Consider the following 115343-nt stretch of genomic DNA (forward strand, 5'->3'; position numbering starts at 1 on the left):
CCAAAATCCAGACTAGACAAAGTGCATATAAAACTTTAAATAATGTTTTCATAATAATTATTGTTTAACAATAACAAATATAAAAAAATTATTGAAAAACAATAAAAAAATATTTAATTACAATAAATTATTTTGTGGTTAGAGTAATAAGATACCAATCCTTCCCATCGGATTGGTATTTTTTTATGACCTTAAATCCGATGGCAAGGTGAGCATCCAAAGAGCGGGTATTACGCCCGTCAACCTCAGTGACGATCAAATTATATTCAGTTCCAACTGCTTCTTTCATTGATTTGTATAGTCCCCTGAAAACCCCTTTTCCACGATAGTCCTTGTCAATGCAGATTTGCCCCATAACAAGAAAGGATTCGTTGCCATATTGAGTTTCAATTTCCTTAAACATGGAAAACAGTATTGGAATCTTATCCTTAAAATCGGGATGCATACAAAGGGCATAACCAATAACACGGTCTCCATCCTTTGCGATAATATGCGGACAGACATCGTTCATCTTCTTAAGTAGCTCAAAACTGTGCTTTACCGTTAAAAAACCTTCACGCTGCTTTAATTCCTCCGACAGTTGTTCAGGCAAGTTCTGCCGCTGTAACTCCAGGATATCCCTAAGTTCTTTCTCAGTGCTGGCCCGACCATATTCTACAGACATTGTTTTGAATATTTGAGTTTTGTGAGATACATTTTCAGAATTCTTTTAATCATCTAAATGCTACCTTTGTCTTATGGCTGATTTTCCGAATAAATTACGGCAAAAATTAGAGCAAAGAAAGAAGGAAGATACTTTTCGAGAGCTTTTACCGGGTAGTAATCTCGTGGATTTTGTATCTAACGACTATCTGGGCCTTGCAAGGGACAAGTCGATTTTTAAGGCCGCCACCGATCTACTCGAATCCCGTGATTTTATCGGGAACGGTTCTACCGGCTCGAGACTTCTATCCGGTAATAATCAGCTTTTTGAAGAAACCGAAAAGTTACTTGCTGCCTATTACGGGGAGGAAGCTGCACTTATTTTTAATTCGGGATACGATGCAAATCTGGGCTTATTCTCATCCGTACCCCAACGTGGAGATCTTATTTTATACGATGAATATATCCACGCCAGTATGCGCGATGGAATTCGAATGGGCCTGGCCAGGAGTGTTAAATTTAAACACAATGATCTCAAACACCTAAGGGCTCTGCTTCAGAACCTTAGAAAAAATATTTCACCGGATGCTCAATGTTATGTAGTGACTGAAGCTGTATTTTCAATGGACGGAGATCAACCCAATCTAGAAGCCCTAATATCGCTCTGCCGTGAATTCCATTGCCAACTTATTATAGATGAAGCTCATGGCATAAGGGGAATAGACAAAACACCAACAGAATTAGAAAGCAAAAAAAACGCTACCCAGGGTATTTTTACCCGTATTGTCACTTTTGGTAAGGCAGCGGGAGTTCAGGGATCTGCCATCCTGGGCAGCAGGGAGTTAAGGACGTATCTGCTTAATTTTGCCAGAAGTTTTATCTATACCACGGCCTTGCCTCCTATGACTATTGCCTCAATACTACACACCTATCAGCAATTCGATTCGAAAGAGATTCTGGAGCGAAAGTCAAAACTCCGATCCCACATCGATCTTTTCCACAAGGAAATTGAGAAACTTAGTTTAAAGGATCTTTTTATACCAAGTAACTCGGCCATTCATTCCTGCATAATCCCAGGGAATAAAAGGGTTAAGAGAGTTGCACAAACCCTCAGTAAAAAGGGGTTTGATGTCCGACCTATATTAGCCCCTACCGTACCTGAAGGAAAGGAAAGGATCAGAATTTGCCTGCATAGTTTTAACACAGAAGAAGAAATCAAAGAAGTATTAAGTATATTGGCTTATGCAATCAACGAAAAAACCCACACCTGAAAAATTTTATACCCTGGGGGCCTTTGAATTCCCGGCAGATGTTCAGGTGATTAAGGGCCGACTTGAAGCTGAGGGGATTTATGTTTTTTTAAGGGATGAAAACTTCCTTAATACAGACCCTTTGGTGAGTCAGGCCATCGGGGGCGTAAAACTTCAGGTCTATACCAGGGACAAAGACAAGGCTATTGAGATTTACGATGAATACCGGCGCTATGCCCAGGACGATGAGGGAAATCCTATTGTCTGTCCGAATTGCAAAGCAGAGCGTTCAGAAGTACACTACTTGCGAAAAGGCTTCCTCAATAAGCTCTTTCCGTTTTTTGAAAAGAAAAAGTACAAGTGCCTCTCCTGCGGAATGATCACCCAACCCTAATAAACAGTGAAAAGGATATTTGTAACAGGAATTTCAACTGAAGTTGGAAAGACCATTGCTTCCGCTATCATTGTCGAAGCCCTGGAAGCCGATTACTGGAAACCTATACAGGCTGGTGATCTTCAGTACTCTGATAGCGACAAAGTTGGAAAGCTGATCAGCAATACAAAAACAGTAATACACAAAAACAGTTATGCCCTCACATCTCCTATGAGTCCGCATGCTGCTGCCGATATTGATGGGATTCAAATCAGGAAGGACAGCATAGAAGAGCCTTTGACCGACAATCATCTGGTCATCGAAGGAGCAGGAGGGATCCTGGTGCCAATAAATGATAACGAAACCATCCTGGACCTGATTAAACCCGGGTACAAGGTCATTGTCGTTTCAAGGCATTACTTAGGAAGCATCAACCATTCCCTTCTTACGATTGAAACTCTTAAAACCAGGGGACTCGAAGTATTTGTGATTTTTAGTGGGGAGGAACACCCAACCACAGAAAATATTATTCTATCCAAAACGGGAGTATCATTTATTGGACGAATTTCAGAGGAAGAATCCTTCAACAAGCAGGTCATAAAAAAGTACGCCGACGAATTCAGAAGCCAGCTAAGGGCTATTTAAACGGGTAAAAATCTCAGCCCTGCCTGAAGTTCCCACAAGTTGATAATGCTCCGAAAGGTAGGATCTCACATATTGATCTTCAGCTACATATTCCTTGTCGAAAACCGATTTGTCTTTTCTGGTTATCACCGTTTTGGGCTGCAAAGAATCCAGCAGGTATTCAAGTTCTGCAAGTGCATTTTTTCTGGGATTTTTGTAATAAGGATAAAGGGCAGGCCTGCAAATATTACTGGGATGCGTGGCCGCCTTAGTCGGTGGAGTGGCATCGAGTAGCCAATATCCGATATGGTATTCAAAAAACAACACCTCCTTTTCACTGAGGTTGTTTTTCTTAATAAAATCCGGCACTGTAAACCCTTCCCCATTAAAAAAAGTACCGTGGGCAACTTTATTTTTAATGACATTCACATATTCCATATAACTTTCTACAGGTAATAAAAGAATAAGTCCAAGGACTAGCGGGTATAATTCTGACCGACTTTTAAAAGCTTTATGTAAGGCAATTCCAAGCAATATCAGTAACATGGGATACAACTGCATGAGGTAGTGCCCGTTTACCCTGCCGATTTTTAGAAAGGAAATCACCACTCCGGCGATCACAACGATAAGTAACTGGACATTGGGAACATTGAAATCTATCCATCGTCTTTTCCAGCTGAAAAATCCAAATAACAGCAGAATGACACATAGTGGGAGGACATTGAAAACAGAGCTCTGCTGATCGCTGGAATAGGCCAGAGGAGCGAGTATAACCGAATTAAACCAAACTTCAGGAATATCTGAAACTAAGTATGGGATAAAGGTACTTGCCATTACTAAAATAATGCCCCCGGCAATCAAACTCACCTTGTAAATTCCTGAGGGAATTTGTTTTTCAAGGACCGACTTTAACAGCAGCAATAGTACGATTCCCAGGACGCTGTAAGCAAGATTGAGTTTCATCATCAGAGAAATTCCTATCAGAATCCCTGCGGTAAAATACCATTTGTAATTCCTGTGCTTCATCAGAAGATAAAGTCCGGGAATAAAAAACAGCATACTCAGATGTTCAGACATCACTCCCTGAACGCTCCCGAAAAGGCTAAGCAGGTAAACACATCCAATGGCAGACCAGAATCCTGTTTTTGTGCTATGCACTTCTCTCCCGATTTTAAAAGTATACCACCCAATACAGGCCACAGCAAGTGCGCCGATCAATCGGATTGCTATAAAACTTTTACCAAAGAGGTATATGATCGCCGCGAAAAAAAGGAATACCATGGGGGGTTTTAGGTCCCATAAATGGGTATATGGCAGCTGTCCGTCAACCCAGGATTGCGCCATAAGAATAAAAGTACTTTCATCGCGGTCTATATAATCCCGGAAAAAAAAGGGGAGCCTGAGAAGGACAGAGAGAAAAGCTAAGCCCAGAAATACCTTCCCATTTTTTAATTTATCGTACTTAGGTATAAGAGATGTTATAACTTTGTGCGGCATAACTTTCGGGATCTTCCCCCAATGCAAGATAGATAATTAGATGTTGCCCAAAAATTTTAACCTTGGAGAAACTTACAGATCGAGATAAAAGATACCTCTGGCATCCCTTAACACAACACAAAACCCAAAGGGAAATGCTCGGGATCAAAAAGGCAAACGGGGCTATTCTCATCGACGAAGACGGGAATGAATACATAGATGCAATTTCCTCCTGGTATACGGCTATGTATGGCCATTGTAACCCTGCCATCACGGAAGCTGTAGCGATGCAGATGCAGCAGCTCGATCAGGTCATTTTCAGTGGTCTGACGCACGAACCGGCCATTGCCCTTTCTGAAGCCCTGATGGAGGTACTCCCTGCAAACCAGGAAAAACTCTTCTTTTCTGACAATGGCTCAACAGCAGTTGAAATTGGCATTAAAATGGCCCTTCAATACTTTTACAACAAAGGCCAGAAGCGATCTATTATGCTGGCTTTTGAGGAAGGTTTTCACGGAGATACTTTTGGGGCGATGTCCGTATCCGGACTTTCATCGTATAACGGGCCTTTTGAGGAACATTTTATACAGGTAGAGCGCATTCCGGTCCCCACTGAAGACACTATAGATGAAATTTTGTCCGGGCTTGAAAGTCGGCTCCAACAAGAGAATATTGCCGGCTTTGTTTATGAACCCCTGGTACAGGGTGCTGCCGCCATGAAGATGCACAGTGCCGAAGATCTTAGTCGGATCCTGAGCTTATTGAAATCGAAAGGAGTACTTACCATTGCAGATGAAGTAATGACGGGCTTTGGAAAGACAGGGACTTATTTTGCTTCGGATCAGGTAAGGATCAAACCTGATATAATTTGTCTCTCCAAGGCGCTAACGGCCGGTTTGCTCCCTATGGCCATAACTAGTTGTACAAAAGAAATTTACAATGCCTTTTATGACGATGAGATTAGGAAGGGGTTCTTCCACGGCCATACCTATACTGCAAATCCACTGGCCTGTACGGCAGCCTTATCGGCTCTCAAATTATTACAATCGGCGGAGATTCAGGAGAATATCAGATGGATCACAGACCGGCATCAGCAATTTGATAAAGAGGTTAAAAACCATCCAAGAATATCGGCGACCAGGCAGAAAGGGGTTATTTACGCCCTGGATCTCAAGATTGAAACACCGAGATACGGAAGTCTGCGAGATCGATTGTACGAATATTTTATGGAGAGGGGGGTTTATTTAAGACCCTTAGGCAAGACGATTTACCTACTGCCTCCATATATTATCAGTGATGTTCAGCTCAACAAAGTTTATAGTGCTGTTAGGGGAGCACTTGAACTCGACTTATAAATTGATTAGATGATGAAATTCCGGTAAGGAAATTTACAGGATTCATTAAGTCAGAAATAGTAAGAACCCTTATTTTAGCCCCTCGTATGAAGTCACTAAGTGCCCCGATTTCTCTTGTTGCCATTGAATCCCTTTCTGCACTTGGAAGTGGGGAAGAACAAGTATGGTCATCTTATCTTTCCGGGAAGCACGCCCTGAAAAATCGAATCTATGATGGTGCTGGTACCCCGGTGGCGCCCTTATCTGAAGGAAATAGACGAAAACTGGAGGAATTAAGGGGATCAGAGTCCCGGTACAAGCAATTAGACGACACAGTGCTCTTCGCTATGCATGTTGCCAGACTGGCGGTTAGGTCGGCATCATGGACAGGAGAAAAGGCCATAGGAATCAATATAGGATCCTCCAGGGGCGCTACTGGTCTGTTTGAATCCAGGCATAAAGAGTTTATCTCAACGGGCAGGACAAACCCTACTACTTCCCCAACAACAACCCTGGGAAATATTTCTTCATGGATAGCCCATGATCTTAAGACCACGGGTCCTGAAATATCCCACTCGATAACCTGTTCTACAGCTTTACATGCAGTCTTGAATGGGATTGCATGGCTACAAAGTGGTATGGCTGATCGATTTCTGGTAGGAGGAAGTGAAGCGCCACTTACTCCTTTTACGCTTGCACAGATGAAGGCCCTTAAAATCTATTCGGAGGAAACAGATACCTATCCTTGCAGGGCCCTCGATCTGGATAAAAATTCGAATAGCATGGTCCTGGGTGAAGGAGCTGCTGTGGCTTGTGTGCAGAAGGGGGTTACACCCCAAAGTCTGGCCATTATCGAAGGCGTTGGATATGCCACTGAAATTCTGGAGCATCCGGTTTCTATTTCAACAGAAGCCGATTGTTTTCAGAAATCCATGGCTATGGCTCTTGGTGATTTAGCTGTTTCGGAAGTAGATGCTATCGTCATGCACGCGCCGGGAACAATTCAGGGAGATTTGTCAGAATACAGGGCGGTACAAAAGGTATTCGGGAATTCCCTGCCTCTGCTTACCTCTAACAAATGGCAAACAGGGCACACTTTTGGGGCATCGGGGATGCTGAGTATGGAATTGGCTGTACTCATGTTGCGGAATCAGGTTTTTATTCCTGTTCCGTATTCCGGAGAAATTCCCGGAGCAAAAAAGCTTCAAAGAATTCTTGTGAACGCAGTAGGCTTTGGAGGAAACGCGGTAAGCGTGCTGTTAAGGCACCCTCAGCCATGAGCAGATGATATAATAATCGGGGAATAGCATCGCTATTTCACAAGATTCTCTATTTTTGAGAACGACAGAAAATGATATAATGAAAGATTTAAGACATAATTGGACAAGGGAAGAGGTTCTCAAAATATACGAGCTACCGATGATGGAATTGCTTTACAGGGCGGCTAGTGTTCATCGGGAATTTCATGATCCCAACAAAGTTCAGGTCTCAACATTATTGTCGATTAAGACCGGAGGCTGTCCTGAAGATTGCGGCTATTGTCCGCAGGCAGCGCGATATCACACAGATATTGAAGGCAATGATCTTATGAGTGTTTCTCAGGTAAAAGCCCAGGCCCTGAGAGCCAAAGCTTCAGGGAGTTCAAGAGTTTGCATGGGGGCAGCCTGGAGAAATGTTAAGGATGGGCCGGAGTTTGAACAGGTTTTGGAAATGGTACGTACCATAAACAAACTCGATATGGAAGTTTGCTGTACCCTGGGAATGCTTACGGAAAATCAGGCTAAACGATTAGCCGAGGCCGGTTTGTATGCATACAACCACAATCTCGATACTTCAGAAGACTACTACAAAGATGTTATTTCTACAAGGGCTTTTGAAGACAGGCTACAGACCATAGAAAATGTCAGGAAAAGTAATGTAACGGTTTGTAGTGGGGGTATTATTGGAATGGGGGAAAAACTCGAGGACCGGGCAGGAATGCTGGTCGCTCTTGCCACCCTTGATCCCCAGCCTGAATCGGTTCCTATTAATGCTTTAGTAGCTGTGGAAGGTACACCTATGGAGGAGATGGAACCTGTCTCAATCTGGGATATGATAAGAATGGTTGCAACAACCCGAATCGTGATGCCAAAAACCCAGGTACGACTATCAGCGGGAAGAACGGGAATGAGTAAAGAAGGCCAGGCAATGTGTTTCTTTGCAGGGGCGAATTCTATTTTTGCCGGAGACAAATTATTAACCACTCCCAATCCGGACGTGAATGAGGACATGGAAATGTTTCAACTATTGGGGTTGGAACCCCAGCATGCTTTTGAAAAAATGCCACAACCCAAAACGGTAGAACAGAACGAATCTCAGTTTGAGGCGAAAGGTGAAAAACCAAAGTGGACCAGGCCCGGCCATCAGATTGAACGCAATGAGATGGCGAAGCAAAAAGCAAAGTCCCGTTAATATTGGGCTTTACTTCTTTGTAATTTACCCCTTGTAAATGGACGAATAAATCCGGTTTCTTACCTTTACTTTATCGAATAATCAGGCTTGTATTGAAATTAACAGAGATACCCAGGGTTAAAACATTGACCAAGGAACAGTTCCTGAAGGACTATTTGCGGCCTCAGAAACCTGTCGTCATTGAGAATTACATCCATGACTGGCCTGCGTATTCCAAATGGAATTTTGATTATATCCGTGAAGTAGCTGGGGATAAAACAGTTCCTCTTTACGACAACAGACCCGTTGACCATAAGGAGGGATTTAACCAGCCACATGCGACCATGAAGATGAGGGACTACGTCGACCTTCTTCTTAAGGAACCCACAAAATACAGGATCTTCCTTTGGAATGTAATCAAGGAAGTGCCTGAACTGCAGAAAGATTTCATATATCCTGATTTTGGCATTCCGGTGATGAAAGGGCTACCGATGTTGTTTTTTGGCGGCAGGGATTCTTACACTTTTATGCATTACGACATCGACCTGGCCAATATCTTTCACTTCCACTTTGCCGGGGAAAAAGAATGTATTCTCTTTCCTCAAAGTGAGAGTAAGTTTTTATATAAAGTGCCCCATTCCCTGATTACTCATGAGTCGATCGATTTTTCAAATCCCGATTTTGACAAATGGCCAGCCCTTAAACACGCCTCCGGGTTTAGGACTAATCTGAGTCACGGCGAAGTCCTGTACATGCCTGAAGGGTACTGGCATTATATGAAGTATAATACACCGGGATTTTCAATGAGCTTAAGGTCGGTCGCCAGGAATCCACTGCACCTCAGCAAAGCTTTTTACAATGTACTCTTTATGAGATATTTTGATAATGGCATGCGGAAATGGAGAGGTAAGAAATGGATAGACTGGAAGAATAAAAAGGCAATAGAACGCACCGAAAAGTACCTGCAGTAAATAAGTAGATTGTATTGATTATCTACTGTCGATAAGTCGATCGAGCTGCTCGTATACCAGATGTCTTTCCCAACCCCTGTACAATAAGTAATCTGAGAGTTTCTTTTTTTGTTGCCAGTGATCCAGGCCTTTTAGCTGATCGAGTCTCTTTCTGGCCAATTTCTCCAAAGCTCTGGAATACTGGGGTCCTTCCAGTTCCTTCAGGGCAATTTTGATAATAGTAGGAGAGATATTTCTTTTTTTTAGTTCAAGGCTGATCCTGATCCGCCCCCAGTTTTTTATTCTGAACTTTCCTCTTGCAAAGGCTGTGGCAAAGCGCTCTTCGTTCAGGTAATTTTCTGAAATAAGGTGTCCCATGATCTGGTCAATGGCCTGAGGTATCATGTGCATTTCCCTGAGTTTTTGCAATACTTCCTTGTGGCACCTGTCCTGATAGGCACAATAGTGTTCCATTTTTCGGGTGGCTTCTGAAAGCGTGTAGGCCTTTCTTTTCAGCATGTATCAAAGGTAGTAAAACAAAAAAAGCGGCTTCTGCTGAAGCCGCTTTTTAGATAATTTCTTTCCCATCTTTATCTTTAAAATGGTACTCGAGGTAGGTGTATGCATCCCTTGGCTGGATTTTGATCCACTTTCTGTGTTCCAAAAACCACTTGGACCTTATCGAGGGAAAACCTTTTGTTAAATACGCCGCAATAAAAGGATGTGTATTAAGCACAATTCCTTTGTCTTTTTGGGCATTCTTTAAAAGATGTTCCAGATCCGAATTGATTTTTTCAATCAATACAATGGGAGCTTCTACCTCCTGATTACTACCACTGGGATTTGCCTCAGTGGTCTTGATATTTACTTCCGGCCTTACCCTTTGTCTGGTTATCTGAACCAGGCCAAACTTACTGGGGGGCAGGATTTTATGCTTAGCGCGGTCGTCCTTCATTTCATTTCTGAGATGATCGAACAGTTTTTTTCTATGATCGGATTTTACCATATCGATGAAATCGACAACGATAATTCCTCCCATATCCCGCAGGCGTAATTGCCGGGCTATTTCAGTAGCCGCCAGCATATTAACCTCCAGCGCGGTATCTTCCTGATTGTTGGCTTTATTAGACCGGTTACCGCTATTGACATCAATAACGTGTAAGGCCTCAGTGTGTTCAATTACCAGATAGGCACCTTTGCTCATAGACGCCGTGCGTCCGAAAGAGGTTTTAATTTGTCTTTCAATCCCGAATTTTTCAAAAATGGGGACTGACGAACTGTACAACTTAACAATGGATTCTTTATCAGGTGCAATCTCATGCACATAATCCTTCAGTTGGGTATAAAGCGTTTCATCATCTACATGGATACCTGTGAAGGTATCGTTAAAAACGTCCCTTAAAATGGAAGAGGCTCTGTTCACCTCTACAAGAACTTTAGATGGGGTGCGCGCTTTATACAATTTCTTACACATTGCTGTCCATTTGTCCAGCAAGTTTTGAAGATCCTTGTCTAGTTCCGCGACTTTTTTGCCTTCTGCAACGGTTCTGATTATAACTCCAAATCCTTTGGGCTTAATACTTTTTACCAGTCTTTTCAGCCTGTCTTTTTCCTCATTACTCTCTATTTTCTGAGAAACCGATACTCGGTCGGAAAAGGGGACCATAACCAAATAGCGTCCGGCTATTGATAGCTCGGAACTAATTCGGGGTCCTTTAGTGGATATGGGTTCTTTTACGATCTGAACCAAAAGAGATTGATTTGCTTTTACCACATGATTTATGGTTCCGTGCTTATCAATATCTTTTTCAAATGGAAAATTTTTAAGGGAATAATCTCTGAGTTTCCCGGTACTCACTTTTTTTACAAACTTCAACATCGATGCCAGCTGAGGTCCGAGATCATGATAATGCAAAAAAGCATCCTTTTCATAACCTACGTTTACAAAAGCGGCATTCAGACCCGTTACCGGTTTTCTGATCTTAGCGAGGAGAATATCTCCCACATTAAAATTATGATCGTTTTCGTCTTTGTGAAGTTCAATGAGTTTTCCATCTTTTAGTAAGGCAAAATCGACGGCAACAGAATTTGATCTTACGATTAATTCTCTATTCACCTGAATCAATTTATATCCCGCATCCTGCGGGATGGATTAAACATTAGTTGTTACAGGTTGTGTTAACCCGTCGAAATCCTTTTGAGAATTTCTATGTCAATGAACGTATTAAAACGAAAAAGTAGTTATTGCAACTACTTCTTCTTGTGGCGGTTGGCTCTTCTGCGTTTTTTTCGCTTGTGAGTAGCCACCTTGTGTCTTTTTCTTTTCTTACCACTCGGCATAAAACTCTGCTTTAATTTCGGTTATTATTTTACTTCAACGTTACTCTTTACCCCTTCAACAAAAACCTTTGCGGGTTTAAATGCCGGAATGTTGTGAGCAGGTATTTTGATCGTTGTGTTTTTAGAAATATTTCTACCTGTTTTTTCTGCGCGTGTTTTGATAATAAAACTGCCAAATCCTCTCAGGTACACATTGTCTCCATTTTCGAGCGATGATTTAACTTCCTCCATAAATGTTTCCACAGTGGCTTGAACATCTCCTTTTTCAATTCCCAGTTTCTCTGAGATCTTAGATACGATATCTGCTTTCGTCATGTTTATGTTTACTTAATCTGTTATTTTTCAGGCTTGCAAATATATAAATATTATTCATTCTTTTCTCCTAATAAACTAATTTTAAGTCTTTAAAAGCTTACTTTTGCTCACTTCTTCGGTATGACCATTTTTTCCAAAACTATTCTAAACTGGTATTCAAAAAATAAAAGGGAACTTCCCTGGAGGCAAACCAGGGATCCATACAGAATCTGGCTATCGGAGGTGATTCTCCAGCAAACACGGGTAGCACAGGGGTTGCCCTATTACGAAAAATTCATCGCACAATATCCCAATATTTTTGAACTGGCAAAAGCCGATGAGCAGGAAGTTCTCCGCTTATGGCAGGGATTGGGATACTATTCGAGAGCCCGCAATATGCATCTTGCCGCCAAAACGGTGGTTGAAGAATATAAGGGTGAATTCCCCTCTTCGTATGACCAGATTATAAAACTCAAAGGTATCGGGGATTATACTGCCAGTGCCATCGCCTCCATATGCTTCGGAGCACCCACCCCGGTAGTGGATGGGAATGTTTACAGGGTTTTATCCCGTTATTTCGGGATAGATCTTCCCATAAACAGTTCGGAAGGAATTAGATATTTTAAAAACCTGGCCCTGGAAGTCATGGATGAAGAAGAGATCGCCAATTACAACCAGGCCATTATGGAGTTCGGTGCCATTCAATGCAAACCTCAGAGTCCTGATTGTCCCAGCTGCCCATTAAATAAAAAATGTCTTGCCTTGCAAGAGAACAGAATTTCTGAGCTTCCGGTAAAACTTAAAAAGGGGAAAGTGCGAATTCGGCATTTTAATTACCTCGTTTATATTGATAACCAAGGGAATACCCTCCTGAACAAACGGCTGGGTAAGGGGATATGGCAGCACTTATATGAATTTCCACTAATTGAATCAGATCGATTACTCGAACCTGAGGAAGTTTACAATTCCCTTACAGAAGAGGATAAGAGCCCCAATGAGATTGTGTTGTGGCGAAAAGACCCGGTTATTCATAAATTATCTCATCAGCATTTGATTACCAGGTTTTTAATTGTGGAGATGAAAGAGGAATTGATCAATGGAATACCTCTTGAAAATACGGAGGATTATCCTACTCCTGTCCTAGTCTCTGAATTCCTCGATACATTTAAAAATTTGTACTTTTGAACTAAATTAGAGACATGAGCGGAACATTAAATAAAGTAATGCTGATAGGGCACCTGGGAGATGAGGTAAAACTTCATTATTTTGAAGGAGGAAATTGTATTGGGAGGTTTCCTATAGCTACCAACGAATCCTATACCAATAAACAAACAGGAGAGAGAGTAACAACCACAGAGTGGCATAATATTGTGGTGCGCAACAAGGCTGCCGAAATTTGCGAAAAGTACCTCAATAAAGGTGATAAAATCTATGTGGAAGGACGACTGAAAACCAGGCAATGGCAGGGTGAAGATGGGGTAACTAAATACACAACCGAAATTCATGTTCAGGATTTTACTTTTCTAACCAGCAAACAGGAGAGCATGTCCGGAGAGCAGCAAACAGCATCTAAAAAAACCACTGGTACTGCAAAGGCACCTCAGGCACAAAAGCCTGAACCCACCGGGACCATGGCATCTTCCGAACCGGAGGACGACCTCCCTTTTTGATCTTATAATTAACTGAAATACGCGTGGATCCTGAGCCCTTTGAAGTTCTTTTTGGTGTTACAGCTTACGACAATCTCATTGTATTTAAGATCATTTTTCTATTTATTTTACTCGGCTGCTCTGCACTGATATCTGGGGCAGAGGTCGCTTTTTTCAGTCTTTCAATTACTGAGCTGAAGGATATTCAGGAAAAGAATACGGCCCCTGGTAATATCGTAGTAAAACTACTCGAAAGGCCCAAAAAGTTATTAGCTACCATCCTGATTGCCAATAATGCCATCAATATTGGTATCGTTTTGTTGTTCAGTGATATCGGGGATACGCTTTTTTCCTCCATCACCTATCAATTTATGGGGGTGATTTCGATCCGCTTTTTACTCGAAGTTGTAGTCGCTACATTCCTTATTCTGATGTTCGGTGAAATCCTGCCAAAAATCTATGCCAATCGCAACAGGCAACAGTTTTCTCACCTTATGGCCTATCCCCTCAGGGTGCTCGATTTCCTCCTAACGCCATTGAGCAGCCCTATGAGATCTGCTACGATCTATCTGTACAACAAATTCGGGAAACAAAAATCAAATCTGAGCGTAGACCATTTATCACAGGCTCTCGAATTAACTTCAGAAGGTGACACTACCAAGGAAGAGCAGAAGATTCTGGAAGGGATCGTGTCCTTTGGGAATACCGATACAAAACAGGTAATGAGACCCAGAATCGACATTTTCGCCCTTAGGGAAGATATGAAGTTTACCGAGGTACTCGAAGAGATTAAAAAACATGGATACTCGAGGATTCCTGTGTTTTCAGATAATATTGACAAGGTTATCGGTGTACTTTATGTTAAAGACCTTCTGCCGTATATCGAACGAAAACAGTTTGCCTGGATATCCCTGATCAGAGAGCCCTATTTTGTTCCTGAAAACAAGAAGCTAGACGATTTACTGCTCGAATTTCAGGAGAAAAAGATACATCTTGCCGTGGTGGTAGACGAATATGGGGGTACCTCCGGAATTGTTACCCTCGAAGATATCATTGAAGAAATAGTAGGTGACATCAGCGATGAGTTTGACGACGAAGACCTTATTTTTTCCAAACTGGACGAATTCAACTATGTTTTTGATGGGAAAACCACCCTGAAAGATTTTTATCGCGTAGCGAAAATTACAGATGAAAACGAATTTGAAGAGCAAAAAGGAGAGTCTGAGACAATAGCCGGCTTTGTACTGGAGATAGCCGGCAGCTTTCCAAAGAGAGGCGAATTGATTGAATTCAATAACTATCAGTTTGTGGTGGAAAGCCTGGACAGGAAGAGACTAATACAGATAAAAATAACCCTGCCAAATGAATTATAGATCTATAGGACTATTATTGTGTTGTGTTTTTATCCTGAATTCGTGCCAGGATGAGGTGCTCCCCAAACCCAAGGCTCAACTTCGTCTTGAGTACCCTGCCGGCGAATCGAAGATTGTACAAACTTCGGCCTATAGTTTTCAGTACAATAGCCTTGCCCGGATAAAAGACCTAAAATCTGCCTCATTTACCCTTGATTATCCAATCCTAAAAGGGGCTATTTATCTTACCTACAGACCAGTTGAGAATAATCTGGTGGAATTGGTAACGGATGCTCAGAAACTTTCGTATGAGCACGTAGTTAGAGCAGATAACATCCTGGAGCAACAATACATCGATGAAGATAATAGAGTGTATGGGATGTTTTACGAAGTAAAAGGAAATGCTGCTTCACAGGCGCAATTTTACGCAACTGACAGTACGCGGCACTTTCTCACAGGCTCACTGTATTTTTATGCCAAACCGAATTACGATTCTATCTATCCAGCCGCAGTCTACCTACAAAATGATGTACGCCATATCCTGGAAACCCTCAAATGGAAGTAACTGTAAAATTCTTTTGTAATGAACGGAGATCTGCTTCCTGCCTGTCATAAGATAATAGAGCCCTTTATCCACAGGACCCCTGTGCTCACTTCCAGGTTGATCAATAAAATCACTGGAGCGGAGGTGTTTTTCAAATGTGAAAATTTTCAGAGGATGGGGGCGTATAAGATGAGAGGTGCTACCCATGCACTGCTTAAGCTCTCTGATGCAGAAAGAAGCAAAGGGGTAGTAACCCATTCTTCCGGGAACTTTGCACAGGCTTTGGCCCTTGCTGCCCAAAGTATGGGAGTGAAGGCACATATCGTTATGCCAACTTCGGCCCCGGAAGTTAAAAAGAAGGGAGTGCTAGAGTACGGCGGTATCATTTATGAATGCGAACCCACGCTTGAAGCCAGAAATGCTACAGCACAGGAAATTCAGCAAAAGACCGGGGCGGCATTTTTACATCCATCAAATGATCCTGACGTCATATTAGGCCAGGGAACAGCCGCATATGAACTACTGCAGGATTATCCGAAACTCGACTTTATTTTCGTGCCTGTTGGAGGGGGTGGACTCATTGCCGGTTCTGCCCTGGCGGCCTCATATCTTGGGAATACATGTAAGGTAATTGGGACGGAACCTTTCGAGGTTGATGATGCCTATCGATCTTTAAAAAGTGGAAAGATCGAGACTAATAGAACCACCAATACCATTGCAGATGGACTAAAAACCCAATTGGGAAGCAATACACTTCCCGTGATATTAGAACATGTGGAAAAGATAATCAGGGTGGAGGAGCAGGAGATCATAGATGCAATGCGCCTCATTTGGGAGAGGATGAAAATAGTGGTTGAAGCTTCCAGTGCGGTAGCCCTCGCCGGACTCTTCAGGGAACGATCGGCCTTTAGAGGCAAGCAGCTTGGGGTGATTATTTCAGGAGGAAATGTAGATCTGTCGAACCTGCCTTTCTAGTCTTCAGACAGCAGATCTTCGGCCCGGGCAATACTACCATTAATATCTTCCTTAAGCTGATTTACCTTTATTTCTTCTTCCAAAAGCCATTTCTTTTTTTCTGCTGTAAGCTCTTTTCCGTTAAGGATCTCATCAGAATCAAAACGGGCACCAAAACCCTGCATCCAATCCATCATAGATTTATGAGATGCCTGAAGATCTTTCATTGCCGACATATACTCTTTACCGGTTTCGGTGGAATCGGCCATGGGTTTTAATTGGGCGACAAGTTTACTAATTGTACTCATTTTGGGCATTACTTCGTCATGTACTGCCATTACTTCTTCCATTTTAGATGTAGCCTCTGCTTTTTTAGGTTCTGTTTTGCATGAGACTACAATAAATAGGAGTGCTAAAAATGTAAGTGTGGATTTTATTGTCATTGTGCATTCTATTAATAGTATAAAATTACGAAAGAGAATCCTGACTTATCCAGGAAAATACTTCATTTTTGCGCAAAGTCTCAAAAGTTGAGTGACGTAAATCGCAAATGGGTCTACCTGATTGTTCTTTCCATAATATGGGGAACTTCGTATATACTTATTAAGAAGGGACTGGAAGGATTTACACCGATACAACTCGGCTCCGTTCGGATTGTGATTACTTCTGTAGTTCTTCTGACTATTGGGTATAGATCTCTTAGAAATATCTCAGGGAAAGAATGGTTTTGGGTAGCCCTCTCGGGGCTCTTTGGAAGCTTTATCCCTGTTTTTCTTTTTTCCTATGCTGAAACTGAGATCGACAGTAGTATTGCATCCATCCTGAATTCCCTGGTGCCTCTTTTTACTATTCTTATTGGCTTCTTTGCCTTTCGAATTTCATTTACCAGAAATCAGCTTACAGGGGTCCTCGTGGGTTTAATTGGGGCCATCCTGCTTATTTATATGGGTTCAAATATAAATCCTGGTAAAAATTACTGGTATGCCGGACTTGTAGTACTTGCAACCATACTATATGCCTGCAATGCCAATATTATCAAAAGTAAGTTACAGGAAGTTTCTGCCATGGGTATTGCAGTAGGAAATTTTGCCTTTATGATCATTCCTGCGACTGTCCTTATGATATTCTCAGGGGCACTTAGCAGTCCGGTAAGGGAAGGAGATTATTTTATTAGTTCTCTTGGGTATGTCATTGTGCTGAGTATATTGGGAACCTGTGTTGCCAAAGTGATGTTCAACAGACTCATCCAGATTTCCTCCCCTGTTTTTTCAGTCTCCGTCACTTATTTGATCCCTGTTGTGGGGATTTTCTGGGGATTGCTGGATGGAGAGCGTTTCAATATTTGGCAGGTAATGGCATCGGGAATCATCCTGCTGGGCGTCTATCTCGTCAACAAAAAAAGAAACGCATCCCATTCCTGAGATGCGTTTCATTGTGTAGATTGTCAATAATTATTCGAAATCTGCCTCTGTGACTGAAAAGTTGATAACAGCTTCAAGAAGCTTGGCTTCAATGGTCTGAGGTCCCAGATTGCTGGTCCTCATTACAGGAAACATTATCCCATCAAACTCCTGATAATCCGTTAATATACTTTCCTGATTCTGGGTTTGTCCATTCATGGAAGTTACGGAAGCTTCTTTCACCTTCAGTCCGGTTTCCACATTGTAATAGTATGTGGATTGTACAACCTTCCCGGGAACTTCAATTTTGATTACTTCTTTCCCGTCCATCATTTCCGTTCCTCCTATTTTGGCATCGGGGTTGGTCGCAATCTTTTGTTCAGGGAAGATCCCCATGGAATTCTTCATATCCTGTTGAAGATCCGGAGGGAGCGGCATTTTGTTGGCACCCTGCTTCATGTACAACTCATCCCCTTTTGCAATAACTCCCATCATTGGAGAATTGTTCATATAGGTGGTTTGAGAGTATTTATCTGCAGTTCTTTTCTCTTCGATCTTAATGGTAGCGCCCATCGCACTCCCTTCGTAGACCAGTTTCAGCGATTCTATTGCGGCTACATTTTCCTTCCCGCCAATGGCTTCAAAATACTTATCAATAACCGATTGTACTGTAACGCCTTCAGGAACACTGGCTTCATAATTCGGTTTTTCGGCCTCATTGGCGTACTTATCGAAATATTTAATTGGCACTGATTTCCCATTGAAAGCGACCTTTTCCAAATTTTCCAGAACTTCACTTCCTTTTCCTGCCACTACAACCCTTGCATTGTCAACAGAGAAGTATTTTCTTGCTGCCGCCTGTACATCCTCTATCGTGATAGCATTGATCCTTTCCAGGTACGTCTTGTAGAAGTCCTTTGGCAGATCTTCAGTTTCAATATTAAGGGCATATCTGGCAATTGTGGAAGGTCTTTCCAAAGCCATCACAAAGTTTCCTACGTATTTTGCCTTGGTGTTTTCCAATTCTTTGGCAGATACGGGTTCCTTCGCAATCATATCAATCTCTTTCAGCAATTCAACTACCGAACTGTCGGTTACCATATTTCTTACACTGGCTGAGGCGCTGAACCTGGAGGGAACGTATTTGTTATCTCCTATTCGTGAATAAGAACCGTAGGTATAGCCTTTATCCTCTCTTAAATTGAGAAACAACCTGGCTTCGCCACCTCCTCCGAGGATCTGGTTGGCTACAATGGCAGGCAGATAGTCAGCATCCTTCATCTTCAGGTCTACAAGATTCTGAACAGCGATTTCAGATTGTACGGCATTAGGAACATCCACAAAGTTGATCTGTGTATACTGAGCATCCATTGGTTTAGAAAAGGATAAAGAAGGAGGTGAAGCCTTTGTCCACGGAGTAAAGGCCTCGGTGACAAGTTCCTTTACTTCCTCAAAGTTCACATCCCCGATAACTACTAAATACGCATTGGCGGGTACAAAGTAATTCTCATAAAATCGATTTACATCTAACAGACTTACATTGTTAACCGTTTCCTCTGTTGTGAATTCTCCGTAAGGATGTGCCGTACCATAAGCCAGTGCCCTTTGCACTCTTCCTGCGATAGCTGAGACATCTTTTTCCTGGGTTTTAAGTCCGGTTATAAGCTTATCCTTTTCTTTATCAAATTCCTCCTGAGTAAAATTAGGGTTTATAGCGGCATCTGCCATCAACTCGAGTATCCTTGGAAAATACTTGGAGAGTGAGCTGGCAGAGGCACTCTGCGAACTAAAATTTATTCGTGCTCCCAGAAAATCGACTTCCTCGTTAAATTCGTCCTTTGGGATGGAAGTAGATCCGTTTCCAAGGAGAGCTCCTGTTAAACTGGAGACTCCGGCTTTGTCGCCTTCCAGGATAGGGGGGTTGTCCAGAGAGAGTTGAATAGAGACCCTTGGTAATTTATGATTTTCCACTACCAGGACTTTTAATCCATTGGCGAGTTCAAATCTCTGTGGGTCGTCCAGGTTGATCTCCGGAGCAGGTCCGGGTTCCGGCATTTTGGAACGGTCTATCTGCGCCTGTACTGATACCGTTATAAATGCAAATATCAGAGTATAAAATAATTTTTTCATCTTTCTAGTTATCTGTTTTGTCTTTGGGTAAATAATCGATCACTACACGTTGGTTGGGTTGGAGGTACTTTCCTGCAACTTCCCTGATTTCCTCACGGGTGATTGATCTGAAGATTTCAATCTCTTTGTTGATCAGGTTGGTGTCACCGTATAACATGTATGAAGTTGCAAGCGTACCGGCAATTCCTTCCACGCTTGAATTGGAATTGACAAACCTGTTCTCAAATTTATTCTGAAGTTTTTGGTAATCCTTCTCAGAGATCATCTCGGTTCTCACCTTTGCCACTTCTTCTTCCATTTCTGCGGCCAGAACTTCAAGAGGGGTCTCGCCAACCGGCAGTGCAAAAACAAGATACATCCCGTAATCTTCCTGCCCAATGTTAAATGCTCCTACCTGCAAAGCCTGTTTCTGATCGTCTACGATCTTTTTATACAGCTTGGAACTTTTTCCGTCACTCAGGTAGGTAGAGATCATATCCAGTACATAGGCATCCCTTTCGGCAAATCCAGGAGTACGATAAGCGACCATTATGGCAGGGATCTGGATATTCGCATCGTAAGCAGTTGCTTTAACTTCTTCTGTGATAGGTTCTTCCTTGGGATAGCTTCTTTCGATATCTTTTCCTCTTGGGATAGGCCCGAAGTAATCGGATATCATTTTCTTGGTAGCAGGAACGTCGATGTCCCCGGCTACTACAAGTACCGCATTGTTAGGTACATAATACTTCTTGTTATAAGCGATAACGTCTTCCAGAGTGGCTGCATCCAGATCTTCCATATAGCCTATATTCGGGTCCTTGTAGGGGTGTACTTTAAACAAGTTTTCACCTAGTACCGGCAAGAGTTGTCCGTAAGGGGAATTGTCATATCGAAGTCTTTTTTCTTCCTTCACCACTTCCTGCTGGGTGTCGATCCCTTCCTGGTTGATGATAGGATGAAGCATTCTTTCAGATTCCATCCACAAACCTAGTTCCAGGTTATTGCTTGGGAAAACTTCGTAATAATAAGTCCGGTCCTGAGAGGTATTGGCGTTATTTCTGCCTCCGTTCGAAGAAACGATCTCAAACCATTTCCCTCTCTCGATATTTTGTGTTCCTTCAAAAAGAAGGTGTTCAAATAAATGGGCAAAACCGGTCCGCCCTTCGGTTCTGTCTTTCCCGCCAACGTGGTACATTACCGATGTAGTAACTACTGGGGCAGTATTGTCCTGATGGAGGATAACGTGCAGGCCATTATCCAGGTCGTACTCCTCAAAAACCACTTCCTGGGCTCCGGCTGTCAGAACCATAAAAAGTAGGGCCACGAAGGGTACTGAAAATTTTCTTTTTCTCATGTGTTTTGTAATTAAATTAAATGAAGTGAGTCTATTGATGTAATTTTAGATGAGAGTATTAAGAACCTCAACTTTTACTTTCGTAAATATAAAAATTCCCATAGCTTTAACAAGAATTAACAGCGATATTAACGATAATTTCATACTTTGAGAGCATCACATTAACCAAAAAACCTATGATGAAAATTGCACTTCCCATTCGCTTTGGAATAGCCGCCAGCGGAAGCCTTATTGCATATTTCCTGATCCTGTCGCTTGTAGATCTGCATACAAATGTATTTTATAGTTTATTCAATGGAGTGATAACGGGTTTCGCTATTTATGAAGCGATCAAATATTTCAGGATCCAGGAGAAAGAGAAATTCACCTATGGAACAGGATTTAAGGCTGGACTCATAACCGGCTTTGTGGCTACCCTGATCTTTACTGTATTTTTTGCAATTTACTCAACAGAAATAGATCCCGAATTTCTTGAACATTTGTCTTCACAATGGTTCAGCAGGTTTGAGAGTTTTGAGGCAATAGTTTTCTTTACTGTGGCCATCATGGGATTTGCTACCACTATTGTCCTTACCCTGTCTTTTATGCAATTGTTTAAGTCTTCAAGAAACACCTAGGGGGATAACGCTTTTTTTGTGTTCAAATCTCTTGTGATTTATCAATTTAGCAGTATATTTGCACCCTCCTAAAAAGATTCCAAGAGATAATAGTTTGTCTGATGGATCAAATTAGGTTAATCATTTAATTAAACGCTATGTATGCAATTGTAGAAATAGCAGGGCAGCAATTTAAGGTTGCGAAAGACCAGAAGGTTTACGTTCATCGTTTAAAAGAAGAAGAAGGAAAGAAGGTTTCTTTTCACAATGTTCTTCTCCTTGAAGATGGTAAAAACGTAACTGTTGGCGCCCCGGCTATAGACGGCGCTGCTGTAGAGGCAAAAGTCGTGAAGCACCTCAAGGGTGACAAAGTTATCGTCTTTAAAAAGAAAAGGCGAAAAGGGTATCAGAAGAAAAACGGGCATCGTCAGTTTCTCACTGAAATCCAGATTGAAGGTATTATTGCCAAGGGTGCTAAAAAGGTAGAGGCCAAGAAAGAGGCTGCTCCCAAAAAAGAAACTCCGAAGGCTAAAAAGGAAACTGCTCCGAAAGCTGCAGCTCCCAAGGCTAAAAAGGAGGCACCGAAGGCTAAAGAGACTAAAAAGGCTGCTCCTGCCAAAAAAGCAGCTCCAAAAGCAAGTGCTGATCTGAGCAAGAACACGGTTGCAGAGTTAAAAGCAATGGCAAAGGCAAAAGGCCTTGAGGGATATTCTTCTATGAAGAAAGCAGAACTCATCGCCGCATTAAGTAAATAATAAAGGAGATCACTCCGCTAAACATATAGAATTATGGCACATAAAAAAGGTGTAGGTAGTTCCAAAAACGGAAGAGAATCAGAGTCGAAACGACTCGGAGTTAAGATCTTTGGCGGCCAGGCTGCTACTGCCGGAAATATTATTGTAAGACAAAGAGGAACCAAGCATAATCCCGGTGAGAATGTTTACGCAGGGAAAGATCATACCCTGCATGCGAGGGTTGATGGTCTGGTAAAATTTGAGAAAAAGGCTGGAGGTAAATCCTATGTTTCCATCGAGCCTTTTGATGCCTAGATGTTCTAAAAAACATAATAAAAAAAAGCTCTTGAGAAATCAAGAGCTTTTTTTGTGCTGAAAACTACCAGCCGATTAATATCTGTAATAATCCGGCTTATAAGGTCCGTTCTGCGGCACTCCAATATAATCTGCCTGTTCCTTGTCTAGTTCTGTAAGCTCAGCTCCTAATCGGGCTAAGTGCAATTTGGCTACCTTTTCATCCAGATGTTTTGGAAGCATATACACTTTGTTTTCGTACTTATTGCTGTACTTCCAAAGTTCTATCTGAGCCAGCGTCTGATTGGTAAAGGAATTGCTCATCACAAAGCTCGGATGCCCGGTAGCACAACCCAGGTTGACCAATCGGCCTTCCGCCAGTACAATGATGTCTTTTCCGTCTATTGTATACTTATCTACCTGTGGTTTAATCTCGTCCCTTGTGTTTCCATATTGAGAATTCAACCAGGCCATATCGATTTCATTGTCGAAATGACCAATATTGCAGAGAATAGCCTTGTCCCTCATGGCCCTGAAATGCTCCTCCCTGATAATATCTTTATTTCCGGTAGCCGTTACTATGATATCGGCCGTTTTTATCACCGATTCTAACTTTTTAACTTCATATCCATCCATACACGCCTGCAGGGCACAAATAGGATCGATTTCCGTCACGGTAACAATAGACCCTGCCCCTCGGAATGAGGCTGCAGTTCCTTTCCCGACATCCCCATAGCCAGCTACTACGACTTTTTTCCCGGCTAACATGGTATCCGTTGCTCTTCTAACTGCATCTACTGCACTTTCTTTGCATCCGTATTTATTGTCGAATTTCGATTTGGTAACGGAGTCGTTCACATTGATGGCCGGCATAGGAAGGGTCCCATTTTTCATCCGTTCGTATAAACGATGTACCCCTGTGGTGGTTTCTTCAGACAGGCCTTTGATTCCTGGAGCTAATTCGGGATACTTATCCAGAACCATATTCGTCAGGTCCCCTCCATCATCCAGAATCATGTTTAGTGGTTTCCTATCCTCTCCAAAGAAAAGAGTCTGTTCAATACACCAGTCGAATTCTTCCTCATTCATCCCTTTCCATGCGTAAACAGGAATACCGGTTGCGGCTATAGCTGCTGCAGCCTGATCCTGTGTTGAAAAGATATTACAGGAACTCCAGGTAACTTCTGCCCCTAGAGCAATAAGTGTTTCGATCAACACGGCAGTCTGAATCGTCATATGCAGACATCCGGCTATCCTTGCCCCTTTCAGAGGTTGATCTTTTTTGTATTCTTCCCTAAGCGACATAAGTCCGGGCATTTCTGCCTCCGCCAGTTCTATTTCCTTTCGTCCCCATTCAGCCAGAGAAAGGTCTTTAACTTTGTATGGCACATACGGTACAGTTTTAATGCTCATCTCTTTTTTTATTTTTACTTTCGTTAGCACGCGGTAACCCGCATTTTTTGGACCTCAAAGATAGTGATAACTTAAAAACTCCCATGCCCCTTTACAAAACAATAACAATAAATCCAGGGATTCGAATACATATCTGGAAGATATCAGAAGAGGAAGATGCACTGGCCGAGGGGATCACTTTAACGCCGCATTGTAATGAACGATACCGGGGGATGAAGTCGGAACTTCACCGAAGGGGATTTCTAAGCATCAGGCATCTGATGGCTGAAGAAGGTTATACCGATCAGGATTTGTACTACGACGACCTGGGAAAACCACACTTAAAGGATGGATCGTTTATTTCCATAACCCATTCCTATCAATTTACCGGAATAATCATCAGCAATAACATACCTGTAGGTATTGATATCGAGAAACAAAGAGAAAAGATCCTGAAAATTGCCCATAAGTTTACCCCTATTGAAGAATACGGTTCCTTTTCGGACCCTCACGCACTGATGAGAAAACTAACGGTGGTCTGGGGTGCCAAGGAATCCCTTTATAAAATCAATTCAACTATTGGACTCAGTTTCCTTAAAAATATAGATATCGATGATTTTGAAATGGATAGTGGGAAGACCACCGGATTGATACACCTCAATGGTGCCTCATTCTATTTTAAGGTCCGTTTTCTTGAATTTGAAGGATTTACCTGTGCCTATGCCATGCAGATAAAGTCTGAGGGTTCAGAAGAGTATTTAATCCAAAACACTAAAGATAGCCGATGAATATTTCAGTTGAACTTACCCTTAGTCCGCTGCAGGATCAGTTTGAAGAGCCTGTCATAGCCTTTATAAAATCGCTCAGAGCCTCAGGCCTGCAGGTAATTGAAAATCCGTTGAGCACACAAGTATACGGGCCCTATGATGAGTTGATGAACCTTATCCAAACCCATTTAAAAGAAGCCTTTGAGTCGTTTGATAATGGCTTGCTTTTTATGAAAATTGTAAAAACGGATCGCAGCGATTATGAACCCCATTTCTGATTTTTTCCTCGATCCGTACTTGGGGAGGGAGCCTTACCTGATTGTACTTGAAGCTATCGCTTTTTTTTTCGGGATTGCCAGTGTTGTCTATGCTAAAAAAGAGAATATCCTGGTATACCCTACCGGTCTGGTGGCTACCGTAATTACCGTCTATCTTTTTTATGTCGATGCACTTTTCGGTGACATGATGATGAATTTTTACTATTCTGTTATGAGCATTTATGGCTGGTGGAATTGGGCCAGGGTGAAAGGCAATGAAAGAGTAGTACACATTACCAGGACGAATACCAGGGAAAAATTAATAGGTTTCGGGCTATTTCTGATGACCATGGGCGTTACATACGGGGTCTACAAGGGATTCGGCACCCTGCTTGAAGGCGCTAATTACATCGATATCTTTACTTCGGGCGTATTCTTTACCGCCATGTGGTACATGGCGAATAAAAAACTGGAGAACTGGACCCTCTGGATTTTCGCAGATATTATTACCGTTCCCTTATATGCTTATAGAGGATGGGGTATGCTTTCTCTTCAATATCTTATCTTTACCATCCTGGCCGTTCAAGGTTATTTAGCATGGAAGAAAGACTTAAACAAATCCCTTCAGACGTTGTAAAAATAGTATTGTTTGGCCCCGAATCCACTGGTAAGACTACCCTTTCACAGCAATTAGCCTCCTATTACAATACGCTCTGGGTTCCGGAATATGCCAGGGAATACCTGCAGAATAAATGGGACAGGGAACATAAAACATGTGAACCACATGACCTTCTTCCTATTGCTGAGGGACAAATACGATTGGAAAATGAGTATACTAAAAAAGTAAAGGATCTGTTGATTTGCGATACCGATCTGCTTGAAACAAAAGTTTACTCAGAGGCGTATTACCTGGGCTATACAGATCCAATTCTCGAAAAATATGCCCTTGAAAATCAATATGATTTGTATCTTCTAACCTACATTGATACTCCCTGGGTTAAAGATGATCTCAGAGACAAACCGGATGAAAGAGAGAAGATGTATTTATATTTTAAGGATACCCTTGAGAAGTACAACAGAAATTTTGTTATTTTAAAAGGGGAACCAGAGAAGAGACTTAAGATAGCCATAGAGCACATAGACCAAATATTAGCGAATGATTGAATTTACTCAAAGGGATATAAGGCAGTTAGAGGAAAAAGGAATCAGCAGGAAAACGGTAGAAGCCCAGATACGGACCTTTGTAGAAGGCATCCCTTTTATCAACCTCCATGGTCCTGCTGTTGTAGGGGATGGTATATTGAAAACCGATGCGAAACAGGAAAAAAGATTGGTGGAGAAATTCGAAAGTTCACAGTCCAAGCTCTCCCTGCTGAAGTTTGTTCCTGCCTCCGGGGCAGCATCCAGGATGTTTAAGTCGCTTTTCAACTTTTTCGACACTTACAAACCTGATAAAGAGCGTTTCTCTTCATATGTGGACCGAACAGAACAAAAGGAAATAGGGGAGTTTTTTGAGCGAGCCACTGAACTTCCATTTTATGAAATGGTTTTAAAGCGCATTGGGCAAAAGAATCTATCTGAGGATAGCTCGAAATACACCTTCGTAAAAGAATTGTTGAGTGAGGAAGGATTAAATTATGGATTTTACCCCAAGGGCTTACTGCCTTTTCACAAATACAAAGACCATCTGGTGACCCCTTTTGAAGAGCATCTTTTAGAAGCTGCCTACTATGCCAGGTCTAAGGACAAAGCCTTTCTCCATTTTACTATTTCAGAACAACACCAGACTCTTTTCAACACTGAACTAAAGAAGGTGGGAAAACGGGCGTCTGAAAGGACAGAAACCAATTTTATAGTAGACTACTCTTATCAGAGTCAGGCTACAGATACCATTGCCGTCACTCCCGATAATCAGCCTTTCAGAAATGAGGATAATTCTGTGCTGTTCAGACCGGGGGGGCACGGAGCATTAATCCAAAACCTCGATCAGCAGGATGCGGATATTATCTTTATTAAAAATATCGACAATGTAGTTACGCGCGACAAATGCGAGGAGATAGCAAGATCGAAAAAAGTACTGGCCGGCGTGCTTCTTGAACTGCAAGAGCAGATTTTTAGTTTTTCAAACATCCTCGAGGAGCAGACCATGGACGGGAATACACTGGATGAAATAAAATCATTTCTTGAAAACGATCTCAATGTGCGCTTTTCTGAAAATTTCTCAGGATTTACCCTGGGTCAGCAGATAGAGATCCTGAAGGATAAGCTCAACAGACCTATACGCGTTTGCGGGATGGTAAAGAATGAGGGTGAACCCGGAGGTGGTCCGTACTGGGTTAAGGACAGAAATGGAAATATAAGTTTGCAGATCGTTGAATCTGCCCAGGTCGATCTCAGCCATGAACAGCAGACGGCTATCTTTAAAAAAGCAACACATTTTAATCCTGTAGATCTCGTTTGCGGAGTAAAGGATTTTAAAGGGAATAAGTTTAACCTCATGAATTACGTGGATGAGAAGCAGGGGTTTATCACCCGGAAAACAAAAGAGGGAAAAGAACTCAAGGCACTTGAGCTTCCCGGACTATGGAATGGCGCTATGGCCTACTGGAATACAATTTTTGTAGAAGTACCATCCTCTACCTTTAATCCGGTGAAAACCGTGAACGACCTACTAAAACCTGCGCATCAGGTGAATTAGTGAAGGATACCCCTTTAAATTTTAGCAATATTCCGAATTGAGTACTTATCTTTGCCTTATCTCAAAGGGGTGCCTGTGGAGTTTTTCTTCCCTGAGGAACAAAACAGGCTGAGAGTATACCCAATGAACCTGGGCGGGTAATGCCGCCAAGGGATCCGGATTTTATAAAAAAAGTTCCGGACTTGAGAAAGAATCAGACCCATGTTCGACTCTTTCCAAATGGGTATCAAATAGTTTTAGAAATCATTAATTGAATAATAACCCCTTTTATTCATAAAGCAAAATGAATGAAAAGAGGAATTATTTTTTCAGTAATCATCGGAACTCTGGGAATGGCCTTTGGTCAGGAGCAGGCGAAAGACACCACCCTGGCCAAAGAAATTATCCTGGATGAGGTATTGGTTTCATCCGTAAGGGTAACCAAAGAATCACCCGTAACCTTCTCTAATATTACCAAGGCAGAATTAGCACCCAGGAACCTGGGTCAGGACATTCCTATTCTTTTGAATTTTCTTCCTTCTGTTGTAACTACTTCCGATGCGGGAGCAGGAGTGGGATATACCGGTATAAGGGTAAGGGGGAGCGATGCCACACGGGTGAATGTTACTATTAATGGTATTCCGTATAACGATTCAGAGTCTCACGGTACTTTCTGGGTGAATTTGCCCGATTTTGCCTCATCTACCGAAGACCTGCAGTTACAACGAGGTGTTGGAACTTCTACTAACGGCGCCGGCGCCTTTGGAGCTAGCCTCAACCTGCTTACAGATGCCGTATCTGAAGAAGGATACGCACAACTGGCTACCTCCTATGGGAGTTTTAATACCATGAGGAATAATGTAAAGTTTTCCACAGGCTTGCTCAATGAGACCTTTGAATTTTCAGGCCGACTCTCGAGGATCATTTCTGATGGGTACATAGACAGAGCTTCTTCTGCCCTTGATTCCTATTTTCTGCAAGGTGCCTTCAGGGACGGGAATACACTTGTAAAGGCCTTGCTTTTCGGCGGGCATGAAATTACCTATCAGGCTTATTTTGGTATAGATGCCCAAACCCTGGCCACGGATCGTAGATTTAATCCAGCAGGACAATATACAGATGAGAATGGAGAGACCAGGTTTTATGAAAACGAAGTAGACAATTATAAACAAGACCATGCTCAACTCCACTGGAATCAGAATCTGGGGCAGGGCTGGAATTCAAGTTTAGCCTTTCATTATACCAGAGGGAGAGGATATTTTGAGCAGTACAGGGAAGATGATGATTTTGACACCTATGGCTACGATGCCATTACTGTTAATGGAGAAACTATAACTGAAACCGACCTGGTGAGGAGGAGATGGCTCGACAATGATTTCTATGGCACGGTGTTTTCGCTGAATAAGGATTTTGAAAAAACAAAGTTTATCCTTGGAGGAGGATATAACCTGTATGAAGGAGACCATTTTGGGGAGGTAATTTGGGCCCGTTTTGCACCAGAAGCCGATATCAGGGATCGGTATTATGACGATAATTCAAGAAAAACTGATTTTAATGTGTTTGCAAAGGTGAATCATAAATGGAATGACAGATGGAGCTTTTACGGGGATCTGCAGTTGCGCTCCGTTGCGTATCAAGCCAATGGGAATGAAACCGGACTTGTAGACGACACTTTTAATTTCTTCAATCCGAAAGCCGGACTGACTTACGATCTGGATACGAATAACAATTTTTACTTTTCCTGGGCTGTGGCTAACCGCGAACCAAACCGAAATGATTACGAAAATGGCAACCCAAAACCGGAACGCCTCAATGATCTGGAGCTTGGCTGGAGGTTGGTCACTCCTGATATTCAGATCAATACAAATCTCTTTTATATGAGATATAAAGATCAGTTAGTTCTAACAGGGGAATTAAATGATGTAGGGGCGCCACTAAGGGCAAACGTTGGTGATAGTTACCGCCTCGGTTTGGAGATTGATGCGGCTCTGAAGCTCGGAAACTCCTTTTTATGGCAACCCAACCTGGCCTTAAGCACAAACAAAAATATAGACTATGTCTTTCAAAGAGATGGGATATTGGAGGAATTGGGAAATACGAATATCTCTTATTCCCCGGGGCTGGTCATAGGAAACCGGATTGCTTATCAGCCAAGTTCAGATTTTACACTGGCATTGCTAACTAAATATGTTGGGAAACAGTATATGGGGAATATTGATGCCGCTTCATCGGTGCTGGAAGCGTATTCTCAAACCGACTTCAATGTATCGTATGAGATCAAACCGGGGGAATTGCTGAAAAGGATAGTCTTGTCAGCCCTGGTAAATAATATCTTTGATGCCAAGTACGTGTCTAACGGATATTTTTTCACATTTGATGACGATTTTACCAATCCCGGAACCATTACAACTATTGAAGGTGCAGGGTTTTATCCCCAGGCCGGGATCAATGCACTTATAGGGGTACAATTGGAGTTTTAAGTGTTCGTTTAACGAAAAGGAGGATACAGTGGAGGTCAGTTGCTGATCACAATAATATTTCCGCTTTGGGATGCCTGGTATTCCAGCATATTGTAATACCTATTCCCGTCATCAGGTATTGAGAATTGTTGTCCGGTAAACAGACTGTATTCAAATCCCTCACAGCTGCATGTAGCTGTCTGGCCGCTTAATTCGGTAGTAGAACAGGGACTTGGGGAATGATTGGGACAGCTGGCTTCGAAGACCCTGTAGGTGAATCCGGTATTCATCACAAATACTCCCCGGATTCCAACACCCTGTGCACCAATATAAACTGCATTACCGGCGTTGGTAAGCGGACTATAAAGAGGGAGATTGAGGTTGATCTCAAACCGAAATCCTATTTCCTGTAAATAAGGGTTTCTTTGTCCCTGATCATTATTACAAGCGAGCAGGAAAATAAACAAAAATAGGAAACGAACAGATCTCATAGGTCTTCCACGAATTGGATGATACTGCAAAATTGATCAAAAAATCTGTATCTTTGACCATAATCCTCTCTAAAATACACCCACAGCAGGGTGGAAGATGCAGGGGATTTTCTATTTATAAAATGAAGACGATATGAGTAATGTATCTTATTACACCGCCGAAGGACTAAAGAAATTGAAGGAAGAACTCAATCATTTAAGGGATATAGAACGCCCTAAAGCCTCGCAAGCGATAGCAGATGCGAGGGATAAAGGTGATTTATCTGAAAATGCCGAATACGACGCTGCCAAGGAAGCGCAGGGTCACCTCGAGTTGAAAATAGCTAAATTGGAAGAAACATTGGCCAATGCACGTCTCATTGATGAATCTCAATTGGATACTTCCAAAGTATTGGTATTATCTACGGTTAAACTCCGCAATAAGCAAAATGGAATGGAGATGAAGTATACCCTTGTGGCCGAAAGCGAAGCAGACCTTAAGTCGGGAAAGATATCCGTGACTTCACCCATCGGGAAGGGGCTACTGGGCAAGCAAGTAGGTGATACAGCAGAGATCAGTGTACCTAATGGGACATTGAAATTTGAAATATTGGAGATCAGCAGGAACTGAGGAAGAAAAATATTTATCTTTAATCCTGTCATTTCTAAGGCAGGATTTTTTTTCATTAATACTCAAACTATGCCAAGCATTTTCACCAAAATCATCTCAGGCGAAATTCCCAGTTACAAAATTGCCGAAGACGAGAATTATTTTGCCTTTCTGGATATTAATCCCAACGCAGTGGGGCATACCCTTTGTGTTCCTAAGAAAGAAGTTGATAGATTATTCGATCTGGATGAAGAGACCTATACAGGACTGATGAATTTCGCGAGGAAAATAGGTATCGCTCTGGAAGCAGCTATTCCCTGTAAGCGTGTAGGCATGACGGTAATAGGCCTTGAGGTCCCACATGTTCATGTACATCTCATCCCCCTGCAGAAGATGGCTAATGCCACTTTTCAGGAAAAAGTTACTCTGACAAAGGATGAATTTGAAGAAGTAGCTAAAAAAATCAAAGTACATCTTTAAACATTCCGGTATAGTACATATATACCAGAGCAACCGATACTGCGAGTAGGAGAAAAATTAGCCAATAGCTTAATTTAGTAAGTTTTGTCCTGCTGGGTTCAGGGATAACCATTTTTTGAAAATACTCAAAACTTCGCTCAATATCCTCCGTCCACGATACGGGATAAATAACAGAGCCGCAGGTAAGACAGCGTATTTCCTGACTTATTTCTCCGGTTGTTCTGTTGTAAAACCGACTTATAATATGCTTTTGAAAAAAGGTTAGTTTCAGCTCCTGGTTAAAGCATTCAGGGCAATTGTTTGTCAGATCTGCCTCCTTTATTATATCCAGTTGTTCTTTAGCCATAACTATGAATTTATCAGTAATGATATTTGCATAACAGTTCCCTGCTTACTTGATGTAAGGACCTTTATTTTTCCTTTGTGATATTCTTCTACGATACGTTTTACCAGAGAGAGTCCAAGGCCCCACCCCCTTTTTTTAGTAGTTACACCAGGTTCAAAAATGGTCTGAAAACTACTTTTGGGGATTCCCTGTCCGGTATCTGAGATCAGAATATTTACGTATTTGCCATCCGGGATGATTTCAAGAGAAATGGAACCCTTGCCCTTCATGGCATCAATTCCGTTTTTCACCAGATTTTCTATAGTCCAGTTATAAAGGGCACTGTTGAGCATAATAGGCAAGGATTCAACACGCGAGTTAAATGTATACCGAATGAGGCGCGAACTTCTCATTTGCAAATATTCAAAAGCCTTTTTTGTTTCCTCCACAATATCGAGAAGTTCTAGCTTGGGGAGTGAACCAATATTGGAAAACCTTTCTGTTATGGTTTGAAGACGATCAATATCTTTCTCAATTTCTTCGGTTATTGCACTATTGAGGTTTTCGTTCTTAAGGAGCTCGTTCCAGCCCAGGAGGGAAGTTAGGGGAGTACTGATTTGATGAGCAGTTTCTTTGGCCATCCCGGCCCATAATTTATTCTGTTCTGAGGCCTTGTTGGTTTTAAAGAAAAAGAAGATCACCGCTCCAAAAAGCAGGATAATCAAAAGGAGCGCAATAGGATAGTATTTCAATTTATTAAGCACTTCCGAATTGCCGTAATACAAAGTAGCCAGGGTCTCCCCGTCGTATGTAATGGCAATAGGGTTATTTTCGCTTTTAAACTTTGCGATTTTCTGCTGAATCCCCAAAGAATCCGACTCCATTTCCACGGGCATATTATTGGTTTTAACAGAGCCATCCCTGTTGACAAGGATCATTGGAGTTGACGTATTATTCTGGAATATTTTAACATGCAGATTACCCAGATCACGGTCTTCAGAAGATTGAAGTAATTCGGATTGTGCAGTGGCCCAGATCTCCATTTTATATCGTTCCTCCTCCTTGAATTTCTTAAAAAAACTATTGGTATTCCACAGTATAAGGCTTACGATAACAAATGATGCTATCAGCAGAAAGAAATTGGAGAATTTGTTTTTTGGATTAAATGCCATCCTTTAGAAACGTGCATTAAAGATAACTTAAATTGATGTCAAATGTTGTATCAGACAAGGCTGTCTCGCTTAAAAATTGCCTACAATTTATGTACCTTTGCCATCTATGTCTGAAATGGTAAGCCTGAGCCCTTCAAAACTTCCAATACCTGAACTACACAGCTATTTATTAGGTGCTGTAGGACCCAGGCCCATTGCGTTTGCCAGTACCATAGACGAGGAAGGGAGGCCAAATTTATCCCCCTTTAGTTTTTTTAATGTCTTTAGTGCAAATCCGCCTATACTCATATTTTCACCAGCGAGGAGGGTGCGTGACAATACAACAAAACACACTCTGGAAAATGTGTTGAAAACAAAGGAGGTTGTAATTAATGTAGTGGATTTCAACATGGTGCAGCAAATGTCCCTGGCCAGTACTGAATACGAAGAAGGGGAGAATGAGTTTGTAAAAGCAGGCCTATCCATGGTTGCCTCTGAAGAAGTGAAGCCTTTCAGGGTTGGGGAATCCCCTGTGCAGTTTGAATGTCGGGTGATTAAAGTTGAGCCCCTGGGTGAAGGAGGTGGAGCCGGAAACCTTGTTTTTGCTGAGGTCGTCAGATTACATTTAAAAAAGAATATCCTCGATGCAGATGGGGGAATCGACCAGCATAAGATCGATCAGGTAGCCCGAATGGGAGGAAACTGGTATACCCGCGCAAATATGGGTATGTTTGAAGTGCCTAAACCTATTCGCTCCAAGGGAATGGGGGTTGACAAGCTTCCCGATCATATCAGGAATAGTACAATTTTAAGTGGCAATGACCTTGGCATGCTCGGAAATGTGGAGGCGATGCCTTCAGAACAGGAGATAGAGGCATTTATAGTGGAGAATCCCGGGATCAGGGATTTAAATAAACAAAATAAGGGTGAACTCATCCACAAAAAAGCAAAGGAATATTTAATGAAGAATGAAGTGTCTTCCGCATGGAAGGTACTCATGTTAACACAATAGTTATGGAAATACAAGGTAAAGTAAAAATGATTGATGAAACCAAAACCTACGGTTCTAATGGTTTCAGGAAAAGGGAATTGGTGGTAACAACTGAAGAGCAATATCCACAGCACCTGATGATTGAGTTTGTACAGGATAAAACCGATTTATTAAATGCTTTTAAGGAAGGAGACCTGGTAAAGGTGAGCATTAACCTGAGGGGAAGAGAATGGGTAAACCCACAAGGGGAAACCAAATATTTTAACTCCATCCAGGGATGGCGCATTGAAAAAGTAAGTGCTGAATCCGAATCACAGGAAATTCCTCCTGTCCCACCAATGGATGCCTTTGAGCCAGCAAATGAGCTTAATGAAGAAGACCACGACGATCTGCCCTTTTAAATAGGAGTAAAATTCTGCCCGGTAACTTTTTATACCCTGAGTTTCATTGAAGAATAAAAACAGGCCGATTACATTTCTGGACGACAGGCTGGTCTTTCCCCCCGTTGAGATGGCTAACCCGGAAGGTTTGTTGGCCGTAGGCGGGGATCTTACGCCTGAACGACTCATCCTGGCATATAGAAACGGGATTTTTCCCTGGTTCAATGAGGATTCCCTTATCCTTTGGTGGTGCCCCGATCCGCGGATGGTCTTGTTTCCCTCAAAGGTCAGGATCTCTAAAAGCATGCGGAATACTTTAAACAGGGGCCATTTTACAATCACAAAAGACAAGGCGTTTGAAAAGGTGATACAAGAGTGTTCTAATGCTCCAAGACCGGGGCAGCAGGGAACGTGGATAACACAGAAAATGATTGAGGCCTATGTTCAATTGTTTAAAAAAGGGATTGCACATTCCTATGAAGTCTGGCAGGGAGAAAAACTTGTAGGGGGTTTATACGGATTAGACCTCGATCATGTCTTTTGTGGTGAAAGCATGTTCAGTAAAGAAAACAACGCTTCAAAATGTGCCCTTATCCATATGTGCAGGGAGTTGGATAAAGAAAACTATTCTTTGATAGATTGCCAGTTGCACACGCCTCATCTTGAAAGCCTGGGGGCAGAATTGATGCCCAGAGCGGATTACCTCTCCATTTTAAAGGGATAAAATAAGGGAAGAATTTAAAAACAATACCGGATGGGTGTTTCTTGTGTAGTCCTCAAGCCTGTATTCAAGTCCGGCCTGAAGCTGCACTTTTTCTTCCAGCAGCCAGCCCAGAGCAGCTGTAAAACGCTGGTCGTATTGGGCGCCTCTACTACTTGCTACACTGAGAAGAGCTTCGGTATTCAAAATGAGGTAAGCTTCATTGATATCCACTTTTTCACCCTCCAGAGGAAAATCAAGAGTAAACCTGTACCTGAAACGATGTACTGTGACATCCGGAAAAAAACGTTGCTCTGTACGCCAGCGGTGTCCGTATCTCACTACCATAGGACGGGAAGTTGTATTTAGTTGCTGGGTAAATCTTAATTCATTAGTCCGGGTATTGTCAAAAAGTTTGCGAAACCGGTACATGAGCCCAGCTCCAAAACTCGTATTCACGCCCGTCTTAAAATTGGAGAAATGTGAAATATCGAAGTTTCTTCCCTCCAGTTTAAACTTATCCTCCCGATAGATGAAATTCCTGCTACTTAGAGTGAAATTGTGGGAATAAGAGGAGGTAACATTATAATTGAGCGCAAGCTGTGGCTGAAGATAGAAAAGAAAGGATTCCTGAGACAAAACCAACTGAGCACTCAGTATAAAAACAAGAATAAAAAGAGTTCTAATACAGGATGTGGTCATAATTAGGAGGTAGTGACTTCCTTCGGGATATAAAGACGCCGTCGGAGTTAAAGAGGTATTCGTATTCTTCCCGACCTGCATCAGTCTTACAGAAAACAACCATTTCATAGTTGATATAGGGGAGGATAAGATTCTGGAAGGCATCCTTGATCACTTTTTCCATATGTTGCTTTTCTGTTACGGGGTACTGTTGTTGTAGTCTTCGGATTTTAAAATTCGTACAGTTGCCCTCGAGATAATCTGAAACTGATGAGAAAACGTCTGTTGGGATATCTACTTCTTTAATCAGTACTTCAATGTCTTCCAATTCACCTTCCGAATTAAATTCAACACTGTAATGCAGTCGGTCTTTTTTAAATTTAACTTCAAAGCTGATGGTTGCGCTATCTATCTCCTTGTAGAATCGCAGTCGGCGGGCATCTTTAATCTGATCCTCTATTTGTTCCAGGGCATTTTGAGGAAATTGGGATTTCCTGATCCGGAATTCCCTTTCGTACTTTGCCTGGGCAAAAGCAGGGGAACAACATAAAAAAGAGAGGGCCAGAATAAGAAAACTATATTTCATCATATCGGAAACAACTGCTAATGTGATCATTGACCATGCCTGTTGCCTGCATATGGGCGTATATCACGGTACTCCCAACAAATTTATACCCTTTAGCCTTCATATCTGCACTAATCGTATCTGAAAGAGCAGTTTTCGCCGGAATTTGTGATTCATCATCATAGCTGTTTTTTAAAGGAGTATGATTGACAAATCCCCAGATATAATTGCTGAACGACCCAAACTCCTTTTGCGTATTTAGGAAGGCTCTGGCATTGCTAACGGTGGCATTTATCTTTAGTTTATTACGGATAATACCTGCATCCCCGAGCAGGGAGTCTATCTTTTGCTGTTTGTAATTTGCAATTTTATGGTAGTCAAAATCATCGAAGGCTTTTCGGAAGTTCTCTCTTTTATTAAGTACTGTGATCCAGCTGAGTCCCGCCTGAAAAGTTTCCAGGATCAGGAATTCGAATAATTTGGCATCATTTTTTACCGGTACTCCCCATTCCTCATCATGGTATTTGATATAGCGTTCGCTACCCAGGCACCATCCACATCGTACTTTGGTCATAGTGAAATACTTTATTCTTAAAGATAAAGGGAAAATTTAAAAGTATTACACGAAGATTATTGATTTAGTGTATTTTGAGGGATACCTGAATTATGCCGGATAAAAAGAACCGGCCTGCCATTCCCTTTATTGTAAAAGGATGGCAGAACCGGTATCAGAGAACAAACACTTATTTTGTTAACTCCCCAGCCGTTAATGCATCTTCTAGGTACGCATCGACGGTCTTGAAGTTTCTGAAGAATTTTCTCCCATCCGTTCTTTTAAGGGTCACTCTGGTATCTCCTTCATCAGTGTAGGCGTAATCTACCACTTCTACTTCTTTGCCGTAAACGGATTTAAGGTTTGCAATTCCACCTCTTTTAATGATAAAGTTCTTTCTGGGAAAGAGCACGTATCGATATTGATCTGCAACGGGCTCACTGATAGTAAATACAGTTCCTTTTTCAATAGAAGTTTGTTGTGTTTGCTGTGCCTGCAGTGCTAAACCTCCGCCAAGGAAGCATAGCGAAATTAATAATAGTCGTTTCATGGTTATTAGTTTTGTTGTTCCCTCAAAAATAAAGAAGATTCGCTTACTAGTCAAGTAATACTATTGTTAAAAAACAGTTAAACTATTAGTATATGATAGTATTACTATTAAATTTGTCCTCGTTAAATGAATTTTTATGAAACGTTTGTTGCAGGCCATCAAGATAGAAGTGAATCAGAATACATATGTGAAAGACCCGGAATCGTCCGATTTGGGGAAGCGTATTGTGGAGCACAGTATTCTTATGATCCATGAATTAGGTTTCGATTCTTTTACCTTCAAAAAACTGGGAGCCAGCATTGGATCTAATGAGAGTTCCATCTATAGATATTTTGAAAACAAGCACAAATTGTTGCTTTACCTAACTTCCTGGTATTGGGGATGGCAGGAGTACCAATTTGTTTTTGCCACCAATAGTATAGCCGATCCTTCAGAAAAATTACGCAAGGCGATTGAGGTTATAAGTAAACCCGTGGTCCTTGATGATTCCTTTGCCCACATCAATGAAGTACTTCTTAATGATATTATCATAAATGAATATTCCAAATCGTACTTAACCAAGGAAGTAGATACAGAAAACAAGGAAGGTTATTTTGAGATTTATAAAAGAATGGTTTTGAGGATCAGTGAGATGATCCAGGAAGTGGATCTCAACTATGCGTATCCCTTAAGCCTTGCCAGTACAGTTTTGGAAGGATCGCTTCACCAGTATTTTCTAACACAACATTTCCCATCCCTGACCAATTGCAATAAAAAGGTAACACCTACAGACTATTTTACACATTTGGTTTTTAATTCTCTTAACAAGTAGTATATGGCAAAGACCGTACTCACGGCCTGGCAGCGATTGCTGGGACTTTTGAAGTTGGATAAAAGGGACATTTTTCAGATTTTTTATTACGCTATTTTTGCAGGGCTGGTGAACTTATCGCTTCCCCTGGGGATACAGGCTATTATCAACCTGATACAAGGTGCCCAAATCAGCACTTCCTGGATTGTCCTCGTTATTTTAGTGACTCTGGGGGTTGCTTTTGCTGGGATATTACAGTTGATGCAAATCAGGATTATTGAAAATGTGCAGCAAAAGATTTTTACAAGGTCTTCTTTTGAATTCGCCTACCGATTCCCCAAGATAAAACTGAGTGAACTCAGGAACCTCTATCCGCCGGAATTGGCCAATCGATTTTTTGATACACTTACCGTACAGAAGGGCCTTGCTAAAATACTGGTCGATTTTCCGGCAGCCTTACTTCAGATCATATTTGGACTAATGCTGCTCTCATTTTATCACCCTTTCTTTATTATTTATGGTTTTTTGCTCCTCCTCCTGATCTACTTTGTCTTTAAGTTCACAGCTCAGAAAGGATTAGAAACGAGTCTGGAAGAATCTGAAAACAAATACAAAGTAGCCCATTGGTTACAGGAAGTTGCGAGGTCGATCATCAGTTTTAAACTTTCTGGTAAAACCAGCCTGGCCATGGAAAAGAACGATGTGCTTGTGGAGAAATACCTGGAAGCACGAGAGAGCCATTTCCGGATCCTGGTCATCCAGTTTATCCAGATGATCGGATTTAAGGTGCTGGTGACGGTCGGACTTTTACTGATAGGTGGGATTCTTGTTCTTAACCAGGAAATGAATATCGGGCAATTCGTAGCTGCAGAGATCATCATTCTGTTAGTAATCAACAGTGTTGAAAAACTAATTCTGGGTCTGGAAACTTTTTATGACCTGCTCACCTCCCTTGAAAAATTAGGTCAGGTTGTTGATAAGGATCTTGAACCTGTAAATGGAGAACGCCCGTTTGGAGAAGAGGATTCATTTGATGTGGAATTAAAGGAACTTAAGTATAATGTTCCCGGCACAAACAAGCCTATTATTGATAATTTATCCCTGATGATCACTCCGGGATGTACGATCCTGATTAAAGGCGACAGCAGTTCGGGAAAATCTACCTTGCTAAGACTCATTGCAGGTATTGTAGAGCCCGATCAGGGGGCCATATACGTTAACAATGTTTCCTTGAAATCGATCTCCCTTAACTATTACAGATCCCATATAGGTCAGTCCCTTACGGAGGAAAGTCCGTTCGAAGGCAGCATCCTGGAAAATATCACCTTCGGAGACACCTCGGTAACTGAAGAAGAAGTATACTGGGCGCTCGATAAGGCCGGGCTTACCGAATTTGTAAAAGAACAACCTATGGGGATCAGGACGATGCTCTATCCTGAAGGACAACAGATTCCTTATGTAGTATCGAGAAAGATTGTGCTTGCCCGGAGTATTGTGCGCAAGCCCAGATTGCTTATTCTAAAAGATCCTCTTGATCATTTTAACCCAGACGAGGCAGATCGGATTATCGATTTCTTAACCGACAGGTCTAATCCCTGGGCCCTGGTCGTGGTTAGTCAGAATTCCCGTTGGATGAAAAAATGTACGCGGATCATCACTATGAAGAATGGTAAAATAATTAATGAAAGTTAAAGGCAATGTTGAATATATCTCCAAACAGACTTAACAGGAAAGTCGATCTGATGAACTACAGATCGTCTCAGAAGGTATTTCATTCAAAGCATTATAAACATTTTAATCGTTTTTTGCTTGCCTTTACTATAATAGGATTTATAGTCCTTTTTCTCCCATGGACACAGACCATTTCGGGTAAAGGCTACCTCACCACCCTCAATCCTGAGCACAGGCCACAGACAATACAATCCCCCATTCCGGGCCGGATTGAAAAATGGTATGTGCAGGAAGGAGATTTTGTAAAAAAGGGGGATACCATCCTCTTTATCTCTGAGGTAAAAAGTGAGTATTTCGACCCAAACCTGATTTCCAGGACAGGGGATCAGATCAGGGCAAAATCCATGTCGGTTGGCTCATATCAGGAGAAGGTAAAGGCTCTGAATGCGCAGATAGGAGCTCTGAAGAGAGAACGGCAGCTCAAGCTAGAACAAGCCAGGAATAAGTTGCTACAGGCTAAATTAAAAGTGCAGAGCGACAGTATTGATCTGGAAGCAGCCAAAACCAATATTACCATCGCACAGAGACAGTATGATCGGGTGGTACAACTCCAGGATGAAGGACTGAAAGCAATTACGGACGTAGAGGAGAAACGCCTCAAACTACAGGAGACGCAGGCGAAACTCATTTCACAGGAAAACACCTTGCTCGCTTCTAAGAATGAAATCATAAACGCCTCAGTAGAGATCAACAGAATTGAAGCCGAATACACGGACAAGATTTCCAAGGCTCAGAGCGACATGTTTACTGCTCAGTCTAACCAGTTTGATTCTGAAGCCCAGGTGACTAAACTCGAAAATGAATACACAAATTATGAAGTTCGAAGTCAGATGCAATACATCAGGGCGCCCCAAAGTGGATTTATCAATAAAGCAATCCAGGCCGGTATAGGGGAAACTTTTAAGGAAGGAGATAAACTGGTGGGAATTATGCCTTCTGAATACTCAATGGCCGTGGAAACATATGTTGAACCTCTCGACCTTCCCCTGATACACATAGGAGAGAAGGTGAGAATTCAGTTTGATGGATGGCCTGCGATTATTTTTAGTGGCTGGCCCAATGTATCTTACGGCACCTACGGAGGGAAAGTAGTGGCGATAGAAACCTTTATCAGCAATAATGGTAAATACAGAGTCTTACTGGCCGCCGATCCGGATGATCAGCCCTGGCCTAAGGATATCCGGGTTGGATCGGGGGCAAATACATTGGCCCTTTTAGAAGATGTGCCTATCTGGTATGAACTCTGGAGACAACTCAATGGATTCCCTCCCAACTATTATCAGCCTCAAGAAGGAATGGCTCAAAATAATAAAAAGTAAGGATGAGAAAATATCTGACGATATTAGGATTGTTTCTTTCCTTCGGTCTCCTCGGACAGGAGGCAGATTCCCTTACACTTAATTTCAGGGAATACCTTGGCTATGTAAAAAAGTATCACCCCATAGCCAAACAGGCCGAATTGGTCATTGCCATTGGTGAAGCCAATCTGATGAAAGCCCGGGGAGGCTTTGATCCCAAAGTTGAAGTAGATTACGACCGCAAGAAATTTAAGGGTACGGAATACTATGACCGACTTAATGCCACTTTTAAGATACCAACCTGGTATGGGATTGAACTTAAAGGAAATTTTGAACAGACCGACGGGGAATTTTTAAATCCAGATGAAACCCTGCCGGATGATGGTTTATACAGTGCTGGGGTATCATTTTCCCTTGGAAGGGGATTTCTGGCAAATGACCGAATGGCCACACTGCGAAAAGCAAAATTTTTCAGGGAACAAACCCTTGCAGACAGGGATCTACTTATAAATACCATACTTTTTGATGCATCTGTTGCTTATTTTGATTGGTTACAGGCATATAACGACCGGGAAATCTATCGCCGGTTCCTGGATAACGCTCAGATACGATTCGAAGGAATCAGGAAGCGAGCCAGGGCAGGAGATTTAGCCGCAATCGATACCGTTGAGGCAAAAATTGCGTACCAGAACAGAGCTCTTGGCCTTACCCAGGCTGAGGTGAACCTTAGGAACAAGGCACTGGCCTTATCTAATTTTCTCTGGATGCCGAATAACGTACCCGTGGAACTCAGGGAAGGAGTTATACCAGACACAACACTTGAGGGTGAAATTGACCTTGCCCTTGAAATTATGGGCCTGCCCCTGGATAGTTTTACGATTGAAAACCATCCCAAAATTATATCGCTTGGACGTAAAATAGACCAGTTGACTATAGACAAACGATTAAAGACAAATAACCTGTTGCCTCAGATTGACCTCGAATATAATTTTCTGACGGAGACTCCGGAATTGATCAATTCCTTACAGCAAGAAAACTACAAAGGTGGGGTGAATATCAGTTTGCCACTTTTCCTACGAAAAGAAAGGGGAGAGCTCAAACTGGCCAAATTTAAATTGAGGGATGCCGAATTTGAATATGCCAACGCCTCCGTATCAATTGCGAACAAAGTGCTTGCGATCTATAATGAACTGGAATCTTTCGAGCAGCAAAATCAATTGGTTTATGATATTGTTTCAAATTACAGAACTCTTCTCCAGGGGGAAGAACGCAAATTCAATTTTGGTGAAAGTTCTCTTTTTCTAATTAATAGCCGTGAGAGTAAACTAATCGACGCAAGGCTTAAACAAAATGAGTTGCAAAACAAATTCTTCAAGGCAAAAGCAAAGTTGTTCCAGAGCCTGGCCATAAATCCCGAAAGTCTTTGATAGAATTTCCCTAAGATATGGTCATGTAAGGAAAGAGAATAAAATTCTACAAAGAACCTGAACATCTTCACCTTGATTAGTTATTAGTATTAAACAAAAATGAAAAAGCATACATCAGTTACATCTTCACAAGACTTATTGCAGGAGGTAATCCGGAAAGGCATGACATATCATGAGTTTCGCGAGTTGGTGGCTGATCTGGCCAGGCAAAACGGCACAACCGGACCTGAACAGACCGATGCCTATAAGCATTATACGGAACTCAACGACAGACGAATGAGACGCTGGGACAAGACCTTTAAGATTTCTGATGAAATCAAAACAAGGATTGCCGATTATTCCAGAAAGGTTGTGTGGCTGGTGATTACCGAGAGTTGGTGTGGGGATGCTGCCCCCAGTCTGCCTGTTATGAACAAGATGGCTGAAATAAATGACAAAATTGACTTAAGGATTATACTGAGGAGTGAGTATCCACGGATCATGGATATGTTCTTAACCGATGGAAAAAGATCGATCCCAAAATTGATCGTGATCGACACCAAAGATATGGAGGTAATAAATACCTGGGGACCCTTGCCTTCTAAAGCTACTCTTTTGGCCATGGAGTACAAGAAGGAACACGGATCTCTTTCTGCCGCTTTTAAGGAAGACCTGCAGCAATGGTTTAATGCGGATAAGGGGAAGAATACACTGGAAGACCTGCTACAACTATTTACTTTGAAATAGATAGGTAATGGTTCCCAGTTGGGACGCCTTGTCTCCGGGATTAAATCTGGCTTTAAGGGCGTACTGAATTGCATTCTCGACCAGGCAACCATTGGAAGTGGTCGAACTGTTTGCGTTAAAGTTGGCATCGGTGACATAACCTAATCGATCTACCGTAATGTTTATAACAACTTTTCCTCCTTCAAGGCAAGTATATATTGGAGGTGGAAGCTCATAACTGTTCCGATCTACCAGGGAATAGGAAATTCGTGTTGTCCTGTTCTTCATGTAGTCTGTATACTCCTTTTTTTCAGCATCTTTATCTCCCAGTTGTTGCTTACGCTCTTCCCTTTTATTGGCCATTTCCTTTAGAGAATTCGCGAAAGCCTCATTTTCATTCAACATCTCTTCAAGTGATTTCTCATCCGAGTTCAGTTGATGCTCTTCCATGAGTTCTTCAAGTGTTTTCAAAGGTTCAGGGTTTCCAAAACTCGGTTTTGCAGTCTCGTTTACGGCCCGGTTGCTTTTTACTATATTGGCATTGGCCAACTCTTCTGCCCTTTTTTCTTCCTGCTCGAGAATCTCCTGAAGATCTTCATCAGCCAAACTCATTTCAATTACGTATTCATCTTGTTCTTTAGCATCGAGATGCAGATTAAAGAGCAGGAGTACCATAATAGAGAGCGAAAAGAACGTAATGATCAACGAAAGTTGATTTCTGTTCAAATTCGATATCCATTGGAAATATGTCGCAATTTTGCTCATTAATCTTAACTGATCCTCCCTAAAATTACAAAACGATCGACTTATACCTCTAAGTACTGTGCCCTGAATTCGGGGGGTGTTATAGCATTATTTACGTTGTACATGCCTATTTTGGTTCTTCTCAGGGCCGAAAGGTGTCCTCCTGACCCTAATGCAAGGCCAAAATCATGTGCTAGTGACCGGATGTATGTCCCTTTGCTACAGACCACCCTGAAATAAACCCCGGGCATCTCTACAGCAATAATTTCGAACTCAAATATTTCTATTTCCCGTGAATTAATTACTACCTCTTCACCTTCCCGGGCATATTGATATAGTCGTTTCCCATCCTTTTTTAAAGCTGAAAATACAGGAGGTTTTTGCTGGATCTTTCCTGTGAATTGAGAGGTAACCTCCTTTATTTTAGATTCTGTAAGATGATTGGTTTCGAATTCCTTATCTATTTCGGTTTCCAGATCATAGGAGGGGGTAGTGGCGCCAAGAGTTATGGTGCCTGTATATTCTTTTCTCTGCCCTTGAATTTCGGGAATCCTCTTGGTAAACTTGCCAGTACAGATCACTAGTAGGCCGGTTGCGAGAGGATCGAGAGTGCCGGCATGCCCTACTTTAATTTTTTTAAGATTAAATTTTTTCCGTATGGTCCATTTAATGGAGTTAACTGCCTGGAAAGAGGTCCATTCCAGGGGTTTGTCAATTAGTAATACCTGCCCTTCCAGAAACTCTTCTTTGGAAATCAAGTCCATTTTAAGGTTTGTTTTGGGAATCTAGCTCCATAGACCCAGGGCGATTGCTGTGAGTCCTACCAGGAAACAATAGATTGCAAAATACTGTAATTTGCTTTGCCTTACCAATTTGATCATCCAGATACATGCAACCAGGCCTGAAAGAAAGGCAGCGAGAAAGCCTGCACTCAGGGAAACCATTTGAGCACTTTGAAAATCGATCTCACCACTGAATATATCCTTAGCCATTTTTCCCAGAATAAGTGGGACTACCATTAAAAATGAAAATCGTGTAGCCTTATTTTTGTCAATTCCCAGCAGTACAGAAGTTGAAATTGTAGCACCACTTCTCGAAATTCCCGGAAGGATGGCAATAGCCTGGGATACGCCAATAACAAAGGCATTGAGAAAGGTAACCTGTTTCTGGGTCTCTTTGGCCCTGTCTGCCAGATAGAGCAGCAGTGCAGTTACGATAAGCATAAATCCGACTAAAACAACATTCTCGCCGAAAAGACTTTCCAGTTCTTCTTCAAAGAAATAACCAATAAAGGCTGCGGGTAGCATGGACAAAATAATTTTTAGCGAAAATTCAGTTTCCTCATTCCATTTGAAACGAAATAAGCCTTTAAGAATGTTCCACACATCAGCTCTGAACACCACAAGAGTACTCAGGGCCGTAGCAAAGTGAAGTACAACGGTAAATAGTAAACTGTCCTGGGGAATAGACTCATCGCCCAGAATTGCTTTTCCAAGCTCTAAATGCCCACTGGAAGAAACCGGAAGAAATTCAGTCAGACCTTGTACGATACCAAGGATAATGGCGTCTAATATATCCAATTATTTGTTTTTATGGGGATTTAAGAGGATTGCATAAACCTCTAACCCAAGGCCTATCAATACGAGGGTGGGAGCGAGTTTTATCCGTCTAAAACTGTAGATGTCGGGATTAAATACCGTAGGATCATCACTTCCCCCTCCGCTCATCAGAATGAAGCCCAGAGCGATAAATCCAACTCCGAGGAACATAAAAAGGTAGTTTTTTCTTTGAAAGATAAATTCCTGTCGCGGAGATTCCTTTGTATTCTTCTGTTTTTTACCCATATCCGCAAAGTTAATAATATAAATCGTCTGTTCTCAGATTCAAAAAGCGCTGAGTCGCGAAAAAAGTACTTAGTAAGGAAATCAGCAAGCCAAGTACAAATACGCCGAGGAAAAGCCCTCCCAGGAACCAGATATCTGAAAGCAGTTCCAGTTCTGGAAAATTCAGGTTCATGTAATAGAGGAGGCCACCGAGAAAGAGTAAGGCCAGAAGTGATCCCAGCATCCCTAGTTTGACATTCGTCCAAATAAAAGGCTTTCTGATAAATGTTTTGGTTGCTCCCACCATTTGCATGGTTTTGATGATAAATCGTTTTGAATAGATCGAAAGTCGGATAGAACTATTGATGAGCAACACAGCAATAAAGGTAAATACGCCACTTACGATAAGGATCCAGAAGGAGATCTTTTTAACGTTATCCGTTAGCAAGGCAATAAGGGGTTTGTCATAGTTGACTTCTTCCACATAACCTTTCCCGGAAATTTCTTCGGCAATCTGAGCGATCTGTTCCGTAGTGACGAATTCTGCGTTAAGCTGAACGTCTATTGAGTTTTTTAAAGGATTGTACCCCAGAAAATCGATAAAATTCTCACCTATTTCCTCACTGTGTTGCTCGGCTGCCTCTTCTTTAGAGACATAGGTGGCTTTTTTAGTATAAGGTGCGAGCGCAAGACTTTTCTGCAGTTGGTCAATTTCAACCTGTTTGGCATTGTCCTTTAAAAATACCGATAAGGTAATCTGTTCTTTAAAGTGGTCTGCCAGTTTTTTGGTATTGAGAACAAGAAGGCCCAGAACGCCAAGTAGAAACAAGACCAGGCTTATACTCAGGACTACCGAGAAGTAAGAGGAAATTAATTTTCTCTTTTGATAACGTTCAAACGATTTACTCATAAATCACAATAATGCCGTAAAAATACTAAAGTATCAAGAACCTGTAACCGACCTTGGCAGAATATTATGGTCTTGTTCTGCCTATCACCTAACCAGGGCGACATGACCTTGATATATATTGTTCTCAATACGTACTGTAAACCAATAATCTCCTGAGAGGAGTAACCGGGAGTTAAAACTTCCATCCCATCTTAACGGTTCACCTAACGCATTTTTAATCAACTTGCCATAACGATCATAAAGGTTGATCTCGTAATCAGAGAGGGATCCTATCCCTTCCACTTCAAAAAAGTCGTTTATCCCGTCTCCGTTAGGGGTAAAAAATTTGGGTACAACCAAATGAAAAAATTCCCGGGTGACATTACTGCAACTCGAATCCCCCCTTACTGATATTGTATATAATCCACCCGGAATATTCTGAAAGACAGACTCGTCCTGAAAATTTAATCCATCCAATGAATATTCAACTTCATCCCCATTGGAGGTAACTACAGCAATATTGTTGTCTACGGTCCTAATCTCTTCAATAACAGGTAGATTTATTTGAAGCACTTCAACTGTTTTAATGTTGGAACACCCATTCGAATCTGTGACCTCCACAGTATAAATCCCTGGTTGTGATACCGTTATTTCCGAGGTGGTTTCCCCTGTACTCCATTCATAGCGGGAAGCTGACACCCCTGCCTGCAGCAATACATCTTCATTTTCACAAAAGGAAACAACCTCATCATTCACTTCAGGGAGCGGATAAAATTCTAAAGTAACCGCCGTCCTGATTGTAGAGGGACAATAGGCCAAGGTAGAAACAGCCTCCGCATAATAAGTTCCTGCAATATTAGTGCTGTATGTGATTGTATCTGTATCGAGTAAAGTCCCTCCGGTTGGGGCATCATACCAGTCTACCTGTACTCCGGGCGGAACCCTTACGGTAAGGAGTCCGTTTTCAATATTTTCACAAATCCGGATATCCCCTACACTGGAAGGAGGATTTGGGGTAGGGACAAATACAATTTCGAACACCTGTGAAATAACATTGCACAGATTGTTGTTGATATTGATGAGGTCTTCTGATACAACTACCCTGTAATATCGAGTGTTTGTCAGCACCGGAGTTGAATACGTATCAGTAGTTTCGCCCGGAATATTTATCCAGTTGGTATTGTCCGTACTTTCCTGCCATTGGTAATAATGATTGTTGAAAATACTGAAATCGGGTGTAGCACTGAGGGTAAGACTACCTACCGGACCGTCTACGTCACATTGAAAGATCGAGTTCCTATTCTGAGTATCGCTGAGGGTAACCAGGTCACCACACGACCTGAAGGCGATATCGTCTATGGCAAGATCATTTCCGCATCCTCCACTTCCATTATTGATCATCTTTAGAATAACAGATGACTGTCCGGGGAGCGTTGTGAACAACAAGGCGTATTGTTCCCACTCAGGGGTTGTTTTGTCTTCAATATCCCCTGTATCCCCAGAGGCCAGTAAATTGGTATCCGTGCTGTCCCAGATCTGAAATTGGACATTGACCGGGATTCCGCTGTTGGGGCAACCAACACCCGTTCTCGGATGTAAATTCAGAAGCCAGGAGGAGAATTCATACGATGTATTCTCACAGAGACCGTTAATAGATCTGCGATAGAATTCGCCTGCCGTAAAACTGGCATTAACGATAAAAGCTTTACCACTCACGTCATCGGGTGTATGATCCTGAATATTAAACCAGTCGAAATACCCGGCGGTATTGCTCGTAATTGTGTAGCTGCCGTCATCAGGGGGGCCATTGACATAGGTATAGGTGGTAGTGCCTGGAGGCAGTGCAGGCCCGTTGGTAGTGCCGGTCCCAAAATCTTCTGTGAATATAGGGCTTCCGGAGCTTCCCTGGCAAAATCCAAGTTGAGCGATTCCTTTTAAGGAGACACTGCAACAGACAAGAAAAATGATTGCTGTTATTCTTTTCATTTACCGTACTAAAAATATGCTTTTCAACTTCATTATAGCTACAAAACATCGAACGTCTTTGTGAATCACATTATTGTTGTGGGGAATAGCTTTTCCCTTTCAGCTAATACTCCTATTTTTGCCGCATTACAAAGAGAAAGATCAAAGCATGAGCTACGATTTCAGAAGGATTGAAGACAAGTGGCAGGAATACTGGGCCAAGAATCAGACTTTCAGGGCGGAAAATAAATCAGACAAGAAGAAATTCTATGTCCTCGATATGTTTCCTTATCCTTCGGGGGCAGGACTGCATGTTGGACACCCACTGGGGTATATCGCCAGCGATATTTACGCCCGTTATAAAAGACATCAGGGATATAACGTACTGCATCCCATGGGCTATGATTCCTTTGGTTTGCCTGCAGAGCAATATGCCATTCAAACAGGGCAACATCCTGCTATCACTACTGAGACCAATATTAAAAGATACAGAGAACAGTTAGACAAACTTGGCTTTTCTTTCGACTGGAGCCGGGAGGTGCGCACTTCGGACCCCTCTTATTACAAATGGACACAGTGGATCTTTATTCAATTGTTTAATTCCTGGTACGATAAGGATTCGGATAAAGCCCAAAGCATTAGTCGGCTCGAAGAGCGATTAGGGAAAGAAGGCAATGAAAAGATCAATGCCGTTTGTGATGACGATACTCCTGTGATCGACTCCGCTCACTGGAACGGGATGAACAGGGATGAACAACAAAAATTCCTTCTAAAATACCGTCTCACCTATCTTGCTGATACGGAAGTAAACTGGTGCCCGGCTTTGGGTACTGTGCTTGCCAATGACGAGATCATCAACGGCGTTTCAGAACGCGGTGGGCATCCCGTGGTGCGAAAGAAAATGACGCAGTGGAGCATGAGAATTACTGCCTATGCCCAAAGGTTGCTCGATGGACTCGAAACGATCGACTGGCCTCAGCCACTGAAAGATGCACAAACCAATTGGATCGGACGATCCGTAGGAGCTTCTCTCACTTTTTATACTGCAAAAAGTGACGAGATAACATCCTCTTACCCTATTGAGGTGTTCACGACAAGGCCTGACACCTTGTTTGGAGTAAGCTTTATGACGCTGGCACCGGAGCACGAACTGGTGGAGAAAATAACCACTAAGGATCAGAAAGAAGAAGTAGAAAGATATGTGGAAAAATCCGCCAAACGATCCGAAAGGGATAGGATGGCAGACGTAAAGACCATAAGCGGGGCTTTCACAGGCTCCTATGTTCTTCATCCTTTTACGGGTGAACACATTCCCATCTGGATTGGAGACTACGTTCTGGCGGGCTACGGTACAGGAGCTGTGATGTCAGTACCCTGTGGCGACCAGCGGGATTACGATTTTGCAAAACATTTCAACATCCCTATCCCAAATATCTTCGAAGGTGTTGATATTTCCGAGGAAGCATTCTCGGACAAAGAGAATACCATAATTGCTAATTCGGACTTTCTCAATGGCTTAACGTACAAAGAAGCCTCGGCGAGAATTATCAAAGCACTGGAGGAAAAAGGAATTGGAAAAGGAAAAATAAACTATCGTTTGCGGGACGCGGTATTCAGCAGGCAGCGATACTGGGGCGAACCTTTTCCTGTATACTACATCAACGGGATTCCTCATATGATTCCTGAGAGCCGGCTTCCACTAAACTTACCCGAAGTGGAGAAATACCTGCCTACAGAAACAGGAGAACCGCCTTTAGGCAATGCAACTGACTGGGCCTGGTGTACCAAAACAGAACAAGTAGTTGCTAACGATCTTATAGACCACAAGCAGGTCTTTCCGCTGGAACTCAACACAATGCCCGGATGGGCAGGTAGTTCCCAGTATTTTAATCGATATATGGATCCGGAGAATGACGAGGAGATTTTTTCTAAAGAAGCGATTTCCTACTGGGAGGATGTAGACCTGTATATTGGAGGAATTGAGCATGCCACGGGGCATTTGCTGTATTCCCGTTTCTGGCAGAAATTTATGTTCGACAAGGGCTGGGTAGGTAAAGAAGAATATGCCCGTAAGCTCATTAATCAAGGAATGATCCTTGGGACAAGTGCCTTTGTTTACAGGGAAAAGGGTACCCAGCGCTTTTTGTCTAAAGATTTGATTGAAGGGAAAGAAGTGGACCCGATTCACGCCGACGTATCTTTGGTAAATGCTTCGGACGAACTGGATATAGAGGGTTTTAAAAAATGGCGACCCGAATTTAAAAATGCCGAATTTGTTTTAGACGGAAAAGTTTTTCAGGTCGGCAGGGAAGTAGAGAAAATGTCCAAATCCAAATACAACGTTGTAAATCCGGATGCTATTTGTCAGGAATACGGGGCCGATGCCTTGCGTCTTTACGAAATGTTTCTTGGGCCTTTGGAACAATCGAAACCCTGGAATACTGCCGGGATAAGCGGGGTGTACTCTTTCCTGAAGAAACTCTGGCGTTTATTCCATTCCCATGAAAAAGGAGATTTTTATTTATCTGAGAACGTTCCAAATCCTGAATCTCTTAAAACCTTACACAAGACCATCAAAAAGGTAACAGAAGACATCGAGGCATTTAGTTTTAATACGTCTGTGTCTACCTTTATGATCTGTGTTAATGAACTTTCTGCACAGAAGTGCCATTCAAGACAAATACTTGAAGCCCTTATCGTCCTCATTGCCCCTTATGCCCCTCATCTGGCGGAAGAGTTATGGGCTAAAGCGGGTCATAACACCTCTGTTAGTGTGGCAAGTTTTCCAATATTTGAAGAGAAATATCTCGTCGAAGATCAAAAGGAATATCCTATTTCATTTAACGGTAAAATGCGGTTTACCCTTACCTTACCGCTTAGCCTTTCTAAAGAAGAAGTAGAGGCCAAAGTGCTCAGTCATGAAAAAACACAGGCACAACTAGCAGGGAAGGAACCCAAAAAGGTAATCGTAGTTCCGGGTAAAATTGTCAATATAGTAATATAAGGATAAATTAATACCCCCCCCTTATTTTAAGTTTATTAAGATAAAAAAGTTAGATTATACAACTATACCCCCCTTAAAAAAGAGGGGTTTGTTTTTATAATCAATAAATTTTAAACATTTACCCCTGCATTTCATCGATTATTTTTCTCTAAGCAGATTTATAGTTTCAATTTTGAGGAAACGAACAAACAAAACAAAAAGGCATGATTATCGGGGTACCAAAAGAAATTAAAAATAATGAAAGTCGGGTGGGCATGACCCCGGCCGGTGTTTACGAACTGGTAAAGAACCATCACAAGGTTTTTGTACAATCCACTGCCGGCGAAGGAAGTGGATTTTTTGATAAGGACTATCAGACCGCAGGGGCTACTATTCTTGAAAGCATTGATGAGATCTATGCCTCGAGTGATATGATTGTAAAGGTCAAGGAGCCTATAGAGCAGGAGTATAGTCTGATAAGGCAGGGGCAGGTCATCTTCACTTATTTCCACTTTGCTTCCAGCGAAATATTAACAAAGGCAATGCTCGCCAGTGGAGCAATATGTATAGCATATGAAACTGTTGAAGACTCTGATGGTACACTGCCTTTGTTGACCCCTATGTCGGAAGTTGCAGGGAGAATGGCCATACAACAGGGAGCGAAATATCTGGAGAAACCTAAAAAAGGCAGGGGTGTCTTACTGGGAGGTGTTCCCGGGGTCGCTCCCGGCAAGGTTCTTGTTCTTGGCGCCGGAGTAGTAGGAACTCAGGCTGCTAAAATGGCAGCCGGATTAGGGGCCCATGTAACCATTCTGGACGTTAATATGAAACGCCTTCGTTACATAAACGATGTGATGCCCAGTCATGTCGTAACAGAATACTCAAATGAATTCAATATCCGAAAGCATATCGAAACCCACGATCTTATAATCGGAGGCGTATTGCTGAAAGGAGCGAAAGCCCCTAATCTGATCAGCAGGGATATGCTCAAGATGATGAGGCCGGGAACCGTCATTGTGGATGTGGCAGTTGACCAGGGGGGATGTGTTGAAACCACTAAGCCTACAACTCATGAAGATCCTATCTATATCATAGACGATGTAGTCCATTATTCTGTAGCCAATATGCCCGGGGCAGTACCTTATACTTCAACGATGGCCCTTACCAACGTAACCTTACCTTTTGTTCTTGCCCTGGCAAACAAAGGTTGGTATAAGGCATGTGAGGAAGATGAAGCCCTGCATAAAGGCTTGAATATCATCGAAGGGGAAATAGCCTACAGGGAAATTGTGGAGACCTTCGGATGGGAAGAGGCTCTGGCTTAATTAGGTACATTTTGTCAGTTTAAATTACCCCGCCGCAATTGGCGGGGTTTTTGTTATGTTATTTGTAATTTTAAAATCTAAATGCGAATACTATGATGACCTATTATATTTTGTTGGGAGCCGTTGCCCTAGTGAGCTGGTTGGTGAGCAGCAAGTTAAAAAGTAAGTTTAAACACTACTCCAGGGTTCACCTTCGAAATGGGATGAGCGGGGCCGAAATTGCTGAAAAAATGCTGGCCGACCACGGAATAAGAGATGTTAAGGTAGTCTCCACTTCAGGAATGCTGACTGATCATTACAATCCGGTAAATAAAACTGTAAACCTGAGTGAAAGTGTGTACAGCCAAAGAAATGCTGCTTCTGCAGCTGTAGCTGCTCATGAATGCGGACATGCGGTACAACATGCTCAGGCTTATGAATGGCTTACCATGCGCTCTAAACTGGTACCGGTAGTGAGCGTAACTTCCGGGATGTCTACCTGGATCGTGTTTGGCGGACTCATGCTTGGTGCCGCTGCTGGAGTTGGTTTTGGTTGGTATGTGGCTATTGCCGGCCTGATTATGATGGGTCTTGCCACACTTTTTAGTTTTATTACGTTGCCTGTTGAATACGACGCCAGTAATCGCGCACTAGCGTGGTTGAAACAAAGGAACATGGTAACTCCCGAAGAATACAAGGGATCAGAGGACGCTTTAAAATGGGCAGCAAGAACCTATCTTGTTGCGGCTATAGGATCTCTGGCCACTCTTGTTTACTGGGGCATTCAAGTGTTAGGTGGACGGGATTAATCAGAGGAATTTAGAATAAACCCGGGCTAGTTCCCGGGTTTTTTTATATAGTGATCTGCCTGTCTATCTGTTGATCAAGAGAAATAAAGGTCTCTGTTCTGGAAACCCCTTCTATCTGCTGAATATTCTTATTGAGTACATACATAAGATGTTCATTGTCTTTACAGAGAACCTTGATCAGAATAGACCAGTTTCCTGTGGTGTAATGACATTCTAAAACTTCGGGAATCTTTTCAAGTGACTTAACTGCTCGGGGATTACTCATGGCCTTATCTAGAAAAATACCTATATAGGCCATGGTGGTATATCCCAGAATTTTTGGATTGATCACAAATTTTGATCCGGCAATAAGGCCAGATTTTTCAAGCTTCCGCAGGCGTTGATGTATGGCAGCCCCCGATATACCAATATTTCTGGCAATCTCGAGTATAGGTTTTCTCGCATCTGCCATTAAAAATCTTAATATCTTTTTGTCTATTCCGTCTATTTTTACTTTATCGTTGGCAGATGGCATATTTTGATTTTAATTATAAACAAATATAATATTTCTCCTTACACTCTTTAACCTGCTACCGAATCGGGATTATAGCCAAGATAGGGAACCTCGTATTCCTTAAAGATTACCCCATAAGATTCTAATTCGCTGAGGATAGGTTCATACACTTCTTTGCGCAGGGGTATTTGTACCCCCGGAGTCTTTATCTTGTCATTCAGGATTAACAAGGTGGCCATTGCTACCGGCAATCCCACAGTTTTGGCCATGGCAGTATGTGTTCTGTTCTGTCCTATAACAACCATGTTGGAGTCTATCTGATATTTTTTCCCATTGAGTTCATAACCAAACTTGTGATACATAACAATCATATCCTTGTCCTCTTCTTCTAACGTCCATTGATCTTCAAGGATTTTCTGAAGCATTTGTGCAGGGGTGGCATTTTTTAGGTCAATCTTCTTATCGGGATTAAATATGTCGAGTTCAACCAGCTTTTTCCACATAATATCGTCCTGATCGATCTTTAGATAATGACGTAGCTTTAGCTCCACCGAATCAGTGGGCGAGTAGGGGAGAAAGAGATTCGTAAATTCCCTGTACGACATGTCTTCTGAACCTTCAACTACATAACTATCATCTGTCATTCCAAGCTGTACAAACATATTCCAGGCTTTGGAGAACCCAACCCGCCTCATGGTACCTCGATAAAGAGTAAGGGCGTGATGAAGGCCATAGGCCTCTCTGTAATTGAGTGAATCACGGTTAGCATAGGCTTCAAAAGTCCCGTATCCGGGAATTTCCATAAATTCTGTACGCCTAAATAATTTGTGATAAGGGATGTATTTGTAAGTTCCTTCCTGTATAAACTTTGCAGTCCCACCTTGTCCGGCCATGACTACATTTCTTGGATTCCAGGTAAATTTGTAATTCCAGGTGTTGTTATCACTTTCGGGGGCAACCAGCCCACCTGTAAACGACTCAAAAAGAAGCATTCTCCCTCCTTTTGCCCTGATCTTATCAATGATCTGCATGGCACTCATATGATCAATACCCGGATCGAGACCTATTTCATTCATAAAAATCAGTCCGGCCTTTTTTACCTTCTCTTTCATAGCTTCCATTTCCTTACTGATATAGGAGGCGGTTACTAAATTTTTACGGTGAAGGAGGCAATCTGATGCTACGGACTGATGCAGACGGGCCGGAAGCATAGATATAACGATATCGGCCTTTTCAATAGCCTTTGATCTGGCCTTGGCATCACTGATATCCAATTTTAGGGGTGTACAGCAGGGATGCTCTCTAAGTGCCAAGGGTATCCTGTCTAAATGGAGATCAGCGATAGTGAGATGCAGAGATTCAATCTCAGATTTTTCTTTAAAATAGTCGAGGAGGTAGGAAGTAGACTTCCCCGCTCCAAATATCAAAATGTTACGCCTCATTCTTATTTCTTTACCTTTGAATTCAGAAAATACTAAGGTATCAAATTGTTACATTTATCAGAATTTACCGACTTTAAGTTATGAACAGAACAATCTTGCTTTTTGGAGTTTTCTTTGGGATTTCTGCCGTTCTTTTAGGAGCATTCGGGGCACACGGATTAAAGGAGCTCATCAGTGATTCCTCTCTGGACAGCTATAAGACAGCTGTAAACTATCAAATGTATCACGCCTTGTTGCTTTTGTGGCTGGGATCAACCTCAAAGATTGCTGAGCCAGGTAAAAAGTGGATCTTTTGGTGCCTGCTGCTCGGAGTTATTCTGTTCTCTTTCTCTATCTATTTACTGGCTACGAGCAGTCTCCATTCGATCAATCTGGAAGGTATCGCTTTTATAACCCCTCTTGGGGGTGCGATTCTGATTACGGCATGGTTTTTACTTGGATATCGCATTTTTAAGTACTTTAACTAAAGATGCCATATTTTCTGTGGCGTCCTCCAATATTTTTCTAGTTTTGTGGTATAAAACAAGGCATTTATGACCTCCTCTGATTCATCTACGAAAACGATTTCGTTAAAACCCTATGGGATCAATAGTAAAAATGTTCACTATCAATTAGATCCTGAAGTTCTTCACAAGATTACTATTGATAAAGGAATGGGAAAGGAAGCTTCTTCGGGCGCTCTGGCTGTAAATACAGGCGAATTTACCGGGAGATCTCCACAGGACCGATTTATTGTCAAAGACGCCATTACCGAAGACAAGGTTTGGTGGGGTCCTATCAATAAACCCTTCGAACCGGGAAAATTTGATGAACTATACGATGAGGTAGTAGCATATCTATCTGAGAAAGAGGTTTTTGTGCGCGATTGTATTGCCTGTGCAGATAAGGATTATCGTCTGGGAATTAGAGTGATCAATGAATATCCCTGGTCTAACCTGTTTGCCTATAATATGTTTATAAGGCCTTCAGAGTCAGAATTAGAGTCATTTGATGCAGACTGGATCGTAGTCAATGCTCCGGGATTTATGGCGAATGCTGAAAAGGCAGGTACAAGACAACACAATTTTGCCATCTTAAACTTCACACGAAAAATTGCCCTGATCGGAGGGACAGGATACACAGGTGAAATCAAAAAGGGGATATTTTCTGCCCTCAATTTCCTGCTTCCCGTTTATCAAAACACCCTCCCCATGCATTGTTCCGCCAATGTTGGTGAAGAAGGAGATACTGCTATTTTCTTTGGTTTGTCCGGTACGGGAAAAACCACGTTATCAACGGATCCTGACAGGAGGCTTATAGGGGATGATGAGCATGGATGGACCGCAGAAAACACCATCTTTAATTTTGAAGGGGGATGCTATGCGAAAGTGATCAACTTATCTGAGGAAAATGAACCCGGGATTTTCAAGGCTATAAAGAAAGGAGCCATCCTTGAAAATGTAATTATGGACGAGCAGGGAAATGTCGATTTTGAGGATACGACCATAACCCAGAATACAAGGGTGAGTTATCCTATTTATCACATCGATAATATTCAGGAGCCATCCATAGGGAAGAATCCGAAAAACATATTTTTTCTCACCGCAGACGCCTTTGGGGTCTTGCCTCCCATCAGCAAACTTACTCCCAGTCAGGCAGCCTATCATTTCATTTCAGGTTATACGGCTAAAGTTGCCGGTACTGAGGCGGGCGTTGTGGAACCTATCCCTTCTTTCTCTGCCTGTTTCGGCGCACCTTTTATGCCCCTACATCCTACTAAATATGCTGAAATGCTCAGCAGGAAGATGAAGGAATCCGGAGTAAATGTTTGGCTTGTGAACACAGGTTGGACAGGTGGACCCTTTGGAGTTGGAACGCGAATGAAATTAAAATATACCAGGGCCATGATTCACGCTGCCCTGAGCGGGGCACTCGGACTTTATTCCTATGACACCTACCATATTCATTCTGTATTTGGTGTAGCACAGCCCAGATCATGTCCGGGAGTACCTACAAGTGTCCTTAGTCCGCGTGCAACCTGGAATAACGATGAGGCTTATTACAAGACTGCATTTAAATTATCTAACGCTTTCCGTGAGAATTTCGTGAAATTTGAGGCTTATGCCAATGAAGAGATTCGTCGAGGTGGGCCTCAGCGATATGCATTCTGATACTGAATCTGGAATTATTTTTTATTGACGCTGGTGATATACTTCTGCAATGCCATGGTCATCGAGGGAGTTTCAGGAGTTGGGGCCTTAATATCTATGCGTAAACCGGCCTCTGTGGCGGCCTGAATTGTAGAATTGCCAAAGACTGCTATCCTCGTATTGTTTTGTTCGAAGTCGGGAAAATTCTTTAATAGGGATTCTATTCCTGAGGGACTGAAGAAAACCAGAACATCGTAATATACATTTCTAAGATCGGAAAGATCACTAATCACAGTTTTGTAAAAAATACCCCGCTTCCAATTCAGTTTCATTTCATCCAGAGTATCCGGAACAATTGTTTTTAACACATCCGAAGAGGGAAGTAGAAATTTTTCTTCCTTGTATTTTTTAAAGAGGGGTTGCAGATCGATGAAATTTCGTTTCCCTACGTAGATTTTACGCTTTCTGTAAACCACGTATTTCTGAAGGTAAAAGGCTACAGCTTCTGACTGGCAAAAATACTTCATGGAATCCGGGACCTTGAACCTCATCTCTTCGGCGATCCTGAAAAAATGATCAACAGAGTTTCTGCTCGTTAAAATTATAGCGGTAAATTCTTTGAGATCAATCTTTTGCTGCCTAACGGTTTTAGCATCAACTCCTTCAACATGAATAAATGGCCTGAAGTCTACCCTGACATGTTCTTTCTCAATAAGACGGAGGTAGGGAGAGTTTTCCATCTTAGGTTCCGGCTGAGAGACCAAAATCGTTTTGATTTTCATAGACATCAAACTTTTAGAGCATTCACAATAATGATCAAAGGGGCAATTTCGAGTGCGCAAAGGTACAAAATAAAATAGAAAAAGTAGGAAGTAAGGAACTTAAGATGCGTTTTAATTATAGTTACCCATCCAATGATTAAAATCAATAAAATTAAAACAACCCCAACAAAATAAACGGTTTTAGAGCCCGTAAAAACATAGCAGAGTAGAAGGTTCACAAGGAACATCACCATGCCACTGTAATTTAGGTAGGATATTTTTTTAAAAATGATATCCGAAATAATCTGTTGTGAATTAAAGATAGTACTACTGCCGAGCTGGGTGATAATCTTGGCAAAGAGAAATAAAAACAGCAGTCCGGCAATCAGGGCGAAAAGCATAGGGGAGGAAATTACTTCTTCAGGACGGTAAAGATTGATTCCGATATAGAGAAAGAGAGATAAATTCAGCAAAAGGAAAACTGTAAAAAAAATGTGGAACCAATTCATCAGTTTATCCTTTTTGTTGTAAAGAAAAACATACTTATTGTTGAATGGCAGAATGATAAAATTCAGAAATCGGCTGTAGAACAAACTTTTTGCGAGCACAAGAAAAAGTCCGCTCGAAAAAATAATAATCGTAATCCAATCTGAACTAGTTATTTCTCTGAGTATTGGTTCCATTAATCGATTGCAGTTTTAGTTCCATTTAACCCCCACCTCAATCCATTCTCAGAGATGACCACTTTTACATAGGCTACCTTTTCAAGTGGGACGTCAGGAAATTCGGATTGCAACCTCATGCGAGCCCCAGCAGCTATCTTCTCGTTTTCTTCCCCGCTTTGCCCAGCCTCCAATGGGATAATATCAATAAGTTGTTTGTACGAATCGAGCAAAGCCAATCCAAACTCGAGTTCGCCCAATGGAATTTCAAAAGCATATGGATTGTACAGTTCAAAGACAAACCGACTTCCCATCTGCGTACCAGATAAATCAATTATTTCAGTTCTCAGTTTTCTATAAGACAGGAATGGGTCCTTATACACCCCATAAAAGAGGGTGCTATCTGGCATGGTAAAAGAAATATCTCCCCCGGGCAAATATTTTGACACATAAAGTACTTTTTTCCCACGAATAGATTCTTCGGATGTATCAATAGAATATTGATTCTCCCTATACCAGGCATTGTTGAGTGAATAAGAGGGATTTCCCGAATAGAAAGAAAACATGGGAGCCATTCTGTACGAGTTTTCAAAAACCACAGGGATATCCCCTATTTGCGAAGTGATTTTCTTCACCCAGGTTCTATTTCCGTGTGTTTCATAAACCACGGGGAAAAGAGGTTCGAACACTAGTCCAATCCTCAGGAAAAGCAAAATTAAAATATTGACCAGACCCATTCTGAAAATCCATTTTCGGGTCAGTTTATCAGTCAGCATATAGTTGTAAACCAAAATAGCTGCCGGGATACATATTACGATGATCCATTGTGTCTGGACCCGCCGTTGCAGACTGGAAACAAGAAAAAACAACAATACTCCGAAAGTGACAAATCTCAAGGCACGAAGAAAGAGTTCTTTTTCCTTATTTTTAAAGAGAGCCCGGTAGATCCAGTAGAATGTAAGGCCGAAGATGGCAATTAAATTTACAATATATCCCAGGGTAAAATCGAAAAACTCATACGGCCTGTTTGGCCTTTCAAAAAGGTGATATTTTACCGAAACAAAATCGTGTTCATACAGCCACAGAAAATGGGGTGTATAACTCAGCAGTGAGACAACAACCGCAAGCCACGCATATGGATTTCGCAGTAAACGTAGATTGGAGAGCAGGACAAAAATTATGACCAGGAACGCATGATACTTACTATACATCAGTGCTGCCATCACCAGGCCCAGAAAGAGGGCAGCCAGGAATCCGGGTTTCTCAAGGAAATACCTGTAGGCCAGAAAGAACAGAGCCGTAAAAAAGAGAAGGGGCGTATCCGGCAGCATTAAAAAGCCATACGCGTGAACCAGAGTCATTGAGAGTAGCAGAACAAAAAAGTGGGGGATAAAATCTCTTTTTTTAGGATGATCCACTAATAGCCAGAGAATGCCTATCGTTCCTGCACTCAGGAAACAACTCATCAGGCGAATTCCCAATTCATTTTCAAAAAACACACTACCAAGAGCAATAAGAAAGGCCACCATAGGCGGATGATCAAAATATCCCCAATCGAGATCTTTGGCGTAATACCAGTAGTAAGCTTCGTCGAAAAGTAATTGCGTGAAATTAGCCTGAAGTAGGTTCAGGATGAATACGGTGAGGAGGATATACAGAAAGAGTACAGGAAACTTTTGTTTCATTCTATGTCAGCTACAGTCCAAAATTACAAATAATCACATCTATCTCTGGGTTAAACCGGATAAGAAAAATTTAACCCGATTCTTATACAGTCGTTTGAAAGCCTTATTTTTGCCATAATCTCCCTTATTTGATGACAGATAGTTTAGTAATAATTCCTTCCTACAATGAGATCGAGAATATAGAGGCCATCATTGAGGCCGTATTCGAACTTCAGAAGGATTTCCATGTTTTGGTGGTAGACGATAACTCTCCCGATGGCACGGGTAATGCGGTAAGGGGATTACAAAAAAAATACGAAGGGAAGCTATTTCTGGAAGAACGATTTGAGAAATCGGGCCTGGGGACTGCTTATATCCACGGATTTAAATGGGCCCTGGATAGAGACTACCTATTTATCTTTGAGATGGATGCCGACTTCTCCCACAGGCCCACTGACCTTCCGAGATTATACAGGGCTTGTGTTAACGGGGCAGATGTTGTTGTAGGATCGCGCTATAAAAAGGGGGTAAATGTTGTGAACTGGCCTCTTTACCGAGTTCTTCTTTCCTACGGAGCTTCGTTTTATGTAAAGATCATTACAGGGATGCGTGTACATGACCCAACGGCCGGTTTTGTCTGCTATAGGCGTACAGTACTGGAAGCCCTGGACCTGGATTCTGTGAAATTTATTGGCTATGCTTTTCAGATTGAGATGAAATACAGAGCGTATCTGAAAAAATTCAAGATTGAAGAGGTCTCTATTATCTTTACTGACAGGGAAAAAGGGAAATCAAAAATGAGCTCCTCCATTATCTGGGAAGCTGTTTTTGGGGTCATCAGTATGAGGTTGCGCAGCCTTTTTAATAGAAATGGTTTTTAAGATGGGAAAGACATTAATCAAAAACGCTTTGTTGGTCAATGAGGGGATTACGCAAGAAGCAGATTTGCTGATTGATGGCGAAAGAATAGCCAAGATAGCCCCGTCTATAACATCTGAGACCGCAATCACCATCGATGTAGAAGGCAGCTATCTGTTCCCCGGTATTATTGACGACCAGGTACATTTTAGAGAACCCGGTCTAACACACAAAGGATCTATTTCCACTGAAAGTCGGGCTGCAATTGCCGGTGGCATTACCACTTTTATGGAACAGCCTAATACGAACCCTCAAACGACGACGCTTGAGAAGCTGGAAGAAAAGTTTCAGATGGGAGCACAGTCTTCCTATGCAAACTATTCTTTTCTCTTTGGCGGGACGAATGACAATCTCGAAGAATTAAAGCGACTGGATAAGAATGCCTGTTCGGGGGTTAAGCTTTTTTTGGGTTCCTCCACAGGGAATATGCTGGTAGACGACGAACATGTTTTAGAGCAGATATTCAGAAACACAGAATTAGTCATTTCAACTCATTGCGAAGATGAAACAACCATCAGGCGAAATCTTGCAAAGTATCAGAGTGAATTTGGAGATGACATTCCTGTGAAGTATCATCCGAAGATCAGAAGTGAGGAGGCCTGCTATCTCTCCTCCTCCAAAGCTGTGGCACTCGCAAAGCGGACGGGAGCACGCCTTCATGTCTTCCACTTGTCTACTGCTAAAGAATTAGAACTGTTTTCAAATGATATACCGCTAAGTGAGAAGAGGATTACAGCAGAAGTATGTTTGCATCACCTTTGGTTTTCAGATGAAGATTACGAAAAATACGGTACCCATATAAAATGGAACCCTGCAATAAAGAAATCGAGCGACAGAGAGGGACTGTGGAAAGCTTTGCTTGATAACAGGATTGATGTGGTGGCTACAGATCATGCGCCCCATACCCTTGAAGAGAAGGATCAGAGTTACATGAAAGCCCCTTCAGGGGGACCTCTGGTACAACACGCTTTACCTGCAATGATGGAAAAAATGCTCCAGGATAAAATCAGTCGGGAAACCATGGTTACCAAAATGTGTCATAATCCGGCGATCCTGTTCGATATAAAAGATAGGGGGTACTTGCGTGAAGGATACTTTGCAGATTTGGTAGTGGTGAATCCCAATGATCCATGGCAGGTAAATAAGGAAAATCTTTATTACAAATGCGGGTGGTCACCATTTGAAGGCACATCCTTTAAATCAAAGATTACACATACCTTTGTCAACGGACACCTCGCTTATGAAAATGGTACTTTTTCAAAAGAAAGACGGGCAAAACGATTAACATTTAACCGAACATGAAAATCAGGGTTCTCGCTTTAATGGCTTTAATCATTCTCAGTTCCTGTGCTGAGGAGGTTGTTGAAAAACCAGAAAATCTGATTCCTAAGGAAAAAATGACCAGCTTGTTATACGACCTTGCCATCCTCAATTCGGCTAAGGGTACCAATAAGGCGATTCTTGAAATACATTTTGATAATCCAACTACCTTTCTGTTTGATCAATACGGTGTAGATAGTCTGCAATTTGTAAAAAGTGATATGTACTACGCTTCAAAGCCCCTGGTTTATGAGTCGATTTACAAAGAGGTGGCCGCCCGGTTGGAAGACGAGAAGGAGAAAGTTGAAGAAAACAGGAAGAAGAGAAATGACAGTCTGGTAAAAAGGAGCAGGATTATAAAGGACTCCGTTTACAGGGAATAGATTACTCAAAGGCTTCTGGGTACCTCCCGCGGAGATATTCACAGGTTGTTTTGATGCTCTCATTCAGACCTGAGAACTCAAAATCAATGGTCTTAATAATTTTTTCCGAAGAATAATGCTGCTGTTTTTTTAGGGAATTCACCGTATCCCGTGTAAGCCTTCTCTTTGTATTGAGAAAGTAATGACTAAACCAGTCGAGCCTCCAACCGGCCTCCAATAACCAAAAGGGTATTTGTTTAGCCGGGGGTACTATTCCGAATGATTTACTAATCTCAGTAAGCAATTCCCTGAAACTCATATTGCTGGCTACCAAAATAAATCGCTCGTTGTAAACCGTCGACTCCATAAGTTTATACATAGCAGACACCACATCGTTTACAGTGACAAATCCGGTTCCTCCCGGAATATATCTCCGCATACCATTCGCTGCCCTTTTAAAGAATTTCAAACTGCTCTGATGCCAGTTTCCCGGACCCAGAACAACACCCGGATTCACTATTACTACGCGAAGCCCTTCCTGTGATCCCCTCCAAACTTCCATTTCAGCAAGATGTTTTGACAAGGCGTAAACACTGGTTTCCGATTCTACCCACTCATTTTCTTCGGTCACTATGCCTTTCTCTGCTCCCTTTCCTATCGCTGCAATTGAACTCACATAGCACAATTTTTTAACCTTATATGACAAACAGAGGTTAACCACATTAGCCGTGCCTTCAACATTTGTTTTTTTCAGGGATTCCCAGGCAGCCGGGTTGAAAGAGATCATGGCTGCAGCATGATAGACCTGTGTAACCCCTTTAAAAGCGCTTTCCAGGGAAGGCACATCGGTTATGTCACCCCTGACCCAGGTTATTCTTTTAAATAAAGAGGCCGCCTCTTCACTATAATGCTCAAAGATTGAAACTACCTCCTGCAGAGATTCCTCAGTCCTGTAAATAGCTTTTACCTCCTTATTATCGCTAAGTAGTTTATACAGTAAATGTGCACCTATTAAACCAGTTCCGCCGGTCACTAAAATCATGGGCCTAAAATACTTAAAACTCACGGATATATTTACAATTAAGGGGGTTTGGCTCCATAGTATTTCTTTTATCTTTGCATCATTCTAAGAAAAGGAAACCTGATGGATTCAAATTTTGTAGAGGAACTGAAATGGAGGGGCATGCTCCACGATGTGATGCCCGGAACAGAAGAGCACCTGATGTCGGGAATGCAATCGGCTTACGTGGGGATTGATCCTACCGCAGATTCACTTCATATTGGTCATTTGGTAGGGGTGATGATGCTGAGGCATTTTCAGCTTGCCGGACATAAGCCTTATGCCCTTATCGGAGGTGCAACCGGAATGATAGGGGATCCTTCGGGTAAATCCAGCGAGCGCAATTTGCTGGATGAAACAACCCTGAGATTAAATCAGGAGGCCATCCGAGAGCAGCTATCCCGCTTTCTCGATTTTGACACTGATGTTGAAAACGGTGCAGTCCTTGTCAATAATTACGACTGGATGAAGGATTTCAGTTTTCTCGACTTTATAAGGGATGTGGGAAAGCACATCACGGTGAATTATATGATGGCGAAGGACTCCGTTAGAAAGAGACTTGATGCAGAGGCTAAAGAAGGTATGTCCTTTACCGAGTTCACTTATCAATTGGTGCAGGGATACGATTTCCTGTACTTGTATCAGAATTACAACTGTACCCTCCAGATGGGAGGAAGTGATCAGTGGGGGAATATCACCACGGGAACAGAATTGATCAGGCGTATTGGAGGCGGGAAAGGGTATGCTTTAACCTGTCCCCTGATCACCAAAGCAGATGGCACTAAATTTGGCAAATCAGAAGACGGAAATGTCTGGCTTGACGCCCATAGGACGTCTCCTTATAAATTCTATCAATATTGGATCAATACCTCAGATGAGGATGCCGAAAAGTACATCAAGATATTTACGTTTTTGTCCCGGGCAGACATTGAGAGCCTGGTTAAAGAGCACCAGCAGGCACCACATTTAAGAACACTTCAAAAAAAATTGGCTGAAGAGGTGACCACCATGGTCCATTCCAAAGGCGATCTTGAAAATGCGATCAGGGCCAGTACCATCCTCTTTGGCAAATCTACTTCCTCTGATCTCAAATCACTTGATGCATATACCTTCCTGGAAGTCTTTGAAGGAGTTCCACAGGCAGAGATATCCAGAGGGGATATTAACAACGGACTCGACATAATAGCTGCCCTGGCTGCAAATACAGGATTTCTTAATTCCAATGGAGAAGCGAGAAGGGAACTGAAACAAAATTCCATTTCTGTTAACAAGGAAAAAGTTTCCGAGGGGTATATGATAAAAGAATCAGACCTTATCAATGATAGGTATGTACTCTTACAACGCGGTAAGAAAAGCTATTTTATTTTAGCCGTTTCTGATAACTAAAATTCAGAATTTGAACTTACAGTACCATCAGGTTGCATCCCCGGATGTCGGCGTTATCAAATCGTCCCAGAATTTCAAATCCTCCTTCGGGGTAGAGTCGACCCAGATCCTGGGTAGCGATAAAAGAACATGAATACAGGTTGGCAAGATCAATTATATTCACTCCACCGGTTCTTCCAGGTTCTATAAAACTTAACGGATCTTCGGTGTCGCGGATAAAAACCTCCATCCAGGGAGGGGAATAAAACACTCCTTCGCCTTTTGAATACGCCTGGGAAAGAAGCTCTGTCATTCCGTATTCGGAATGAACTGACTTTAGTCCAAAGGCTTGCCCGATATGTCGGTGGAGTTCTTCCCGAATCAGTTCTTTTCGCTGCCCTTTCATTCCTCCGGTTTCCATAATTATGGTATTCCTTAGTTCCATTGGATGTTGTTCGGCCAGATCCATAAGTGCAAAGGATACCCCTATTAAGAGGGTTTTGGTGTTCTCATCGTCCAGTTTTCTGAGAAGATTTGCCAGGCTGGGCAGATTTTTAAGGTAGAATCCACTTCGGGGATGTCTACTTTGCTTGATCAGATCCTGCACCATATAAACAAGAGAAGAACCAGATCTTTCCAGATAGGAAGGGAGCAAGGCCAGAATACAATAGTCTTCCGGATTTCCGTAAAAGAGTTCAAAACCCTGGCGAAAACTCTGTTTGTAAAGGTTTAGATCGGTGATCAAATGCCTGCTGGGGAGTGAAGATGTAGTACCGCTACTGGTAAAAACTATCTCAGGCTCAGCGGAAGAGGAAATTAACTGCTTTTTTCTAAAGAATTCTATGGGTAAAAATGGAATGTCTGAGGGGGTGGTAACTACCTCCGGATCTTTGCCAACATGCTGGCAAAACTCTCGGTAAACGGGATTATTCAGGTATTGATATTGGAAAACTGAAATGGCTGTCGCATCGAATTCCTGCTTGTTCTTAATCGTGAAAATCCTGTTGAGGTCCATGGCGTGAAATGCTTCGCCAAAAGTAGTAAATATTAAGCCTGTGAGCTATGGGTTTAAAATGAGACTGGACTTTGAAATGCTATTTAACCACCAGCTTTCTTGTCATGGATTTATGCCTTTCCTTGACTTGTAAAACGTAAACCCCGGGAACCAATCGGGAAATATTCAGGGAATTGGTGGAGATGCGATCCCTAAGAACAACTTCTCCAAGCACGTCGTATACTGTTATGATCTTGGTGTCATTGTAATCGGATGTGATATACACCACATCACTGTAGGCAGGATTTGGATATAATTTGAAATTGGGGATTTCCTGGGACGGACCAGTATCAGTCGTAGGTTTTTCCTGGCCATAACTCCATAGGGAAACCAATAGGAATGCGGTTAAGTAGAGTATTTTCATCAATATTGATTTGGGATCAATACTTAAAAGTACCTAAAGACTCCCACTACCACTACAAATTGTTGTGAATGAGAGGAATTTGTAGGTGAAAAATTACACCGGAGCATTTCGTCGATAAAAAAGAACATTTTATCGACCTGGCAATAGAATTTTTGATTGTCTTAAGGTGACAAAAACAAGGGGGATATGGCTATTTGATGATCAGTTTTCTGGTAGCGGTCTTGTTCTTTTCCTGTACCCTGAGAACATATACACCTGAGTCGAGGTCTGACAAATTCAATTCTTTCCCTAAAATTGTCGTTGCGATAACCTGTGTACCTAATACATCAAAGATGAGTATTTTTTTAGGCGCATTGGCCTTGGTTTCAATATAAATCTTGCCATTGGTGACAGGATTGGGATAGAGATTGAATCCCGCAATTTCACCCGGATTTGAAGGCTTGTCCTGAGCAAGCCCGGTAGAAAAAACCAATAAAAAAGCTAGTAGGTAAAAGTGCTTCATACTGAGGGGGTTACAAAGGTACAGAACAAATATACTTATTTTGAGATTCCATTATTGTCACAAGGCTTATTCTAACTAAGAAATTCGATGAAATGCACCTTTATTCCCTTAAATATCATTAATCATACCAAGATGAGGTAAATTTTTATATTATTTCTGTTTAATACTTTCTCTGGGCCCTTTCAGTTCTACACCTGCCCTATGTTATAAAATTGTTATGATCAACATTTCGAACTGAGGAATCTTTAGGGTGTGTTATTTATTTATATTTTTGATTGGATCCATAAACTTGGAATTAATGAAGAAGCAAGATATTCGCATCCTTCTGGTTGATGATGAACCAGATATCCTGGAGATATTAAAATACAATTTGTCATCTGAAGGCTATCAGGTATCAACAGCTAAAAATGGAGTTGAAGGGGTAGAAAAAGCGAAGAAAAAGAAGCCTCACCTCATTATTCTGGATGTGATGATGCCCGAAATGGATGGGATAGAGGCATGCGAAAAAATACGCCATACGGATGGGCTTCAGGATACCATTATAACTTTTCTTACAGCGAGGGGTGAAGATTATTCACAAGTAGCGGGTTTTGATGCCGGGGCAGACGATTATATCACAAAACCTATTAAACCAAAGGTGCTCGTCAGCAAAGTGAAATCGCTTTTGAGAAGATTAAAGGAAAAAGAGGATCCACAGCCTGAGATTAAAAAGGTTGGAAAAATCGTTATAAACAGGGAAGAATATAAGGTGGTGAATGACGGGAAAGAAATTATACTACCCCGTAAAGAATTCGAATTACTATCCCTGCTTACTTCCAAACCTGACAAGGTTTTTAAAAGAGAAGTTATTTTAGACAAAGTTTGGGGACAGGAAGTTGTGGTTGGTGGCCGGACGATTGACGTACACATTAGAAAACTAAGGGAAAAAATCGGAGACCACCATTTTAAAACGGTCAAAGGAGTAGGCTATAAGTTTGTATTATAATGGCCATACAACTGAGGAAATCCTATAAGTTTGCCCTGAGGTCTTCCTTCTACATTTCTATTTTCCTCCTGCTTTTAGCTCTTACACTTTTTTACTTTTTATCTCTCTGGAAGTACTGGCCAGTTCTGGTTATTGCGATCTTCCTGATCTTTGGAGTTTCCTTTCTTGTCATTCAATTTCGAGTTGAGAAATTTATCTATCGAAGAATAAAAAAGATATATGATGATGTCTCATTGCTCGAGTCCTCATCTTTGGCAATGGGCCCTATCACTACTGATATGGCGACTCTTACTGAGGAAATTGAAAAATTTGCCAAGGATAAGAGAATTGAAATTGATACTCTGAAAATCAGGGAGGCTTATAGAAAGGATTTTCTGGGGAATGTTTCACATGAACTGAAGACCCCACTTTTTACAGTTCAGGGATACATTCTTACTCTCCTTGAAGGGGCAATGGACGATAAAAGAATTCGCAAAAAATACCTTCTTAGAGCCAGCAAAGGAGTAGAAAGACTCATTTATATTGTTAAAGACCTCGATCTTATCACAAAATTAGAAGCCGGAGAACTCAGTCTGGATATTGACACCTTTGATATTATTGAATTAATCAACAATGTCTTTGATCTACTCGAAATGAAGGCAGCCAAAAAAAATATCAGCCTTACATTCGATATGGATTACAAGCACCCGATATATGTGCGGGGCGACAGGGAAAAGCTTCAGCAGGTGATAACTAATCTTGTTGTCAATTCTATTAAATACGGGCATTCCGATGGGACTACGGAGGTGAGTGTGGAAGACCTCATTAAAAACAAAGTGATTGTAAGAGTTACGGATAATGGCGAAGGTATTCCGGAAAGCCACTTGCCCCGCATTTTTGAGCGATTTTACCGGATCGACAAAAGTGGAAGCCGGAAAGAAGGAGGTTCCGGGCTGGGTCTGGCCATCGTAAAGCATATTATTGAGGCACATGGGGAAAAAATCTATGTGGAAAGTGCCGTCGATGTAGGGTCTGAATTTTCATTCACTCTTGAAAAAACAAAGAAACCCCGTGAATAGTTCAAGCAGCCTTTTTCGAAATACGTAGTTTTGTAAAAATCAATACAGGTATTTTGTGGGGAGCAAGAATAAACTCAAAAGATTTAAAGAAAACGAATCCTTTCCCAATGTGTTTCAGCCCTTGCGGGATGAAGTCCTTAAGGGCGTGTTTCCCCATAAAGGAAACTGGGCTGAGGTTTTCGGTAACCATAACCCTCTGGTGGTGGAACTCGGCTGCGGGAAGGGGGAATATACAATAGGCCTCGCAAGGATGCATCCCGAAATTAATTATATCGGGATCGACATAAAAGGCGCCCGCCTATGGAGGGGGGCTAAAACGGCATTGGAGGAATCTCTTACAAACGTCATTTTTATCAGATCGCAGATCAGTTTAATCGATGACTTATTCGCCCGGGGAGAAGTATCTGAGATATGGATCACATTTCCCGATCCGCAGATTAAGTTTAAAAGAACAAAACACAGGCTGACAAATCTCGAATTCTTAAAAAAGTATGCCCTGGTTTTACAGGAGAACGGGCTGGTACATCTGAAGACCGACAGTGAATTCATGCATGGTTATACCCTTGGGATACTCCAGGCCATGAATATGGAAATTATGTATTCCAATCACGATGTATACAAAAACGAGGGGAGTCCGAAGGAAGTTCTGGAAATTCAAACCTTTTACGAAAATCAGTATCTTGAGCTGGGGAAACCCATCACCTATTTAAAATTCAGGATGCCTGCTTTATGACCCATCTCCTAATATTATTCTTTGTCACTTTTTCTGCAGCTTTTATGGCGACAGTCCCACCGGGCCTGCTTAACATGAATGCAGCTAAAACAAGTGTGGAAAAGGGGAAGAATAATGGGATCATTTTTAGCCTCGGGGTGTCAACGATGATCATGATGCAGGCCTATATCGCTGTGCTGATCTCCAAGTTCCTTTACAATAACCCGGAAATCATCGATCTGTTGATGAAGATAGCTGTTGGGATCTTTGCTTTTTTTGCTATTTACTTCTTCATTATGGCCAAACGGTTTAAGCCCAAGAAGATCCGCATAGAAAAAATAAGCAAAAAGAACAGCTTTTTTAAAGGGATGCTTTTGGCTGCTTTGAATTTACTGACGATACCTTATTACAGCGGACTCAATGTGATGTGGAATGCCTCTGGATGGATTAAATTTGAGGTTTGGGATATTGCCACCTTTGTACTTTCTGCCGGAATGGGAACCTTCACTGTACTCTATCTTTACACCTTTTATTTTAATAAACTGGAATTGAAGAATAAGACCTTTTCCAGAAATTCAAACTATATCCTGAGTGGCCTGATGGTGATTTTACTTTTAATTACCCTTATAAGGTTATACAACAGTGATCATGGATAAAAAAGATACCGACTTCTTTAGCCGCGTATACGAACTGGTAAGGCAGGTACCCTATGGAAAGGTGACATCTTATGGTGCCATTGCCAGGTATCTGGGAGCTGCCCGAAGTGCGAGAATGGTCGGCTGGGCCATGAACAATGTGGTAGACAGGGAAGATGTACCGGCACATCGCGTAGTGAATAGAGTAGGACTACTCACAGGGAAACATCATTTTGGAGGCACCAACCTCATGCAGCAATTGCTGGAGAATGAAGGTCTAGTGGTTGTAGATGATCAGATTCAGGATTTTGACAGACACTTCTGGGATCCTATGAAGGAACTCGGAGAACCCCAGTAATCAGGATCGAAACAACGGTAAAAATCATTATAAAAAAGCGGTATTTCGCTATAAGTCATTTCCATTCAGTTCTTTCCAAATCTCAGTACTAAGCCCTATCTTTGTTGTTTAGAATGATTTTACATTAAATAGGGGTTTTAAAGGGATGAAACTAGATAAAAAAGACATTTTAAATGCACTGCAGACCATTTCAGTACCAGGAGAGGGACAGAATATGGTTGACAGCGGCGCTGTAAAGAATATTCAGACTTTTGGAGATGAGGTTGTGGTGGATATCAGTATTAAAAACCCCAGCCTTCAGGCCAAAAAGAAAACGGAGGTTTCAATTTTGCAGGCTATTCACAGGGAGGTTTACGAAAAGGCGAAGATCACTGTAAACCTTAAAGTGGATGCCCCCACAACACCTACGACCAATGAGATTAAAGGGAAGCCCATTCCCGGTATAAATAATATCATAGCCGTCGCCTCCGGAAAAGGAGGTGTTGGAAAATCTACTGTCACAGCCAATCTGGCCGCCACACTGGCTAAAATGGGATTCAATGTAGGTATACTGGATGCTGATATTTATGGACCCTCTATCCCTATCATGTTTGATGTGGCCTCAAAAAAACCGCTGGCCGTTGAGGTGGATGGGAAGTCGAAAATGGCACCTATTGAGAATTACGGGGTAAAGATCCTGTCAATCGGATTTTTCACACAGCCCAATCAGGCTGTTATCTGGAGAGGACCCATGGCTGCCAAAGCGCTCAATCAGATGATCTTTGATGCACACTGGGGTGAACTGGATTTCCTCCTTATTGATCTACCTCCGGGAACCGGTGATATTCATCTTAGTATAATGCAGGCTTTGCCCGTAACAGGGGCAATAGTGGTGAGTACTCCACAGGAGATCGCCCTTGCAGATGCCAGAAAAGGAGTAGCCATGTTCCAGCAGGAAGCAATCAACGTTCCTGTACTTGGGATCGTTGAGAATATGGCATATTTCACTCCTGCAGAACTTCCCGAAAACAAGTATTATATCTTTGGAAAGGACGGGGCAAAAAATCTTGCTGAAGATATGAACGTACCATTTTTAGGGGCCCTGCCTTTGGTTCAAAGTATTCGTGAGGCAGGAGATGTTGGAAGGCCGGCAGCGCTGCAAACCTCTACACCACTGGAATCTTCTTTCGAAGAAATCACGAGAAACTCGGTGCAGGAACTCGTGAGGAGAAATAAAAGCATGCCTCCGACAGAAGCTATTAAAATAACTACAATGGCAGGATGTTCTGCCGTTAAAAAGAAATAATAATGACGGCTGATGAACTTAAGATCAAAGTAGAAAAGGCCCTTGACGAGATTCGTCCTTTTTTACAAAGCGACGGAGGTGATATATCTCTGGTTTCTATTGAGAATGGCAATCTTGTCAAGGTGCGTCTAGAAGGGAATTGTGTGGGCTGTAGTGTAAATCAGATGACTCTGAAAAGCGGAGTAGAGATGACGATTAAAAAGCACGCCCCACAAATTGAGCAGGTAGTTAATCTCTTAAATTGAATGTCAGTCGAAATCACTTTCCTTTCCTTGAACTAAGAAAAAAAGTATGATTAAAACAGATATCCTGATAATCGGAGCAGGGCCTACAGGCTTGTTTGCCGTTTTTGAAGCTGGTTTACTTCAACTAAAATGCCATATTATAGACGCCCTGCCACAGCCTGGCGGGCAGTGTGCCGAAATCTATCCCAAGAAACCCATATACGATATACCCGGATTTCCGGAAATTCTTGCTGGAGAGCTCATCGATAATCTTATGGAGCAAATTAAGCCATTTCAGCCCGGTTTTACACTTGGAGAACAGGCTACAACCATTGACCATCAGGAAGACGGGACCTTCATTGTCACTACTAATAAGGGAACCCAACACCACGCACCCATTATTGCCATTGCAGGAGGTTTGGGCAGTTTTGAACCCCGGAAGCCACTTTTAGATAAGCTTGAGGATTATGAAGAAAAGGGCGTGGAATATATGATCAAAGACCCCGAGAGATACAGAGACAAAAAGGTTTTAATTGCAGGTGGAGGTGATTCTGCACTGGATTGGACCATTTTCCTTTCTGATTTGGCTAAAGAAGTAACTCTGGTGCATCGAAGAAATGAATTCAGGGGAGCACTGGATTCAGTAGAAAAGCTTCAGGATTTGAAGAACCAGGGCAAAGTAAATTTAATTACCCCTGCTGAAGTCGTTGCGCTTGGAGGGAGTCAAAAGCTTGAATGGGCTACTGTAAGACATGAAGAAAACAAAGGGGACACTAGTGAATATAATATTGAGACAGATCATTTTATTCCCCTGTTCGGTCTCTCTCCCAAACTCGGGCCGATTGCTGATTGGGGACTGGAGATTGAACGGAATGCTATAAAAGTGAATAATTCCCTCGACTATCAGACGAACATTCCCGGTATCTATGCCATAGGGGATGTTAATACATATCCGGGCAAACTTAAACTCATCCTCTGCGGATTTCATGAGGCCACCCTGATGTGTCAAAGCGCATATCAGAAAATCAATCCGAATAAAAGATATGTCTTGAAATACACCACTGTTGGAGGTGTTCAGGGATTCGATGGCTCTAAAAAAGAAGCGCCTAAAGCCGTCGTAAAAGCTATTGTTTAAACATGAGCGATATTCAGATTACAATCAGGGATAGAGAAGGGGCCACACATAAGATTCAGGCGCCTACCGATATGAATATGAACCTGATGGAGCTGGTTAGAACGTGGGAATTGGCTCCTGAAGGAACTATTGGTGTATGTGGAGGCATGGTGATGTGCGCCTCCTGCCAGGTTTATATTGATTCTACACACCCTCTCCCAGATAAAACCGATGAAGAAGAAGCAATGCTGTCTGAAGCGTTTTTCGTAAAGGAAAATAGTCGGCTGGGTTGTCAGATTCCACTGGAAAATTCGTTGGACGAGTTGGAAGTAACCATAGCTCCTGAAAGTTAAGAATCAGATTCTTGCCTGGTAGGTAAACAAATTATAATAGCGCCCTTCCTTTGCAATAAGTTCATCATGGGTTCCTGTTTCTGCGATTCGTCCGTTTTCAATAACTAATATCTGATCAGCTTTCCGGATAGTACTTAGCCTGTGTGCAATGACAAAGGTGGTCCTTCCTTTCGTCAATGCCGCCAGACTCTGTTGTATAAGCCCTTCACTTTCGGTATCGAGATTTGACGTGGCCTCGTCAAGGATCAAAATCCTGGGATTTGCCAGGACCGCCCGGGCAATAGCAATCCTCTGACGTTGCCCTCCTGAGAGTTTTATTCCGCGTTCCCCTATGAGCGTATCCAGACCATCCTCAAAGCGGTCTGTAAATTCATCGACATAAGCTGCTTTTACGGCATTCAGCAACTCATCCTCTGAGGCATCGGGGCGTGGGAAAAGAATATTCTCCCTAATGGTACCCTCAAAGAGGAAATCATCCTGCAGAACAACACCGAGGTGTTGTCTGAAATTTTTTAAAACGATCCTAGACAGATCGTGTCCGTCTACCGTAATCTTGCCTGAATTGGGGTTCAGGAAGCTGGCTGCGAGGCCTGCAATTGTACTTTTACCTGAACCTGAACTCCCAACAAGGGCTACCGTAGAACCTGCAGGGACTTCAAAGCTAATATTGTGAAGCACCTCTTTTTCTTCTTCATAGGCAAAGGAAACATCGTTGAAAATAAAATGCCCTCTGATACTTTCGGGAGTGAGAGTTCTCAGTTCCGAATTTTCTTCCTCCGGCATATTCATCAATTCCTCTGTGCGATCGAGTCCTGCAAGGGCCTCACTTAATTGACTCCCGATATTGCTCATTTGTACTATGGGCGCCACCATGAGTCCGAGCAGAAAAGTAAATTCCAGGAATTCACCCAGGGTAAGGGCATCCGTCATGATTTTATAACCCCCAATACCCATAATCCCTGTAGTAGCTACACCCAGCAAAAAGGTAGATGAACTGGTCATGACGGCCGTGGCAGTCAGACTCTTTTTTACGTTTTGATAAAGTTTGTGTACCCCTTCCTGGAAAACGGAATGTTCCTGCTCCTCTGCATTAAATCCTTTGATTACCCGAATACCGCCCAGGGTTTCAGTTAATCGACCTGTTACTTCCGCATTGATTTTCCCCCTGTTCCTGAAAATGGGTCTTATGATCTTAAAAGCCTTCAGGGCAACCACTGCAAAGATAGCAAGTGGCACCAGGGCAAACAGCGTCATGGAAACACTGATGTTCAACAATAGGATCAAAGCAACCACAGCCGTTATGGTACCTCCAACCAGTTGGACAAGTCCTGTACCGATAAGGTTGCGAACACCTTCAACGTCCGTCATGATACGGGATACTAGTTCGCCCGATTTTGTATTGTCAAAAAATCGGATGGGCAGGGCCAGAATCTTATGCTGTACCTGAGCTCTTAGTTCTGAGATCATGTACTGGGCCTGAACACTTAAGATTTTTGTAAGCAGGAAGGAAGTGACAGCCTGAACCAGGATGGCGGCAATAACAATTCCTATTAGGATTTTTAAAAGAGGGACGTCCTTATTGGGAATAATATCGTCCATCAGATACTTCAATGACATGGGTGCCACAAAGCTTGCGGCCTTGCTTATCACTATAAGGACAAGTCCGATGAAAACTAAATTCCGCCTGGGCCAGATAATAGTTTTAAAGGCATTTAAAATACTTACTTTTTTATCAGCCATTGGTGAATAAAATTAGGGAAAGGGGCCGCAAGATACATATAAAAAGGCATTAGGCAGGGCTATCAGATTCAATCAGAAAAGATAATTAGTTTTTCCGGTGGAAGTCGATTAAATTCACAATTGTTCAAATTAAACCTATGAAAAGATTGAGATTACTACCCGTACTGTTGATTTTGATATTGTTAGCGAATTCCTGTAAATCAGATGGCCAGTTAAGTGAACTGGAAAGGTGGGAATCACATGCTGAAAACACAACGATCATCCGCGACGGTTTTGGGGTCCCTCATATCTACGGTAAAACAGATGCCGATGCAGTTTTCGGGTTGCTTTACGCCCAATGTGAAGACGATTTTAACAGGGTTGAACAGAACTATATCTGGGCGATTGGCAGGCTGGCCGAAGTAGAAGGAGAAGAAGCCATTTATAGTGATCTAAGGGCGCGGTTATTTATGAGTAAGGAGGAGGCCATAGCACATTATGAAAACAGTCCTGAGTGGTTAAAGGAGTTGTGCGATGCTTTTGCAGATGGAATAAACTATTACCTGCACACCCACCCGGAAGTAAAACCCAGATTACTGACAAGGTTTGAACCCTGGATGCCTATGTACTTTAGTGAAGGTTCAATAGGGGGCGATATAGAACGTATCAGTACCAGGAAATTACAGGCGATGTACGAGGAAGGAATTTCCTTTCCTGAATCCGTCGAATTGGAAATTGAGAAAAAAGAAGCCGAACTCGAACCACAGGGATCGAATGGCATAGCTATTTCCGGAGATCTCACTCAATCCGGAAACGCCATGCTCCTTATCAACCCGCATACCTCATTCTATTTCAGGGGAGAAGTCCATATGAACAGTGAAGAGGGTTTAAACGCCTATGGTGCGGTTACCTGGGGGCAATTTTTTATCTATCAGGGCTTTAACGAAAAAACAGGCTGGATGCATACATCTACATATACAGATGTTATGGATGAATTCGTGGAAACGATTGTAGAAATGGAAGGAGAACCCTTCTATCAGTACGGGGAAGAATTAAGGCCGGTGGAGGTATCCGAGATTACACTAAAATACAAAGAAGGTAAGCAGTTAAAAGAAAAGTCCTTTCCCGCTTATCGCACCCACCACGGCCCGATTACCCATATGGCCGGGGATAGGGTAGTGGCTTCTGCTATGATGTGGGAACCTGTTAAAGCACTGGAACAGTCTTATATAAGGACAAAACAGGACGGCTATGAAGGTTTTAGAAAAATGATGGACATTAGGACCAACTCATCAAACAACACCGTTTATGCGGATGCTGAGGGGAATATCGCCTATTTCCACGGGAATTTTATCCCGGTCAGGGACACGGTTTTCGACTATTCAAATCCGGTAGAAGGCAAGGATCCAAAAACGGACTGGCAGGGCCTGCATACGGTGGATGAAAACATCCTTTTGCTGAATCCGCCAAACGGCTGGATTCAAAATTGCAATTCCACCCCCTTTACTGCGGCGATGGAATATAGTCCGAAAAGAGAAGATTATTCGGCGTACATGTCTATAGACCGTGAGAATTTTCGGGGAATCCACGCCATCGAATTGTTAAAGGATAGAAAAGGATACACACTTGACAGCCTTATAACACTGGCCCACGACCCCTATTTGCCGGCGTTTGAAGCCTTAATTCCTGGTTTGGTTGAGGCCTTTGATCTGTCGAGAAATAAGAATGCCGACTTAGGACAAGCCATTGATGTTCTTCGTGAATGGGATTTCAAAACAAACGAGGAATCGGTAGCCATGACGTTAGCCCACTTTTATGGTACGCAATTCGGCAGAAATGGGTCTCGTCCATATAAAATGAATGATATGGAAGCAATGAGGTATTTTGGAACGAAATCCCCAATGGAGGAAAGACTGAAGATATTTAATGATGTCATTATGGAATTGGAAAAGGATTTCGGCACCTGGAAAATGCCCTGGGGGGAAGTTAACCGCTATCAGCGTTTAAACGGGGACATTAGACAGCCTTTTGACGATGCTAAACCCAGCATTCCTATTGGATATGCTTCAGGTCGGTGGGGCGCACTTGCGGCCTATGGAGCTCGCTATGACAACAATACCAAAAAGATCTATGGAACCCGTGGCAACAGCTTTGTTGCTGTTGTAGAATTCGGGGATAAAGTAAAAGCCAAGAGTATTTTGGCCGGAGGCCAGAGCGGTGACCCTTCCTCCCCGCATTTTGACGATCAGGCACAGATGTATGCTGATACGGAGTTCAAGGACGTACTATTTTACAAAGAGGAGGTATTAGAGAAAGCCGAGGAGACCTATAATCCGGGAAAACGAAAGTGAAAATTAATCCTGGACAATGATAAGGGATGCTTTAGAGCCGGTAGACAACAACCATTTATTGGAATATATCAGTTTTCCTGCCTCGTCATAAACATCAACCTGGGCAGTATTTGGCCCGGAGGTACCTTGATTCAGGGCTTCAAAGTCGAGGCGGTTAAACCCTTTGTCAAGTGTGAGATTGACTCCCTTAAAACTCCCTGTTAAAAGGATATTGGGATCTATGACTTCTCCATTCGCATAAATCTTTACCCTGTCCCCGTCTACGTATTCGTGATCACGGCATACGATACCCACAAATTTTGAAGAAGTTTTTACGTCTCCCAAATACATATCTCCGTAATGCTCTTTTCCCTTACCTTTTTCGCGTTCCCCTACTTTGGGATCGATTTCCATGTCGAATCCTGCCTGTCTTAACTCCCTGTCGGGTAACATCTGGACATTATTTGACATAAGCGAATCGCGAAGGTTCGGAGTTTTACCCATATCAATTATAGAGGGCATCCTGAGGGAATTATTCTGGGTAGGTTTTGCCTTTATTTCAAGATTCGGCTTTGGTCCGATTTTCAATGGCTGGGTTTTGGGCACATCGGTTTGCGATATACCGACACCTGCAATCCCCAGTATCATCAAGAGTGAAAAAACGGCTTTCATAGCTTTTTTATGAGTCATAAAGGTAACAATTACCCTGCCAGAGGGGTATAAATCCCTGTTAAAATCGATCAAAGTAGCACTTACTTAAAGGAAGAACAGAAAATTAATATAGAATAGGAACCGCCTGGCACACAGCATATCTCACCATAAAAAAAGGCATTTTATATCTCATATTAAACTTTAAATACCACGGGAAAGAATTTCCGAACGCTGACATATATCATATTATGGATTATACATAAGTGTTAGTTTTAATCCATTAATTATCCGGTTTGATGTTAATGTGGGGTTAAGAATAGTGTCATGGATTTACAGGAACAGGGATCTAAGGTCTTCGTACACTCTGGAAAAGTCTCTAAAATTCATGGGAAATCCATCTTGGTTTCCCTGGATAAGAACATCCAGTGTGAATCCTGCAGTGTTAAAGGGGCATGCGGGATAAGCAATTCAGAGACAAAAGAAATAGAAATCCCTAATACAGACGGATCTTTCAAAATTAATGAGCCTGTTAAAGTCACTCTAAAAAAGAGTTTGGGACAAACGGCAGTATTTTGGGCATATATTTTCCCTTTTCTCCTTATGCTGCTGACCTTAATTACCGCGTCTGCGGTTTTCACCGAATGGATTGCGGGCTTGTTATCCCTCTTTGTCCTTGTACCTTATTACGCAAGCGTTTATGCCTTTAGGAATTACTTCCGGAAAACCTTCAGAATTTCCGTTCTGAGAATACGAACACTATGACCGAATCTATTTTAAACAGCGCAATTTTGTTAACCCTTCTGGGGATAGTTTCTGCATTGATTCTGTACGTTGTTTCAAAAAAGTTTTATGTATATGAGAACCCTTTAATCTCAGAAGTTGAAGACCTTTTGCCCGCGGCTAATTGTGCGGGTTGTGGATTTCCGGGATGCAGGTCTTTTGCTGAAAAATTGGTGAATACCGATGATATTTCTGATCTGTTCTGCCCTGTTGGCGGAAATGAGGTAATGAAGTTGGTCTCGGATACACTAGGGAAAGAGGTGGCAGAAAAAGACCCTACTGTAGCTGTAGTACGCTGTCAGGGAAGCTGTGATGTGAGGCCTAAGACCACAGAGTATCAGGGACCCAGGTCTTGTGCCATTTCGGCTTTGATCTACAGTGGCGAAACCGATTGTCAGTACGGCTGCCTTGGAGACGGAGATTGTGTTGATGCCTGCAAGTTTGATGCGATGTACATGGATGAAACCACCGGGCTGCCTGTGGTAATTACGGACAAATGTACCTCTTGCGGAATGTGTGTTGATGCCTGCCCAAGGGATATCATAGAGATGAGGCCAAAACATAAAAGGGATTTAAAAATATTTGTCGGTTGCCTTAATGAGGAGAAAGGTGGTATTGCCAAAAGAGCCTGTTCTGTGGCGTGTATAGGCTGTTCAAAATGTCTGGATGTATGTCCTAAAGAAGCCATTGTTATAGAGAATAACCTGGCATATATAGATCCGGCTTACTGTACTTTATGTAGGAAATGTGTCCCTGTATGCCCAACCCATTCCATTATTGAAACTAATTTTCCGCCGAGGAAAGAGAAAAAAGCAGAGGCAAAAGTAACAGCAAAGGTTGAATCCATAAAGCCACAAAATGATGCTTAAGACTTTTCCGAAAGGTGGGATTCATCCCTCAGAGAACAAGATAACATCTGCTAAACCTATTAAAAGACTCCCTCTGCCCAAAGTGGTCTACGTTCCGATATCGCAACACATAGGGATACCCGCGGAAATTGTGGTAGATCGAAAAGACAAGGTTGAAATCGGGCAGGTAATTGCCAGGTCAGGTGGATATGTATCCTCAAATATTCATTCCCCAGTGGCAGGAACCGTAACCAAACTGGACAAGATCGTCGATACACGAGGGTATAAGAAACAGTGTATTGTTATCAGATCTGATGTAAAAAATGAATCTAATTTCCAGGAAAATGAATATCCCCTCAAAGAAGAGATCAGCCTGCAACCAGAGGAAATCCTTAAACGTATTTCGGAATATGGAATTGTTGGCCTGGGTGGTGCCACATTTCCATCGCATGTAAAATTGCAGGTAAAAAAAGACAAATTACTCGACTGTCTAATTGTAAACGGTGTTGAGTGCGAACCATTTCTAACGGCAGACCATCGTCTTATGCTGGATAAGGGGAAAGAGATTCTGGTGGGTATCCGGATTCTGATGCACGCACTGCAAATAGACCGTGCAATTATCGGGATAGAAAACAATAAGAAAGACGCAATCGACCTTTTCAGAAGTTTAATCTCCGGAGCGTCTGGTATCCAGATTGCCGCTTTACAGGTTAAATATCCCCAGGGTGGCGAAAAGCAACTGATCAGGGCGCTGTTAAAAAGGGAAGTTCCTAAAAATGGATTACCTATGGATGTGGGGGTTGTGGTCCATAATGTAGGTACCGTATTTGCCATCTATCAGGCCATTCAACACAACAGACCGTTGATGGAAAGAGTGGTTACCGTAACGGGAAAAAAACTAAATGACCCATCTAATTTCTGGGTGAAAATAGGAACTCCTGTTAAAGACCTCCTCGATGCTGTTGGTGGTGTGCCCGAGGGTACCCGGAAAATCGTAAGCGGTGGCCCCATGATGGGTAAGGCCCTTAAAAATACAGATGTTCCGGTTACTAAGGGGACATCCGGGATTCTCGTCATATCAGAGGACGAGGCCAGCAGGGGAGAACCTAAAAATTGCATCCGCTGTGGGGAATGTGTGGATGTTTGTCCCATGGGTCTGGAACCTCACCTACTGATGAACCTTTCCGAAAAGGGAATGTATGAGAAAGCTCTGGAAGAAGATATTCTGACCTGTATCGAATGTGGCTCTTGTAGCTATGTATGCCCCTCTCATCGCCCGCTTCTGGATTATATACGCTTTGGCAAATCAATAGGAAAGCAACTCGAATCGAATAAATAAAAAGTATGAGTGACCAGACTATAATAGTTTCCTCCTCACCCCACGTACATTCGGAAAGAACTTCCGAAAAACTAATGTACGATGTGGTTCTTGCTCTGCTTCCTGTCTTTCTTGTCTCGCTTTATGTATTTGGAATCAATGCCCTGATAGCTACGTTTACGGCCATCATTTCCTGCCTCCTTTTTGAGTATCTCATTCAGAAATTTCTATTGAAAACCAAAACCACTATCACAGATGGCTCTGCATTAATTACCGGTATACTCCTCGCCTTTAATTTGCCCGCAGGAATTCCGGTATGGATGATTGTGGTGGGCAGTCTGGTAGCTATCGGAATAGGTAAACTATCATTCGGGGGCCTTGGATTTAATATTTTCAATCCCGCTCTTGTGGGTAGGGTATTTTTACTGGTATCATTTCCCGTACAAATGACCTTATGGCCTGTTCCCATTGAGAACAATACCACGCTTGTGGATGCCGTTACAGGGGCAACAACCCTCGGACTTATCAAAGAAGGGGTGCAGTTTGGACAATCGATGAGCGAGATCAGTACACAGATTCCTTCAACTGCTGATATGTTTATGGGATTAACTTCGGGATCCATTGGCGAAATGTCGGCCCTGGCATTACTTATCGGAGGTATTTTTTTAATAGCGAGAAAAGTAATTTCCTGGCATATTCCGGTTACCGTTTTGGCTACTATGGCTGTTATAACGGCTGTATTCTGGATGGCGGACCCTGAGTATTATGCCAATCCGCTTATTCATGTTCTTTCGGGTGGTGCTATTTTGGGGGCGTTTTATATGGCAACCGATCTGGTAACCAGTCCGGTAACAAAAAAAGGGATGGTCATTTTTGCCATCGGAATCGGTGTTATTACAGTAGTAATCAGATTATTTGGGTCTTATCCTGAAGGCATCTCTTTTGCTATCCTGATCATGAACGCATTTGTACCTCTTATCAATCGCTATTTCAAACCCAGAAGGTTTGGCTCAAGAATCAAAGCTAAAATTGTGTAACTGTGAAAAAGAAGGAATCGACATTATTCAATATGGTGGTAGTTCTTCTTATCATCACCCTGGTAGCGGGTTTTTCTCTTGGCTATGTAAATGACCTTACCCTGGAACCGAAATCCAGGGCCCGCCTGGCGAGGGTAGAGAAGGCGCTTAGTGCAGCGCTTCCTCAGTTTAACAATAAGCCTGTGGTGGAGGTGATACGCTTGAAGCAGAAGGAGCTAAGAGACAGTACCTATATCTACCCTGCCTACATGGATAGCACATTTGTGGGAGCAGCCGTTACCGGCTATTCCGAGAAAGGGTATAGTGGAATTGTAAGGTTGATGGTAGGTTTTAGTCCGGACGGACATATAAGAGACATTGTGGTTTTGGAACAAAAAGAGACACCTGGTCTTGGCACAAAAATGAAAGGAGAGAAATTCCTGCGGCAATTCAGGGATAAGAACCCGGAGACCTTTGACCTGAAGGTGAAAAAGGATGGTGGAGACGTTGATGCTCTGGCCGGAGCAACAATTAGTACTCGGGCTTTTTCCGAAGCAGCGCAACAGGCATTTGACAGCTTTTTAACCAATAAAAATTCAATTACCAACTCTAAGTGGTAGAAGGATGGCTAAACCAATAGACCAGAAGCAAAATTTTTTAAAAGGCCTTATAAAGGAGAATCCGGTTTTTGTAATGCTACTTGGGATGTGTCCTACACTTGGCGTTACATCATCAGCTTTTAATGGTCTGGGAATGGGTGTGGCTACCCTTTTTGTTTTACTGATGTCTAATATCGTTGTATCGCTTATAAAATCCCAAATCCCTAATAAGGTCAGGATTCCAGCCTTTATTGTTATAATAGCTTCTTTTGTTACCGTGGTGGAAATGGTTCTGGAAGCCTATATCCCTTTTTTATATGAGCAATTAGGGATTTTTATACCACTAATTGTGGTCAACTGTCTGATCCTCGGCAGGGCGGAGGCCTTTGCCTCCAAAAACGACCTTGCTTCGTCTGTGGTCGATGCGGTCGGAATGGGGCTGGGATTTGTTATTGCCCTCACGGTTTTAGGGGCAACCCGGGAAATCCTTGGAAATGGAAGTCTGTTTGAATTCAGATTTGTCTCTGAGGAAGCCAACACATTGATTCTTTTTATACTTCCACCAGGAGCATTTATAGCCCTGGCCTATCTCGCCATTCTGTTTAACAGACTAACCCAAAAAGTAGCTTAAAATGGAATATTTTGTTATCCTTATTGGTGCTGTTTTTGTAAACAATATCGTCTTGTCTCAATTTCTTGGGATTTGCCCTTTTCTGGGTGTTTCCAATAGAATATCCACCTCTGTGGGTATGTCAGGGGCGGTCATGTTTGTGATGACCATTGCCACCACAGTTACTTATCTCTTACATCAATATGTCCTTGTACCTTTTGAACTGGATTATCTGAGGACCATAACTTTTATTCTGGTTATTGCGGCCCTTGTACAGATGGTAGAAATCATTTTAAAAAAAGTAAGTCCACCCTTATATCAGGCCTTAGGAGTATTTCTACCTTTGATCACCACCAATTGCGCCGTTCTGGGTGTAGCCATCCTGGCTCTGGGAATGGAGGATAGCACTTTGTTAAAAGCGGTATTTTTTTCTTTTTCAAGTGCGATAGGATTTGGACTGGCCCTGATTGTTTTTGCAAGTATACGGGAGTTTTTAGAGTTGGCCGATATCCCCGAAGGGATGAAGGGCGTTCCCATCAATCTCTTGGTAGCCGGATTACTGTCTCTGGCGTTTCTGGGTTTTGCCGGACTGGTTTAGAATAATGGCTGTTTCCCGGATCGATTTAGTGTGATCACTCTACCTCGTAAGTCTCCCCTGAAAAGAAGAGGTCATCGGTCTTAGTAAATTTAGAATCGGCCCTCACTTTTCTGGTCAGGTCATCAACCCTTTCTTCAAAAGTCACATCGGGAAACCTTCTGATAATTCCGGTGACCAGGGGATATTCCATTCTGATCAGCATTTGATGCAGGGTGGGATCCTCGAGTTCCGCATTGTGTACCAGAAGATCAGACTCTTTAATTCCTTCTTCCCCAAGGGTCACAACTTCTAATTTAAGTCCGTTTAACACCAATCCTTTGTTTCGTTCCTTTCCAAAAATCATGGGCTTGCCGTGTTCTACGAACAACTGTTTGTCTGCCCTAACTTTCTTGTCTGTATACTTGGCAAATGCTCCGTCATTAAATATGACGCAATTCTGAAGAACTTCAATAAGGGAAGTACCTTTAAATTTTGCAGCTTCAATAAATACCTGTGTCATCTCTTTCGGTGTGTTGCCACCTACCCGTGCGTAAAATCGGGCCTGGGCACCAATGGCCAGTTCCCCCGGAAGAAAAGGGGGTTGAGTATTTCCGTAGGGAGAGGATTTGGTCCGCTGCCCAACAAGGGACGTTGGTGAAAATTGCCCTTTGGTGAGGCCATAGATTTCATTGTTAAAGAGAACAATATTCATGTCGAGGTTTCGCCTGAGGACGTGAATAAAGTGGTTACCCCCGATGGCCATTGCATCTCCATCCCCGGTGATTACCCACACGCTGAGCTCAGGATTCGCCAATTTAACCCCCGAAGCAATTGCCGGGGCCCTTCCATGGATACCATGCATTCCATAGGTGTCCATATAGTAGGGAAAGCGAGATGAGCAACCAATTCCCGAGATAAATACCACATTTTCCTTTTTTATCCCTACTTGTGGCAGCGCATTCTGCATGGCTCTCAGGATGACATAATCATCACATCCCGGACACCATCTTACCTCCTGATCGCTCGCAAAATCCTTATAAGTGTATTTATTTTCTAGAGTTTCCATGATTATGCTAAGAGTTCTTTAAACTTTTCTGTTAATTCCACATTTCCGAAAGGAAGGCCCTGAACCTTATTGAATTGGAAGAACGGGATATTCTCAAAATTCATTCGCAGAAGAGAGGCAAACTGACCTGAATTCAATTCACAAACAACAATCTTCTTAAAATTTCGAAGAACTTCTGCTGTGTTCTTTGGTAGGGGATTGATATAATTAAAATGGGCAAGGCCTATTCCTTCAAATCCCTGTTGTTTCATTTCTTTTACAGCAGCATACAGCGTTCCGAAAGTACCTCCCCAACCAACTACCAGGAGATCACCTTTCTGTGCGAACCTCGGCTGAAGCTCAGGTATCTCGTTTTGTACCCGTTTTATTTTTTCTGCCCTGATATCTGTCATATACTGATGGTTTTCAGGATCATAGGAAACCTCTCCGGTGGTCTGGTCTTTTTCCAGTCCGCCAACACGATGTTCCAGGCCCTTAGTTCCAGGAATTGCCCAGTCGCGGGCAAGTGTATCCTTATCTCTGTTATAAGAACGCCATTGGCTATCTGCACCATAAATGATTCTGGGAGTTATATCAGGCATTTCAGCTACGGGCTGGATTTTCCAGGGAGCCGAACCATTGGCAATATAGCCATCGGTTAAAAGTATAACCGGGGTCATATGTTCAAGTGCGAGTTTGGAAGCTGCATAGGCATAATCATAGCAGTTTGCAGGCGTGCTAGCCGCAATGACGATTACCGGACTTTCCCCGTTTCGGCCAAACATGGCCTGGAGCAGGTCAGATTGTTCGGTTTTTGTAGGTAGGCCGGTAGAAGGTCCTCCTCGTTGTACATCAACTACTACCAGGGGTAATTCGAGCATAACTGCCAGTCCCAGTGCTTCTCCTTTTAATGCCAGGCCCGGCCCCGAAGTAGTAGTGATTGCGAGATCTCCTGCAAAAGCGGCACCAATGGCCGAACTAATGCCGGCGATCTCATCTTCTGCCTGCAAGGCCTTCACCCCAAAGTGTTTGTGTTTTACCAGTTCATGAAGGATTTCGGATGCGGGGGTGATGGGATAAGACCCCAAGAATAGCTCTAACCCAGATTTTTCCGCCGCGGCCAAAAATCCCCAGGCCGTAGCAGTGTTCCCCATTATAATCCTGTAGGTGCCGGAAGGCATTTTGGCAGGGGCTACGGTATAGGCATTTGGAATCAACTCCAGAGTTTCCGAATAGTAATAACCGGCATTCAACACTTTTGTATTGGCCTCTATCAGTTCGGGTCTGGATTTGAATTTGGTTCTAAAAAAATCAATGGTGTGCTGTCTTGAACGATGATACATCCAGTATACCATTCCGAGCGCAAACATATTTTTTGTTCTGGTGATAGTTTTATTATCAAGTCCAGCGACATCCTTAAGAGCCTCTTTGGTAAGGGAGGTCATACTTACCTCAATTACCTGATACTCGTCTAAACTTCCATCTTCCAGCGGATTCGATTCATAATGCGCTTTTTCCAGGTTCTTTTTAGTAAATGAATCGGTGTCCACGATGATCCCGTACCCGGGTTTAACCGCATGAAGATTGGTTTTTAAACCTGCGGGATTCATCGCTACTAAAAGGTCGACATTATCGCCCGGAGTACTGATCTCCACACTCCCGATATGGACCTGAAATCCTGAAACCCCGTATAAACTCCCTTGAGGAGCACGTATTTCAGAAGGGTAATTTGGAAAAGTGGCTACATCATTCCCAAACATGGCAGAAGTATCTGAGAATTGCGATCCTGTTAGCTGCATTCCATCCCCCGAATCTCCTGCAAAGCGCACAACTACGGCCTCCAGGGCTTTTTCTGATTTTTCAATTTTTGCAATACTCATTACATTCTGATTATAATTTTGGTAGTACAGATTACCTTTTCTATCCCTTTTCTAGATTTATTAAATATATCCTTTGAATCGCTAATGAAATATGACATTTATCATTATTAAAGCAGCTCGTGTAGTTTAATTTAGCGAGCGTATCCCTAAAACAAGAGTTATGGCAATAATAATCACCGACGAGTGCATTAACTGCGATGCCTGTATATCAGAATGTCCTAACAATGCTATCTATGAACCCGACCAGGAATGGTCTTATGCTGATGAGACGGCCTTATCCGGGATGATAAATACCCCCGGGGGTCAGGAAGTTGATGCCGATGCAGAAAACGAACCAATATCAGATGAATTCTACTACATAGTTCCTGACAAATGCACAGAATGCAAGGGCTTTCATGATGAGCCTCAATGTGCTTCTGTTTGTCCGGTCGATTGTTGTGTGCCTGATGAGGAACACGTTGAATCTGATGAGCAGCTACTGGGGAAAAAGGCCTGGCTCCATGGAGAATAATGTTATTCACAATAAGTGCGGTTATTAAAACCCCGTGTTTTAGAGCGCATTTCTTTTCTTTTTAGTAAATGGACTACCCTTTATTTTTATGAACTAAAGGGTAGTTTTTTTTAGACATATTTTACTTTAAATACCCGAAATAAAAGCACTGACCTGCCGAAAAATGAATAGGCAATATTGACATTCTTCACCTGATAAATGTCATAGTTTACCCCTGATCAGAATCTTACTTTTAACAAGATCAGGAGACTGCAAAATATGCTTACCAATAATTTTTATATGTCACTCACCACAATATGTGGACGCTGCTTTATATATCCTATCAGAGGTAAATAATGAAAATTGACTATCATGAAAAATGAATTTCCAAAATTAATATGTGATGCCAATGAGGCTGTTGCCAGAATAGCTCATAAAACGAACGAAGTATGTGCCATATATCCCATCACCCCTGCTTCACCAATGGGGGAACATGTGGATGTATTTAGTTCTGAGGGACAGAAGAATATATGGGGTAATGTTCCAAGAATTGTTGAAATGCAAAGCGAAGGTGGTGCAGCAGGTGCTGTTCATGGATCTTTGCAGGCCGGGGCGCTCACCACAACCTTTACGGCCTCTCAGGGTTTGTTACTAATGATCCCTAATATGTACAAGATTGCTGGGGAATTGTTACCATCAGTCATCCATGTGGCAGCCAGGACCGTTGCTACTCATGCCTTGTCTATTTTTGGCGACCATTCTGACGTTATGGCGACAAGACAAACCGGATTCTCAATGCTGTTTGGTGGTTCTGTTCAGGAGGCTATGGATTTTGCCCTGATCTCTCAGGTTGCAACCTTAAAAACGCGAGTGCCATTTCTCAATATTTTTGATGGATTCCGAACTTCACATGAAATCTCAAAGATCGATTCAATTCCGGATGAGGTCATCAAAGCTATGATCCCTGATGACAAAATAGAAGAACACAAGATGAGATCCTTAGATCCCGATCACCCGGTAGTAAGAGGGACGTCTCAGAACCCCGATGTTTTCTTCCAGGCCAGGGAAGCTGCCAACCCCCATTACGACAGAGTGCCTGAAGTAGTTATGGAAGTCATGGATGAATTTTATTCCCATACAGGCCGAAGATATCATCTGTTCGATTATGTAGGCCACCCGGAAGCGGAAAGGGTTATCGTTATTATGGGCTCGGGTGAAGGGGCAGTAAGGGAAACCGTGGATACTCTTATGGAACAGGATGAACGTGTAGGCGCTGTATTTGTTCGACTATATAGACCATTTTCCGTAGAATATCTGCTGAAAAAGTTACCCGAAACGGTCAAGAAAATTGCAGTCCTTGACAGGACGAAGGAACCCGGAAGTATAGGAGAGCCACTCTATCTGGATGTCGTCACTGCCTTTGTTGAAAGTGACAGGAAAATGCCTGATATAGTAGGGGGAAGATATGGACTCTCGTCCAAGGAATTCAATCCTGCGATGGTAAAAGGTATATATGATGAATTGCTTAAAGCTAAACCAAAAAACCATTTCACTATTGGGATCAATGACGATCTTGGCCATACCAGCCTGGAATACAACCCTGTGTTCAAAACCAAGAAAACGACATTTAATTGTATGTTTTATGGGCTAGGGTCTGATGGTACTGTTGGCGCAAATAAAAATTCGATTAAAATTATAGGGGAAACCACCGATAACTACGTGCAGGGATATTTTGTATACGACTCCAAAAAAGCCGGAGCTCAGACCATTTCACATCTGAGATTCGGACCCAATCCGGTGCATTCTTCATACCTGATCAATACGGCTGACTTTATAGCGTGCCACCAATTTAATTTTATAGAGAAATACGATATTTTAAACCATATCAAAAAAGGAGGAACTTTTCTTTTAAATTCTCCTTTCTCCAGGGATGAAATCTGGGACCAGTTACCTAAGTTGATGCAACAGGAGATTATAGAAAATGAATTGAATTTCTATGTTATTGATGCCACTAAGGTTGCTCAGGCCGCCAAACTTGGGAAACGAACCAACACGGTACTGCAAACCTGCTTCTTTGCTATTTCAGGGATACTACCGAAAGAAGAGGCCATCGAAAAGATCAAAAATGCCATTGTAAAATCTTATTCCCATAAGGGGGATAAAGTGGTAAAAATGAATTTCAATGCGGTAGATACTGCCCTTCAGCATCTGGAAAAAGTGGAATATCCCAATAAGGTTACGGCTACACGTGGCCTGAGATCAATAATGTCTGGTGAACCTGATCCCTTTGTAAAAGAAGTACTCGGAAAAATACTTGCCGGGCGGGGAGATGAGCTTCCGGTGAGTTATTTTCCTGTAGATGGTACCTTCCCAACAGGAACTACCCAATATGAAAAAAGAGGGATTGCTGATTTTATCCCCGTATGGGATGGTGAAGACCTCTGTACCCAATGTAATAAGTGCGTCGCGATTTGTCCGCATGCGGCCATCCGGGCTAAAGTGGTTTCCAATGTTAAGCTTGAAACTGCTCCGGATACCTTGAAAAGGACGCCCGCAAAAGGCAGGCCATTTGAAAAGGAAACCGAGTCCTATATTCTTCAGGTATCACCCGAAGACTGCACGGGATGTGATCTTTGCGTAGCAGTGTGCCCAGCAGAGAGCAAGGAGATTCCTGATTTTAAGGCAATCAATATGCACAAAAAACTAGAAGTGGATAAAGTTGAAAATGAGAATTGGGATTATTTTGTGCAACTACCCGATTACGACAGAACGGCACTGCAGATTACCAATGTTAAAGGATCTCAATTTCTCGAACCGCTATTCGAGTTCTCTGGCGCCTGTTCCGGCTGTGGAGAGACACCGTATATTAAAATGCTCACCCAGTTATACGGGGACAGTATTCTGATTGCGAATGCTACGGGATGTTCTTCCATCTACGGAGGTAATTTACCCACTACACCATACAAAACCAACGAAGCAGGCAGGGGCCCGGCCTGGGCAAATTCGCTCTTTGAAGATAATGCCGAGTTTGGTTTTGGAATGAAACTGGCCCTGTCCAAAAAACAGGAAATTGCCGTCGGGTTATTGAAATCCCTGAAAGAGACTGTAGGCAATGAATTAGTGGAATCCATTTTGAACAATCCGGAAGAAAATGAAGGACAAAAGGAGGTGAAGTTTCAACATCTCGATCAGTTGAATGAGATATTATCGCAGCACAAAGACCTTCCCGAAGCCAATAAACTTTATAACCTCACTGAATATCTACGGAAAAAAGCAGTCTGGATCCTAGGGGGTGATGGCTGGGCTTACGATATTGGCTATGGAGGCGTAGACCATGTGCTCGCTTCCGGAGAAGATATTAATATAATGGTTCTTGATACAGAGGTGTACTCCAATACAGGTGGCCAGACCTCTAAAGCAACCCCACTGGGGGCAAGTGCCAAGTTTTCTGTATCGGGAAAAAGGACAGGTAAAAAAAGTCTGGCTTTACAAGCAATTTCGTACGGAAATGTATATGTGGCCCAGGTAGCACTTGGAGCCAAGGACATGCAAACCTTAAGGGCAATTGAAGAAGCGGCAGCTTATCCCGGACCTTCCCTTATTGTTGCTTACTCTCATTGCGGGGAACACGGATATGATCTAAAAGAAGGAGCATTGCATCAGGAAAGAGCTGTAGAAACCGGTTACTGGCCGCTCTTTAGATTCGACCCTTCCAAACCTAAAGGCAAAAAGTTCAAATTAGATTCGAAGGAACCCAGCAAACCCCTTGAAGATTTTATGTACAAGGAAACTCGCTTTACAAGGGTGGTAAAAGATGATCCTGAACTCGGGGCAAGCTTGTTAAAACAGGCACAGGAGGAAGTTGACACCAAATGGGAGAGACTTGAATTATTCAGAAATATGTAAGATTGAAGCGCTGAATAAGCAAACATGGAAACATGTTATAGGAATAAAAATAAATTTTAAAACAGATTCGATGGAAGACTTAGCGAACCCCTATTTTAAGATAGCCGTCCAGAAAATGAAGGAGGCCAACAAGGAATTATACCGGCCCGAGGAAGATGTTGTTTCTTTTTTGGTTTGCAAAAATGCACAAATTGCCGTCCAAAATTTTCTAAGAGGGTATTTGTTGCGCAGTGGAATTGAAACCAAGAAGGAAGATACTCTCGATTCCTTGTTTACCCAATGTAAGGAATTGAATAAAAAGTTTGAAAATGTCAGTCTGAGCGGTCTCAACTGCCAGTATGAAAATAAGGACTCCAGGTATTGTGATGGGGTAGAAAAGGTAAGTCGTTGTTTCGACATTGCCGATAGACTGGATACGTTTCTAAGAGAAGAGAAGATTATCGCCTAGGAGTTCAGGCAAAGTTGAAATATCAGGAGTTTTTCCAGGTTTCCTGCAGGAAACCTATGAAGTTTTTATTCATGATATTCTCAATATCTTCCTGTGAATATCCTCTGTTAGCCAGCAATTGAGGTATTTTCTGAAGATCGGCAATGGTGTCAATATCCCCCGGGCATTGTTCTTTGCCAAATCCGCCGTCGAGATCAGTTCCAAACCCTACATGCAGTGAATTTCCTGAAAGTTGACAAATATGGTCGATGTGATCTATCATCGTATTTAGTGTGACCCCCATTGAATCTGGTGTTGATTGGCCCCTTACCCAATCGGGGACCATCATCCAGGCATCGAGAGCTACTCCAATAACGGCTTTTCGTGAAATCAATTCCTTGATCTGTTCGTCAGAGAATTGCCTGTTGTGGTCGACAAGGGCTCTGCAATTGTTGTGACTAGCCCAGACCGGTCCATTATACACCTTCATGGTTTCCCAAAAACTTTGATCGCACAAATGGGTTACATCCAGGATGATATTTAAGCGGGCCATTTCCAGCAGCAGTTCCCGGCCCCTTTTCCCAATACCACCTGTGGAATTCGTGCCAAAGGCATAGGTGCCCGGACCGTAATGTGCAGGTCCCACAGCCCTTAAGCCCTGCTCATAGGCCATTTCTAAATGACCTAGGGTAAACAATGAATCTGCACCTTCCAAACTGAGGATAAATCCGATAGGCTTTTTTGGATCCGAATTTGAATCCCATAATTTAAGGTGATCGTTTAATTCTGTAAGGTTTGAGATCTGGGTCATTTCGCCAAGCTGCTCCATGGCTCTATACCAGGCCAGTTGCCCCTGGGTTTGTGCCCAGGCCTGCTGAGGTGAATTCCAGCCCGGAAGCGGATTTGTGTTTTTAACATAACGGGCAATTTGAGTAGCAACGCAAATTCCAATATTTCCTTTACGCATGGCATCCAGGGACACGGTATTCTTACCGCGGTCGGGTTTGTCGTTCATGCCCAGTTCTGTATTTCGAATATCATCAACCGGCAATACGAGGTTCCTGTTCCATTCAAGGGCATTCATGGCAAGGTCCAGATGTGCGTCAAAAATTAACATAGGGATCTTTAAATAATCAATCGATGATCTCTTGCTGCCACTTTCCATTTACCCGTCACCTTTCCTTCTTCAATGGTCAATACTTCCGGATATTTCGCAACAGTCGGACAGATATGCATAGGAATAGCATAAAATACCTGCCCTATTTTTACAGGGGACTTAGATTTATTTCTCAGAACTAGATGTTCTTCACTCTGACCGATCTGTTCGCAATCTTCCAGTCCAAAAATGTGTACCCTGGGGAAGTCCATCTCGGGAGCTATGGCCTTATGGCCAAGGTCTAGACAAAAAATATCAGCAGCTGGCTTGCTGATCACCCTTGTAATCAATACAGCAGCCGGGAGAAAGTCCATGTCTTTAAATGAAGAACCGTATCTGGCATCCCATAAGAGCGTGGTACCCGGACTGGTATCTACTTCTTCTCGCCTGGCATGAACAGGAAATGAAGGAGATCCTCCCGCGACAATAGTCGGTACAGTATATCCCTCAGCTTCCAGCCGGTGTTTTAATTCCAATACACTCTTAAATGCCGCATCGCATTCTCCTTTCCTTTCTTCAATAGCCGGATTTCTGATATGCCCGTCGTAGACATGTAATCCGGCTGCTTCAAGAAATTCACTATCCGCTATATTCTTGTACAGCTCAGCGGCCTCTTCCCCGGGTTCAATTCCGGTACGGTCCATCCCCACGTTTAAATCCAGAAAAAGACGAACGCTTTTACCCGTTGTTTTTGCCATCTTTTCAATTTCATACAGGCTATCCTTATTGTCTATGATCGTTGAAAATCGGGTATGAGGGTACTTTGATAAAAGCTTAAAAAACCGCCCGACGTTGGGTCCTACAGGCTGCATGGCCAGGAGTACATCCGATGTTTTTCGTTGCCCCAGTAGTTCAGCTTCGGCAATGGTGGCACATTTGAATTTATCAATGCCGTATTTTAACTGCAGGTCGATCACTTCTGCCATTTTATGAGTCTTTATGTGCGGCCTGAGTTTTTTAACATCACTTACCATGCTGATCATCGTCTGAATGTTGCGCTCAATTCTGGAGGGATACACCAAAAGGCAAGGAGAGGAAATTTCTTCTTCATTTTCAATCTTGTACCACGGTCTTTTCTCCATATCCCGGCCTATGAGTGAAGTTGAAACATAGCTTCTATTTCCACGGCTACCTGGCCCGGGAGAATCATACCTACTGCACTTCTCACTCCCACGCCATTTTCAGTTCCGAAAATATCCGACATCAGCTCGCTGAAGCCGTTGATAACCAGTGGATGCTGGTCAAATTCAGGTGTCGAGTTAACCATGCCCAGTGTTTTTACCAGGCGTTTAATCCTATCAATATCTCCAAAATGCGTTGTGATGGTTGAAAGCATGGTAAGACCTACCTGTTCGGCCGCTAGTTTAGCTTCTCCCAGGGTTAATGCTTCGCCAACTTTTCCGGTTATATACGTACCATCGCTTTTCATGGGCCCCTGCCCTGAAACGTATAAAAAGCCATCGACAACCATAACGGGTTTATAGAGTCCTGCAGGAGGTGGGGCCGGAGGCAGCACCAATCCCAGGTCTTTTATTCGTTGTGAAGGAGAATTGCTCATATTTTAGATTTAAATGAATTGGTTCAGGATAAGAACCCCAATGAGACCAACTACTCCAACGGTAGTTTCCATGAGGGTCCAGCTTTTTAATGTGTCTTTTACCGACAGATTAAAATATTCTTTAAAGAGCCAGAATCCACTGTCGTTTACATGCGAAAGCATCAGACTGCCCGAGCCAATGGCGAGAACCATTAATTCCGGGCTCACTCCGGTACTTGCGATCATGGGCATTACAATCCCTGCTGCGGTTAAGCCGGCAACGGTTGCCGAACCTACAGAAACTCTGATAACAGTGGCGATTAACCATGCCAGGAATAAAGGAGAAAGGGATGATCCTTTTAGCAAGTCGGCGATATACTGACTAACCCCGCTATCAATGAGAACCTGTTTCAGGGCTCCTGCCCCGGCAATGATCAATAAGACCATCGTTATACCGGAAATGGAACTGCCCACTGAATCCATTACTTCCTTCATTTTTTTGCCCCTTGCCAGCCCCAGGGTATATATGGCTACCAGCACAGATATCAGCATTGCAATTACAGGATTCCCCAGAAAAGCAATAATATTCTTCAGGGGAAAATCCTGAGGAATCAATAAATCGGCTATAGTGGCCAGACCAATCAGGATGATTGGTAAAAGGGCGGTAACAATACTTACCCCCATTCCGGGCATTTCATCATCCTTCAGGATTTTTGGATTTACAAATTCCTTCAGGGGAGTTGCGTGTATATTTTTTAAGGTCCTAGAAAAAAAAGGACCCGCAATGATAATTGCAGGGATGGCAACTATGATGCCGTAGATAAGGGTTTTTCCCATATCGGCATCGAACATCACAGTAATAGCCGTCGGCGCGGGATGTGGTGGGAGATACCCATGGGTAACAGAAAGGGAAGCCAGCATTGGCAGGCCAACATAGAGTAAAGGAAGACCGGTCCGGGCAGCAACAGTAAATACCAGGGGCACCAGAATCACAAAGCCTACCGAATAAAAAAGAGGAATTCCTACAATAAACCCGGTAAGGACCAGAGCCCACTGAATATTCTTTTTTCCGAATTGATCGATCAATTTAGAAGTGATTCGCTGTGCGGCTCCGCTATCAGCTACCAATTTACCCAGCATGGCTCCCAATCCCAGGATCATGACCAGGAATCCCAATGTATTGCCTATCCCATTTTCTATAGAGCTAACCACCGTCTCCAAATCCATGCCTTCGGCAATTCCCACAAAAAGGGAAACCAGAATAAAAGTGATAAAGGGATTCAGTTTCCATTTCGCAATCAGCAGAAAAAGGATAAGAATACCTATGATGACGATAACTAATGGCATAGTTTGGCTTTGAGTCCGGGAATATCTCTGAGTGTTAAATATACCATTTTGAATAGAACTAAAAGCGATCTATTTTTTATCTTGTAGAATAATCTGAACGAAATGGATAAAAGATCATTTTTACAGAAAATGGGGCAGGCAGCCCTGATCACTCCCTTTCTTCCCCTGTCTCTTAATGCCACTTCCCCGGAAGAACGAGGAACATATGAGCTTAATGATGAAGATGATTTTTGGCAGCGAATCAGGGTCGATTATGCCTTAAAACCGGACTATATTAACCTGGAGAACGGGTATTATAATATTGCACCTATCCCCACCATTGAAAAGTTTCACAAGCACATAGAGCAGGTAAATTACGAAGGGTCACATTATATGCGGACCGTGCAATGGGATAACAAAAAAAGGATTGCCAGCCGTCTGGCTCAGCTGGTTGGTTGCGATTCAGACGAATTAATTATCACCAGAAATACTACGGAGTCACTTGATATGATCATTGGGGGGTATCCCTGGGAAAAAGGCGATGAGGCTGTTTTTGCAGTGCAGGATTACGGGGCAATGAGAGAGCATTTTAAACTCACTGCCAAAAGATACGGCCTGGTACTTAAAACTATTTCCCTGCCCAACCACCCGGCTTCAGATGAAGAAATTGTGTCATTGTACGAATCTCAGATCGGGCCGAAAACCAAATTAATGATGATCTGCCACATGGTAAATATTACCGGTCAGATTCTTCCGGTGAGAAAAATATGTGACATGGCCCACAGCCACGGAGTAGAGGTTATGGTAGACGGGGCTCATTGTGTGGGACATATAGAGGTCGATATCAAAGAACTCAAATGTGACTACTACGGTTCGAGCCTGCACAAATGGCTGAGTACCCCTCTGGGGGCAGGGATTCTCTTTGCCGCCAAAAAGAATATTTCTAAAATATGGCCTCTTCTTGCCGAGCACAACAGAGAGCCGGATGATATTGGTCGTCTGAACCATATAGGGACCCACCCGGTACATACCGACCTTACTATAAACGATGCCCTGGATTACCTGGAACTCATCGGGATGGAACGAAAGGAAAAACGGTTGAGGTATCTTCAGCGCTATTGGTCGGATAAGCTCAGAGACACCGAAAATATTATAATTAATACCCCTGTGGAGCCGCATAGAAGCTGTGGAATAGCCAATGTTGGGATTCGGAATATGAAACCGTCCGAACTGGCCAGAACACTAATGGAAGAGTTCAGGATATTTACCGTAGCCATTGACCATCACAATGTTCAGGGCTGTAGGATTACACCTAATGTTTACACAACTACAGCTGAGCTGGATGATTTTGTGAAAGCCATGAAAATTCTGGCGGAACGAACTTGAAATCAATGAGAAATCGTATTAAACAGAAGACGATGTCTTTGAAATTTCAAACCTGATATAAATCATAGTTAGTAGTTCGCTTTGTAGCTAGTTTTGAAGGTTTTATACACCTAAATCAACGGTTTTTCAAAAGCCTGAAAGAGTAATTTTTACATTCAAATATTATATATATGACTGATGTTATTAAAAAAGAATCACTCCTGAAAAGTGTGGTTTTTTTACGTATCCTGATTGGATGGCACTTTCTTTATGAAGGGGTAATAAAGCTATTCAATCCAGACTGGACCGCCTTTGGTTATTTAGCTACCGCTCAGGGGCCGTTTAAATCTTTATTCATTGCACTTACCAATGAAGCGACCATGGGGTGGGTTGATACCCTTAACACCCTGGTTCTCATTTTTGTTGGTGTCACTCTCATTCTGGGGATTTTTGAAAAATGGGGAGCCATTGCCGGGATTGGATTACTGGCCTTATACTATTTTGCACATCCTCCTTTCCCCTGGCTTGAACAGCAAAATGTGGAGGGGAGCTACTGGTTTGTCAACAAGAATCTGATTGAGATAGCAGCCCTGTGGATCCTGGCTCAGTTGCCAACAGGTCACTACTTCGGCTTGCAATATCTCTTTAAAAAAGAACCAAAAACTATTAAAACTCCTCAATCATGAAATGGACACGACGCGATATATTAAAAGGTCTGGGAGGACTACCTATACTCGGAACCGTATGGTGGGCGGGAACTGCCAATGCATTGATAAAGAGCAAAGACCGTTCTGAAATTCTCGAGCAGTTAAAAATTGAACCTTCCTTACCCACGGCACTACCCGAAATAGGTGGAGATCCTATACGAATTGGGATTATTGGCTTTGGCATCAGGGGAGAACAGCTATGCAGGGCTCTCGGCTTTGCCACCAAGGAGTGGATTGAACAGATGAAAGAGGAAGAAAGACTCAGTGGCAATACACAACTACAGGAATTCCTCGATCAGGAAAAATTAAACCTTAAAATCACGGGAGTCTGTGACATCTTTGATATACGAGCAGAAAATGTGATTGCTTCATTTTCCACATCTGAAAATAAGGTAAAAAGATATGGCACGCATCAGGAGATGATCAGAAGTGGAGAAGTAGATGCGGTTATCATTGCGACTCCGGATCACTGGCATGCCCCAATGGCCATTGACGCCCTTGAAAATGGGGTCCATGTTTACGTAGAAAAGCCCATGACCCATACCATTGAAGAAACGTACAGGCTCAGGGAAGCGGCAAGAAATTCGAATGCACTTCTTATGGTAGGTCATCAGCACAGACAGACCTTAAGTTTTAAAACCGCCAGTGATATTATCGATAAAAAAGTTCTGGGGCATGTTTCTGTGGTACAAACTTTTACCAATAGAAATGATGACAACGGAGCGTGGAATTACGACATACATGAAAAAGCCAATGCACAAACTATAGATTGGGATTTGTTTTTAGGCAGCGCACCAAAAATACCTTTTAATAAAAATCATTTTTTCCGCTGGCGTAAATGGTGGGCCTATGGTTCTGGTTTATCCGGTGATTTGCTCACACATGACTATGATCGCCTCAATTGCGTCCTGAATATGGGAATACCCAAATACATCACTGCTTCTGGGGGGATTTATACCCACAACGACGGAAGGAATGTGCCCGATGTACTCCAGGTAAATATGGATTTCCCTGATTTCAGCACAGGAAGCAGTCAGGTTAAAGGGAAGGAAAAAGGAATGACCTTTACTTATAATGCCACCCTCGGAAACGGCTACAATCGGCCTACTATCCTTATGGGTCATGATGCTTCAATGGAACTCGGAAATAATCTGACGATCTGGCCCGATGGAGGATCTACAAAATATGCCGACCTGCTCGAAGAGGGCAAAATGAAACCGAATGTTCCTATTTACCACTACAATCCGGGAGCTAATGTACCCGACGCGGTCTCTTCGGCTACATCTCAGTATTTTGCGGATAAAGGTCTTATGTGGACCTATATTGACGGAGTCCGTGTAAATTCAACCTATTTACATCTAAGGGAATGGCTCAGTGCGATTAAAAATGGAGGAACCCTGAGTTGTGGAATAAAAGAAGGTTTTGATGAGGCTATAACTGCCCATATGACTGGTTTGGCGTACAAATTAGGTAGAAGGATTGAATGGGATCACCAGGAAGAAAAAATCATTCCGATTGAAGGAATTGATTATGATGAGATACTTCTGGGAAGTACCTAAGTGACATCAAGTAAATTTGAATTTGAGTAAAAAGCCTGCTGAAAAGCAGGCTTTTTTATTGAAAATACTGGTTCTCAGCAGGGTATGATGTAAAACTGATAAATGTCATAGTAAAAGTTTTGTATTGCTATTAATTTAATGGTATTAAAATCAGTGTCATGCAAGTCAAAAAAAACCCAAAAGCCGATTTAAATAGAAATAGTAGCCTGTATTTTGTTATTGGCCTAACTATCGTTTTGTTCCTAACATGGCGTGCCCTGGAGTACAAGACTTACCCAAAGGATGAAATAGTTCTTGATCTGGTCCAGGCTGTCGATGATTTAAAAGAGGACGTACCCGTTACGGAAATGATTAAAACACCTCCACCTCCTCCGCCTCCCGCTGCTCCCGAAATAATTGAAGTAGTTGAGGATACCGAGGAAGTAGAAGAAACAATCATTGAAAGTACAGAAACAAGTCAGGATGCAATTGTAGAGGAAGTCATTGACGTTGATGATGTGGAAGTAGGAGAAGAAGAGGAAGAAATCACTGTGCCATTTGCCATCATTGAGAATGTTCCGATTTTCCCTGGATGTGAATCGGCCAAGAACAATGAAGAGCGAAAATTATGCTTCCAGGAAAAGGTACAGCAGCATATCATCAAAGAATTTACTTATCCTCCTGCAGCGCTGGAACTTGGGATTCAGGGTCGGGTATTCGTACAATTTGTAATAGATTCTAAGGGTAAAATTGGGAGTATCAGAATGAGGGGGCCTGATAAAAACCTGGAAAAAGAAGCACATCGCATCGTGGCATCATTACCAAAAATGACCCCTGGAAAGCAAAGAGGAAAAGCGGTTTCTGTGCCTTACAGCATCCCCATTAATTTCACTATTCAATAAGATTCAATAACAAAAAGGATTCGTCTCTGTAATAAGGTTTAGGTGGGGCTAAATCTGGAGATGGATCTTTTTTTATGGTAATCCCTTAGTTTTTTAGGCCCTTCCAGGACAACTCTTACGATTTGAAGTGTCCCATCTTCCTTGGTGGCTATATGCCATTTGATCAGTACAATTTCTCCTCCTGTTATTTCAATTCCGGTGATGCTCCTGGGGTGAACGCAGCTACCATCGTTAAAGAAAGGAATACCTCCTGGCCTGGCAAAACGTGGTCTGTGTGTATGGCCAACAATGGTTAGCAGTGAATTGTTCTGAAGGATCCACTTTTTAATGCGGCGTTCTACTTTGATAAGTTCTTTGTAGTTCTTTGCCGGACTAGTAGGGTCAGCGATTCCCCATACTTGCAGAGGTTTCCACAATACGCGAACCAGAAAGCGGCCCCAGCGCCAAAAAGTGTAGTTCCACCAATCAGCCTGGTGCCCGTGCGTCAGAAAGATCTCCTGTCCACTGTTCCGGTGTTTAAGGATTAATGCTTCGTGGAAGGTCAGATCAGGAAAAAGTGGCTTATCGATCTCATCCACCGGATCAAAATACGTACTCAACTGTTTTTTTACGTATTTCTCATCCTTGTAGACCATATCGTGATTACCCCATATCATATGAAGGCGGTTTCCCATATAAAATTTACGCAGTAGCAAATACACATTTTTATGCGCATCGAACAGGTCTTCAAAATCCACGTTTTCCCATAATTCGTCCCCGTCACCCAGTTCGAAATATTGGAACCCATCCTGATAGTACTGACTCAATGCGTGGAAATAGATATTCCTATTGTTGGCAAAATCATCGGCAAAGCTGTTGTCACCCCGGTGACAATCACTGAAGAAAATAAACTTTGAAGAATCATCAAAGAGTATGGTATGCGCATTTTTGTAGGCTCGACTAAGTCTTTTAGAGGATGACATAGGTATAATTTCTATAAATATCCTAAAAAGTGCTGAACATCGTATAAATTTTAAATCTCTTAGCGAATCGAATAGTTTTGTAATTTTATAAGATAATAGGAGACTAAGCCGCTATGACTTCTGACAATTCAACCGAATGGCCATTACAGCATTTTATCAGCTTTGATAAATTGCTGAAGCGTTATGAAAAAATAGCGGAAGGGGAAGATGCTTATCTGGCAGAAAAAGCCAGGAGAATTCTGAAGGCTCAGGCTCCATACCCGATTCTCAGAGAAGGTTTTACGGATGTTGCACTTCTCAAAGAGCACGAGGATGTGATCTCTATCATCCTTGAAGATGCGTTTTCGGAGGTTTTAAGTGAAAATGAGATCAAAGCGGCTTCTCTCCCTTACAGAGATGTCATATTCAATGCTTCCAACAGATTTAAAAAAATCTTAAAAGACGCAGGAGATAATTTTATTCCCGCTTTGACAAAGGAGGATGCGAGTTTGGATTACATCATGAATTGTGTTGTAATCATAAAATTCCATTACGGGTACAAACTGGATTTTCACAGGCCTTACTTCTATAAAATACCCAATGCCGAAGGGGTAATGCATTATTACAGGGTGCTATACAATGCTGATTTTATTGAACTCTATCCAACAGAACTTGCTAAAGACCTCAAACAGGAGGATATAGATGAACTACTGGAGCATCCAAATGATCTGAAAATGTGGAAGGAAAAGATTCCACCCAATAGTTTTATTTCCAAAGGATTCGTTATTGCCAATATGTTTGATGCAACGGCTGAACAGGCAATATCTGAGATCAAATCAAAGTTGATTTCTGCAAATAAAAGGGGAAGTGACACTTTTATGTCTGACCTCCGGGAAACCTTTAAATCCTTTTTCAAATTGAAGGATTTAAAAGTAGGATTCTCTGCTTACAGTCGTGAAGACGATCAGTTTGAAAGAGTATTCGGCAAAGACATGCACAGTTACCTTCTTAATGAAAGTGATTTTGAGATATGCAACGAAGCACTTTGCAAACAATCCTATGAGAAATTATTAAAACAAAATACATATTTCATTGTCTCAGACGTACAGAAGTATTTTGACAGATCAAAAGGGAAGCAACCCTATAAGAATTTACAGCAACAGGGGATCAAAAGTGTCATATTTGCACCTATAGCAAGAGACAACGAACTATTAGGAGTTCTGGAGATTGTGTCTGAGGTGAAAAATCAGTTTAACGGGGTAAATGCACGCAAGCTGGATGACGTGATGCCCTATATCGTTTCTGCGGTCGTCAGATCGAAAAACGAACAGGAAAACCTGATCGATGCAGTCATCCAGAAAGAGTGTACTACAATTCATTCTGCTGTTTACTGGAAGTTCAGGAAGGAAGCAAAACGCTTTATCAATGAAGAGCTAAAAGGTAACGATCCGACATTTAATGAAATCGTTTTCAACGATATATATCCCCTTTATGGACAAACCGATATTTCGGCATCTTCTAATGCACGTAATAGCAGCATACAGCGCGATCTCATGATCCAGCTGTCTGAAATAAGGAATATTCTTGATGCGGCCTTCAAGGAAAATGGCCTCCCCATATATGAAGAACTTATTTTCAGGGTAAACAGGCATATGGAAGAAGTAAAGGAGGTCCTTCAAACCAACACCGAACAATCTATCTACAATTTTGTAAAGACTGAAATTGATCCTGTATTCAGGTATCTCAAGGAAAATCATAAGGAACTCAGAGAAATTATAACCTCCTACGAATCCAGGATAGACGAATCCACAGATACTTATTACGATCACAGAAAAAATTATGACACTACTATTATGGAGACTAACAGACAGTTAGTAGCCATCCTTGATGAGGCTCAAAAAAGTGCTCAGGAAATGTTTCCTCATTATTTTGAGCGATACAAAACCGATGGGGTAGAGCATAATTTGTACATAGGAGATGAAATAACCGAGGATAGAAAATTTGATTTCCTTTATCTCAACAATTTGCGCTTGTGGCAGTTGCAGGTGATGTGTGAAATGGAAAACACTTATTATAATCTTAAGCCTCATCTGCCTGTTCAACTCGATGTTACATCTCTGATCCTTGTCTACCACACTTCCCTCTCTATCCGCTTTAGAATGGATGAAAAGCATTTTGACGTGGACGGAACTTACAACGCCAGATATGAGGTCATTAAAAAACGAATTGACAAATCCTATATCAAAGGCACAGACCAGCGCCTTACCGAAAAGGGCAAACTCGTTATTGTCTACTCCCAGAAGTCGGATGAGCTAGAGTACCTCAGGTATATATCATTTTTAAAATCTAAAGGGTACTTCACCAATAATATTGAAATTGTAGAACTGGAAGGCCTTCAGGGGGTAACCGGACTAAAAGCTATCAGAGCGGAGATCCTTTATAATAAAAAGAAAGAAGCACAGAAAACCTATACTTATCAGGACCTGATGGAAGCTTTAAAAGAATAAAGCAGAGGTAGCTTCAGGAAGCTCTAACACCCTGTCCGGCCCATAAAATTTCAGGGCCACAAAAAACGCAATTACAGACAATATCATTCCGATCATAAAGATTGTATATGTCCATCTTAAGAGACTGTATTTTCGATCCAAAACCACACCCAGATAGTATAAATCCTTTGTAAGGGATGAATAAACGTATTTCTTATCCTTGATAAGCTCCTGGATGGCCCATTCGTAATCAGGAAGTTTCATCTTATGGAAATTGCCGAAAAACAAAAGATTTACATCCTTGTTCTCTACATCTTCTTTGGTAAATTCTCCCCTGGTAACGTTTGGTCGGGTTGCCAATATAGACAAAACCATAGAAGCAATAGCGAATATGAGAAATATACCCGTGGGATAGATCAGGTAATCATTAGAGGGATTGTCTAGTTTGGGAATCAGATTTGATAGCACCAGAGATATGATAATAGCATTTACAGACAATAAAATATTAGCCTTAGTATCAGCTATATCACTTAGCTTGAGGTGATTTCTCATGGTAACCCGAAACATAGTCTGTATCCCTCTTTCCGGACTTTCATTCTTAAACTGAGCCTTTAATTTTTCTTTTTTAGCCAGTTTTTTACGTGCTTTTTTCTCTTTTACCAGACGCTTTATGTTCTTGTCTTTGCCCGCCTGCCAGTTTTCTTTTGCATAGTCAGTATAAAAGCGATGATCAGCCCTGAACATTTTTATATTCTCCTGTCGCCATTCTTCGGAGGAATACTCTGCGATTCCTAATAAACGAAGCTCTTCCCGTAATAGTTCGGATGTTGCCAAATAACTTTTCTGCCTGAAATGCGAAGAATCGGCATCTCTAAGGATCTCTTCAGGGAGAGAGGCAGGTTCGTGCCCTTGTTTGGTAGCCATGATATATTGACATATTCTCTCTATTGATGAACTTTTGTATTCCTGTTTTTCTAAAAACGCACGTGCCAACTTGCAGCTGTTTTCCTCATGATCATCTGTACCTTTTGTATAACCGGTGTCGTGAAACCAGGCAGCCAGAATAATCTGCTCTTTCTCTTCCTTTTCCAAATCAGTTGCATCGAGTAGTTCCATCACCGCCTCCACTACACGCTGAGTATGCCTCAGGTTATGGTACAAATATTTAGAATCTAAGTTATTGGTCAAGAGGTCTGTAACATAAACCTCGCTTTTCTCTACTATCTCAGACATATGTTTTATATTAACGAATCCAAAATACAAAATTTTAACCTCTATTCTTATGCGTATTTGTAACCAATTGGTATTGTGTTTCCTCCTATTGTTTATTTCGAGTTGCGCAACTTATCGAACTAAATACGATACTCCGCCAGATCTGACTGATAGCACAAGTACCAAGGATATTTCTCATACGTTTTATCTCATAGGGGATGCCGGTCTCTCTCCCATGGGAGATCTCAACCCTGTTTTAAAAAGATTCAGGGATCGACTAACCAGGGCGAATAAAGAGAGTACAGCTATTTTTCTTGGAGATAATATTTATCCGGCAGGATTGCCCGATAAGAAAGATTCTACCGAAGCCTATTTAGTGGCAAAGAACCATTTGGATGCACAATTGGCAACCCTGGAAAAATATAAAGGACAACCCATTTTTATCCCGGGCAATCACGACTGGTACAACGAAGGATTGATCGGTCTGAAAAGACAGGAAAATTACATAGAAAAGAAAATCGACAAGAAAGACGTTTTTCTTCCGGAAGGCGGTTGCCCGATAGACGAAGAGGAAATTTCAGATGACCTATTGCTGGTTACCATCGACACGGAATGGTATCTGGCCAATTGGGACCGGCATCCAACAATTAATGACGGATGTGATATAAAAAGCAGGGAGGCTTTCTTTGAGGAACTGGAGGGTATTATAAAGAAGAACCGTACCCGTACAACCCTGATAGCAACCCATCATCCCATGTTCACCTACGGTTCTCATAACGGCTTGTACGCATTTAAGAAACATATATTTCCTGTTAACGAGTCATTGCCATTACCCGGGATTGGAACAATCATCAATATTTTAAGGCGAACTACCGGAGCCTCTATTGAAGATTTACAAAACAGCAGGTATACAGAGCTCAGGAAACGGCTGGTCACTATGGCACAATTTTCAGACCGGGTGATTCTCACTTCTGGGCACGAACACACATTGCAATATATACTGGAAGATAATACACCACAGATTGTGAGCGGATCCGGAGCAAAAAAAGGCTATACCAGGCTGCTAAACGGGAGTAAGTTCTCTACCGGTCACAGGGGTTATGCCATTTTAGACATATATAAAGATGGATCTTCCAATGTGCGGTTTTATGGGGTGGACGATGATACTCAAGAAAGCCTGCTTTATGTAACAGACGTATTACCTACTTTCAGGAATATAAATGAAGAGAAATATCCGGAATCATTTCCGAATACTGTAAAAGCTTCGGTATATACTCAGGAAGAGGTTGAAAAGAGCGGTTTCTACAAAGCGGTTTGGGGAGATCGATACCGCGAATATTACGGGACCAAAGTAGAAGTACCGACTGTTAATCTGGACACCCTTTTTGGCGGACTCAAGCCCGTTAGAAAAGGAGGGGGGCATCAGTCGAAATCACTGAGATTGCGCCATAAAAGTGGAAAGGAATACGTGATGCGTGCCCTCCGAAAAAGTGCAGAATTGTATCTGCAATCAATGGCCTTTAAAGAAGAGTATATTGTAGGTGAATTCGAAGATACGTTTATAGAATCTATCCTGAGTGATTTTTATACCGGGGCACACCCATACGCTCCCTTCACAATTGGAAAACTCTCCGATGCTCTCGGCTTGTTACACACGAATCCGGTATTGTATTACGTACCAAAGCAACCTGCTCTGGAAGAGTTTAATATATCCTTTGGGGATGAACTTTATATGATAGAGGAGCACGCAGGAGATGGCCATGGAAATCTGGAGAGTTTTGGGTTTGCCAATGACCTGAAGAGTACTGATAGTATGATGGAGGATCTCAGGGAAGATGAAAAATACTCGGTGGATACCGACCTGTATATCAGGGCACGACTGTTCGATATGGTACTGGGCGACTGGGATAGGCATACAGACCAATGGCGTTGGGCTGAATTTAAAGACAAAGAAAGCGACAAAATAGTTTATAAGCCTTTTCCCAGGGATCGGGATCAGGCCTTTTCAGATATGGGCGACGGGGCATTGATGAGTGTCGCAACAAGAATAATTCCGGGCATGCGGATCATGGAAGGGTTTCATGAGGAAATACGAAGTGTGGAAGGGTTTAATTCCTCCCCCAGAACCTTTATTCTGGATCTTGCTTTATTATCTGAGACAACTGAAAAAGAATGGCTTGAACAAGCCGAGTTTATCAAACGCAATCTTACCTCATCGGTTATAGACGAAGCATTCATGTCATTTCCTGAGGAAGTAAGAGATGAAACTGTAGAAGAGATTAAAAGAATACTGTTATCAAGAGCTTCGCATATCGCGGAAACCGCTAAAAAATACTACGCCATAGTAAACAAATACACGGTTATTACCGGAACCGATAAGGATGATTGGTTCGTCATTAGCTATCCCGCCCCTGGTGAACTAAAGGTAAAAGGCTACAGAATTATTGATGGGGAGAAAGAGAAAATGTTTTTTGACAAAACATTTTATGACCAAAGCACCCGTGAAGTATGGATCTATGGCCTGGATGACGATGACAGATTTGACGTTCGGGGTGGGCCTAAAAGTAAGATAAGACTAAGGTTGATTGGCGGCCAGAACAACGATATCTATGATGTCAGACAAGGCCATAATGTTTTTATTTACGATTACCGAACCAAAAAGAACACCTATAACAGTACGGAAGGAGCAAAGGTTCGAAAGACCGATGATTATAATGTAAACACCTACCTTCCTCTTAGAATTAAAGGGAATGCCAATCAACTCCTTCCTACCCTGGGATATAATCCCGACGATGGGTTTAAAATTGGATTTAGCGACCTCTATGTTTTTAATGGTTTCAGGCAGAATCCTTTTACACAGCAACACAGAGTGAATGCTTCTTTTTATTTTGCCACAAGTGGATTTGATTTAGGTTATACGGGAGAATTTGCCAATATCACTGACAAATGGAACTTTCAGATACAGGGCAGATTTACTTCTCCTAACTACAGTATTAACTTCTTTGGTTTTGGAAACGAAAGCTTAAATCCTGATGACGACCTTGGGTTGGATTACAACAGAGTGCGATTACGCAGCCTGATCCTTACTCCCTCCCTTGTTTGGAGGGGACATTTAGGGGCAAAGTTCAGAACGGGAGTTTCCTACGAGGCAATCTCGGTAGAAGAGACTGAAGACAGGTTTATCAATACTTTTTATCAGCTCAATGGGGAAGAAACTTCCAACAGGTTTTTGGGCGTTATGGCCGAGTATGCATATAAAAACGTTGATAATTCGGCTTTCCCAACTTTAGGCATGTCCTTTCACCTGGAGATGGGATATAAAAGAAGTGTTGTAAATTCCGATCAGCGATTTGGATATTTTGTCCCTGAATTTTCCATAGACCACAAACTGGTTCCCAGTGGATGGCTTGTCCTGGCTTCCAAGTGGAAGGCACATTTCAATATGGGTGATGGCTATGAATTCTATCAGGGTGCTACTATAGGAGGCATCGATGGTTTAAGGGGATTCAGAAATCAAAGATTTACGGGGAAAACTGCCTATTACCAGAATACCGATCTTCGGATAAGACTCACTAATCTTAAGACCGGGATACTGCCCAGTACTTTTGGCTTCTACGGCGGATTTGATTACGGAAGAATCTGGTTACCCGGTGATCAGTCTGATCAATGGCATACCTCATATGGGGGAGGTGTATTCCTCAATGCCTCCAATTTTATAACCGCCAGAACAGCACTGTTTCAAAGTTCGGACGGGCCAAGGCTTACCTTTGGTCTGGGATTTGGCTTTTAGTACCCCTTACTTTCAACTTTTTGAATAGGGGGAAGGGAATAGGAATAAAGGTTTCTCCCAGTGACGTGGTTTTCTTCATCCGAAAGATATACGGTGTTATTATCCTTAAAACAAATTGCCTCCAATTGTGTCCTTACCCCAAGATCGATAAATTCTACTTTTCCCTTGGAGAAATCGGGTAAGTTAAAATCGCGAACTATCCAGAGTGAACCGTATCCTAAAAGCACAATGGTTTTACCATCCGGAGAAATGGCGGCAGATGTTATCTGACAAATAGTATAATCCTTGCAAGTTGAAAACGAACCCACCAGTCTGGCCGAATATTCTCCCTTAATTGCAGGTACGGTATAAATAAGTGCTTCCCCTGAAAAAGGATTACTTCTGTCCTTGGTTATGATGTATAAAAGGCTGTCCAGATAGAAAAATGCTTCTGTATCATATTTTCTATTAGCTGGTTTTGGAGGAAATTTCTTTTGTTCCGGATAAGAAAAGCGTATCTCTTCCGCTTTTATCTTATCTCCTTTTTCAACCAGAGGGCTGGGAATCTTATAGATCACAAAATCTTTTCTTATGTTCTCATTGTTGCCAAAATCTCCGATATACAAATTTCCTGCCTTGTCTTTTGTTAAATCCTCCCAATCATCATTTTTTGCTTTCGAAACCTCAAATTCCCTAAGTTGGTCTCCTGCAGTATTTACTTCATAAATACGGTCTTTATTTCCATTGTCCTCTATTACCCAAACCTTTTCCGGTTCAAGGCTTGTAATCCCTGAATTCTCTTCCAGTTCACTGGGGAGAGAGCAGAGGTACGTCAACTGTCCGTGTTGTGCACAACCAGTGCTGATAACGCAAAGAAGTAGAATTGTAAAAACCCTCATGATTCCTCTTTTAGCGGCAGGAATACTTCGGCCTTCCAGTTGATCTCATCAACTCCGATATTGGGATTGTTGTAGAAAACTTCAACAGGTAAGCCACCGACTTCAATATTATTTTTTTCAGCGTAATCCAGTAATTCGTACCAGGCCCTGTCTGAAGTTATATAGTTGCCATTGTAAATTGCTTTCAGTGCTTTCACAGGTTTTCGAAAACCGTATTTCAGATCGGGGTGTTGAGGCAAGCTGTCATTCATTATAATCGGATAACAAAAGTTAAATTCTAAGCTATCCTTCTCCCTGTCCCAGGCAAGGATTTCTATAAAAGGCTTGCCATTCAGTTCAACTCCATTGTTAACCAGAAATGGATCCAATAAAGGGAAGTCGCGCATCATTCCCCCTGCCTTGCCAAATTGAGAGGTCTTGTTGCTGACATAAGCATAATGGGTAGAATCGAGCTGAGCTTCACCAACTACTCTCACTCTGATATTCTTAAGGTGATTGGCAAGCAGATCCGCAAAATTTTTAAGATTGTTCCTGGTGCGCTTTTCAAAATCGGTATCCTTAAATGGAACATTTAGCTTGTTGTTAAAGCTATAAGCACTGTCCTTGGCAAATACCTTGATTTTTGAAACAGAATCATTGACAGAGCTAATTTCCCATGCGTATACATGCGTTGAGTCCTTATATCGAAGGGTTTGGGTGAGGCTTTCAAGTTCTTCGCCTGCGTCAATTTCGGAATTGTCGAGGCTGGTATTCCACAACTTTATAATCTGATTTATGGTCCCTTTATTTGCTTTCGCCTCCAGGGTTACGAGATAATCATAAGGATATACAAAGAGATACCACACTACTCCTCCCAGGATAAGGAAAGAGAATATTAATAGAATTTTCTTCATGTGATTATTGAGTTTGTGCCAAACGGGATTCGTTCTCCATATTCAGTTTGTTGACAATGAAAGCCCCCAGATCTCTACCTTGCTTAACACCAATTTCAACAGCTGCCCGGTAATGTATTCCTCCGTACATCCTACTTATGGCAGCTTCATCAGCGGCTTGCCTGAAGGAAGTGAACGACCTAACCGGAAGTCCATAGGCCAGTTCAGTATCGTCATCAAAGGCAAAGTCCTCGCCAAAAATATCGGTTAACACAACAGAAGCTGCTCCCGACACCACACTATGTCCGCTGGTATATTCAGGAAAAGGTGGGGTCTGTAAAACTGGTTTCCAGCTATCGTCTATATGCTCATTGATAAGTGTTTCGGGCCGGATAAGATTACTCCGGTATTTTTCGTCCCAACAGCTGATAAACGCATCTGCTATTGCCATGGAAGTCTTGGTATAAGCATGGACGGTTTGGTTAAAGTCCGACTTCGCCTTTCTACTGGCAATTTTCGTGATTCCTATCCAGTGTGCCCCGGGCGTAATCTTTTTGGTTGCAAACATCAGGTGCCCCCTGGTTACAGATACATACGGATTGCAATCCCAGAATTTGGCGATTTGCACTCCCTCTGACTCATCTCCTTCCTCTTCCATTTTCTTACTGATATCATAGACCTCCTTTACTTCCTTGTAAAAATCTGATCCTTCTTCCATCGTAAAAGGAGGTGGAGGCAAAGGTTTAAACTGATCGGCCGATTCAATGACAAAGGGCCTTATTTTGCTCCAGTGAGGTTCTATACCGGCCATATATGCCGGGGGGGTTGGCTGCCAACGGGAAGGTTCATCAGTATTAACAGTGAATTTAGGCATTGTCCTGGTCTGTTTGTAATTGTCTTTGTCCATCCAGGCGGCAATGTGTTCAGCTACCTTAAGGCCGTACTCCCTGGAAGCTTCAAATTCTCTCTCATTTTTAGAAGACCAAAGTGTATAAAGACTATCTCTGAAGACTTCCATTTTGTCTTCGCTGAAGATTAGTCTTCGGCTAAGATCCATATGGGCAACCATAGCAGCGAGTTCATTATTGATGGGCTTGTTTGTATCAGCTTTGGGAATAGGGCTGAATTCATGAACCTGTCCCGCCAGGGATAGAAAACGCTCATCATCCTGGGCGATAATCTCATATGCTGCAATATTGGGGTATGCAAATATTCTGCTCGCTACAGGAGGGGAAAAGATATCGTGGATCATAATTTCTATGACCTTATCCACTGAACGATGCATCAATTCAGGAGACACCTCAATAGGTGTATTATCCTTTTGACAGCCAAGGCTCAGCAAAACCAGTAGAAGGATTAGTTTCTTCATGGTGTTTCTTTTTTATTTATTAATTGGTACAGTTGAACGGCATCGTCGTTGAATGTTGCCAGTAAATAAGGTTGGTTACGTACGGTCAGAATATTGAGATGTCTGATGGATCTGTTCATAAAATCCAGTCCCAAAACATCGCCCAAAATTACATTATTTTTCCCTTTTATCATAGCCCCGGCAAAGGTGCCCAGTCTTCCGTGATATGGTTTTACCCCAAAGTAATTTCCTGCAACCAGCACCTCGTCTACCCCGTCATTGTCGAAATCATAAGTAAGAAAAGCCATTATAGGGGCAAGTTGTAATTCCTGTGAGAAGGGGACAAATGAAAAGCGTCCCTCATTATTTTCGAGGTAACCTGATCTCAACTCGTTTACCTCCATAACCTTAGCTTTTTTAAGCTGATCCCCATCCAGGATCTCTTCTATTGGTTTACCTGCAAAATCTCTATAGGCTGTAAATTTTTTTCTCAGACTTACCAATTGCTCAGCAAGGCCTTTTAAGCCTTCTATAGGATAATATGCTCCATCATTTTCGAGTGTGACGATGGTCTCCGTACTTCCATTCTTATCAAAATCTGAATAGTACATTTTCATGGGGTTCTTTTCCGTCGCCCTGAACTTTGTATTTAAGCCCCAGTTTCCGAGCAGGTAATCTGTATCTCCATCCTGGTCAATATCAAAGGCTGTGATACTTTCCCAAAGTCCGGAAGAATTTTCTTCCAAAACATTATCCTTTTCTAATTTTCCCCCTGTATTCCTGAAGAACTTAGGAGTCATCCATTCCCCAACCACAATAAGGTCTGTGTATCCATCTTTGTTGTAGTCCTCCCAGATTGCATCTGTAACCATGCCAACGGAGGCCAGATCCATATTCTCTACTTTTTCAAAAACCCCTTCAGTATTTTTTAGCAAATAAGATTCTGGGATCTTTCCAAAATCGTTGGTGATCATTTGATTGCCAACAAAAAGGTCCAGGTCCCCGTCTTGGTCAAAGTCGAAGGGAGCAAGTACGGACGTATTATCAAATGACTTGGGAAGACCCTGTTTAATGAAAGTCGAATCCCTTTGAAGATAATACCTGTCTAAAAGAGGTGCCATCTCATTGTAAAAGTCGGCACCGCCTGTTCCAATAAACAGATCTTTTTTTCCATCGCCATTGAAATCTTCAAGGACTGCAGCCACATCCTCTGTTATGGAATCCTGTCTTAGCTCAGGAATTTCTTTCTTTTTAAAACCGTCTTCAGTTTGCAGATATAGCGAAGAGGGGTAAAATTTAGATCCACCGAAGAAAACATCATCAGTGCCGTCCCCGTTGATATCACCAACAGCAAGGGAAGGTCCTCGATCTGAGAATTTATATGGGATCAGTTTTTGACGGTTAAAGTCGAGATAGGGATCTTCCCTGTGGGTAAACGTGAGTCCCATGCTACCATCTACTTTCTTAAAGAGCGTTTTTTCTTCTGATTTTAACCATGGATTACTAAAAGGAACATTCGAATCTGGTCTTATATTCAAGGTTTGATTAACCGGAATATCTTTCAGAACCTGAGTGGTATGGTCCGGCCAGAGGATCCGCAGGGAATCCACCCGGGTTTCATTTCCGTATCCGAAATGCAGGATGGGTTCTGAGGAAGCCTGAAATCCTCTTACCGTATACAATTCCCTGTATTGGAGTACACCCTTGTGGTAGGAAAGTACTTTGGTGCCAATCCCAAAGCTGTTTTTATCTGTGAATTTCAATCTTAGCTTGAGATAGCTTGCATCCGAATCGGTCTGGTTGATATAGAGGGTAGCCGGACTATTAATATTACTTGTTACCAGGTCGAGGTCCCCATCATTGTCAAGGTCGCCCATAGCCGTGGCCCCTGAAAAAAGGGTATCTCTGGCTATCCAATCTTCAGATCGGTCGATAAATTGCAAGTTGTCTGTTCCCTGGAAAATATAGTTGTGAACAGCACCGGAAGGCATCATTTCCAGGGCTTCCTGATCCATCAGCTTGGTATTGTTGATCTTCTTTTTGATCTGTTCGCTGGATACAAAGTTGATGAAATCGAGATCATTCGGGCGTTTG

113 protein-coding genes and 1 riboswitch (2 of these 114 only partly in view) are annotated in these 115343 nt (G+C 42.3%); of the genes, 67 read left to right on the plus strand and 46 right to left on the minus strand.

Going from position 1 to position 115343, the window contains the following annotated elements; translation table 11 throughout:
* Both AB8P51_RS07390 and AB8P51_RS07395 read right to left on the minus strand, forming a co-directional pair.
* On the minus strand, positions 1-52 hold the 5' end (the start) of the coding sequence (locus tag AB8P51_RS07390) for a DUF2975 domain-containing protein (protein WP_369748153.1). 464 nt of this gene lie to the left of the window's left edge; the window shows 52 of its 516 coding nt (coding positions 1-52); the start codon lies at positions 50-52; its stop codon lies off the left edge, out of view.
* A 75-nt stretch (positions 53-127) separates the two neighbouring features.
* Positions 128-664, minus strand: a complete 537-nt coding sequence (locus AB8P51_RS07395) for an N-acetyltransferase family protein (protein WP_369748154.1) — start codon at positions 662-664, stop codon at positions 128-130.
* Between the two features lie 73 nt (positions 665-737).
* On the opposite strand from AB8P51_RS07395, the gene AB8P51_RS07400 reads away from it, so the two are divergent.
* From AB8P51_RS07400 to bioD, 3 genes are read left to right on the plus strand one after another with little or no spacing between them, the layout of a single operon-like run.
* On the plus strand, positions 738-1913 hold the full coding sequence (locus tag AB8P51_RS07400) for an aminotransferase class I/II-fold pyridoxal phosphate-dependent enzyme (protein ID WP_369748155.1): 1176 nt from the start codon (positions 738-740) through the stop codon (positions 1911-1913).
* Complete coding sequence (locus tag AB8P51_RS07405) at positions 1885-2286, plus strand: DUF2007 domain-containing protein (RefSeq protein ID WP_369748156.1); 402 nt, start codon at positions 1885-1887, stop codon at positions 2284-2286. Before AB8P51_RS07400 ends, AB8P51_RS07405 begins: the two co-directional genes overlap by 29 nt.
* A 6-nt stretch (positions 2287-2292) precedes the next feature.
* A complete protein-coding gene (bioD, locus tag AB8P51_RS07410; RefSeq protein ID WP_369748157.1) occupies positions 2293-2910 on the plus strand; it encodes a dethiobiotin synthase in 618 nt (205 codons plus the stop codon).
* Here the strand turns inward: bioD and AB8P51_RS07415 are convergent.
* Entirely contained in the window at positions 2896-4386 is a 1491-nt protein-coding gene (locus tag AB8P51_RS07415) for an ArnT family glycosyltransferase (RefSeq protein WP_369748158.1), read from the minus strand. The genes bioD and AB8P51_RS07415 overlap by 15 nt on opposite strands.
* 62 nt (positions 4387-4448) lie before the next feature.
* Here AB8P51_RS07415 and bioA point away from each other — a divergent pair, with 62 nt between their 5' ends.
* The 4 genes from bioA to AB8P51_RS07435 all read left to right on the plus strand — a co-directional run bounded on the left by bioA (position 4449) and on the right by AB8P51_RS07435 (position 9100).
* A complete protein-coding gene (gene bioA, locus AB8P51_RS07420; RefSeq protein ID WP_369748159.1) occupies positions 4449-5720 on the plus strand; it encodes an adenosylmethionine--8-amino-7-oxononanoate transaminase in 1272 nt (423 codons plus the stop codon).
* 86 nt (positions 5721-5806) lie between these two features.
* Positions 5807-6979 carry a beta-ketoacyl synthase N-terminal-like domain-containing protein gene (locus AB8P51_RS07425; RefSeq protein WP_369748160.1) on the plus strand — a complete coding sequence of 391 codons (1173 nt, stop codon included), beginning with the start codon at positions 5807-5809 and terminating at the stop codon, positions 6977-6979.
* A 79-nt stretch (positions 6980-7058) separates the two neighbouring features.
* The gene (gene bioB / locus AB8P51_RS07430) at positions 7059-8150 is read left to right on the plus strand and encodes a biotin synthase BioB (protein ID WP_369748161.1); all 1092 of its coding nucleotides are present in this window, start codon (positions 7059-7061) and stop codon (positions 8148-8150) included.
* Positions 8151-8242: 92 nt separating this feature from the next.
* Complete coding sequence (locus AB8P51_RS07435; RefSeq protein WP_369748162.1) at positions 8243-9100, plus strand: cupin-like domain-containing protein; 858 nt, start codon at positions 8243-8245, stop codon at positions 9098-9100.
* Between the two features lie 18 nt (positions 9101-9118).
* Here AB8P51_RS07435 and AB8P51_RS07440 read toward each other — a convergent pair whose 3' ends face one another.
* The 3 genes from AB8P51_RS07440 to AB8P51_RS07450 all read right to left on the minus strand — a co-directional run bounded on the left by AB8P51_RS07440 (position 9119) and on the right by AB8P51_RS07450 (position 11734).
* Positions 9119-9598 (minus strand): regulatory protein RecX, encoded by a 480-nt coding sequence (locus AB8P51_RS07440; RefSeq protein WP_369748163.1) that lies wholly within the window; start codon positions 9596-9598, stop codon positions 9119-9121.
* A gap of 49 nt (positions 9599-9647) precedes the next feature.
* Complete coding sequence (locus AB8P51_RS07445) at positions 9648-11195, minus strand: Rne/Rng family ribonuclease (RefSeq protein ID WP_369748164.1); 1548 nt, start codon at positions 11193-11195, stop codon at positions 9648-9650.
* Positions 11196-11443: 248 nt separating this feature from the next.
* Positions 11444-11734 carry an HU family DNA-binding protein gene (locus AB8P51_RS07450; RefSeq protein WP_129606118.1) on the minus strand — a complete coding sequence of 97 codons (291 nt, stop codon included), beginning with the start codon at positions 11732-11734 and terminating at the stop codon, positions 11444-11446.
* 120 nt (positions 11735-11854) lie between these two features.
* Between AB8P51_RS07450 and mutY the strand changes: the two genes are divergently transcribed.
* Genes mutY through AB8P51_RS07475 form a run of 5 tightly spaced genes read left to right on the plus strand, consistent with a single transcriptional unit; the run spans position 11855 to position 16233 of the window.
* Positions 11855-12898, plus strand: a complete 1044-nt coding sequence (mutY, locus tag AB8P51_RS07455; protein WP_369748165.1) for an A/G-specific adenine glycosylase — start codon at positions 11855-11857, stop codon at positions 12896-12898.
* 14 nt (positions 12899-12912) lie between these two features.
* Complete coding sequence (locus AB8P51_RS07460) at positions 12913-13383, plus strand: single-stranded DNA-binding protein (protein ID WP_369748166.1); 471 nt, start codon at positions 12913-12915, stop codon at positions 13381-13383.
* Between the two features lie 23 nt (positions 13384-13406).
* Entirely contained in the window at positions 13407-14735 is a 1329-nt protein-coding gene (locus tag AB8P51_RS07465; RefSeq protein ID WP_369748167.1) for a gliding motility-associated protein GldE, read from the plus strand.
* The gene (gldD, locus tag AB8P51_RS07470) at positions 14725-15279 is read left to right on the plus strand and encodes a gliding motility lipoprotein GldD (protein ID WP_369748168.1); all 555 of its coding nucleotides are present in this window, start codon (positions 14725-14727) and stop codon (positions 15277-15279) included. The genes AB8P51_RS07465 and gldD overlap by 11 nt, the downstream gene beginning before the upstream one ends.
* 18 nt (positions 15280-15297) lie before the next feature.
* Positions 15298-16233, plus strand: coding sequence for a pyridoxal-phosphate dependent enzyme (locus tag AB8P51_RS07475; RefSeq protein WP_369748169.1), 936 nt, complete (start codon positions 15298-15300; stop codon positions 16231-16233).
* Here the strand turns inward: AB8P51_RS07475 and AB8P51_RS07480 are convergent.
* A complete protein-coding gene (locus AB8P51_RS07480) occupies positions 16230-16655 on the minus strand; it encodes a hypothetical protein (protein ID WP_369748170.1) in 426 nt (141 codons plus the stop codon). The two genes, AB8P51_RS07475 and AB8P51_RS07480, sit on opposite strands and share 4 nt — an antisense overlap.
* 87 nt (positions 16656-16742) lie before the next feature.
* Here AB8P51_RS07480 and AB8P51_RS07485 point away from each other — a divergent pair, with 87 nt between their 5' ends.
* Positions 16743-17633: a DMT family transporter gene (locus tag AB8P51_RS07485; RefSeq protein WP_369748171.1), complete on the plus strand. Its 891-nt coding sequence runs from the start codon at positions 16743-16745 to the stop codon at positions 17631-17633.
* 30 nt (positions 17634-17663) lie between these two features.
* On the opposite strand, the gene AB8P51_RS07490 is transcribed toward AB8P51_RS07485, so the two are convergent.
* Complete coding sequence (locus AB8P51_RS07490; RefSeq protein ID WP_369748172.1) at positions 17664-19742, minus strand: M16 family metallopeptidase; 2079 nt, start codon at positions 19740-19742, stop codon at positions 17664-17666.
* A 4-nt stretch (positions 19743-19746) separates the two neighbouring features.
* Positions 19747-21075, minus strand: coding sequence for a M16 family metallopeptidase (locus AB8P51_RS07495; RefSeq protein ID WP_369748173.1), 1329 nt, complete (start codon positions 21073-21075; stop codon positions 19747-19749).
* Positions 21076-21251: 176 nt separating this feature from the next.
* On the opposite strand from AB8P51_RS07495, the gene AB8P51_RS07500 reads away from it, so the two are divergent.
* From AB8P51_RS07500 to rpmA, 3 genes are all read left to right on the plus strand, one after another.
* Positions 21252-21692 (plus strand): DUF4199 domain-containing protein, encoded by a 441-nt coding sequence (locus tag AB8P51_RS07500; RefSeq protein WP_369748174.1) that lies wholly within the window; start codon positions 21252-21254, stop codon positions 21690-21692.
* Positions 21693-21829: 137 nt separating this feature from the next.
* Positions 21830-22426: a 50S ribosomal protein L21 gene (rplU, locus tag AB8P51_RS07505; protein ID WP_369748175.1), complete on the plus strand. Its 597-nt coding sequence runs from the start codon at positions 21830-21832 to the stop codon at positions 22424-22426.
* A gap of 33 nt (positions 22427-22459) precedes the next feature.
* Complete coding sequence (gene rpmA, locus AB8P51_RS07510; protein WP_369748176.1) at positions 22460-22720, plus strand: 50S ribosomal protein L27; 261 nt, start codon at positions 22460-22462, stop codon at positions 22718-22720.
* 75 nt (positions 22721-22795) lie between these two features.
* Here rpmA and ahcY read toward each other — a convergent pair whose 3' ends face one another.
* Positions 22796-24112, minus strand: a complete 1317-nt coding sequence (gene ahcY, locus AB8P51_RS07515; RefSeq protein WP_369748177.1) for an adenosylhomocysteinase — start codon at positions 24110-24112, stop codon at positions 22796-22798.
* A gap of 47 nt (positions 24113-24159) precedes the next feature.
* Between ahcY and AB8P51_RS07520 the strand changes: the two genes are divergently transcribed.
* The 6 genes from AB8P51_RS07520 (at position 24160) to AB8P51_RS07545 (ending at position 30272) form a co-directional block, all read left to right on the plus strand.
* The gene (locus AB8P51_RS07520) at positions 24160-24879 is read left to right on the plus strand and encodes a 4'-phosphopantetheinyl transferase superfamily protein (protein ID WP_369748178.1); all 720 of its coding nucleotides are present in this window, start codon (positions 24160-24162) and stop codon (positions 24877-24879) included.
* The gene (locus AB8P51_RS07525) at positions 24876-25136 is read left to right on the plus strand and encodes a thiamine-binding protein (protein WP_369748180.1); all 261 of its coding nucleotides are present in this window, start codon (positions 24876-24878) and stop codon (positions 25134-25136) included. Before AB8P51_RS07520 ends, AB8P51_RS07525 begins: the two co-directional genes overlap by 4 nt.
* A complete protein-coding gene (gene pnuC, locus AB8P51_RS07530; protein ID WP_369748181.1) occupies positions 25120-25752 on the plus strand; it encodes a nicotinamide riboside transporter PnuC in 633 nt (210 codons plus the stop codon). The genes AB8P51_RS07525 and pnuC overlap by 17 nt, the downstream gene beginning before the upstream one ends.
* Positions 25713-26279: an AAA family ATPase gene (locus AB8P51_RS07535; RefSeq protein WP_369748182.1), complete on the plus strand. Its 567-nt coding sequence runs from the start codon at positions 25713-25715 to the stop codon at positions 26277-26279. The genes pnuC and AB8P51_RS07535 overlap by 40 nt, the downstream gene beginning before the upstream one ends.
* Positions 26272-27813 (plus strand): DUF4301 family protein, encoded by a 1542-nt coding sequence (locus AB8P51_RS07540; protein ID WP_369748183.1) that lies wholly within the window; start codon positions 26272-26274, stop codon positions 27811-27813. The genes AB8P51_RS07535 and AB8P51_RS07540 overlap by 8 nt, the downstream gene beginning before the upstream one ends.
* A gap of 55 nt (positions 27814-27868) precedes the next feature.
* Positions 27869-27984: riboswitch (TPP riboswitch) on the plus strand.
* Positions 27985-28100: 116 nt separating this feature from the next.
* Complete coding sequence (locus tag AB8P51_RS07545; RefSeq protein ID WP_369748184.1) at positions 28101-30272, plus strand: TonB-dependent receptor; 2172 nt, start codon at positions 28101-28103, stop codon at positions 30270-30272.
* Positions 30273-30307: 35 nt separating this feature from the next.
* Here the strand turns inward: AB8P51_RS07545 and AB8P51_RS07550 are convergent, their stop codons facing one another.
* Complete coding sequence (locus AB8P51_RS07550) at positions 30308-30742, minus strand: hypothetical protein (RefSeq protein ID WP_369748186.1); 435 nt, start codon at positions 30740-30742, stop codon at positions 30308-30310.
* A 133-nt stretch (positions 30743-30875) separates the two neighbouring features.
* Between AB8P51_RS07550 and greA the strand changes: the two genes are divergently transcribed.
* Positions 30876-31352, plus strand: coding sequence for a transcription elongation factor GreA (gene greA / locus AB8P51_RS07555; protein WP_369748187.1), 477 nt, complete (start codon positions 30876-30878; stop codon positions 31350-31352).
* 69 nt (positions 31353-31421) lie between these two features.
* On the plus strand, positions 31422-31811 hold the full coding sequence (locus AB8P51_RS07560) for an HIT family protein (RefSeq protein WP_369748188.1): 390 nt from the start codon (positions 31422-31424) through the stop codon (positions 31809-31811).
* Here AB8P51_RS07560 and AB8P51_RS07565 read toward each other — a convergent pair.
* A complete protein-coding gene (locus AB8P51_RS07565) occupies positions 31795-32157 on the minus strand; it encodes a hypothetical protein (RefSeq protein ID WP_369748189.1) in 363 nt (120 codons plus the stop codon). The two genes, AB8P51_RS07560 and AB8P51_RS07565, sit on opposite strands and share 17 nt — an antisense overlap.
* A 2-nt stretch (positions 32158-32159) precedes the next feature.
* Entirely contained in the window at positions 32160-33308 is a 1149-nt protein-coding gene (locus AB8P51_RS07570) for a PAS domain-containing sensor histidine kinase (protein WP_369748190.1), read from the minus strand.
* A 115-nt stretch (positions 33309-33423) separates the two neighbouring features.
* On the opposite strand from AB8P51_RS07570, the gene AB8P51_RS07575 reads away from it, so the two are divergent.
* Genes AB8P51_RS07575 through aat form a run of 3 tightly spaced genes read left to right on the plus strand, consistent with a single transcriptional unit; the run spans position 33424 to position 35382 of the window.
* The gene (locus AB8P51_RS07575) at positions 33424-34299 is read left to right on the plus strand and encodes a flavin reductase family protein (protein WP_369748484.1); all 876 of its coding nucleotides are present in this window, start codon (positions 33424-33426) and stop codon (positions 34297-34299) included.
* A 2-nt stretch (positions 34300-34301) separates the two neighbouring features.
* Entirely contained in the window at positions 34302-34679 is a 378-nt protein-coding gene (locus AB8P51_RS07580) for a DUF3127 domain-containing protein (RefSeq protein WP_369748191.1), read from the plus strand.
* A 46-nt stretch (positions 34680-34725) separates the two neighbouring features.
* Positions 34726-35382 carry a leucyl/phenylalanyl-tRNA--protein transferase gene (gene aat / locus AB8P51_RS07585; protein ID WP_369748193.1) on the plus strand — a complete coding sequence of 219 codons (657 nt, stop codon included), beginning with the start codon at positions 34726-34728 and terminating at the stop codon, positions 35380-35382.
* On the opposite strand, the gene AB8P51_RS07590 is transcribed toward aat, so the two are convergent.
* From AB8P51_RS07590 to AB8P51_RS07605, 4 genes are all read right to left on the minus strand, one after another.
* Entirely contained in the window at positions 35371-36060 is a 690-nt protein-coding gene (locus AB8P51_RS07590; RefSeq protein WP_369748194.1) for a DUF2490 domain-containing protein, read from the minus strand. The genes aat and AB8P51_RS07590 overlap by 12 nt on opposite strands.
* Entirely contained in the window at positions 36041-36655 is a 615-nt protein-coding gene (locus AB8P51_RS07595) for a hypothetical protein (protein ID WP_369748195.1), read from the minus strand. The genes AB8P51_RS07590 and AB8P51_RS07595 overlap by 20 nt, the downstream gene beginning before the upstream one ends.
* Positions 36615-37178 (minus strand): DNA-3-methyladenine glycosylase I, encoded by a 564-nt coding sequence (locus AB8P51_RS07600; protein WP_369748196.1) that lies wholly within the window; start codon positions 37176-37178, stop codon positions 36615-36617. The genes AB8P51_RS07595 and AB8P51_RS07600 overlap by 41 nt, the downstream gene beginning before the upstream one ends.
* Positions 37179-37347: 169 nt before the next feature.
* A complete protein-coding gene (locus AB8P51_RS07605; protein ID WP_369748197.1) occupies positions 37348-37707 on the minus strand; it encodes a hypothetical protein in 360 nt (119 codons plus the stop codon).
* A gap of 136 nt (positions 37708-37843) precedes the next feature.
* Here AB8P51_RS07605 and AB8P51_RS07610 point away from each other — a divergent pair, with 136 nt between their 5' ends.
* The 5 genes from AB8P51_RS07610 (at position 37844) to AB8P51_RS07630 (ending at position 43679) form a co-directional block, all read left to right on the plus strand.
* Positions 37844-38518, plus strand: a complete 675-nt coding sequence (locus AB8P51_RS07610) for a TetR/AcrR family transcriptional regulator (protein ID WP_369748198.1) — start codon at positions 37844-37846, stop codon at positions 38516-38518.
* A 3-nt stretch (positions 38519-38521) separates the two neighbouring features.
* On the plus strand, positions 38522-40189 hold the full coding sequence (locus AB8P51_RS07615; protein WP_369748199.1) for a peptidase domain-containing ABC transporter: 1668 nt from the start codon (positions 38522-38524) through the stop codon (positions 40187-40189).
* Positions 40190-40194: 5 nt separating this feature from the next.
* Positions 40195-41547, plus strand: a complete 1353-nt coding sequence (locus tag AB8P51_RS07620) for an HlyD family secretion protein (RefSeq protein ID WP_369748200.1) — start codon at positions 40195-40197, stop codon at positions 41545-41547.
* 2 nt (positions 41548-41549) lie between these two features.
* A complete protein-coding gene (locus AB8P51_RS07625; RefSeq protein WP_369748201.1) occupies positions 41550-42953 on the plus strand; it encodes a TolC family protein in 1404 nt (467 codons plus the stop codon).
* Between the two features lie 99 nt (positions 42954-43052).
* A complete protein-coding gene (locus AB8P51_RS07630) occupies positions 43053-43679 on the plus strand; it encodes a thioredoxin family protein (RefSeq protein WP_369748202.1) in 627 nt (208 codons plus the stop codon).
* Here the strand turns inward: AB8P51_RS07630 and AB8P51_RS07635 are convergent.
* The 6 genes from AB8P51_RS07635 to AB8P51_RS07660 form a co-directional block, all read right to left on the minus strand.
* Positions 43662-44363, minus strand: coding sequence for an energy transducer TonB (locus AB8P51_RS07635; protein ID WP_369748203.1), 702 nt, complete (start codon positions 44361-44363; stop codon positions 43662-43664). The genes AB8P51_RS07630 and AB8P51_RS07635 overlap by 18 nt on opposite strands.
* A 101-nt stretch (positions 44364-44464) precedes the next feature.
* Positions 44465-45166 (minus strand): tRNA pseudouridine(55) synthase TruB, encoded by a 702-nt coding sequence (gene truB, locus AB8P51_RS07640; RefSeq protein ID WP_369748204.1) that lies wholly within the window; start codon positions 45164-45166, stop codon positions 44465-44467.
* Between the two features lie 21 nt (positions 45167-45187).
* Positions 45188-45982, minus strand: coding sequence for an undecaprenyl-diphosphate phosphatase (locus AB8P51_RS07645; protein ID WP_369748205.1), 795 nt, complete (start codon positions 45980-45982; stop codon positions 45188-45190).
* Positions 45983-46246, minus strand: a complete 264-nt coding sequence (locus AB8P51_RS07650) for a DUF3098 domain-containing protein (protein WP_369748206.1) — start codon at positions 46244-46246, stop codon at positions 45983-45985. It abuts the gene before it with no gap.
* A gap of 10 nt (positions 46247-46256) precedes the next feature.
* Positions 46257-47135 (minus strand): cell division protein FtsX, encoded by an 879-nt coding sequence (locus AB8P51_RS07655; RefSeq protein ID WP_369748207.1) that lies wholly within the window; start codon positions 47133-47135, stop codon positions 46257-46259.
* 84 nt (positions 47136-47219) lie between these two features.
* Positions 47220-49100 carry a T9SS type B sorting domain-containing protein gene (locus AB8P51_RS07660; RefSeq protein WP_369748208.1) on the minus strand — a complete coding sequence of 627 codons (1881 nt, stop codon included), beginning with the start codon at positions 49098-49100 and terminating at the stop codon, positions 47220-47222.
* A 148-nt stretch (positions 49101-49248) separates the two neighbouring features.
* On the opposite strand from AB8P51_RS07660, the gene leuS reads away from it, so the two are divergent.
* The 3 genes from leuS to AB8P51_RS07675 all read left to right on the plus strand — a co-directional run bounded on the left by leuS (position 49249) and on the right by AB8P51_RS07675 (position 54175).
* A complete protein-coding gene (gene leuS / locus AB8P51_RS07665; protein ID WP_369748485.1) occupies positions 49249-52083 on the plus strand; it encodes a leucine--tRNA ligase in 2835 nt (944 codons plus the stop codon).
* A gap of 203 nt (positions 52084-52286) precedes the next feature.
* Positions 52287-53387: an alanine dehydrogenase gene (ald, locus tag AB8P51_RS07670; RefSeq protein ID WP_369748209.1), complete on the plus strand. Its 1101-nt coding sequence runs from the start codon at positions 52287-52289 to the stop codon at positions 53385-53387.
* Positions 53388-53479: 92 nt separating this feature from the next.
* Positions 53480-54175 (plus strand): zinc metallopeptidase, encoded by a 696-nt coding sequence (locus AB8P51_RS07675; RefSeq protein WP_369748210.1) that lies wholly within the window; start codon positions 53480-53482, stop codon positions 54173-54175.
* Between the two features lie 43 nt (positions 54176-54218).
* Here the strand turns inward: AB8P51_RS07675 and AB8P51_RS07680 are convergent, their stop codons facing one another.
* Together AB8P51_RS07680 and AB8P51_RS07685 are read right to left on the minus strand one after the other, a co-directional pair.
* Positions 54219-54689 (minus strand): Lrp/AsnC ligand binding domain-containing protein, encoded by a 471-nt coding sequence (locus AB8P51_RS07680; protein ID WP_369748211.1) that lies wholly within the window; start codon positions 54687-54689, stop codon positions 54219-54221.
* Positions 54690-54736: 47 nt separating this feature from the next.
* On the minus strand, positions 54737-56110 hold the full coding sequence (locus AB8P51_RS07685; protein WP_369748212.1) for a saccharopine dehydrogenase family protein: 1374 nt from the start codon (positions 56108-56110) through the stop codon (positions 54737-54739).
* Positions 56111-56190: 80 nt separating this feature from the next.
* Between AB8P51_RS07685 and AB8P51_RS07690 the strand changes: the two genes are divergently transcribed.
* Positions 56191-56577: a DUF423 domain-containing protein gene (locus AB8P51_RS07690; RefSeq protein WP_369748213.1), complete on the plus strand. Its 387-nt coding sequence runs from the start codon at positions 56191-56193 to the stop codon at positions 56575-56577.
* Between the two features lie 66 nt (positions 56578-56643).
* The gene (pckA, locus tag AB8P51_RS07695; protein WP_369748215.1) at positions 56644-58260 is read left to right on the plus strand and encodes a phosphoenolpyruvate carboxykinase (ATP); all 1617 of its coding nucleotides are present in this window, start codon (positions 56644-56646) and stop codon (positions 58258-58260) included.
* 14 nt (positions 58261-58274) lie between these two features.
* On the opposite strand, the gene AB8P51_RS07700 is transcribed toward pckA, so the two are convergent.
* From AB8P51_RS07700 to AB8P51_RS07710, 3 genes are read right to left on the minus strand one after another with little or no spacing between them, the layout of a single operon-like run.
* Positions 58275-59021 carry a uroporphyrinogen-III synthase gene (locus AB8P51_RS07700; RefSeq protein WP_369748216.1) on the minus strand — a complete coding sequence of 249 codons (747 nt, stop codon included), beginning with the start codon at positions 59019-59021 and terminating at the stop codon, positions 58275-58277.
* A gap of 5 nt (positions 59022-59026) precedes the next feature.
* Positions 59027-59683 (minus strand): DUF4271 domain-containing protein, encoded by a 657-nt coding sequence (locus tag AB8P51_RS07705; RefSeq protein WP_369748217.1) that lies wholly within the window; start codon positions 59681-59683, stop codon positions 59027-59029.
* Entirely contained in the window at positions 59683-61347 is a 1665-nt protein-coding gene (locus AB8P51_RS07710; RefSeq protein ID WP_369748218.1) for an ArnT family glycosyltransferase, read from the minus strand. The genes AB8P51_RS07705 and AB8P51_RS07710 overlap by 1 nt, the downstream gene beginning before the upstream one ends.
* Before the next feature lie 131 nt (positions 61348-61478).
* Here AB8P51_RS07710 and AB8P51_RS07715 point away from each other — a divergent pair, with 131 nt between their 5' ends.
* The 3 genes from AB8P51_RS07715 to AB8P51_RS07725 are packed head-to-tail and all read left to right on the plus strand — an operon-like array spanning position 61479 to position 63947.
* Entirely contained in the window at positions 61479-62207 is a 729-nt protein-coding gene (locus AB8P51_RS07715; protein WP_369748219.1) for a polyprenol monophosphomannose synthase, read from the plus strand.
* A 1-nt stretch (position 62208) separates the two neighbouring features.
* A complete protein-coding gene (locus AB8P51_RS07720; RefSeq protein WP_369748220.1) occupies positions 62209-63546 on the plus strand; it encodes a dihydroorotase in 1338 nt (445 codons plus the stop codon).
* Positions 63543-63947, plus strand: a complete 405-nt coding sequence (locus AB8P51_RS07725; protein WP_369748221.1) for a DUF4296 domain-containing protein — start codon at positions 63543-63545, stop codon at positions 63945-63947. Before AB8P51_RS07720 ends, AB8P51_RS07725 begins: the two co-directional genes overlap by 4 nt.
* A gap of 1 nt (position 63948) precedes the next feature.
* On the opposite strand, the gene AB8P51_RS07730 is transcribed toward AB8P51_RS07725, so the two are convergent.
* On the minus strand, positions 63949-64968 hold the full coding sequence (locus tag AB8P51_RS07730) for an NAD-dependent epimerase/dehydratase family protein (RefSeq protein WP_369748222.1): 1020 nt from the start codon (positions 64966-64968) through the stop codon (positions 63949-63951).
* Between the two features lie 102 nt (positions 64969-65070).
* On the opposite strand from AB8P51_RS07730, the gene tyrS reads away from it, so the two are divergent.
* Positions 65071-66372, plus strand: a complete 1302-nt coding sequence (gene tyrS, locus AB8P51_RS07735) for a tyrosine--tRNA ligase (RefSeq protein WP_369748223.1) — start codon at positions 65071-65073, stop codon at positions 66370-66372.
* A 16-nt stretch (positions 66373-66388) separates the two neighbouring features.
* Here tyrS and AB8P51_RS07740 read toward each other — a convergent pair whose 3' ends face one another.
* The 3 genes from AB8P51_RS07740 to AB8P51_RS07750 form a co-directional block, all read right to left on the minus strand.
* Positions 66389-67366 (minus strand): acyl transferase, encoded by a 978-nt coding sequence (locus AB8P51_RS07740; RefSeq protein ID WP_369748224.1) that lies wholly within the window; start codon positions 67364-67366, stop codon positions 66389-66391.
* 79 nt (positions 67367-67445) lie between these two features.
* A complete protein-coding gene (locus tag AB8P51_RS07745; RefSeq protein ID WP_369748225.1) occupies positions 67446-67769 on the minus strand; it encodes a T9SS type A sorting domain-containing protein in 324 nt (107 codons plus the stop codon).
* A gap of 190 nt (positions 67770-67959) precedes the next feature.
* Entirely contained in the window at positions 67960-68271 is a 312-nt protein-coding gene (locus AB8P51_RS07750) for a T9SS type A sorting domain-containing protein (RefSeq protein ID WP_369748226.1), read from the minus strand.
* Between the two features lie 298 nt (positions 68272-68569).
* Here AB8P51_RS07750 and AB8P51_RS07755 point away from each other — a divergent pair, with 298 nt between their 5' ends.
* From AB8P51_RS07755 to AB8P51_RS07795, 9 genes are all read left to right on the plus strand, one after another.
* A complete protein-coding gene (locus AB8P51_RS07755) occupies positions 68570-69256 on the plus strand; it encodes a response regulator transcription factor (RefSeq protein ID WP_369748227.1) in 687 nt (228 codons plus the stop codon).
* Positions 69256-70314, plus strand: a complete 1059-nt coding sequence (locus tag AB8P51_RS07760; protein ID WP_369748228.1) for a sensor histidine kinase — start codon at positions 69256-69258, stop codon at positions 70312-70314. Before AB8P51_RS07755 ends, AB8P51_RS07760 begins: the two co-directional genes overlap by 1 nt.
* Before the next feature lie 55 nt (positions 70315-70369).
* Positions 70370-71047: a tRNA (guanosine(46)-N7)-methyltransferase TrmB gene (gene trmB, locus AB8P51_RS07765; protein WP_369748229.1), complete on the plus strand. Its 678-nt coding sequence runs from the start codon at positions 70370-70372 to the stop codon at positions 71045-71047.
* Positions 71044-71682: a LysE family transporter gene (locus tag AB8P51_RS07770; RefSeq protein ID WP_369748230.1), complete on the plus strand. Its 639-nt coding sequence runs from the start codon at positions 71044-71046 to the stop codon at positions 71680-71682. The genes trmB and AB8P51_RS07770 overlap by 4 nt, the downstream gene beginning before the upstream one ends.
* A complete protein-coding gene (locus AB8P51_RS07775) occupies positions 71675-72019 on the plus strand; it encodes an MGMT family protein (RefSeq protein WP_369748231.1) in 345 nt (114 codons plus the stop codon). Before AB8P51_RS07770 ends, AB8P51_RS07775 begins: the two co-directional genes overlap by 8 nt.
* Positions 72020-72164: 145 nt before the next feature.
* Positions 72165-73304 carry a P-loop NTPase gene (locus AB8P51_RS07780; protein ID WP_369748232.1) on the plus strand — a complete coding sequence of 380 codons (1140 nt, stop codon included), beginning with the start codon at positions 72165-72167 and terminating at the stop codon, positions 73302-73304.
* A gap of 2 nt (positions 73305-73306) precedes the next feature.
* Positions 73307-73549, plus strand: a complete 243-nt coding sequence (locus tag AB8P51_RS07785) for a NifU family protein (RefSeq protein WP_369748233.1) — start codon at positions 73307-73309, stop codon at positions 73547-73549.
* A gap of 46 nt (positions 73550-73595) precedes the next feature.
* Positions 73596-74663, plus strand: a complete 1068-nt coding sequence (locus AB8P51_RS07790) for an NAD(P)/FAD-dependent oxidoreductase (RefSeq protein ID WP_369748234.1) — start codon at positions 73596-73598, stop codon at positions 74661-74663.
* Between the two features lie 2 nt (positions 74664-74665).
* Positions 74666-74995, plus strand: a complete 330-nt coding sequence (locus AB8P51_RS07795; RefSeq protein ID WP_369748235.1) for a 2Fe-2S iron-sulfur cluster-binding protein — start codon at positions 74666-74668, stop codon at positions 74993-74995.
* A 3-nt stretch (positions 74996-74998) separates the two neighbouring features.
* Here the strand turns inward: AB8P51_RS07795 and AB8P51_RS07800 are convergent, their stop codons facing one another.
* The gene (locus AB8P51_RS07800) at positions 74999-76735 is read right to left on the minus strand and encodes an ABC transporter ATP-binding protein (protein WP_369748236.1); all 1737 of its coding nucleotides are present in this window, start codon (positions 76733-76735) and stop codon (positions 74999-75001) included.
* A 137-nt stretch (positions 76736-76872) separates the two neighbouring features.
* Between AB8P51_RS07800 and AB8P51_RS07805 the strand changes: the two genes are divergently transcribed.
* Complete coding sequence (locus tag AB8P51_RS07805) at positions 76873-79065, plus strand: acylase (protein ID WP_369748237.1); 2193 nt, start codon at positions 76873-76875, stop codon at positions 79063-79065.
* 3 nt (positions 79066-79068) lie between these two features.
* Here AB8P51_RS07805 and AB8P51_RS07810 read toward each other — a convergent pair whose 3' ends face one another.
* Complete coding sequence (locus AB8P51_RS07810; protein ID WP_369748238.1) at positions 79069-79734, minus strand: hypothetical protein; 666 nt, start codon at positions 79732-79734, stop codon at positions 79069-79071.
* A 285-nt stretch (positions 79735-80019) separates the two neighbouring features.
* Between AB8P51_RS07810 and AB8P51_RS07815 the strand changes: the two genes are divergently transcribed.
* The 7 genes from AB8P51_RS07815 to rsxA are packed head-to-tail and all read left to right on the plus strand — an operon-like array spanning position 80020 to position 85464.
* The gene (locus tag AB8P51_RS07815; RefSeq protein ID WP_369748239.1) at positions 80020-80457 is read left to right on the plus strand and encodes a SoxR reducing system RseC family protein; all 438 of its coding nucleotides are present in this window, start codon (positions 80020-80022) and stop codon (positions 80455-80457) included.
* A complete protein-coding gene (locus AB8P51_RS07820) occupies positions 80454-81344 on the plus strand; it encodes a Fe-S cluster domain-containing protein (protein ID WP_369748240.1) in 891 nt (296 codons plus the stop codon). Before AB8P51_RS07815 ends, AB8P51_RS07820 begins: the two co-directional genes overlap by 4 nt.
* Complete coding sequence (gene rsxC / locus AB8P51_RS07825) at positions 81334-82662, plus strand: electron transport complex subunit RsxC (RefSeq protein ID WP_369748241.1); 1329 nt, start codon at positions 81334-81336, stop codon at positions 82660-82662. Before AB8P51_RS07820 ends, rsxC begins: the two co-directional genes overlap by 11 nt.
* Before the next feature lie 5 nt (positions 82663-82667).
* Positions 82668-83678 carry an RnfABCDGE type electron transport complex subunit D gene (locus tag AB8P51_RS07830; RefSeq protein ID WP_369748242.1) on the plus strand — a complete coding sequence of 337 codons (1011 nt, stop codon included), beginning with the start codon at positions 82668-82670 and terminating at the stop codon, positions 83676-83678.
* Between the two features lie 2 nt (positions 83679-83680).
* Positions 83681-84277: an RnfABCDGE type electron transport complex subunit G gene (locus AB8P51_RS07835; RefSeq protein WP_369748244.1), complete on the plus strand. Its 597-nt coding sequence runs from the start codon at positions 83681-83683 to the stop codon at positions 84275-84277.
* A gap of 4 nt (positions 84278-84281) precedes the next feature.
* On the plus strand, positions 84282-84887 hold the full coding sequence (locus AB8P51_RS07840; RefSeq protein ID WP_369748245.1) for an RnfABCDGE type electron transport complex subunit E: 606 nt from the start codon (positions 84282-84284) through the stop codon (positions 84885-84887).
* Between the two features lies 1 nt (position 84888).
* Positions 84889-85464 (plus strand): electron transport complex subunit RsxA, encoded by a 576-nt coding sequence (gene rsxA, locus AB8P51_RS07845; protein WP_369748246.1) that lies wholly within the window; start codon positions 84889-84891, stop codon positions 85462-85464.
* 34 nt (positions 85465-85498) lie between these two features.
* Here rsxA and AB8P51_RS07850 read toward each other — a convergent pair whose 3' ends face one another.
* A complete protein-coding gene (locus tag AB8P51_RS07850; protein ID WP_369748247.1) occupies positions 85499-86509 on the minus strand; it encodes a 2-oxoacid:ferredoxin oxidoreductase subunit beta in 1011 nt (336 codons plus the stop codon).
* Between the two features lie 2 nt (positions 86510-86511).
* A complete protein-coding gene (locus AB8P51_RS07855) occupies positions 86512-88368 on the minus strand; it encodes a 2-oxoacid:acceptor oxidoreductase subunit alpha (protein ID WP_369748249.1) in 1857 nt (618 codons plus the stop codon).
* A gap of 160 nt (positions 88369-88528) precedes the next feature.
* Here AB8P51_RS07855 and AB8P51_RS07860 point away from each other — a divergent pair, with 160 nt between their 5' ends.
* The 3 genes from AB8P51_RS07860 (at position 88529) to AB8P51_RS07870 (ending at position 93212) form a co-directional block, all read left to right on the plus strand.
* Positions 88529-88879, plus strand: coding sequence for a 4Fe-4S dicluster domain-containing protein (locus AB8P51_RS07860; protein ID WP_369748250.1), 351 nt, complete (start codon positions 88529-88531; stop codon positions 88877-88879).
* 351 nt (positions 88880-89230) lie between these two features.
* Positions 89231-92764: a pyruvate:ferredoxin (flavodoxin) oxidoreductase gene (nifJ, locus tag AB8P51_RS07865; protein WP_369748251.1), complete on the plus strand. Its 3534-nt coding sequence runs from the start codon at positions 89231-89233 to the stop codon at positions 92762-92764.
* A gap of 70 nt (positions 92765-92834) precedes the next feature.
* Entirely contained in the window at positions 92835-93212 is a 378-nt protein-coding gene (locus AB8P51_RS07870) for a HEPN domain-containing protein (protein ID WP_369748252.1), read from the plus strand.
* A gap of 22 nt (positions 93213-93234) precedes the next feature.
* On the opposite strand, the gene AB8P51_RS07875 is transcribed toward AB8P51_RS07870, so the two are convergent.
* The 4 genes from AB8P51_RS07875 to AB8P51_RS07890 are packed head-to-tail and all read right to left on the minus strand — an operon-like array spanning position 93235 to position 97231.
* On the minus strand, positions 93235-94308 hold the full coding sequence (locus tag AB8P51_RS07875; protein WP_369748253.1) for a dipeptidase: 1074 nt from the start codon (positions 94306-94308) through the stop codon (positions 93235-93237).
* Between the two features lie 8 nt (positions 94309-94316).
* On the minus strand, positions 94317-95429 hold the full coding sequence (locus AB8P51_RS07880) for a D-TA family PLP-dependent enzyme (RefSeq protein ID WP_369748254.1): 1113 nt from the start codon (positions 95427-95429) through the stop codon (positions 94317-94319).
* An 8-nt stretch (positions 95430-95437) separates the two neighbouring features.
* The gene (locus AB8P51_RS07885; RefSeq protein WP_369748255.1) at positions 95438-95905 is read right to left on the minus strand and encodes a RidA family protein; all 468 of its coding nucleotides are present in this window, start codon (positions 95903-95905) and stop codon (positions 95438-95440) included.
* 9 nt (positions 95906-95914) lie between these two features.
* On the minus strand, positions 95915-97231 hold the full coding sequence (locus tag AB8P51_RS07890; protein ID WP_369748256.1) for a gluconate:H+ symporter: 1317 nt from the start codon (positions 97229-97231) through the stop codon (positions 95915-95917).
* A gap of 102 nt (positions 97232-97333) precedes the next feature.
* Between AB8P51_RS07890 and AB8P51_RS07895 the strand changes: the two genes are divergently transcribed.
* The 4 genes from AB8P51_RS07895 to AB8P51_RS07910 all read left to right on the plus strand — a co-directional run bounded on the left by AB8P51_RS07895 (position 97334) and on the right by AB8P51_RS07910 (position 101722).
* Positions 97334-98596, plus strand: coding sequence for an aminotransferase class V-fold PLP-dependent enzyme (locus AB8P51_RS07895; protein ID WP_369748257.1), 1263 nt, complete (start codon positions 97334-97336; stop codon positions 98594-98596).
* 170 nt (positions 98597-98766) lie between these two features.
* Positions 98767-99261: a DoxX family protein gene (locus AB8P51_RS07900; RefSeq protein ID WP_369748258.1), complete on the plus strand. Its 495-nt coding sequence runs from the start codon at positions 98767-98769 to the stop codon at positions 99259-99261.
* Positions 99258-100841 carry a Gfo/Idh/MocA family protein gene (locus tag AB8P51_RS07905; protein ID WP_369748259.1) on the plus strand — a complete coding sequence of 528 codons (1584 nt, stop codon included), beginning with the start codon at positions 99258-99260 and terminating at the stop codon, positions 100839-100841. The genes AB8P51_RS07900 and AB8P51_RS07905 overlap by 4 nt, the downstream gene beginning before the upstream one ends.
* A 158-nt stretch (positions 100842-100999) precedes the next feature.
* A complete protein-coding gene (locus tag AB8P51_RS07910; protein ID WP_369748260.1) occupies positions 101000-101722 on the plus strand; it encodes an energy transducer TonB in 723 nt (240 codons plus the stop codon).
* A 38-nt stretch (positions 101723-101760) separates the two neighbouring features.
* Here the strand turns inward: AB8P51_RS07910 and AB8P51_RS07915 are convergent, their stop codons facing one another.
* Complete coding sequence (locus AB8P51_RS07915) at positions 101761-102684, minus strand: metallophosphoesterase (protein ID WP_369748261.1); 924 nt, start codon at positions 102682-102684, stop codon at positions 101761-101763.
* A gap of 113 nt (positions 102685-102797) precedes the next feature.
* On the opposite strand from AB8P51_RS07915, the gene AB8P51_RS07920 reads away from it, so the two are divergent.
* Positions 102798-105170 carry a GAF domain-containing protein gene (locus tag AB8P51_RS07920; protein ID WP_369748262.1) on the plus strand — a complete coding sequence of 791 codons (2373 nt, stop codon included), beginning with the start codon at positions 102798-102800 and terminating at the stop codon, positions 105168-105170.
* Here the strand turns inward: AB8P51_RS07920 and AB8P51_RS07925 are convergent.
* Positions 105159-106382: a Pycsar system effector family protein gene (locus AB8P51_RS07925; protein WP_369748263.1), complete on the minus strand. Its 1224-nt coding sequence runs from the start codon at positions 106380-106382 to the stop codon at positions 105159-105161. The genes AB8P51_RS07920 and AB8P51_RS07925 overlap by 12 nt on opposite strands.
* 49 nt (positions 106383-106431) lie before the next feature.
* Between AB8P51_RS07925 and AB8P51_RS07930 the strand changes: the two genes are divergently transcribed.
* Positions 106432-110151 carry a metallophosphoesterase gene (locus AB8P51_RS07930; RefSeq protein WP_369748264.1) on the plus strand — a complete coding sequence of 1240 codons (3720 nt, stop codon included), beginning with the start codon at positions 106432-106434 and terminating at the stop codon, positions 110149-110151.
* On the opposite strand, the gene AB8P51_RS07935 is transcribed toward AB8P51_RS07930, so the two are convergent.
* The 4 genes in view from AB8P51_RS07935 to AB8P51_RS07950 are tightly spaced (at most 4 nt apart) and all read right to left on the minus strand, a layout consistent with a single transcriptional unit that may run on beyond the window.
* Entirely contained in the window at positions 110148-111029 is an 882-nt protein-coding gene (locus tag AB8P51_RS07935; protein ID WP_369748265.1) for a hypothetical protein, read from the minus strand. The genes AB8P51_RS07930 and AB8P51_RS07935 overlap by 4 nt on opposite strands.
* The gene (locus AB8P51_RS07940; protein ID WP_369748266.1) at positions 111026-111922 is read right to left on the minus strand and encodes an AraC family transcriptional regulator; all 897 of its coding nucleotides are present in this window, start codon (positions 111920-111922) and stop codon (positions 111026-111028) included. Before AB8P51_RS07940 ends, AB8P51_RS07935 begins: the two co-directional genes overlap by 4 nt.
* Positions 111923-111926: 4 nt before the next feature.
* On the minus strand, positions 111927-113270 hold the full coding sequence (locus tag AB8P51_RS07945; RefSeq protein ID WP_369748267.1) for a vanadium-dependent haloperoxidase: 1344 nt from the start codon (positions 113268-113270) through the stop codon (positions 111927-111929).
* A protein-coding gene (locus tag AB8P51_RS07950; RefSeq protein ID WP_369748268.1) for a VCBS repeat-containing protein crosses the window boundary here: on the minus strand, positions 113267-115343 show its 3' portion. The gene runs 1187 nt beyond the window's last position; 2077 of the gene's 3264 nt are visible here — the last part of the coding sequence; its start codon lies off the right edge, out of view; the stop codon is at positions 113267-113269. Before AB8P51_RS07950 ends, AB8P51_RS07945 begins: the two co-directional genes overlap by 4 nt.

It is taken from the genome of Muriicola sp. SD30 (assembly GCF_041205185.1).
In the GTDB taxonomy this organism is placed as follows: Bacteria; Bacteroidota; Bacteroidia; order Flavobacteriales; family Flavobacteriaceae; genus Muriicola.

Coding starts and splice junctions, on each gene's coding strand:
- AB8P51_RS07875 (WP_369748253.1), bottom strand. CDS start 94,308: ATGTTAATTTTTGACGCACATCTGGACCTTGCCATGAATGCCCTTGAA.
- AB8P51_RS07570 (WP_369748190.1), bottom strand. CDS start 33,308: ATGGCATTTAATCCAAAAAACAAATTCTCCAATTTCTTTCTGCTGATA.
- AB8P51_RS07890 (WP_369748256.1), bottom strand. CDS start 97,231: ATGCCATTAGTTATCGTCATCATAGGTATTCTTATCCTTTTTCTGCTG.
- AB8P51_RS07425 (WP_369748160.1), top strand. CDS start 5,807: ATGAAGTCACTAAGTGCCCCGATTTCTCTTGTTGCCATTGAATCCCTT.
- AB8P51_RS07915 (WP_369748261.1), bottom strand. CDS start 102,684: ATGTCATCCTCTAAAAGACTTAGTCGAGCCTACAAAAATGCGCATACC.
- AB8P51_RS07785 (WP_369748233.1), top strand. CDS start 73,307: ATGACGGCTGATGAACTTAAGATCAAAGTAGAAAAGGCCCTTGACGAG.
- AB8P51_RS07720 (WP_369748220.1), top strand. CDS start 62,209: ATGGGAAAGACATTAATCAAAAACGCTTTGTTGGTCAATGAGGGGATT.
- AB8P51_RS07620 (WP_369748200.1), top strand. CDS start 40,195: ATGTTGAATATATCTCCAAACAGACTTAACAGGAAAGTCGATCTGATG.
- AB8P51_RS07650 (WP_369748206.1), bottom strand. CDS start 46,246: ATGGGTAAAAAACAGAAGAATACAAAGGAATCTCCGCGACAGGAATTT.
- AB8P51_RS07575 (WP_369748484.1), top strand. CDS start 33,424: ATGGTAAGCCTGAGCCCTTCAAAACTTCCAATACCTGAACTACACAGC.
- mutY (WP_369748165.1), top strand. CDS start 11,855: ATGACCATTTTTTCCAAAACTATTCTAAACTGGTATTCAAAAAATAAA.
- AB8P51_RS07625 (WP_369748201.1), top strand. CDS start 41,550: ATGAGAAAATATCTGACGATATTAGGATTGTTTCTTTCCTTCGGTCTC.
- AB8P51_RS07910 (WP_369748260.1), top strand. CDS start 101,000: ATGCAAGTCAAAAAAAACCCAAAAGCCGATTTAAATAGAAATAGTAGC.
- AB8P51_RS07400 (WP_369748155.1), top strand. CDS start 738: ATGGCTGATTTTCCGAATAAATTACGGCAAAAATTAGAGCAAAGAAAG.
- AB8P51_RS07930 (WP_369748264.1), top strand. CDS start 106,432: ATGCGTATTTGTAACCAATTGGTATTGTGTTTCCTCCTATTGTTTATT.
- AB8P51_RS07710 (WP_369748218.1), bottom strand. CDS start 61,347: ATGAAACAAAAGTTTCCTGTACTCTTTCTGTATATCCTCCTCACCGTA.
- AB8P51_RS07925 (WP_369748263.1), bottom strand. CDS start 106,382: ATGTCTGAGATAGTAGAGAAAAGCGAGGTTTATGTTACAGACCTCTTG.
- ahcY (WP_369748177.1), bottom strand. CDS start 24,112: ATGAGCATTAAAACTGTACCGTATGTGCCATACAAAGTTAAAGACCTT.
- gldD (WP_369748168.1), top strand. CDS start 14,725: ATGAATTATAGATCTATAGGACTATTATTGTGTTGTGTTTTTATCCTG.
- AB8P51_RS07840 (WP_369748245.1), top strand. CDS start 84,282: ATGGCTAAACCAATAGACCAGAAGCAAAATTTTTTAAAAGGCCTTATA.
- AB8P51_RS07415 (WP_369748158.1), bottom strand. CDS start 4,386: ATGCCGCACAAAGTTATAACATCTCTTATACCTAAGTACGATAAATTA.
- AB8P51_RS07920 (WP_369748262.1), top strand. CDS start 102,798: ATGACTTCTGACAATTCAACCGAATGGCCATTACAGCATTTTATCAGC.
- pnuC (WP_369748181.1), top strand. CDS start 25,120: ATGAACCCCATTTCTGATTTTTTCCTCGATCCGTACTTGGGGAGGGAG.
- AB8P51_RS07755 (WP_369748227.1), top strand. CDS start 68,570: ATGAAGAAGCAAGATATTCGCATCCTTCTGGTTGATGATGAACCAGAT.
- greA (WP_369748187.1), top strand. CDS start 30,876: ATGAGTAATGTATCTTATTACACCGCCGAAGGACTAAAGAAATTGAAG.
- AB8P51_RS07700 (WP_369748216.1), bottom strand. CDS start 59,021: ATGAAAATCAAAACGATTTTGGTCTCTCAGCCGGAACCTAAGATGGAA.
- AB8P51_RS07790 (WP_369748234.1), top strand. CDS start 73,596: ATGATTAAAACAGATATCCTGATAATCGGAGCAGGGCCTACAGGCTTG.
- rsxC (WP_369748241.1), top strand. CDS start 81,334: ATGATGCTTAAGACTTTTCCGAAAGGTGGGATTCATCCCTCAGAGAAC.
- leuS (WP_369748485.1), top strand. CDS start 49,249: ATGAGCTACGATTTCAGAAGGATTGAAGACAAGTGGCAGGAATACTGG.
- AB8P51_RS07795 (WP_369748235.1), top strand. CDS start 74,666: ATGAGCGATATTCAGATTACAATCAGGGATAGAGAAGGGGCCACACAT.
- AB8P51_RS07490 (WP_369748172.1), bottom strand. CDS start 19,742: ATGAAAAAATTATTTTATACTCTGATATTTGCATTTATAACGGTATCA.
- AB8P51_RS07775 (WP_369748231.1), top strand. CDS start 71,675: ATGGATAAAAAAGATACCGACTTCTTTAGCCGCGTATACGAACTGGTA.
- AB8P51_RS07450 (WP_129606118.1), bottom strand. CDS start 11,734: ATGACGAAAGCAGATATCGTATCTAAGATCTCAGAGAAACTGGGAATT.
- nifJ (WP_369748251.1), top strand. CDS start 89,231: ATGAAAAATGAATTTCCAAAATTAATATGTGATGCCAATGAGGCTGTT.
- AB8P51_RS07900 (WP_369748258.1), top strand. CDS start 98,767: ATGACTGATGTTATTAAAAAAGAATCACTCCTGAAAAGTGTGGTTTTT.
- AB8P51_RS07495 (WP_369748173.1), bottom strand. CDS start 21,075: ATGAGAAAAAGAAAATTTTCAGTACCCTTCGTGGCCCTACTTTTTATG.
- AB8P51_RS07905 (WP_369748259.1), top strand. CDS start 99,258: ATGAAATGGACACGACGCGATATATTAAAAGGTCTGGGAGGACTACCT.
- AB8P51_RS07760 (WP_369748228.1), top strand. CDS start 69,256: ATGGCCATACAACTGAGGAAATCCTATAAGTTTGCCCTGAGGTCTTCC.
- AB8P51_RS07550 (WP_369748186.1), bottom strand. CDS start 30,742: ATGAGATCTGTTCGTTTCCTATTTTTGTTTATTTTCCTGCTCGCTTGT.
- AB8P51_RS07460 (WP_369748166.1), top strand. CDS start 12,913: ATGAGCGGAACATTAAATAAAGTAATGCTGATAGGGCACCTGGGAGAT.
- AB8P51_RS07610 (WP_369748198.1), top strand. CDS start 37,844: ATGAAACGTTTGTTGCAGGCCATCAAGATAGAAGTGAATCAGAATACA.
- pckA (WP_369748215.1), top strand. CDS start 56,644: ATGACCTCCTCTGATTCATCTACGAAAACGATTTCGTTAAAACCCTAT.
- AB8P51_RS07715 (WP_369748219.1), top strand. CDS start 61,479: ATGACAGATAGTTTAGTAATAATTCCTTCCTACAATGAGATCGAGAAT.
- AB8P51_RS07935 (WP_369748265.1), bottom strand. CDS start 111,029: ATGAGGGTTTTTACAATTCTACTTCTTTGCGTTATCAGCACTGGTTGT.
- ald (WP_369748209.1), top strand. CDS start 52,287: ATGATTATCGGGGTACCAAAAGAAATTAAAAATAATGAAAGTCGGGTG.
- AB8P51_RS07780 (WP_369748232.1), top strand. CDS start 72,165: ATGAAACTAGATAAAAAAGACATTTTAAATGCACTGCAGACCATTTCA.
- rplU (WP_369748175.1), top strand. CDS start 21,830: ATGTATGCAATTGTAGAAATAGCAGGGCAGCAATTTAAGGTTGCGAAA.
- AB8P51_RS07405 (WP_369748156.1), top strand. CDS start 1,885: ATGCAATCAACGAAAAAACCCACACCTGAAAAATTTTATACCCTGGGG.
- AB8P51_RS07680 (WP_369748211.1), bottom strand. CDS start 54,689: ATGCCATCTGCCAACGATAAAGTAAAAATAGACGGAATAGACAAAAAG.
- AB8P51_RS07945 (WP_369748267.1), bottom strand. CDS start 113,270: ATGAAGAAACTAATCCTTCTACTGGTTTTGCTGAGCCTTGGCTGTCAA.
- AB8P51_RS07810 (WP_369748238.1), bottom strand. CDS start 79,734: ATGACTCATAAAAAAGCTATGAAAGCCGTTTTTTCACTCTTGATGATA.
- AB8P51_RS07860 (WP_369748250.1), top strand. CDS start 88,529: ATGGCAATAATAATCACCGACGAGTGCATTAACTGCGATGCCTGTATA.
- AB8P51_RS07690 (WP_369748213.1), top strand. CDS start 56,191: ATGAACAGAACAATCTTGCTTTTTGGAGTTTTCTTTGGGATTTCTGCC.
- bioB (WP_369748161.1), top strand. CDS start 7,059: ATGAAAGATTTAAGACATAATTGGACAAGGGAAGAGGTTCTCAAAATA.
- AB8P51_RS07440 (WP_369748163.1), bottom strand. CDS start 9,598: ATGCTGAAAAGAAAGGCCTACACGCTTTCAGAAGCCACCCGAAAAATG.
- AB8P51_RS07740 (WP_369748224.1), bottom strand. CDS start 67,366: ATGGACCTCAACAGGATTTTCACGATTAAGAACAAGCAGGAATTCGAT.
- rpmA (WP_369748176.1), top strand. CDS start 22,460: ATGGCACATAAAAAAGGTGTAGGTAGTTCCAAAAACGGAAGAGAATCA.
- AB8P51_RS07395 (WP_369748154.1), bottom strand. CDS start 664: ATGTCTGTAGAATATGGTCGGGCCAGCACTGAGAAAGAACTTAGGGAT.
- AB8P51_RS07540 (WP_369748183.1), top strand. CDS start 26,272: ATGATTGAATTTACTCAAAGGGATATAAGGCAGTTAGAGGAAAAAGGA.
- AB8P51_RS07830 (WP_369748242.1), top strand. CDS start 82,668: ATGAGTGACCAGACTATAATAGTTTCCTCCTCACCCCACGTACATTCG.
- AB8P51_RS07770 (WP_369748230.1), top strand. CDS start 71,044: ATGACCCATCTCCTAATATTATTCTTTGTCACTTTTTCTGCAGCTTTT.
- AB8P51_RS07750 (WP_369748226.1), bottom strand. CDS start 68,271: ATGAAGCACTTTTACCTACTAGCTTTTTTATTGGTTTTTTCTACCGGG.
- AB8P51_RS07655 (WP_369748207.1), bottom strand. CDS start 47,135: ATGAGTAAATCGTTTGAACGTTATCAAAAGAGAAAATTAATTTCCTCT.
- AB8P51_RS07855 (WP_369748249.1), bottom strand. CDS start 88,368: ATGAGTATTGCAAAAATTGAAAAATCAGAAAAAGCCCTGGAGGCCGTA.
- truB (WP_369748204.1), bottom strand. CDS start 45,166: ATGGACTTGATTTCCAAAGAAGAGTTTCTGGAAGGGCAGGTATTACTA.
- AB8P51_RS07535 (WP_369748182.1), top strand. CDS start 25,713: ATGGAAGAAAGACTTAAACAAATCCCTTCAGACGTTGTAAAAATAGTA.
- AB8P51_RS07560 (WP_369748188.1), top strand. CDS start 31,422: ATGCCAAGCATTTTCACCAAAATCATCTCAGGCGAAATTCCCAGTTAC.
- AB8P51_RS07815 (WP_369748239.1), top strand. CDS start 80,020: ATGGATTTACAGGAACAGGGATCTAAGGTCTTCGTACACTCTGGAAAA.
- AB8P51_RS07870 (WP_369748252.1), top strand. CDS start 92,835: ATGGAAGACTTAGCGAACCCCTATTTTAAGATAGCCGTCCAGAAAATG.
- AB8P51_RS07675 (WP_369748210.1), top strand. CDS start 53,480: ATGATGACCTATTATATTTTGTTGGGAGCCGTTGCCCTAGTGAGCTGG.
- AB8P51_RS07745 (WP_369748225.1), bottom strand. CDS start 67,769: ATGAAAATACTCTACTTAACCGCATTCCTATTGGTTTCCCTATGGAGT.
- AB8P51_RS07850 (WP_369748247.1), bottom strand. CDS start 86,509: ATGGAAACTCTAGAAAATAAATACACTTATAAGGATTTTGCGAGCGAT.
- AB8P51_RS07705 (WP_369748217.1), bottom strand. CDS start 59,683: ATGGAACCAATACTCAGAGAAATAACTAGTTCAGATTGGATTACGATT.
- AB8P51_RS07615 (WP_369748199.1), top strand. CDS start 38,522: ATGGCAAAGACCGTACTCACGGCCTGGCAGCGATTGCTGGGACTTTTG.
- AB8P51_RS07600 (WP_369748196.1), bottom strand. CDS start 37,178: ATGACCAAAGTACGATGTGGATGGTGCCTGGGTAGCGAACGCTATATC.
- AB8P51_RS07660 (WP_369748208.1), bottom strand. CDS start 49,100: ATGAAAAGAATAACAGCAATCATTTTTCTTGTCTGTTGCAGTGTCTCC.
- AB8P51_RS07630 (WP_369748202.1), top strand. CDS start 43,053: ATGAAAAAGCATACATCAGTTACATCTTCACAAGACTTATTGCAGGAG.
- AB8P51_RS07475 (WP_369748169.1), top strand. CDS start 15,298: ATGAACGGAGATCTGCTTCCTGCCTGTCATAAGATAATAGAGCCCTTT.
- AB8P51_RS07500 (WP_369748174.1), top strand. CDS start 21,252: ATGATGAAAATTGCACTTCCCATTCGCTTTGGAATAGCCGCCAGCGGA.
- AB8P51_RS07730 (WP_369748222.1), bottom strand. CDS start 64,968: ATGATTTTAGTGACCGGCGGAACTGGTTTAATAGGTGCACATTTACTG.
- AB8P51_RS07880 (WP_369748254.1), bottom strand. CDS start 95,429: ATGGAGAAAAGACCGTGGTACAAGATTGAAAATGAAGAAGAAATTTCC.
- AB8P51_RS07605 (WP_369748197.1), bottom strand. CDS start 37,707: ATGAAACGACTATTATTAATTTCGCTATGCTTCCTTGGCGGAGGTTTA.
- AB8P51_RS07725 (WP_369748221.1), top strand. CDS start 63,543: ATGAAAATCAGGGTTCTCGCTTTAATGGCTTTAATCATTCTCAGTTCC.
- AB8P51_RS07685 (WP_369748212.1), bottom strand. CDS start 56,110: ATGAGGCGTAACATTTTGATATTTGGAGCGGGGAAGTCTACTTCCTAC.
- AB8P51_RS07545 (WP_369748184.1), top strand. CDS start 28,101: ATGAAAAGAGGAATTATTTTTTCAGTAATCATCGGAACTCTGGGAATG.
- AB8P51_RS07565 (WP_369748189.1), bottom strand. CDS start 32,157: ATGGCTAAAGAACAACTGGATATAATAAAGGAGGCAGATCTGACAAAC.
- AB8P51_RS07580 (WP_369748191.1), top strand. CDS start 34,302: ATGGAAATACAAGGTAAAGTAAAAATGATTGATGAAACCAAAACCTAC.
- rsxA (WP_369748246.1), top strand. CDS start 84,889: ATGGAATATTTTGTTATCCTTATTGGTGCTGTTTTTGTAAACAATATC.
- AB8P51_RS07590 (WP_369748194.1), bottom strand. CDS start 36,060: ATGACCACATCCTGTATTAGAACTCTTTTTATTCTTGTTTTTATACTG.
- tyrS (WP_369748223.1), top strand. CDS start 65,071: ATGGATTCAAATTTTGTAGAGGAACTGAAATGGAGGGGCATGCTCCAC.
- AB8P51_RS07800 (WP_369748236.1), bottom strand. CDS start 76,735: ATGGCTGATAAAAAAGTAAGTATTTTAAATGCCTTTAAAACTATTATC.
- AB8P51_RS07805 (WP_369748237.1), top strand. CDS start 76,873: ATGAAAAGATTGAGATTACTACCCGTACTGTTGATTTTGATATTGTTA.
- AB8P51_RS07940 (WP_369748266.1), bottom strand. CDS start 111,922: ATGAAGAAAATTCTATTAATATTCTCTTTCCTTATCCTGGGAGGAGTA.
- AB8P51_RS07480 (WP_369748170.1), bottom strand. CDS start 16,655: ATGACAATAAAATCCACACTTACATTTTTAGCACTCCTATTTATTGTA.
- AB8P51_RS07820 (WP_369748240.1), top strand. CDS start 80,454: ATGACCGAATCTATTTTAAACAGCGCAATTTTGTTAACCCTTCTGGGG.
- AB8P51_RS07895 (WP_369748257.1), top strand. CDS start 97,334: ATGGATAAAAGATCATTTTTACAGAAAATGGGGCAGGCAGCCCTGATC.
- AB8P51_RS07595 (WP_369748195.1), bottom strand. CDS start 36,655: ATGATCACATTAGCAGTTGTTTCCGATATGATGAAATATAGTTTTCTT.
- AB8P51_RS07525 (WP_369748180.1), top strand. CDS start 24,876: ATGAATATTTCAGTTGAACTTACCCTTAGTCCGCTGCAGGATCAGTTT.
- AB8P51_RS07885 (WP_369748255.1), bottom strand. CDS start 95,905: ATGAGCAATTCTCCTTCACAACGAATAAAAGACCTGGGATTGGTGCTG.